Origin of the sequence: Dryocola baronae, from assembly GCF_051297175.1 — a bacterium.
Taxonomy (GTDB): Bacteria; Pseudomonadota; Gammaproteobacteria; order Enterobacterales; family Enterobacteriaceae; genus Dryocola.
On the sequence record NZ_JBINNY010000001.1, the window covers coordinates 2,235,088 to 2,348,414 of the forward strand.

At 56.7% G+C, this 113,327-nt stretch carries 105 protein-coding genes, 3 tRNA genes, 1 other RNA gene, 1 pseudogene and 1 other annotated feature (1 of these 111 running past the window's edge); of the genes and pseudogenes, 46 read left to right on the forward strand and 64 right to left on the reverse strand.

Annotated elements, in window-relative coordinates; translation table 11 throughout:
- Together ACSPHG_RS10530 and ACSPHG_RS10535 are read right to left on the reverse strand one after the other, a co-directional pair.
- Positions 1-120 carry the 5' end (the start) of a YciC family protein gene (locus ACSPHG_RS10530; RefSeq protein ID WP_435953408.1) on the reverse strand. The gene continues 624 nt to the left of window position 1, outside the view, so the window shows 120 of its 744 coding nt (coding positions 1-120); its start codon is at positions 118-120; its stop codon lies off the left edge, out of view.
- A 30-nt stretch (positions 121-150) separates the two neighbouring features.
- Positions 151-555 carry a YkgJ family cysteine cluster protein gene (locus ACSPHG_RS10535; RefSeq protein WP_435953409.1) on the reverse strand — a complete coding sequence of 135 codons (405 nt, stop codon included), beginning with the start codon at positions 553-555 and terminating at the stop codon, positions 151-153.
- A gap of 282 nt (positions 556-837) precedes the next feature.
- Here ACSPHG_RS10535 and ompW point away from each other — a divergent pair, with 282 nt between their 5' ends.
- Positions 838-1,470: an outer membrane protein OmpW gene (ompW, locus tag ACSPHG_RS10540; protein ID WP_435953410.1), complete on the forward strand. Its 633-nt coding sequence runs from the start codon at positions 838-840 to the stop codon at positions 1,468-1,470.
- Between the two features lie 42 nt (positions 1,471-1,512).
- Here the strand turns inward: ompW and trpA are convergent, their stop codons facing one another.
- Genes trpA through ACSPHG_RS10565 form a run of 5 tightly spaced genes read right to left on the reverse strand, consistent with a single transcriptional unit; the run spans position 1,513 to position 8,043 of the window.
- Positions 1,513-2,319 (reverse strand): tryptophan synthase subunit alpha, encoded by an 807-nt coding sequence (trpA, locus tag ACSPHG_RS10545; protein WP_435953411.1) that lies wholly within the window; start codon positions 2,317-2,319, stop codon positions 1,513-1,515.
- On the reverse strand, positions 2,319-3,512 hold the full coding sequence (trpB, locus tag ACSPHG_RS10550) for a tryptophan synthase subunit beta (protein WP_435955996.1): 1,194 nt from the start codon (positions 3,510-3,512) through the stop codon (positions 2,319-2,321). Before trpB ends, trpA begins: the two co-directional genes overlap by 1 nt.
- 8 nt (positions 3,513-3,520) lie before the next feature.
- Positions 3,521-4,882 carry a bifunctional indole-3-glycerol-phosphate synthase TrpC/phosphoribosylanthranilate isomerase TrpF gene (gene trpCF / locus ACSPHG_RS10555; RefSeq protein ID WP_435953412.1) on the reverse strand — a complete coding sequence of 454 codons (1,362 nt, stop codon included), beginning with the start codon at positions 4,880-4,882 and terminating at the stop codon, positions 3,521-3,523.
- A 3-nt stretch (positions 4,883-4,885) separates the two neighbouring features.
- Positions 4,886-6,481: a bifunctional anthranilate synthase glutamate amidotransferase component TrpG/anthranilate phosphoribosyltransferase TrpD gene (gene trpD / locus ACSPHG_RS10560; RefSeq protein WP_435953413.1), complete on the reverse strand. Its 1,596-nt coding sequence runs from the start codon at positions 6,479-6,481 to the stop codon at positions 4,886-4,888.
- On the reverse strand, positions 6,481-8,043 hold the full coding sequence (locus tag ACSPHG_RS10565; RefSeq protein ID WP_435955997.1) for an anthranilate synthase component 1: 1,563 nt from the start codon (positions 8,041-8,043) through the stop codon (positions 6,481-6,483). The genes trpD and ACSPHG_RS10565 overlap by 1 nt, the downstream gene beginning before the upstream one ends.
- Positions 8,044-8,068: 25 nt before the next feature.
- Positions 8,069-8,164 (reverse strand) — a sequence feature (Trp leader region).
- Positions 8,165-8,325: 161 nt separating this feature from the next.
- Here ACSPHG_RS10565 and rnm point away from each other — a divergent pair.
- The 3 genes from rnm to rluB all read left to right on the forward strand — a co-directional run bounded on the left by rnm (position 8,326) and on the right by rluB (position 10,802).
- On the forward strand, positions 8,326-9,207 hold the full coding sequence (gene rnm, locus ACSPHG_RS10570; RefSeq protein ID WP_435953414.1) for an RNase RNM: 882 nt from the start codon (positions 8,326-8,328) through the stop codon (positions 9,205-9,207).
- Complete coding sequence (locus ACSPHG_RS10575; protein ID WP_435953415.1) at positions 9,204-9,824, forward strand: L-threonylcarbamoyladenylate synthase; 621 nt, start codon at positions 9,204-9,206, stop codon at positions 9,822-9,824. The genes rnm and ACSPHG_RS10575 overlap by 4 nt, the downstream gene beginning before the upstream one ends.
- Before the next feature lie 96 nt (positions 9,825-9,920).
- Positions 9,921-10,802 (forward strand): 23S rRNA pseudouridine(2605) synthase RluB, encoded by an 882-nt coding sequence (rluB, locus tag ACSPHG_RS10580; protein ID WP_435953416.1) that lies wholly within the window; start codon positions 9,921-9,923, stop codon positions 10,800-10,802.
- A gap of 92 nt (positions 10,803-10,894) precedes the next feature.
- On the opposite strand, the gene rprA is transcribed toward rluB, so the two are convergent.
- An RNA gene (rprA, locus tag ACSPHG_RS10585) (antisense sRNA RprA) lies at positions 10,895-11,001 on the reverse strand.
- Positions 11,002-11,201: 200 nt separating this feature from the next.
- Positions 11,202-12,320: an AI-2E family transporter YdiK gene (gene ydiK, locus ACSPHG_RS10590; RefSeq protein WP_435953417.1), complete on the reverse strand. Its 1,119-nt coding sequence runs from the start codon at positions 12,318-12,320 to the stop codon at positions 11,202-11,204.
- A 205-nt stretch (positions 12,321-12,525) separates the two neighbouring features.
- On the opposite strand from ydiK, the gene ydiJ reads away from it, so the two are divergent.
- The 9 genes from ydiJ (at position 12,526) to ldtE (ending at position 23,136) form a co-directional block, all read left to right on the forward strand.
- Positions 12,526-15,582 carry a D-2-hydroxyglutarate dehydrogenase YdiJ gene (gene ydiJ, locus ACSPHG_RS10595; RefSeq protein ID WP_435953418.1) on the forward strand — a complete coding sequence of 1,019 codons (3,057 nt, stop codon included), beginning with the start codon at positions 12,526-12,528 and terminating at the stop codon, positions 15,580-15,582.
- Positions 15,579-15,989 (forward strand): 1,4-dihydroxy-2-naphthoyl-CoA hydrolase, encoded by a 411-nt coding sequence (menI, locus tag ACSPHG_RS10600; RefSeq protein ID WP_435953419.1) that lies wholly within the window; start codon positions 15,579-15,581, stop codon positions 15,987-15,989. Before ydiJ ends, menI begins: the two co-directional genes overlap by 4 nt.
- Positions 15,990-16,461: 472 nt before the next feature.
- Complete coding sequence (gene sufA, locus ACSPHG_RS10605) at positions 16,462-16,830, forward strand: Fe-S cluster assembly scaffold SufA (protein WP_435953420.1); 369 nt, start codon at positions 16,462-16,464, stop codon at positions 16,828-16,830.
- 8 nt (positions 16,831-16,838) lie between these two features.
- The gene (sufB, locus tag ACSPHG_RS10610) at positions 16,839-18,323 is read left to right on the forward strand and encodes a Fe-S cluster assembly protein SufB (protein WP_435953421.1); all 1,485 of its coding nucleotides are present in this window, start codon (positions 16,839-16,841) and stop codon (positions 18,321-18,323) included.
- A gap of 16 nt (positions 18,324-18,339) precedes the next feature.
- The gene (gene sufC / locus ACSPHG_RS10615; RefSeq protein WP_435953422.1) at positions 18,340-19,086 is read left to right on the forward strand and encodes a Fe-S cluster assembly ATPase SufC; all 747 of its coding nucleotides are present in this window, start codon (positions 18,340-18,342) and stop codon (positions 19,084-19,086) included.
- Entirely contained in the window at positions 19,061-20,341 is a 1,281-nt protein-coding gene (gene sufD, locus ACSPHG_RS10620) for a Fe-S cluster assembly protein SufD (RefSeq protein ID WP_435953424.1), read from the forward strand. The genes sufC and sufD overlap by 26 nt, the downstream gene beginning before the upstream one ends.
- A complete protein-coding gene (sufS, locus tag ACSPHG_RS10625) occupies positions 20,338-21,558 on the forward strand; it encodes a cysteine desulfurase SufS (RefSeq protein ID WP_435953425.1) in 1,221 nt (406 codons plus the stop codon). Before sufD ends, sufS begins: the two co-directional genes overlap by 4 nt.
- A gap of 13 nt (positions 21,559-21,571) precedes the next feature.
- Positions 21,572-21,988 (forward strand): cysteine desulfuration protein SufE, encoded by a 417-nt coding sequence (gene sufE, locus ACSPHG_RS10630; RefSeq protein ID WP_435953426.1) that lies wholly within the window; start codon positions 21,572-21,574, stop codon positions 21,986-21,988.
- Positions 21,989-22,086: 98 nt separating this feature from the next.
- Positions 22,087-23,136, forward strand: coding sequence for a L,D-transpeptidase LdtE (ldtE, locus tag ACSPHG_RS10635; RefSeq protein WP_435953427.1), 1,050 nt, complete (start codon positions 22,087-22,089; stop codon positions 23,134-23,136).
- Positions 23,137-23,211: 75 nt separating this feature from the next.
- On the opposite strand, the gene ACSPHG_RS10640 is transcribed toward ldtE, so the two are convergent.
- From ACSPHG_RS10640 to ACSPHG_RS10655, 4 genes are all read right to left on the reverse strand, one after another.
- Entirely contained in the window at positions 23,212-23,448 is a 237-nt protein-coding gene (locus ACSPHG_RS10640) for a major outer membrane lipoprotein (RefSeq protein ID WP_034455915.1), read from the reverse strand.
- A 305-nt stretch (positions 23,449-23,753) separates the two neighbouring features.
- Positions 23,754-25,166, reverse strand: a complete 1,413-nt coding sequence (gene pykF, locus ACSPHG_RS10645; RefSeq protein WP_435953428.1) for a pyruvate kinase PykF — start codon at positions 25,164-25,166, stop codon at positions 23,754-23,756.
- Between the two features lie 382 nt (positions 25,167-25,548).
- Positions 25,549-25,625, reverse strand: a tRNA-Val gene (locus ACSPHG_RS10650).
- Positions 25,626-25,783: 158 nt separating this feature from the next.
- On the reverse strand, positions 25,784-27,283 hold the full coding sequence (locus tag ACSPHG_RS10655; RefSeq protein ID WP_435953429.1) for an MFS transporter: 1,500 nt from the start codon (positions 27,281-27,283) through the stop codon (positions 25,784-25,786).
- 226 nt (positions 27,284-27,509) lie between these two features.
- Between ACSPHG_RS10655 and ACSPHG_RS10660 the strand changes: the two genes are divergently transcribed.
- Entirely contained in the window at positions 27,510-28,493 is a 984-nt protein-coding gene (locus tag ACSPHG_RS10660) for a fatty acid desaturase (protein ID WP_435953430.1), read from the forward strand.
- On the forward strand, positions 28,486-29,286 hold the full coding sequence (locus tag ACSPHG_RS10665) for a phosphate/phosphite/phosphonate ABC transporter substrate-binding protein (protein ID WP_435953431.1): 801 nt from the start codon (positions 28,486-28,488) through the stop codon (positions 29,284-29,286). The genes ACSPHG_RS10660 and ACSPHG_RS10665 overlap by 8 nt, the downstream gene beginning before the upstream one ends.
- 35 nt (positions 29,287-29,321) lie before the next feature.
- On the opposite strand, the gene ACSPHG_RS10670 is transcribed toward ACSPHG_RS10665, so the two are convergent.
- From ACSPHG_RS10670 to mdtK, 3 genes are all read right to left on the reverse strand, one after another.
- A tRNA-Val gene (locus ACSPHG_RS10670) sits at positions 29,322-29,398 on the reverse strand.
- Positions 29,399-29,416: 18 nt separating this feature from the next.
- Positions 29,417-29,493, reverse strand: a tRNA-Val gene (locus ACSPHG_RS10675).
- A gap of 156 nt (positions 29,494-29,649) precedes the next feature.
- On the reverse strand, positions 29,650-31,023 hold the full coding sequence (gene mdtK, locus ACSPHG_RS10680; RefSeq protein ID WP_435953432.1) for an MdtK family multidrug efflux MATE transporter: 1,374 nt from the start codon (positions 31,021-31,023) through the stop codon (positions 29,650-29,652).
- Positions 31,024-31,270: 247 nt separating this feature from the next.
- Here mdtK and ACSPHG_RS10685 point away from each other — a divergent pair, with 247 nt between their 5' ends.
- A complete protein-coding gene (locus ACSPHG_RS10685; protein WP_435953433.1) occupies positions 31,271-31,912 on the forward strand; it encodes a riboflavin synthase subunit alpha in 642 nt (213 codons plus the stop codon).
- 38 nt (positions 31,913-31,950) lie between these two features.
- Here the strand turns inward: ACSPHG_RS10685 and ACSPHG_RS10690 are convergent, their stop codons facing one another.
- The 5 genes from ACSPHG_RS10690 to punC form a co-directional block, all read right to left on the reverse strand.
- On the reverse strand, positions 31,951-32,874 hold the full coding sequence (locus ACSPHG_RS10690; protein ID WP_435953434.1) for a LacI family DNA-binding transcriptional regulator: 924 nt from the start codon (positions 32,872-32,874) through the stop codon (positions 31,951-31,953).
- A gap of 50 nt (positions 32,875-32,924) precedes the next feature.
- Positions 32,925-34,316: a glycoside hydrolase family 1 protein gene (locus ACSPHG_RS10695; RefSeq protein ID WP_435953435.1), complete on the reverse strand. Its 1,392-nt coding sequence runs from the start codon at positions 34,314-34,316 to the stop codon at positions 32,925-32,927.
- 46 nt (positions 34,317-34,362) lie between these two features.
- Entirely contained in the window at positions 34,363-35,682 is a 1,320-nt protein-coding gene (locus ACSPHG_RS10700; RefSeq protein ID WP_435953436.1) for a PTS sugar transporter subunit IIC, read from the reverse strand.
- Between the two features lie 248 nt (positions 35,683-35,930).
- Positions 35,931-37,079 carry a cyclopropane fatty acyl phospholipid synthase gene (cfa, locus tag ACSPHG_RS10705; protein WP_435953437.1) on the reverse strand — a complete coding sequence of 383 codons (1,149 nt, stop codon included), beginning with the start codon at positions 37,077-37,079 and terminating at the stop codon, positions 35,931-35,933.
- 295 nt (positions 37,080-37,374) lie between these two features.
- Entirely contained in the window at positions 37,375-38,577 is a 1,203-nt protein-coding gene (gene punC, locus ACSPHG_RS10710; protein ID WP_435953439.1) for a purine nucleoside transporter PunC, read from the reverse strand.
- 114 nt (positions 38,578-38,691) lie between these two features.
- Here punC and punR point away from each other — a divergent pair, with 114 nt between their 5' ends.
- Positions 38,692-39,630 (forward strand): DNA-binding transcriptional activator PunR, encoded by a 939-nt coding sequence (punR, locus tag ACSPHG_RS10715; RefSeq protein ID WP_435953440.1) that lies wholly within the window; start codon positions 38,692-38,694, stop codon positions 39,628-39,630.
- Here the strand turns inward: punR and purR are convergent.
- Positions 39,627-40,652, reverse strand: coding sequence for an HTH-type transcriptional repressor PurR (purR, locus tag ACSPHG_RS10720; protein WP_435953441.1), 1,026 nt, complete (start codon positions 40,650-40,652; stop codon positions 39,627-39,629). The genes punR and purR overlap by 4 nt on opposite strands.
- 292 nt (positions 40,653-40,944) lie before the next feature.
- Here purR and cydH point away from each other — a divergent pair, with 292 nt between their 5' ends.
- Positions 40,945-41,034, forward strand: coding sequence for a cytochrome bd-I oxidase subunit CydH (cydH, locus tag ACSPHG_RS10725; protein ID WP_435953442.1), 90 nt, complete (start codon positions 40,945-40,947; stop codon positions 41,032-41,034).
- 197 nt (positions 41,035-41,231) lie between these two features.
- Here cydH and sodB read toward each other — a convergent pair whose 3' ends face one another.
- The gene (gene sodB, locus ACSPHG_RS10730; protein WP_435953443.1) at positions 41,232-41,813 is read right to left on the reverse strand and encodes a superoxide dismutase [Fe]; all 582 of its coding nucleotides are present in this window, start codon (positions 41,811-41,813) and stop codon (positions 41,232-41,234) included.
- Between the two features lie 123 nt (positions 41,814-41,936).
- The gene (locus ACSPHG_RS10735) at positions 41,937-42,770 is read right to left on the reverse strand and encodes a C40 family peptidase (protein ID WP_435953444.1); all 834 of its coding nucleotides are present in this window, start codon (positions 42,768-42,770) and stop codon (positions 41,937-41,939) included.
- Between the two features lie 360 nt (positions 42,771-43,130).
- Between ACSPHG_RS10735 and ACSPHG_RS10740 the strand changes: the two genes are divergently transcribed.
- The 4 genes from ACSPHG_RS10740 (at position 43,131) to ACSPHG_RS10755 (ending at position 47,876) form a co-directional block, all read left to right on the forward strand.
- Positions 43,131-43,475, forward strand: coding sequence for a Grx4 family monothiol glutaredoxin (locus ACSPHG_RS10740; RefSeq protein WP_435953445.1), 345 nt, complete (start codon positions 43,131-43,133; stop codon positions 43,473-43,475).
- Positions 43,476-43,612: 137 nt separating this feature from the next.
- Positions 43,613-45,007 carry a phenylalanine transporter gene (gene pheP / locus ACSPHG_RS10745; protein ID WP_435953446.1) on the forward strand — a complete coding sequence of 465 codons (1,395 nt, stop codon included), beginning with the start codon at positions 43,613-43,615 and terminating at the stop codon, positions 45,005-45,007.
- Between the two features lie 324 nt (positions 45,008-45,331).
- Positions 45,332-46,867, forward strand: coding sequence for a methyl-accepting chemotaxis protein (locus ACSPHG_RS10750; protein WP_435953447.1), 1,536 nt, complete (start codon positions 45,332-45,334; stop codon positions 46,865-46,867).
- A 103-nt stretch (positions 46,868-46,970) separates the two neighbouring features.
- Entirely contained in the window at positions 46,971-47,876 is a 906-nt protein-coding gene (locus ACSPHG_RS10755) for an EamA family transporter (protein WP_435953448.1), read from the forward strand.
- Between the two features lie 47 nt (positions 47,877-47,923).
- Here the strand turns inward: ACSPHG_RS10755 and rnt are convergent, their stop codons facing one another.
- From rnt to eptA, 5 genes are all read right to left on the reverse strand, one after another.
- Positions 47,924-48,586 (reverse strand): ribonuclease T, encoded by a 663-nt coding sequence (rnt, locus tag ACSPHG_RS10760; protein WP_435953449.1) that lies wholly within the window; start codon positions 48,584-48,586, stop codon positions 47,924-47,926.
- A 97-nt stretch (positions 48,587-48,683) separates the two neighbouring features.
- Entirely contained in the window at positions 48,684-49,091 is a 408-nt protein-coding gene (gene gloA, locus ACSPHG_RS10765; RefSeq protein ID WP_435953450.1) for a lactoylglutathione lyase, read from the reverse strand.
- Between the two features lie 95 nt (positions 49,092-49,186).
- Complete coding sequence (locus tag ACSPHG_RS10770; protein WP_435953451.1) at positions 49,187-50,284, reverse strand: alkene reductase; 1,098 nt, start codon at positions 50,282-50,284, stop codon at positions 49,187-49,189.
- Positions 50,285-50,339: 55 nt separating this feature from the next.
- Positions 50,340-50,939, reverse strand: coding sequence for a TetR/AcrR family transcriptional regulator (locus ACSPHG_RS10775; RefSeq protein ID WP_435953452.1), 600 nt, complete (start codon positions 50,937-50,939; stop codon positions 50,340-50,342).
- Positions 50,940-51,011: 72 nt separating this feature from the next.
- Positions 51,012-52,640, reverse strand: coding sequence for a phosphoethanolamine transferase EptA (gene eptA / locus ACSPHG_RS10780; protein WP_435953453.1), 1,629 nt, complete (start codon positions 52,638-52,640; stop codon positions 51,012-51,014).
- 183 nt (positions 52,641-52,823) lie between these two features.
- On the opposite strand from eptA, the gene ACSPHG_RS10785 reads away from it, so the two are divergent.
- From ACSPHG_RS10785 to sodC, 3 genes are all read left to right on the forward strand, one after another.
- Positions 52,824-53,063, forward strand: coding sequence for a DUF1289 domain-containing protein (locus ACSPHG_RS10785; protein WP_435953454.1), 240 nt, complete (start codon positions 52,824-52,826; stop codon positions 53,061-53,063).
- Between the two features lie 57 nt (positions 53,064-53,120).
- The gene (locus ACSPHG_RS10790; RefSeq protein ID WP_435953455.1) at positions 53,121-54,017 is read left to right on the forward strand and encodes an aldo/keto reductase; all 897 of its coding nucleotides are present in this window, start codon (positions 53,121-53,123) and stop codon (positions 54,015-54,017) included.
- Positions 54,018-54,098: 81 nt separating this feature from the next.
- On the forward strand, positions 54,099-54,620 hold the full coding sequence (sodC, locus tag ACSPHG_RS10795; RefSeq protein WP_435953456.1) for a superoxide dismutase [Cu-Zn] SodC: 522 nt from the start codon (positions 54,099-54,101) through the stop codon (positions 54,618-54,620).
- A 1-nt stretch (position 54,621) separates the two neighbouring features.
- Here the strand turns inward: sodC and ACSPHG_RS10800 are convergent, their stop codons facing one another.
- From ACSPHG_RS10800 to ACSPHG_RS10810, 3 genes are read right to left on the reverse strand one after another with little or no spacing between them, the layout of a single operon-like run.
- Complete coding sequence (locus ACSPHG_RS10800) at positions 54,622-56,643, reverse strand: FUSC family protein (protein ID WP_435953457.1); 2,022 nt, start codon at positions 56,641-56,643, stop codon at positions 54,622-54,624.
- Between the two features lie 7 nt (positions 56,644-56,650).
- Positions 56,651-57,508, reverse strand: coding sequence for an efflux RND transporter periplasmic adaptor subunit (locus tag ACSPHG_RS10805; RefSeq protein ID WP_435953459.1), 858 nt, complete (start codon positions 57,506-57,508; stop codon positions 56,651-56,653).
- A gap of 4 nt (positions 57,509-57,512) precedes the next feature.
- Positions 57,513-57,749, reverse strand: coding sequence for a DUF1656 domain-containing protein (locus ACSPHG_RS10810; RefSeq protein ID WP_435953460.1), 237 nt, complete (start codon positions 57,747-57,749; stop codon positions 57,513-57,515).
- 175 nt (positions 57,750-57,924) lie between these two features.
- Here ACSPHG_RS10810 and slyA point away from each other — a divergent pair, with 175 nt between their 5' ends.
- Complete coding sequence (gene slyA, locus ACSPHG_RS10815; RefSeq protein WP_435953461.1) at positions 57,925-58,365, forward strand: transcriptional regulator SlyA; 441 nt, start codon at positions 57,925-57,927, stop codon at positions 58,363-58,365.
- Positions 58,366-58,481: 116 nt separating this feature from the next.
- Here the strand turns inward: slyA and slyB are convergent, their stop codons facing one another.
- Positions 58,482-58,949, reverse strand: a complete 468-nt coding sequence (gene slyB / locus ACSPHG_RS10820; protein WP_435953462.1) for an outer membrane lipoprotein SlyB — start codon at positions 58,947-58,949, stop codon at positions 58,482-58,484.
- A 285-nt stretch (positions 58,950-59,234) separates the two neighbouring features.
- Here slyB and anmK point away from each other — a divergent pair, with 285 nt between their 5' ends.
- From anmK to pdxY, 5 genes are all read left to right on the forward strand, one after another.
- Entirely contained in the window at positions 59,235-60,359 is a 1,125-nt protein-coding gene (gene anmK, locus ACSPHG_RS10825; RefSeq protein ID WP_435953463.1) for an anhydro-N-acetylmuramic acid kinase, read from the forward strand.
- A gap of 92 nt (positions 60,360-60,451) precedes the next feature.
- Positions 60,452-60,775, forward strand: a complete 324-nt coding sequence (gene mliC / locus ACSPHG_RS10830) for a C-type lysozyme inhibitor (protein ID WP_435953464.1) — start codon at positions 60,452-60,454, stop codon at positions 60,773-60,775.
- 57 nt (positions 60,776-60,832) lie between these two features.
- Entirely contained in the window at positions 60,833-61,489 is a 657-nt protein-coding gene (gene pdxH / locus ACSPHG_RS10835; RefSeq protein WP_435953465.1) for a pyridoxamine 5'-phosphate oxidase, read from the forward strand.
- A gap of 141 nt (positions 61,490-61,630) precedes the next feature.
- Positions 61,631-62,905 (forward strand): tyrosine--tRNA ligase, encoded by a 1,275-nt coding sequence (tyrS, locus tag ACSPHG_RS10840; protein WP_435953466.1) that lies wholly within the window; start codon positions 61,631-61,633, stop codon positions 62,903-62,905.
- A 93-nt stretch (positions 62,906-62,998) separates the two neighbouring features.
- Positions 62,999-63,859, forward strand: coding sequence for a pyridoxal kinase PdxY (pdxY, locus tag ACSPHG_RS10845; RefSeq protein ID WP_435953467.1), 861 nt, complete (start codon positions 62,999-63,001; stop codon positions 63,857-63,859).
- A gap of 251 nt (positions 63,860-64,110) precedes the next feature.
- On the opposite strand, the gene gstA is transcribed toward pdxY, so the two are convergent.
- The 12 genes from gstA to ACSPHG_RS10905 all read right to left on the reverse strand — a co-directional run bounded on the left by gstA (position 64,111) and on the right by ACSPHG_RS10905 (position 75,501).
- Positions 64,111-64,713 carry a glutathione transferase GstA gene (gene gstA / locus ACSPHG_RS10850; protein WP_435953468.1) on the reverse strand — a complete coding sequence of 201 codons (603 nt, stop codon included), beginning with the start codon at positions 64,711-64,713 and terminating at the stop codon, positions 64,111-64,113.
- 109 nt (positions 64,714-64,822) lie between these two features.
- The gene (dtpA, locus tag ACSPHG_RS10855) at positions 64,823-66,325 is read right to left on the reverse strand and encodes a dipeptide/tripeptide permease DtpA (RefSeq protein WP_435953469.1); all 1,503 of its coding nucleotides are present in this window, start codon (positions 66,323-66,325) and stop codon (positions 64,823-64,825) included.
- A gap of 614 nt (positions 66,326-66,939) precedes the next feature.
- Complete coding sequence (gene nth, locus ACSPHG_RS10860; protein ID WP_435953471.1) at positions 66,940-67,575, reverse strand: endonuclease III; 636 nt, start codon at positions 67,573-67,575, stop codon at positions 66,940-66,942.
- A gap of 18 nt (positions 67,576-67,593) precedes the next feature.
- On the reverse strand, positions 67,594-68,280 hold the full coding sequence (locus ACSPHG_RS10865) for an electron transport complex subunit E (RefSeq protein WP_435953472.1): 687 nt from the start codon (positions 68,278-68,280) through the stop codon (positions 67,594-67,596).
- On the reverse strand, positions 68,277-68,903 hold the full coding sequence (rsxG, locus tag ACSPHG_RS10870; RefSeq protein WP_435953473.1) for an electron transport complex subunit RsxG: 627 nt from the start codon (positions 68,901-68,903) through the stop codon (positions 68,277-68,279). Before rsxG ends, ACSPHG_RS10865 begins: the two co-directional genes overlap by 4 nt.
- 9 nt (positions 68,904-68,912) lie before the next feature.
- Positions 68,913-69,965 carry an electron transport complex subunit RsxD gene (gene rsxD / locus ACSPHG_RS10875; RefSeq protein WP_435953474.1) on the reverse strand — a complete coding sequence of 351 codons (1,053 nt, stop codon included), beginning with the start codon at positions 69,963-69,965 and terminating at the stop codon, positions 68,913-68,915.
- On the reverse strand, positions 69,966-71,924 hold the full coding sequence (gene rsxC, locus ACSPHG_RS10880; RefSeq protein WP_435953475.1) for an electron transport complex subunit RsxC: 1,959 nt from the start codon (positions 71,922-71,924) through the stop codon (positions 69,966-69,968).
- Complete coding sequence (rsxB, locus tag ACSPHG_RS10885) at positions 71,917-72,495, reverse strand: electron transport complex subunit RsxB (protein ID WP_435953477.1); 579 nt, start codon at positions 72,493-72,495, stop codon at positions 71,917-71,919. Before rsxB ends, rsxC begins: the two co-directional genes overlap by 8 nt.
- Positions 72,495-73,076 (reverse strand): electron transport complex subunit RsxA, encoded by a 582-nt coding sequence (rsxA, locus tag ACSPHG_RS10890; protein WP_435953479.1) that lies wholly within the window; start codon positions 73,074-73,076, stop codon positions 72,495-72,497. The genes rsxB and rsxA overlap by 1 nt, the downstream gene beginning before the upstream one ends.
- A gap of 77 nt (positions 73,077-73,153) precedes the next feature.
- On the reverse strand, positions 73,154-73,594 hold the full coding sequence (locus ACSPHG_RS10895) for a DUF2569 domain-containing protein (protein ID WP_435953480.1): 441 nt from the start codon (positions 73,592-73,594) through the stop codon (positions 73,154-73,156).
- Between the two features lie 99 nt (positions 73,595-73,693).
- Positions 73,694-73,909 carry a transcription modulator YdgT gene (gene ydgT / locus ACSPHG_RS10900; RefSeq protein WP_435953481.1) on the reverse strand — a complete coding sequence of 72 codons (216 nt, stop codon included), beginning with the start codon at positions 73,907-73,909 and terminating at the stop codon, positions 73,694-73,696.
- Between the two features lie 191 nt (positions 73,910-74,100).
- Positions 74,101-75,501 carry a GH1 family beta-glucosidase gene (locus ACSPHG_RS10905; protein ID WP_435953482.1) on the reverse strand — a complete coding sequence of 467 codons (1,401 nt, stop codon included), beginning with the start codon at positions 75,499-75,501 and terminating at the stop codon, positions 74,101-74,103.
- A 224-nt stretch (positions 75,502-75,725) separates the two neighbouring features.
- Between ACSPHG_RS10905 and ACSPHG_RS10910 the strand changes: the two genes are divergently transcribed.
- Positions 75,726-76,766, forward strand: a complete 1,041-nt coding sequence (locus ACSPHG_RS10910; protein WP_435953483.1) for an oxidoreductase — start codon at positions 75,726-75,728, stop codon at positions 76,764-76,766.
- 82 nt (positions 76,767-76,848) lie between these two features.
- Positions 76,849-77,847, forward strand: coding sequence for a bile acid:sodium symporter family protein (locus ACSPHG_RS10915; RefSeq protein WP_435953484.1), 999 nt, complete (start codon positions 76,849-76,851; stop codon positions 77,845-77,847).
- Between the two features lie 20 nt (positions 77,848-77,867).
- Here ACSPHG_RS10915 and add read toward each other — a convergent pair whose 3' ends face one another.
- The 3 genes from add to malX form a co-directional block, all read right to left on the reverse strand.
- Positions 77,868-78,869, reverse strand: coding sequence for an adenosine deaminase (gene add / locus ACSPHG_RS10920; RefSeq protein WP_435953485.1), 1,002 nt, complete (start codon positions 78,867-78,869; stop codon positions 77,868-77,870).
- A gap of 118 nt (positions 78,870-78,987) precedes the next feature.
- Positions 78,988-80,160 (reverse strand): MalY/PatB family protein, encoded by a 1,173-nt coding sequence (locus tag ACSPHG_RS10925; protein ID WP_435953486.1) that lies wholly within the window; start codon positions 80,158-80,160, stop codon positions 78,988-78,990.
- An 86-nt stretch (positions 80,161-80,246) separates the two neighbouring features.
- Positions 80,247-81,839 (reverse strand): maltose/glucose-specific PTS transporter subunit IIBC, encoded by a 1,593-nt coding sequence (malX, locus tag ACSPHG_RS10930; protein WP_435953487.1) that lies wholly within the window; start codon positions 81,837-81,839, stop codon positions 80,247-80,249.
- Between the two features lie 189 nt (positions 81,840-82,028).
- Here malX and ACSPHG_RS10935 point away from each other — a divergent pair, with 189 nt between their 5' ends.
- A complete protein-coding gene (locus tag ACSPHG_RS10935; protein WP_435953488.1) occupies positions 82,029-83,063 on the forward strand; it encodes a Mal regulon transcriptional regulator MalI in 1,035 nt (344 codons plus the stop codon).
- Between the two features lie 92 nt (positions 83,064-83,155).
- Here ACSPHG_RS10935 and ACSPHG_RS10940 read toward each other — a convergent pair whose 3' ends face one another.
- Together ACSPHG_RS10940 and manA are read right to left on the reverse strand one after the other, a co-directional pair.
- Complete coding sequence (locus tag ACSPHG_RS10940) at positions 83,156-84,688, reverse strand: YdgA family protein (protein WP_435953489.1); 1,533 nt, start codon at positions 84,686-84,688, stop codon at positions 83,156-83,158.
- 132 nt (positions 84,689-84,820) lie between these two features.
- A complete protein-coding gene (gene manA, locus ACSPHG_RS10945) occupies positions 84,821-85,993 on the reverse strand; it encodes a mannose-6-phosphate isomerase (RefSeq protein ID WP_435953490.1) in 1,173 nt (390 codons plus the stop codon).
- A gap of 204 nt (positions 85,994-86,197) precedes the next feature.
- Between manA and fumA the strand changes: the two genes are divergently transcribed.
- Both fumA and fumC read left to right on the forward strand, forming a co-directional pair.
- Complete coding sequence (gene fumA, locus ACSPHG_RS10950) at positions 86,198-87,844, forward strand: class I fumarate hydratase FumA (RefSeq protein WP_435953491.1); 1,647 nt, start codon at positions 86,198-86,200, stop codon at positions 87,842-87,844.
- A gap of 54 nt (positions 87,845-87,898) precedes the next feature.
- Complete coding sequence (gene fumC / locus ACSPHG_RS10955) at positions 87,899-89,296, forward strand: class II fumarate hydratase (protein ID WP_435953492.1); 1,398 nt, start codon at positions 87,899-87,901, stop codon at positions 89,294-89,296.
- 92 nt (positions 89,297-89,388) lie between these two features.
- Here the strand turns inward: fumC and tus are convergent, their stop codons facing one another.
- The 6 genes from tus to ydgH all read right to left on the reverse strand — a co-directional run bounded on the left by tus (position 89,389) and on the right by ydgH (position 95,816).
- Positions 89,389-90,318 carry a DNA replication terminus site-binding protein gene (gene tus / locus ACSPHG_RS10960; RefSeq protein WP_435953493.1) on the reverse strand — a complete coding sequence of 310 codons (930 nt, stop codon included), beginning with the start codon at positions 90,316-90,318 and terminating at the stop codon, positions 89,389-89,391.
- Between the two features lie 101 nt (positions 90,319-90,419).
- Positions 90,420-91,724 carry a two-component system sensor histidine kinase RstB gene (gene rstB, locus ACSPHG_RS10965; RefSeq protein WP_435953494.1) on the reverse strand — a complete coding sequence of 435 codons (1,305 nt, stop codon included), beginning with the start codon at positions 91,722-91,724 and terminating at the stop codon, positions 90,420-90,422.
- Positions 91,724-92,452, reverse strand: a complete 729-nt coding sequence (gene rstA, locus ACSPHG_RS10970; RefSeq protein WP_435953495.1) for a two-component system response regulator RstA — start codon at positions 92,450-92,452, stop codon at positions 91,724-91,726. The genes rstB and rstA overlap by 1 nt, the downstream gene beginning before the upstream one ends.
- A 75-nt stretch (positions 92,453-92,527) precedes the next feature.
- Complete coding sequence (gene folM, locus ACSPHG_RS10975; protein WP_435953496.1) at positions 92,528-93,253, reverse strand: dihydromonapterin reductase; 726 nt, start codon at positions 93,251-93,253, stop codon at positions 92,528-92,530.
- Positions 93,254-93,288: 35 nt separating this feature from the next.
- Positions 93,289-94,671, reverse strand: coding sequence for an amino acid permease (locus ACSPHG_RS10980; protein ID WP_435953497.1), 1,383 nt, complete (start codon positions 94,669-94,671; stop codon positions 93,289-93,291).
- 200 nt (positions 94,672-94,871) lie between these two features.
- Positions 94,872-95,816, reverse strand: a complete 945-nt coding sequence (gene ydgH / locus ACSPHG_RS10985) for a DUF1471 family protein YdgH (RefSeq protein ID WP_435953498.1) — start codon at positions 95,814-95,816, stop codon at positions 94,872-94,874.
- 549 nt (positions 95,817-96,365) lie between these two features.
- On the opposite strand from ydgH, the gene pntA reads away from it, so the two are divergent.
- The 3 genes from pntA to ACSPHG_RS11000 all read left to right on the forward strand — a co-directional run bounded on the left by pntA (position 96,366) and on the right by ACSPHG_RS11000 (position 99,736).
- Positions 96,366-97,895, forward strand: coding sequence for a Re/Si-specific NAD(P)(+) transhydrogenase subunit alpha (gene pntA, locus ACSPHG_RS10990; protein ID WP_435953499.1), 1,530 nt, complete (start codon positions 96,366-96,368; stop codon positions 97,893-97,895).
- Between the two features lie 10 nt (positions 97,896-97,905).
- Positions 97,906-99,294 (forward strand): Re/Si-specific NAD(P)(+) transhydrogenase subunit beta, encoded by a 1,389-nt coding sequence (gene pntB, locus ACSPHG_RS10995; protein ID WP_435953501.1) that lies wholly within the window; start codon positions 97,906-97,908, stop codon positions 99,292-99,294.
- A gap of 292 nt (positions 99,295-99,586) precedes the next feature.
- Positions 99,587-99,736, forward strand: coding sequence for a Hok/Gef family protein (locus ACSPHG_RS11000; RefSeq protein ID WP_435953502.1), 150 nt, complete (start codon positions 99,587-99,589; stop codon positions 99,734-99,736).
- A 133-nt stretch (positions 99,737-99,869) separates the two neighbouring features.
- Here ACSPHG_RS11000 and uspE read toward each other — a convergent pair whose 3' ends face one another.
- The 4 genes and pseudogenes from uspE to ACSPHG_RS11020 form a co-directional block, all read right to left on the reverse strand.
- On the reverse strand, positions 99,870-100,820 hold the full coding sequence (uspE, locus tag ACSPHG_RS11005; RefSeq protein WP_435953503.1) for a universal stress protein UspE: 951 nt from the start codon (positions 100,818-100,820) through the stop codon (positions 99,870-99,872).
- 137 nt (positions 100,821-100,957) lie between these two features.
- Positions 100,958-101,710 carry a fumarate/nitrate reduction transcriptional regulator Fnr gene (fnr, locus tag ACSPHG_RS11010; RefSeq protein ID WP_435955998.1) on the reverse strand — a complete coding sequence of 251 codons (753 nt, stop codon included), beginning with the start codon at positions 101,708-101,710 and terminating at the stop codon, positions 100,958-100,960.
- Between the two features lie 200 nt (positions 101,711-101,910).
- Positions 101,911-102,426 carry a methylated-DNA--[protein]-cysteine S-methyltransferase gene (gene ogt / locus ACSPHG_RS11015; protein ID WP_435953504.1) on the reverse strand — a complete coding sequence of 172 codons (516 nt, stop codon included), beginning with the start codon at positions 102,424-102,426 and terminating at the stop codon, positions 101,911-101,913.
- A gap of 14 nt (positions 102,427-102,440) precedes the next feature.
- Positions 102,441-102,653 (reverse strand): annotated as a pseudogene (locus ACSPHG_RS11020) (AbgT family transporter); the annotation flags it as partial.
- A gap of 692 nt (positions 102,654-103,345) precedes the next feature.
- On the opposite strand from ACSPHG_RS11020, the gene smrA reads away from it, so the two are divergent.
- Positions 103,346-103,909 carry a DNA endonuclease SmrA gene (gene smrA / locus ACSPHG_RS11025; RefSeq protein WP_435953505.1) on the forward strand — a complete coding sequence of 188 codons (564 nt, stop codon included), beginning with the start codon at positions 103,346-103,348 and terminating at the stop codon, positions 103,907-103,909.
- A 3-nt stretch (positions 103,910-103,912) separates the two neighbouring features.
- On the opposite strand, the gene ACSPHG_RS11030 is transcribed toward smrA, so the two are convergent.
- Entirely contained in the window at positions 103,913-104,719 is an 807-nt protein-coding gene (locus tag ACSPHG_RS11030; RefSeq protein ID WP_435953506.1) for an IclR family transcriptional regulator domain-containing protein, read from the reverse strand.
- Positions 104,720-104,888: 169 nt separating this feature from the next.
- On the opposite strand from ACSPHG_RS11030, the gene ACSPHG_RS11035 reads away from it, so the two are divergent.
- Genes ACSPHG_RS11035 through pcaC form a run of 6 tightly spaced genes read left to right on the forward strand, consistent with a single transcriptional unit; the run spans position 104,889 to position 109,970 of the window.
- On the forward strand, positions 104,889-105,578 hold the full coding sequence (locus ACSPHG_RS11035) for a 3-oxoacid CoA-transferase subunit A (RefSeq protein ID WP_435953508.1): 690 nt from the start codon (positions 104,889-104,891) through the stop codon (positions 105,576-105,578).
- An 11-nt stretch (positions 105,579-105,589) separates the two neighbouring features.
- On the forward strand, positions 105,590-106,246 hold the full coding sequence (locus ACSPHG_RS11040; protein ID WP_435953509.1) for a 3-oxoacid CoA-transferase subunit B: 657 nt from the start codon (positions 105,590-105,592) through the stop codon (positions 106,244-106,246).
- A 9-nt stretch (positions 106,247-106,255) separates the two neighbouring features.
- Complete coding sequence (pcaF, locus tag ACSPHG_RS11045) at positions 106,256-107,458, forward strand: 3-oxoadipyl-CoA thiolase (protein WP_435953510.1); 1,203 nt, start codon at positions 106,256-106,258, stop codon at positions 107,456-107,458.
- A 9-nt stretch (positions 107,459-107,467) separates the two neighbouring features.
- Positions 107,468-108,823: a 3-carboxy-cis,cis-muconate cycloisomerase gene (locus ACSPHG_RS11050; RefSeq protein WP_435953512.1), complete on the forward strand. Its 1,356-nt coding sequence runs from the start codon at positions 107,468-107,470 to the stop codon at positions 108,821-108,823.
- A complete protein-coding gene (pcaD, locus tag ACSPHG_RS11055) occupies positions 108,820-109,587 on the forward strand; it encodes a 3-oxoadipate enol-lactonase (RefSeq protein ID WP_435953513.1) in 768 nt (255 codons plus the stop codon). The genes ACSPHG_RS11050 and pcaD overlap by 4 nt, the downstream gene beginning before the upstream one ends.
- Positions 109,584-109,970, forward strand: a complete 387-nt coding sequence (pcaC, locus tag ACSPHG_RS11060; protein WP_435953514.1) for a 4-carboxymuconolactone decarboxylase — start codon at positions 109,584-109,586, stop codon at positions 109,968-109,970. Before pcaD ends, pcaC begins: the two co-directional genes overlap by 4 nt.
- A gap of 703 nt (positions 109,971-110,673) precedes the next feature.
- Here pcaC and pcaQ read toward each other — a convergent pair.
- The 3 genes from pcaQ to pcaH form a co-directional block, all read right to left on the reverse strand.
- Positions 110,674-111,597 (reverse strand): pca operon transcription factor PcaQ, encoded by a 924-nt coding sequence (pcaQ, locus tag ACSPHG_RS11065; protein WP_435953515.1) that lies wholly within the window; start codon positions 111,595-111,597, stop codon positions 110,674-110,676.
- A gap of 156 nt (positions 111,598-111,753) precedes the next feature.
- On the reverse strand, positions 111,754-112,374 hold the full coding sequence (pcaG, locus tag ACSPHG_RS11070) for a protocatechuate 3,4-dioxygenase subunit alpha (RefSeq protein ID WP_435953516.1): 621 nt from the start codon (positions 112,372-112,374) through the stop codon (positions 111,754-111,756).
- Positions 112,371-113,114, reverse strand: a complete 744-nt coding sequence (pcaH, locus tag ACSPHG_RS11075) for a protocatechuate 3,4-dioxygenase subunit beta (RefSeq protein WP_435953517.1) — start codon at positions 113,112-113,114, stop codon at positions 112,371-112,373. The genes pcaG and pcaH overlap by 4 nt, the downstream gene beginning before the upstream one ends.
- Between the last annotated feature and the right edge of the window lie 213 nt (positions 113,115-113,327).

Sequence of the window (113,327 nt, forward strand, 5' to 3'; positions counted from 1 at the left end):
GGCATGACCGAAGATCACCGATATAAAGGCGCACAGTAGAGCGATCAGTAAAATGGTAACAAACTGATTGCGTAGAAAATTCCCCGTGTCACGGTACACAGAACCCGCCGTGATAGACATGCACTCTCCTTTGAAATTGCCCGGTTACACTTAAGCGCGCAATTGTACCCTGGAAGGAGGAGCTGTGGCACCACTAAGGCTATCCATAAAAATGGGCGAGTCGGCGTAAAGCGGTGGCAAACCGTACTTTGCCCGCGCCCGGTTACAGGCGTCGTTGGCTATGCCATTTTCACCCGACATGGCAAATTCCCGGCAAGGGGAAGGCCGGTTTTCATAGATCCCACAGCGCACCTGCTCGCCAGGATTGCCCTCTAAGGCGACGCAACGGCTATTGCGCTGATTGGTGCCGCCCATGCAGCGCAGGAAGGGCGAGACAGGCTCGGTAAGGCGTGTGGGGACCTGGCCGCCCGCATCGTCAGCTTCAGCCCAGTAGAACGAGACACGAAAGTAAGCACAACAGGCACCGCACGTCATGCACGGGTTGAGATCGCTCATCTTGCACCTGCAAATACGGTTAGACGCATCTAAACAAGGAAGATAATTAACCTAGACGGCGGTGAAATTTTCCGCAATATCAGAACGTAAAGATTTTAAAAGGTGTGATTCAGGTAGAAAATTGACTCCAGATCAAATTACCACTTTCATGGTTGTTGCCAAAAATTAATCCAGATCATTGAATGTTAAATTAGCTAACAAAGTGTGATCTGAGTTAGATCACTTTGTACCCAAAAGTAAGTATATTCACCGCGCTTATAAAACCATAACAAGGGAAGGGCTATGAAAAAGTTAACAGTGGCGGTACTTATGCTGGGTTGTTTATCTGGAGAAGCGTTGGCGCATCAGGCGGGCGAGTTCTTTATGCGCGCCGGTACGGCAACCGTACGTCCAACCGAAGGCTCCGACGATGTGCTAGGCATGGGTGGATTTAACGTCAGTAATAACACCCAGCTGGGGCTGACCTTTGATTACATGGTAACGGACAATATCGGCATCGAACTGCTCGCCGCTACGCCGTTCCGTCATAAAGTTGGCCTGGGCGCGACGGGCGATCTGGCTACCGTCAAGCAGCTGCCGCCAACGCTTATGGCGCAGTGGTACTTTGGCGATGCGAAAAGCAAGGCGCGTCCTTACATTGGCGCAGGCGTTAACTACACCACTTTCTTTGATACCGACTTCAACCAGACGGGCAAAGACGCGGGCCTGAGCGATCTGAGCGTGAAGGATTCCTGGGGCGCGGCGGGGCAGGTTGGGCTTGACTATATGGTTGACGATGACTGGCTGCTGAACATGTCCGTATGGTACATGGATATCGATACCGAAGTGAAATTCAAAGCGGGCGGCGAGCAGCAGAATATTAAGACTCGCATCGATCCGTGGGTGTTTATGTTCTCCGCGGGCTATCGCTTCTGATGTAAAAACGGCGGATGGGCTAAGGCCTCATCCGCCGCTTGCTTAACTGCGGGTCGCCGCCTTCATCGCCTGCACGAAGGTTTTCAACTCGCTTAGCATCGCATCAGGCTTATCAACGTTCTTCTCTATTATCTTCACGATTGCCGAACCGGAAATCGCCCCGGCGGCACCCGCAGCAATGGCATCCCGCACCTGTGAAGGCTCGGAAATACCGAAGCCCTGCAGCGAAGGCGCGGCGTGATACTCGGTCAGCTTCTCGACCAGATGATGCAGCGGCAGCTGCGCGCGCGTCTCAGCACCCGTTACCCCCGCACGTGACAGCAGATAGGTATAGCCGCGGCCGTGGGAGGCAATCTCACGCAGCAAATCGTCGTGGGCGTTCGGTGGGCAGATGAAAATCGGCGCGACGTTGTGGCGCATCGCGGCCTGGCGGAACGGCGCGGATTCTTCGATCGGCACATCGGCAATCAGCACGGAATCTACGCCCACTTTGGCGCACAGCGCATAGAATTCATCGATGCCCCGGCTGTACACCAGGTTGGCGTACATCAGCAGGCCGATGGGAATGGTCGGATGCCTGCGGCGGATTTCGGCCAGCATCTCAAAACACTGGGTTGGCGTCACGCCTGCGGCGAACGCACGAAGCGCCGCGTTCTGAATCGTTGGGCCATCGGCCAGCGGGTCGGAGAATGGAATCCCCAGCTCCAGCGCGTCGGCACCGGCCTCAATCAGCGTATCGATGATTTTCAGCGACTGTTCAGGCGACGGGTCGCCCAGGGTTACAAAGGGAACAAATGCGCCTTCCCGGCGAGCCTGTAACTGCTCAAATGCGTGCTGATAACGTTCCATTACATTTCCCCTCGCGCTTTCAAAATGTCGTGAACCGTGAAGATGTCTTTATCACCGCGGCCGGAGAGGTTCACCACCAACAGCTGTTCTTTTTCCGGATCCTCACGCATCATTTTCACCGCGTGAGCCAGCGCGTGAGAGGACTCAAGCGCGGGAATAATCCCTTCTTTGCGGCACAGAAGCTTAAAGGCATCCAGCGCCTCATTGTCGGTAATCGACACGTAATCCGCGCGGCCAATGCTGTTCAGGTGCGCGTGCTGCGGCCCTACGGACGGGAAGTCGAGGCCTGCGGAAATAGAATACGACTCCTCGATTTGACCTTCGTCGGTTTGCATCATCGGCGACTTCATGCCGAAGTAGATGCCCACGCGGCCGTATTTCAGCGGCGCGCCGTGCTCGCCGGTTTCGATGCCGTGGCCCGCAGGCTCAACGCCAATCAGGCCAACCTGCGTGTCGTTGATAAAATCAGCAAACATGCCGATGGCGTTCGACCCGCCGCCGACGCAGGCAATGACCGCGTCCGGCAGGCGACCTTCTCTTTCAAGGATCTGCGCCTTTGTCTCTTCGCCAATCATGCGCTGGAACTCTCGCACGATGGTCGGGAACGGGTGTGGGCCAGCCGCCGTGCCGAGCATATAGTGCGCGGTTTCGTAGCTGCCGGACCAGTCGCGCAGCGCCTCGTTACAGGCATCTTTCAGCGTCGCGGAACCGCTGTGCACCGGAATGACCTCCGCGCCCATCAGGCGCATACGGAACACGTTTGGCGACTGGCGCTCAACGTCCTTCGCACCCATATAGATGCGGCACTTCAGGCCGAGCAGGGCGCTTGCCAGCGCCGAAGCCACGCCGTGCTGACCGGCACCGGTTTCGGCGATGATTTCGGTTTTACCCATTTTCTTCGCAAGCAGCGCCTGGCCGAGCACCTGGTTGGTTTTGTGCGCGCCGCCGTGCAGCAGATCTTCACGCTTCAGATAAAGGGTAGTTTTAGTGCCTTCGGTAATGTTTTTGCATTTAGTCAGCGCCGTCGGGCGGCCCGCGTAGTTTTTCAGCAGGTCGTTAAACTCGGCCTGGAACTCGGCATCGCTCTGCGCCGCCACGAAGGCTTCTTCCAGCTGGTTCAGGGCAGGCATCAGGATCTGCGGCACGTACATGCCACCAAACTCGCCAAAATAGGGATTAAGTAACGTCATGATTATTTTCCTTAGTAAGCCCGCAGCGTCTGAAACACCGCCGCCAGCCTGTTAGCATCTTTTATGCCCGGCGCGCTTTCCACGCCAGAATTGAAGTCCAGACCCGCGCAGCCGGCTTTTGCCGCTTCAACACAGTTATCGGCACCCAGGCCGCCCGCCAGAATCACGTTGCCGAGATCGTGGCCCGCCAGCAGCGACCAGTCAAAACTCTGCCCCGTGCCGCCCTGGCCGTTGTCGAAAATGTATTTATCGACGTGGTTGAGATTGCGCTCGGGAAGCGTGGTTTTAACGCTTAGCGCTTTCCAGATCTGCACGTTTTCAGGCAGCTCTGCGCGGAGCGTATCGATGTATTCCTGGTTTTCATCACCGTGCAGCTGCACGGCGGTAAGGGTGAACTGCGCAACTTTTTGAACAACTTCAGCAACCGGCGTATTGCGGAACACGCCTACGAAACGCAGAGGAGCCGCGGCAATGACCGACAGGGCTTTTTCGTCGCTGACAAAGCGCGGCGAGGAGGGCACAAAAATCAGCCCGCCGTAAATCGCCCCGGCTTCGTAGGCTGCCCGCGCATCTTCAGGGCGCGTCAGGCCGCACACCTTGTTCTCGCCAAGCGTGACGCGGCGTACCGCAGCGCCTAAATCGTCTTCGCCCATCAGCGCCGAGCCGATCAGAAAACCGTTGGCAAAATGACTTAGCTCGCGGATCTGGCCGTAGGTGCTGATCCCGGATTCGCTGATTACGGTTACGCCGTGCGTCAGGCGCGGAGCGAGCTGGCGCGTGCGGTTCAGGTCAATAGACAGGTCGCGCAGATCGCGGTTATTAATGCCCACCACTTTCGCCTTAAGCGCTATGGCGCGCTCCAGCTCTTCTTCATTACTCACTTCCGTCAGCACGCCCATATTCAGGCTGTGCGCCACGGCGGCGAGCTGGCGGTACTGTTCATCATTGAGCACCGAAAGCATCAGCAGGCAGGCGTCGGCCTGATAAAAGCGCGCCAGGTAAATCTGGTAGGCGTCGATAATAAAGTCTTTGCACAGCACCGGCTGCGTGACGATACCGCTGACAATAGGCAGAAAATCAAAACTGCCCTGGAAATACTTTTCGTCCGTCAGCACGGAAATCGCCGACGCGTAGTGCTTATACACACCGGCAATACGCGCCGGGTCGAAATCATCACGAATCACGCCTTTCGACGGCGACGCCTTTTTGCATTCGAGGATGAACGCGGTACGCGCGCCCTGCAGCGCGTCATAGAAGTTGCGCGTGGCCGGGGTGACATCATTCTGGAAACTTGCCAGGGGCTGCTGCTTTTTACGCGCTTCAACCCAAATCGCCTTATCCGCGACGATTTTCGTTAATACGGTGTCCTGCATTTCTTATCCTCTTGCTGCAAGTTGGGTGACTCGGTCGTAGGCCGCGCCGCTGCGCAGTACGTCCAGCACCTGTTGTGCGTTGGCTTTGAGATCCTCATGACCGTGCAGACGCATCAGCATTGCGACGTTCGCCGCCACCGCCGACTCATGGGCGATCTCTCCTTTACCTTGTAGCAGGCGGGTGAGAATGTCACGGTTTTCTTCCGGCGTGCCGCCCGCCAGCTGGTCCTGGTGGTAGGCCGGAAGGCCGAAGTCCTCTGCGGTCAGCTGGTAGCTCTTAATCGTACCTTCGTTAAGCTCTGCAACCTGCGTTGGCGCATGCAGAGAAACCTCATCCATGCCGCCGCTGTGGACGACGGCAGCACGTCTATAGCCCAGCACGCGCAGCGTTTCGGCAATCGGCAGCACCAGCTCCGCGCTGTAGACGCCGATCAGCGCGAGCGGCGGGTGCGCCGGGTTAATCAGCGGCCCCAGCACGTTAAACAGCGTACGGGTTTTAAGCTGTTGGCGAACCGGCATCGCATGGCGGAAACCGGTGTGGTACTTCGGCGCGAACAGGAAGCAGACGCCCAGGTCATCCAGCGCCTGGCGGGAAGATTCCGCGCTCATATCCAGGTTGATGCCGAAGGCGGCCAGCAAATCCGATGAACCGGAACGGCTGGAAACGCTGCGGTTGCCGTGCTTCGCCACTTTCATGCCCACCGCCGCGGCGACAAAGGCGCTGGCGGTGGAAATATTAATGCTGTTGCTGCCGTCGCCGCCGGTGCCAACGATATCCGCAAACGGGTAGTCCGGGCTTGGGAAGGGCGCTGCCGCTTCAAGCATCGCGGAGGCCGCACCGGCGATCTCGTTCGGATGCTCGCCGCGCACCTTCATGCTGACCAGCGCCGCCGCCAGCTGCTCCGGCTTAAGCTCGCCGCGCACGATGGCGGAGAAAAGCTGGTGGCTCTCTTCGCGGGTCAACGTCTGCGCCTGGTACAGCTTGTCGAGAATCGGCTGCAGTGTATTGGTCTGCTTCAACTTCAGCAGCGCCCAGTCAAGAGTCTGCTCCAGCAGGCGAGCGCCCTGGGTGGTAAGGATGGATTCCGGGTGGAACTGGAAGCCGCACACGCGGTCGGCATCGTGGCGTACCGCCATCACCATGCCGTCAAAATGGGCGTTAATGGTCAGCCCCGCCGGGATGTTGCTGCCGACCAGCGAGTGGTAGCGGGCGACCGGCAGCGGGTTGGACAGGCCGGCAAACATCGCCTCGCCGTCGTGGGAAATCGTAGAGGCTTTGCCGTGCAGGATTTCGCCCGCCTGGCCCACGTAGCCGCCGTAGGCTTCAACAATCGCCTGATGGCCGAGGCAGATACCGATAATCGGCAGCTTGCCGCGTAGGCGGGTCAGCAGTTCCGGCATGCAGCCCGCTTCGCTTGGCGCGCCAGGGCCTGGTGAGAGCATCAGCACCGGGTTGTCCATGGTCGCCAGGCGCTCAATCAGGGTTTGCGCGGGAACGTGGTTGCGGTAAATCACCACGTTATGGCCGTTGGCGCGCAGCTGGTCTGCCAGGTTGTAGGTGAACGAGTCGATGTTATCGAGCAGCAGAATGTCGGCCATCAGAAAATCTCCTTTGCATGGTGCGCGGTGGCGATAGCGCGCAGGACAGCGCGGGCTTTATTACGGGTTTCATCGGCTTCGGACTGCGGGACGGAGTCCAACACCACGCCCGCGCCAGCCTGAACGGTGGCAATGCCGTCTTCGACATAGGCCGAGCGAATCACGATGCAGGTGTCGAGGTCGCCATGGGCGGTAAAGTAGCCCACCGCACCGCCGTAGCTGCCGCGACGAACGCCTTCCGCTTTGGCAATCAGCTGCATTGCGCGGACTTTTGGCGCGCCGCTCAGCGTGCCCATGTTCATACAGGCGCGATAGGCGTGCAGCACGTCTAAATCGTTACGCAGCTCGCCAACCACGCGCGAGACAAGGTGCATGACGAAGGAATAGCGGTCGACTTTCGTCAGGTCGGCAACGTAGCGGCTGCCGGGGGTGCAAATCCGCGCCAGGTCGTTACGGGCGAGATCGACCAGCATCAGATGCTCGGACATCTCTTTATGGTCGGTGCGCATTTCCAGCTCGAAGCGGCTGTCCAGATCGCGGTCAAGAGAGCCGTCGGCGCGGCGGCCGCGAGGGCGCGTACCGGCAATCGGGTAGATTTCGATTTGGCGTGAGGCCGCGTCGTACTTCAGCGAGCTCTCCGGCGATGCGCCAAACAGCGTAAAATCGTTGTCCTGCATAAAGAACATGTACGGGCTTGGGTTGCTCTTCTTCAGCGTCTGATAGGCCGCAAGCGGGGAGGGGCATGGCAGTGAGAAACGGCGCGACGGCACCACCTGGAAAATCTCCCCCGCGCGAATCGCTTTCTGCATGTGACGAACCACCGCGCCAAACTCCTCGTCGCTCTGGTTGCAGTCGCAGCTCATGTGCTCAACTTTTTGCACCGGCAGCGCGGCAGGGGCTTCCTGTAACTGGCGGCACAGCTGCTCGGTGCGCTGCACGAGGCGCGCTTTTTCAGATTCGGAAGGCGTGAACAGGCTAGCCTGAATGCGCGTCTGCTTTTTCTGATGGTCGATAACCAACAGCGTTTCCGCCAGGTAGAAGCAGTAGTCCGGGCAGCGGTTGTCCTGCCTGAGGGCGGGCAAATCTTCAAATCCGGCAACCAGGTCGTAGGCAAACAGGCCGCCGAAGAACATCGCTTCGCGCTCGCTTTCCGGAACGGTAACCAGCTCCTGCATCAGGCGGAAAGCGTCAAAAACGGACAGGGAACACAGGCGAGCGTCTTCATCGAGCAGCTGACTTACCGCCGGGAAGCGCAGGACGCGCCCCTGCGGCAGATGTTCGTTTTGCACGCCCGCAGGCAGCGCGGCATCCAACAGCACTAATAAAGAGGCACCGTTGTCGGACAGCGCCTGAAGAGTGACGGTGTCACCTAACGCGGTTATGCGCAGCGCGCTGTCAACCAGCAGCAGGCTTTTCAGATCGTCTTTGCTGTCGATGTCGGCGGACTCAAGCAGCAGCGTAGCCGGGCGAGCGCCGCACAGCTGGTGGAAAACGGCGGTAGGGTTATCGCGGTATGGCGCGTCTTTAGTCAGAAGTTCGAGCGCTGGTTTTTGTGTTTGCATCATTTGCTCTTCATGTATTTTGTTCAAAAAAAAGCCCGCTTCGATGGCGGGCCTGGTATCTGGGCTGAAAAACAGCCGTAGCGATGACACTGCCCGTTCAGGAAGTGCGCCACCAGCCGTTGTGCATATTGCGAATCGCTTTCATTTTCAGATACCTTTCTCGTGTGAACTTGCGTACTAGTTAACTGGTTCATGCATCCAAAGTCAATAGCGATTTTTAGTTAGCCCCGAAAATCGCTATCATGGGCGGCGTTTTCATTTTTTTAACAGTCTGGAGCCAGTTTGAGCGAACCTACACTCGCGGTGATTTACGACTTACATAGCCATACCACCGCCTCAGATGGCCTTTTGACTCCCCAGGCGCTGGTGCAGCGCGCGGTGGACAATCGCGTTGGCATTCTTGCCATCACAGATCATGACACCGTTGCCGGGCTGCCTGCCGCGCGGGCGGAAATCGCCGAGAAGCAGCTTCCTTTAAGGTTGATCAGCGGCGTGGAAATATCAACCGTCTGGGAAAACCACGAAATTCACATTGTCGGCCTCGGCATCGACGAAAATCATCCCGAGATGGTGGCGTTTCTTGCAGAGCAAACGGTGCGCCGCAACCAGCGCGCGGAGCTTATCGCTGAACGTCTTGAAAAAGCCCGTATTCCTGGTGCGCTCGAGGGTGCGATGCGCCATGCCAACGGCGGCGCATTGACCCGCGGGCACTTCGCACGTTTCCTGGTGGAATGCGGCAAAGCCAATAACATGGCGGACGTCTTCAAAAAGTATCTCGCCAAAGGGAAAACCGGTTACGTTCCGCCGCAGTGGTGTACAATAGAACAAGCTATTGATGTGATTCATCATTCTGGCGGTCAGGCCGTTCTGGCGCATCCAGGACGTTATGACCTGACCACAAAGTGGCTGAAAAGATTGCTGGCGCATTTTGCGCAAAGTGGTGGCGATGCCATGGAAGTTGCGCAGTGCCAGCAGGCCCCCAATGAAAGAACCGTTCTTGCAGGCTTAGCCCGGCAGTTCAACCTGCTGGCCTCGCAGGGCTCTGATTTCCACCAGCCCTGTTCGTGGATTGAGCTCGGCCGCAAGCTATGGTTGCCTGCGGGCGTTGAGCCCGTTTGGCGGGAGTGGGGAAGCAGCCTCATCGCAAAAGAGAGGGCAGTATGAGTCAGTTTTTCTATATTCACCCGGATAACCCGCAGCAGCGCCTGATTAACCAGGCCGTTGAAATCGTCCGCAAGGGCGGCGTTATCGTCTATCCAACGGATTCCGGCTACGCGCTGGGCTGCAAGCTGGAAGATAAAACGGCGATGGAGCGCATCTGCCGCATTCGACATCTGCCGGACGGGCACAACTTCACCCTGATGTGCCGCGATTTGTCCGAGCTTTCTACCTACGCGTTTGTCGACAACTCGGCGTTTCGCTTAATTAAAAACAACACGCCGGGCAACTACACCTTCATCCTGAAGGGTACGAAAGAAGTCCCGCGCCGTCTGTTGCAGGAAAAGCGTAAAACCATCGGCCTGCGCGTGCCGTCTAACCCGATTGCCTTGATGCTGCTGGAAGTGCTCGGCGAGCCGATGCTTTCTACCTCGTTAATGCTGCCGGGCAGCGACTTCACCGAATCCGACCCGGAAGAGATCAAAGACCGCCTCGAAAAGGTTGTCGACCTGGTTATTCACGGCGGATATCTGGGCCAGCAGCCCACCACGGTGATTGATTTGACCGATGATTCCCCGGTTGTGCTACGTGAAGGCGTAGGCGACGTTAAGCCTTTCTTATAAACGCGGCTGCGGCTATACTGTGCGGCCTAAAATGGGGTGCCCCGCGCCCCGTTATCCCAATTCGACGCCTGTGAAGGCGACACCCGAGGAAGCTCAATGAGCGACAAGAGCGAAAAGTTACAAAAAGTGCTGGCTCGCGCCGGTCACGGTTCACGCCGTGAAATCGAAACCATTATCTCCGCAGGCCGCGTAAGCGTTGATGGCAAAGTTGCCACGCTGGGCGACCGTGTGGAAGTGACTCAGGCCCTGAAAATCCGTATCGACGGCCACCTGATCTCCATTAAAGAATCCGCAGAGCAGATTTGCCGCGTGCTGGCTTACTACAAGCCGGAAGGCGAACTCTGTACCCGCAACGATCCGGAAGGCCGCCCAACGGTGTTTGACCGCCTGCCGAAGCTGCGTGGCGCACGCTGGATTGCCGTTGGCCGTCTGGACGTGAACACCTGCGGTTTGCTGCTGTTCACCACCGATGGCGAATTGGCTAACCGCCTGATGCACCCAAGCCGTGAAGTTGAGCGCGAATACGCCGTGCGCGTCTTCGGCCAAATTGATGACGATAAGGTGAAACAGCTTGGTCGTGGCGTTCAGCTTGAAGACGGCCCGGCGGCGTTCAAAACCATCAAGTTTACCGGCGGCGAAGGCATCAACCAGTGGTATAACGTGACCCTGACCGAAGGCCGTAACCGTGAGGTGCGTCGTCTTTGGGAAGCGGTTGGCGTGCAGGTTAGCCGCCTGATTCGCGTGCGCTACGGCGATATCAATCTGCCGAAAGGTTTACCACGCGGTGGTTATACCGAGCTGGACCTGGCGCAGACCAACTATCTGCGCACGCTGGTCGAGCTGCCTGCGGAAACCGCAAGCAAAGTGGCGGTGGAAAAAGACCGTCGCCGCATGAAGGCAAACCAGATCCGCCGCGCGGTTAAGCGTCATACCCAGGTCACCGGCAACGGCCGCCGCTCTGGCGGGCGTAATAGCTAATTCTGATTTGTGCTCAACAGCGCCATCCGACATCAAGCCCCTACGCAGGGGCTTTTTTTACGCCCGTATATCAGGAATCAGCGAAATTCAGGCGAAAAAAAAGCCCATCGTTGAGATGGGCAAAGACTACACACAGCAATTCGTTGTTTCACTCAGGGGATTTCCATGCTTATAAATCAATGTGTTGATTCATAACCGTGTGATAATAGTAGGCATCCTCATCTTCTGAGTCTCTCAGATTCCTCTCAATAGTTAACGGCAGTTTAACGATTAGCGTCACATTACAGTACGCCAGCAAAATCAATGGCGTAAATAACGGATAAAAAGTAGGGGATTGATTAGCATCACTAATCTTTGCGGGTAAAGCGACTCCCCCACGGACGCGGGGGAGTGAAAGGATTACTTAACGGTTGGCTCTTCTTCGTGCTCGTCGAGCAGCTCAACGACCTCTTCCGGATCTTCCTGTGGCGCCGGGGCTTCGTGCATCCAGACCGAAATCAGGCGGTAGGACACCGCCAGCAGAACCGGGCCGATAAACAGGCCAATCATGCCGAACGCAATGAGCCCGCCGATAACGCCTGAAAGAATCAAAATCATCGGCAAATCGGCACCCATACGGATTAGCACCGGGCGGATAAAGTTATCCATCGTGCCGACCACGCAGCTCCACACAAGCAGCACGGTGCCCCAGGTGGTGTCGCCCGTCCAGTAAAGCCAGGCGATGGCCGGAACCAGCACTACCAGCGGCCCAAGCTGCACCAGACAGCTCAGCAGCATCACAACGGTTAACAGCGTGGCATTAGGAATACCGGCGATGGCGAGGCCAAAACCGCCCAGCACCGACTGCACCAGCGCGGTCACCACCACGCCAAGCGCCACGGCGCGAATGGCCTGACCGGCGAGAAGCACCGCCGCGTCGCCGCGCTGGCCCGCCAGACGGAAGGCAAAGTGACGAATGCCGTTGCCCAGCGTTTCACCTTTCGCATACAGCAGAACGCTAAACAGCAGCATCAGGCCGCAGTGCATCAGGAAGCTGCCGATGTGCACCGCCTGGCCGAGGAACCAGGTTGTGGTGGTGCCGATATACGGGCGAACCTTCGCCATAATGGCGCTGCCGCCGCTTTCCACCAGCGTATTCCAGGCGGAATAAAGCTTATCGCCAATCAGCGGAATGCTGTGCAGCCACTCGAAGGTTGGCAGGGCCATATTGCCCTTCGTGGCCCAGTCAATCAGCGGGCCGCTGTTATCCACCAGGCTATTCACCAGCAGCGCGACGGGAATGACGAACAGCATCAGCAGCAGCAGCGTCATGACGATGACCGCAAGAGAACGTTTCCCCCACAGCAAACGCTGGATTTTAAGCATCAACGGCCAGGTCGCCAGCACGATAGTGCCGGCCCACGCAAAGCCAAGAACGAAAGGACGAACAATCCACAAACAGGCGATTATCATCACCGAAATAAACAGCACCGAAAGGAGTATCTGCAGCAGATCCTTTGGCTGACCGACTTTGACCATAGAGAAAATCACCTTAATAAAAGACGCAAGGCACAGTGCCTGCGCCAAAACCGCGAGGCGGATAACATAATGATGATGTATTTCCTCGATTTTTGACAGTCGCAAAACAGTCGCGCCTGTCTGAAAAAAATGTGTTAAAAACGAAAGGCAGTACGCGCAAACGATAACTCACAACTCAATTAACGTCAGGCAGGGTCGACAGTCAATGATCCCACAAATTTCTCAGGCGCCGGGGCTCGTTCAGCTGGTGCTCAATTTTTTGCAGGCACTGGAGCATCAGGGTTTTACCGGCGACACCGCCACCAGCTACGCTGACCGCCTCACGATGGCTACCGATAACAGCATCTATCAGCTGTTGCCGGACGCGGTGCTATTTCCACGTTCAACCGCTGACGTGGCGCTTTTAGCCCGGCTCGCCTCGGAAGAACGCTTCAAATCGCTGGTCTTTACCCCACGCGGCGGCGGCACCGGTACCAACGGGCAGGCGCTGAACAAAGGCATCGTCGTGGACATGTCGCGCTACATGAACCGCATCATCGAAATCAACCCCGAGCAGGGCTGGGTGCGCGTTGAGGCGGGCGTCATCAAAGACCAGCTCAATCAGTACCTGAAACCCTACGGCTACTTCTTCGCGCCCGAGCTTTCCACCAGCAACCGCGCCACGCTCGGCGGGATGATTAACACCGACGCGTCCGGGCAAGGCTCGCTGGTCTACGGCAAAACCTCCGACCACGTAATGGGCGTGCGCGCCGTGCTGTTAGGCGGCGATATTCTCGATACGCACCCGATGTCTGCGGCACTGGCGGAAGATATGGGCCGTGATGAAAGCCCGATCGGCAAAATCTACCGCACCGTTTATGAACGCTGCCGCGAACGGCGTCAGCTGATTATCGACAAGTTCCCCAAACTCAACCGCTTCCTCACCGGCTACGACCTGCGCCACGTCTTTAACGACGATCTCTCGCAGTTCGACCTGACGCGCATTCTCACCGGCTCCGAAGGCACGCTGGCGTTTATCACCGAAGCGAAGTTGGACATCACCCGGCTGCCGAAGGTGCGTCGCCTGGTGAACGTGAAGTACGATTCGTTCGACTCCGCGCTGCGCAACGCGCCGTTTATGGTTGAGGCGCGCGCGCTTTCCGTGGAAACGGTTGACTCGAAGGTGCTCAACCTGGCGCGGGAAGACATCGTTTGGCATTCGGTCAGCGAGCTGATTACCGATGTGCCGGACAAAGAGATGCTCGGCCTGAACATCGTCGAGTTTGCGGGCGACGACCTTGAGCTGATTGAAGGCCAGGTGGCCTCGCTTTGTGAACGCCTCGATTCGCTGATTGCCGAGGGTGAGGGCGGCGTCATCGGCTGGCAGATTTGCAGCGAGCTGGCCGGTATCGAACGCATCTACGGCATGCGTAAAAAAGCGGTCGGCCTGCTTGGCAACGCTAAAGGGCAGGCGAAGCCGATTCCGTTTGCCGAAGATACCTGCGTTCCGCCGCACCATCTGGCCGACTATATTTCCGAGTTCCGCGCGCTGCTCGATAGCCATAACCTGAGCTACGGAATGTTCGGCCACGTTGACGCGGGCGTGCTGCACGTGCGCCCGGCGCTGGACATGTGCGATCCGCATCAGGAGGTGCTGATGAAACGCATCTCCGACGACGTGGTCGCCCTGACCGCCAAATACGGCGGCCTGCTGTGGGGCGAGCACGGCAAGGGCTTCCGCGCGGAATACAGCCCGGCCTTCTTCGGCGAAACGCTGTTTGAAGAGCTGCGCCGCATCAAGGCCGCGTTCGATCCGGATAACCGGCTCAACCCCGGTAAAATCTGTCCGCCGCTGGGCGTAGACGACCCGATGATGCAGGTGGATGCGGTAAAACGCGGCACCTTCGACAGGCAGATCCCCATCGCGGTTCGTACCTCCTGGCGCGGCGCGATGGAGTGCAACGGCAACGGCCTGTGCTTTAACTTTGACGTCAAAAGCCCGATGTGCCCGTCGATGAAAATCACCAGCAACCGCATCCATTCTCCGAAAGGACGAGCGACCTTAACGCGGGAATGGCTGCGCCTGCTGGCTGACCGTGGCGTTGACCCGGACGCGCTGGAGAAACAGCTGCCGGAACGGCGCGCCAGCCTGCGCCAGCTTATCGAACGCACGCGCAATACCTGGCACGCCCGCAAGGGCGAGTATGACTTCTCGCACGAGGTCAAAGAGGCGATGTCCGGCTGCCTCGCCTGCAAAGCCTGTTCAACGCAGTGCCCGATTAAAATCGACGTGCCGGAATTCCGGTCGCGCTTCCTCCAGCTTTATCACACCCGCTATCTGCGCCCGATGCGGGATCACCTGGTTGCGACGGTGGAAAGCTACGCGCCGCTGATGGCGCGCGCGCCGAAGACGTTCAACTTCTTTATGAGTCAGCCGTGGGTGCGTAACCTGTCGCAAAAGCGTATCGGCATGGTCGACCTGCCAATGCTTTCCACGCCGACGCTTCAGCAGCAGCTCGTCGGGCATCGCTCGGCTAACGCGACGCTTGAACAGCTTGAGGGCTACAGCCCCGAGCAGCGGGCAAAAACCGTGCTGGTGGTGCAGGACCCGTTCACCAGCTATTACGACGCGCAGGTGGTGGCCGATTTTGTCCGCCTTGTGGAGAAGCTGGGCTTCGATCCGGTCGTGCTGCCGTTTTCCCCGAACGGCAAAGCGCAGCATATTAAGGGTTTCCTGCAAAAGTTTGCCCGCACGGCGCGCAAAACCTCCGACTTCCTCAACCGCATCGCGCAGCTGGGCATGCCGATGGTGGGCGTCGACCCGGCTTTGGTGCTCTGCTACCGCGATGAATATAAGCAAACGCTGGGCGAGGCGCGGGGGGATTTCCACGTTCAGCTCGTTCACGAGTGGCTGCCCGCCGTACTGGCCAATCGGGAAGCTACCGCCGTCGGCGGTGAGTCCTGGTATCTGTTCGGACACTGTACGGAGGTCACCGCGCTGCCAACCGCGCCGAACCAGTGGGCCGCCATTTTTGCGCGCTTTGGGGCGAAGCTCGAAAACGTCAGCGTCGGCTGCTGCGGCATGGCGGGCACCTACGGGCACGAAGTAAAAAACCACGCCAATTCGCTCGGCATCTACGAGCTGTCATGGCATCAGGCGATGCAGCGCCTGCCGCGCCAGCGCTGCCTTGCGACGGGCTATTCCTGCCGTAGCCAGGTGAAACGCGTTGAGGGCAACGGCGTGCGCCATCCGCTGCAGGCACTGTTGGAGATTATGGGATGATCTGGAAACGAGAAACGACCCTTGAGGCGCTCAATGCGATGAGCGCGGAAAACATGGTCGAGCACCTTGGCATCGTCTTTACCCGGCTGGGCGACGACGAGCTGGAAGCCACCATGCCGGTAGATAAGCGCACCGTGCAGCCGTTTGGCCTGCTGCACGGCGGCGCGTCCGTGGTGCTGGCAGAAACGCTTGGCTCGGTTGCGGGCTACCTGTGTACCGAAGGCGAGCAGCACGTCGTCGGACTTGAGGTGAACGCCAACCATCTGCGCTCGGCCAGAAGCGGCGTGGTGCGCGGCGTCTGCCGGGCGGTGCACGTTGGCCGCCGTCATCAGGTCTGGCAAATCGAAATCAGCGACGATCAGGGACGGCTTTGCTGTACCTCCCGGCTGACGACGGCGGTGGTTTGAATTAGCGGTGGATAGCGCTATTCGCTATCCACCCTACGATCGCTTTTTCGTAGGTCGGATAAGCGTTAACGCCATCCGATAGCTATAGCCACAAAGCCTGATATTAAGGGAAACCTGGGGTTAGTTCCCGCAGGGAGGCCTCACCCCAGGGTCGACCCGGGTATCTCAGTCTCACAGATATCTTGACTCCCCCCCAACTTAACCTCCACCTCTCACATAAATAGATATTCTCTATACATCTTTTACTTTCTATCGCCCACGCCTTAATTAGCCAGCTAAATCCTCTTTATTTCAGCGGGTTAAATAGCTCTTTTCGCCATCTGCAAGAGTTTCTGTAGGGTCTATCCTTAGTAAAGACGTCCAAAAAAGCAGCATTTCGTGAATACCCCTGTTATCAGGATGTTGTATTGATAATAGTTATCATTAACATAGGGGCATCGGCCTTTGGGCGGCAAATTACAAGAGGTGAACTATGGATGTGCAAACAGGTAGCTTCGATCCCAATGAATTCGCCTGGCAGGGACTGACGCTAACCCCTGATGCGGCCGCGCATATTCGCAAGCTTGCTGGCCTACAGCCGGGGTTTCTCGGCGTGCGGCTGGGCATTAAGCAAACCGGATGCGCGGGCTTTGGCTACGTGCTCGATACGGTGAAAGAACCCCAAAAGGATGACCTGCTGTTTGAGCGGGACGGGGCGAAGCTGTGGGTTCCGCTGTCGGCCATGCCGTTTATCGACGGTACCGAAGTCGACTACGTGCGCGAAGGACTAAACGAGATTTTCAAATTCAACAACCCGAAAGCGCAGCACGAATGTGGCTGCGGTGAAAGCTTTGGGGTGTAGGCGGGATTATGTCACGTAATACTGAAACGTCTGACGATGTACAAACCTGGGCGGGCGGCCATCACTACAAAGAAGGCTTCTTCACCCAGCTCAAAACCGACGAAATGGCGCACGGCATCAACGAGGACGTGGTGCGGGCAATTTCTGCGCGCCGCAACGAGCCGGAGTGGATGCTGGAATTCCGCCTGAGCGCCTACCGCGCCTGGCTTGAGATGGAAGAGCCGCACTGGCTTAAGGCCAACTACGAAAAGCTCAACTATCAGGATTACAGCTACTATTCCGCGCCGTCCTGCGGCAGCTGCGACGACAGCTGTGAATCCCAGCCTGGCGCCGTGCAGCAGCCGGGCAGCAACGCTTATCTGACGGGCGAAGTTGAAGACGCCTTTAAGCAGCTCGGCGTACCCGTGCGCGAAGGGTCTGAGGTTGCCGTGGACGCTATTTTTGACTCGGTATCCGTGGCGACCACCTATCGGGAAAAACTCTCCGAGCAGGGCATTATTTTCTGCTCCTTCGGCGAGGCCATCCACGAATTCCCCGAGCTGGTGCAGAAATACCTCGGCACGGTTGTCCCAAGCAACGATAACTTCTTTGCCGCGCTCAACGCTGCTGTCGCCTCCGACGGCACTTTTATCTACGTTCCGAAGGGCGTTCGCTGCCCGATGGAGCTTTCCACCTATTTCCGCATCAATGCCGAGAAAACCGGGCAGTTTGAGCGCACCATTTTGATTGCCGACGAAGGCAGCTACGTAAGCTACATCGAGGGCTGCTCCGCGCCGGTTCGCGACAGCTACCAGCTGCACGCGGCGGTGGTGGAAGTCATCATCCACAAAGACGCTGAGGTGAAGTATTCCACCGTCCAGAACTGGTTCCCCGGCGACGGTAACACCGGCGGCATTCTTAACTTTGTGACCAAGCGCGCCCTGTGCGAAGGGGCAAACAGCAAAATGTCCTGGACGCAGTCGGAAACCGGCTCTGCCATCACCTGGAAATACCCGAGCGTGATCCTGCGCGGCGACAACTCCATCGGCGAATTCTTCTCCGTGGCGCTCACCGCCGGACATCAGCAGGCCGATACCGGCACCAAGATGATCCACATCGGCAAAAACACTAAATCGACGATTATTTCGAAAGGGATCTCCGCCGGGCACAGCCAGAACAGCTATCGCGGGCTTGTGAAAATCATGCCGACGGCGACCAACGCCCGTAACTTCACCCAGTGCGACTCGATGCTAATCGGGCCGGACAGCGGAGCGCACACCTTCCCGTATGTGGAATGTCGCAATAACACCGCTCAGCTGGAGCACGAAGCCACGACCTCGCGCATTGGCGAAGACCAGCTGTTTTATTGCCTGCAACGCGGCATCGCCCAGGACGACGCAATATCGATGATCGTCAACGGATTCTGCAAAGACGTGTTCTCTGAACTGCCGCTCGAATTCGCGGTGGAAGCACAAAAACTATTAGCGATAAGCCTCGAACACAGCGTCGGTTAAGGATTAAGGGAAAAATATGTTAAGCATTAAAGATTTACAGGTTAGCGTTGAGGATAAAGAAATCCTGCGTGGCCTGAGCCTGGAGATAAAACCGGGTGAAGTACACGCCATTATGGGGCCGAACGGCTCGGGTAAAAGCACGCTTTCCGCCACCCTTGCCGGGCGCGAAGACTACGAGGTAACCGGCGGCGAAGTGCACTTCAAGGGCAAAGACCTGCTTGAACTTTCGCCGGAAGAGCGCGCGGGGGAAGGCATTTTTATGGCCTTCCAGTACCCGGTTGAAATCCCCGGCGTCAGCAATCAGTTCTTCCTGCAAACCGCGCTGAACGCGGTGCGCGAGTATCGCGGCCTTGAGGAGCTTGACCGTTTCGACTTCCAGGATCTGATGGAAGAGAAAATCAAGCTGCTGAAGATGCCGGAAGATTTGCTGACCCGTTCGGTGAACGTTGGCTTCTCCGGCGGGGAGAAAAAGCGTAACGACATTCTGCAAATGGCGGTGCTTGAGCCAGAGCTGTGCATCCTTGATGAAACGGATTCCGGTCTGGACATCGATGCCCTGAAAATCGTTGCCGAAGGCGTGAACTCTCTGCGCGATGGCAACCGCTCGTTCGTTATCGTCACGCACTATCAGCGCATTCTCGACTACATCAAGCCGGACTTTGTGCACGTGCTGTATCAGGGGCGGATCGTGAAATCGGGCGATTTCAGCCTGGTGAAACAACTGGAGGAGCAGGGTTATGGCTGGCTTACCGAACAGCAGTAACGGCAACGCCCTGCAGCAGTGGCACCACCTGTTTGAAGCGCAGGGCAGAAGGCGTACCAAAGAGGCCGAAGAGCATATGCAGCAGATGCTGCGCCTGGGCCTGCCAACGCGCAAGCATGAAAACTGGAAGTACACGCCGCTTGAGGGCCTGCTCAACCACCGTTTTGCGGTGCCAACGCCTGCCGAACTCAGCGAAATTGAGCGCGACGAGCTGGCGTTACCCGTTGACGCGTGGCGTCTGGTGTTCGTCGACGGGCGTTATAACGCCGCGCTGAGTGACGATCTGACCAACAGCGGCTTCGAGGTGACGGTGGACGAACAGCGCCAGTCGCTGCCTGCCGCGGTGCAGGGCGAGGTTTTCCTGCATCTTACCGAAAGCCTGGCGGAAACCGTCACGCACATCCGCGTGGCGCGCAACCACAGCCCGGCTAAGCAGCTGCTGCTGATGCACCTCAGTCGGGGCAGCGCGAGTGAAGAGATGAACACCGCGCATTACCGCCACCACCTGACGCTTGGCGAGGGCGCGCGCGCAACGGTGATTGAACACTACGTGAGCTTTGACCAACAGCCGCATTTTACCGGCGCGCGTTTTACCGCCGAGGTGGCTGCCAACGGCCAGCTGAATCACTGCAAGCTGGCCTTTGAAAATGCGCAGAGCTACCACTTCGCGCACAACGACGTGATTGTCGGCCAGGACGCGACGGTTGAGAGCAACAGCTTCCTGCTGGGTGCGGCGGTGCTGCGACATAACACCAGCACGAGGCTTAACGGTGAAAACACCACGCTGCGCATCAACAGCCTGGCGCTGCCGGTGAACAACGAAGTGTGCGATACCCGCACCTGGCTTGAGCACAACAAGGGCTACTGCAACAGCCGTCAGCTGCATAAAACCATCGTGCGCGACAAAGGCCGCGCGGTGTTTAACGGCATGATTAAGGTCGCGCAGCACGCGATCAAAACCGACGGTCAGATGACCAACAATAACCTGCTGCTGGGTCGCCTGGCAGAGGTGGACACCAAGCCGCAGCTCGAAATCTATGCCGATGACGTGAAGTGCAGCCACGGCGCGACGATTGGCCGCATCGATGACGAACAGATGTTCTACCTACGTTCGCGCGGCATCAACGAACAGGCGGCGCAGCAGATGATTATCTATGCCTTTGCCGCAGAGCTTACGGAAAGCATCCGCGACGAGGCTTTGAAACAGCAGGTTCTGGCGAGGATCGGCCAGCGCTTTGCAGGGGGCGAGGCATGAGTTTTTCTATCGAACAGGTACGCGCCGATTTTCCGCTTTTAAGCCGGGAAGTGAACGGGCAGCCGCTGGCGTATCTCGACAGCGCCGCCAGCGCGCAGAAGCCCCAGGCGGTGATTGACGCCGAGCTGGATTTCTATCGTCACGGCTACGCGGCGGTGCATCGCGGCATTCACACGCTGAGCGCCGAAGCGACGCAGCTAATGGAGAACGTGCGCAACCAGGTTTCGCGGTTTATCAATGCCCGCGCGCCGGAAGAAATCGTCTTTGTGCGCGGCACCACGGAAGGCATCAACCTGGTCGCCAACAGCTGGGGGCGGGCCAACGTCCACGCCGGGGATAACATCATTATTTCCGAAATGGAACATCACGCGAATATTGTCCCGTGGCAGATCCTGTGCGAGCAGACCGGCGCAACGCTACGGGTTATTCCGCTGAATGACGACGGCACGCTTAAGCTTGACGTGTTCCCCACGCTTATCGATGAACGCACGAAGCTGCTGGCGATTACACAGGTTTCCAACGTGCTCGGCACGGAAAACCCGGTGCAGGAGATGATCGCGACCGCTCATCAGGCGGGCGTGAAGGTGCTGGTGGACGGCGCGCAGGCGATCATGCACCACGCCGTCGACGTGCAGGCGCTGGACTGTGATTTCTATTTGTTCTCCGGGCACAAAATTTACGGGCCAACCGGCATCGGCGTGCTTTACGCGCGCGGTGAGATTTTGCAGGACATGCCGCCGTGGGAAGGGGGCGGTTCGATGATCGCTACCGTCAGCCTGACCGAAGGCACAACCTACGCGGCCGCACCGTGGCGCTTCGAGGCGGGTACGCCCAACACGGCGGGTATTATCGGGCTGGGCGCTGCTCTGCGGTATATCGAGGATCTTGGGCTGGCCGAGGTGAGCGAGTATGAACACGCGCTGATGCATTACGCTCTGCAGGCGTTAAAGGCCGTTCCCGATCTGACAATTTACGGGCCGGAGCACCGCCTTGGCGTCATTGCCTTTAATCTTGGCAAGCATCACGCCTACGACGTGGGGAGCTTCCTCGACAATTACGGTATCGCCGTGCGCACCGGGCACCACTGCGCCATGCCGCTGATGGCGTTTTACAAGGTTCCGGCGATGTGCCGCGCCTCGCTTGCCATGTACAATACCGAAGAAGAGGTGGATCGCCTGGTGGCAGGACTGCAGCGCATTCACCGTCTGCTCGGATAACAGGGAGAACGTGATGGCCACGCTGCCAGATAAAGACAAGTTACTGAAGAACTTCAGCCGCTGCGCTAACTGGGAAGAGAAGTATCTTTATATCATCGAGCTGGGCGGGCGCCTGCCGGCCCTTGCGCCGGAAGATCACAAACCCGAAAATACCGTGCAGGGCTGTCAGAGCCAGGTGTGGATGGTGATGCACCAGCAGCCGGACGGGGTAATTACGCTGGAAGGCGACAGCGATGCCGCTATCGTCAAAGGCCTTATCGCCATCGTCTTTATTCTCTACCAGCAGATGACGGCGCAGGATATCGTTGCCTTCGACGTGCGCCCGTGGTTTGAGAAACTCGCGCTCGCCCAGCATCTGACGCCGTCCAGGTCGCAGGGGCTGGAAGCAATGATCCGTTCTATCCGCACCAAAGCCGCCAATCTTAGCTAAACTAAAAGAACAGCTTTCATCCTGTTAACGCGAGGCAATTTATTGCCTCGCCGGGCTTCAGCATTCCGGCGCTCTGCCGGTGAATACAGGAATATATTATGAAATGCGCGTTCAATAAAATAACACTACTTTTTATCGGCACTCTGGCTGCAAGCCAGTCGGCGTGGGCCGTGGACTATTTATTACCGCCGCCGGGCAGCAGAATAATTGGCGAGAATAAAACTTATATTGTCCCCAATGACGGTAAAAACCTTGAAACGGTAGCCGCTAAATACAGCACCGGCGTGCTGCTTTTGCTGGAAGCGAACAATACTACCGATCCGTTTTTACCTAAACCGGGCAGTGAATTAATTATTCCTTCGCAAATGATTTTGCCGGATACCCCGCGCGAAGGCATCGTTATCAATCTGGCCGAGCTGCGGCTTTATTACTATCCGCCTGGCCAGAACCGCGTTGAAGTTTACCCGCTGGGCATCGGCCAGCTTGGGCGTGAAACGCCGGTGATGGTGACACGCATCAGCCAGAAGATCCCTAATCCTACCTGGACACCCACGGCGAATATTCGCGCGCGTTCTGCCGCGCAGGGGATTAACCTGCCTGCCGTCGTTCCTGCCGGGCCGAACAACCCGCTGGGGCGTTTTGCGCTGCGTCTTGAAAAGGGCGGCGGTGAGTATCTTATTCATGGTACGAATGCGCGTAACAGTATCGGCTTACGCGTTAGCTCCGGCTGTATGCGGATGCGCGCGCCCGATATCAAAGCGCTTTTCAGCCAGGTTGCCTGGGGTACGCGCGTAGAAATCATCAACGAGCCGGTAAAATATACGACCGAACCGGATGGCAGACGCTATGTGGAAGTTCATCAGCCACTCTCTCGCAATGACTGGGAGAACCCGCAAACCGTGCCGATCGCCATCTCAGCATCGTTTGGCTCCTTTATCGACAACCCTTTAAGCGACAGGGCGATGGTGGACAGCGCCATTGCGCGTCGAGCCGGTTATCCGGTACTGGTTAACGCGCCGCAGGGCGTCCCGTCACAGCCGGTGAATATTACCCCGATACAGAGCGCCAGAACGGCTCCAGAAACGACGCCGGTGAATCAGGTGAGCGGAACTACGGTGAGCGGGCAAAACAGCGTGGTGATGCGTTAGGGGAAGTATTCAGGAGTGAAATGATTGAGGCAAAAAAAATGGCGCACAATGTGCGCCATTTTATTCCAAGAACTCTTACTTACGGTAAGAGTGAGCTTGGTTGTCCAGACGCTGGTTAGCACGAGCTGCGTCGTCTTTAGCAGCCTGAACGTCAGAACGCATTGCGTTCACGTCGTTGCTCAGCTGATCAACTTTAGCGTTCAGAGTCTGAACGTCAGAAGACAGTTGATCGATTTTAGCGTTAGAAGAACAACCTGCCAGCATAGTAGAAGCCAGGATTACCGCGCCCAGTACCAGTTTAGTACGATTCATTATTAATACCCTCTAGATTGAGTTAATCTCCATGTAGCGCTACAAGTATTACACAAAGTTTTTTGAGTTGAGAATAAATTTTTGATGGGAATGCACTTAAATTTGATCGTTCGCTCAAAGAAACACCGAACCGGGGCAAGAAGTTAAAAAAAACAGAGAAAACAGGGCGCTTTCATCGGATTCTTCTTAATAAAATTGCAGTTAAATAGCTTTAGCCGATTTGCATTTTTATTAATAGTGTCTATTACAGGAATAAAAAAAGCGCCCGCAGGCGCTTTTTAACAAAATATTCGTTCGCAGAGTAATTACAGAACGTGAACGGATGCGGTATTGGTGGTGCCGCTTGGAACCAGCGCGCCGGAAACCATCACAACGATGTCGCCTTTACGAGCCAGGCCGCTTTCCAGAGCCACTTCTTTACCCAGACGGTAGAAATCATCGGTTGAAGCGATTTCTTTAACCAGCTGCGGAACCACACCTTTGCTCAGCACTAACTGACGCGCGGTCACTTCGTTAGTGGTCAGCGCCAGAATAGTGGCATTCGGGAAGTATTTACGCACGGCTTTAGCTGATTTACCGCCCTGAGTTGCCACAACGATCAGTGGAGCTTCCAGTTTCTCTGCGGTTTCTACCGCACCGCGGCAAACTGCTTCGGTGATGCGCAGTTTGCGGCTGTCGTGGTTGTTATCCAGACGGCTGGTCATTACGCGGTCGGTACGTTCGCAGATGGTCGCCATGATGGTCACAGCTTCCAGCGGGTATTTACCTTTTGCGGATTCGCCAGACAGCATTACTGCGTCGGTGCCGTCGATGATGGCGTTAGCCACGTCGCCTGCTTCAGCGCGGGTAGGGCGTGGGTTTTTGATCATGGAGTCGAGCATCTGCGTTGCGGTGATAACTACTTTACGCGCGCGAACACATTTCTCGATCATCATCTTCTGAGCGAAGATAACTTCTTCAACCGGGATTTCAACGCCCAGGTCACCACGAGCAACCATGATGCCGTCGGAAGCTTCGAGGATTTCGTCGAAGTTGTTCAGGCCTTCCTGGTTTTCGATTTTGGAGATGATCTGGATCTTCTCGCCGCCATGAGCTTTTAAGTGCTCACGGATTTCAACAACGTCAGAACGCTTACGGATGAAGGAGGCAGCAACGAAGTCAACGCCTTGCTCGCAGCCGAAGATCAGGTCCTGCTTATCTTTCTCTGCCAGAGCTGGCAGCGCGATAGAAACGCCCGGCAGGTTAACGCCTTTGTTCTCGCCCAGGTCACCGTTGTTCAGCACTTTACAAACAACGTTTTTGCCTTCGATAGCGGTGACTTCCATACCGATCAGGCCATCGTCAACCAGCACGGTGTTACCCACGCTCAGGTCGCTGGTGAAGCCTTCGTAGGTCACAGCAACGATGTCGCTATTGCCTACAACGGTTTTGTCGGTGGTGAAAGTGAAGGTCTGGCCTGCTTTCAGGGAGACGTCATTGCCGCCTTCCAGTTTGATGGTACGAATTTCTGGGCCTTTGGTATCCAGCAGGATAGCGGCTTTCTTACCGGTTTTGCTGACAACGTTGCGCAGGTTTTTGATGCGCTGGCCGTGCTCTTCGTAATCACCGTGAGAGAAGTTCAGACGCATAACGTTCATGCCCGCGTCGAGCATTTTGGTCAACATCTCTTCGGATTCGGTTTTCGGACCGATGGTGCAAACAATTTTAGTCTTTTTCATGACAGTCTTATCTGTAAGTTGAGAAGGATTGTTAAAACTCGGTTCCGGTTGATACGTTCTCCGGAGCGGAAATTGAAGCTGGTATTGTTAAAGCGACACCTGGTAAGGATAGGTGACAGAAATAAAGCGTGCAGAGGAAAGTATGCTTGTGGGTCAGCCTGCCGGGGGGAAGTGCATGCAAATGTGCAATATTGTTTATTATAAAGGCAGTCCAATGCGCTGAAACCATTCAAGTTAGAAACGCGCGTATTATAGGGGTAACTCAGCGGGAAAGGAATTAAAAACGCTGTTTCAGATGATGGATCGTGCAGATTTGAAGCGACTGTTAGCGGCGCGTTATGGAAATATTAAAGATGTTACTAAGAAGAAATGGATATAAGAATGGTGCGTTCAATTGGACTCGAACCAACGACCCCCACCATGTCAAGGTGGTGCTCTAACCAACTGAGCTATGAACGCATTTGAAGTGCTTCGCTTAACCGATTGATTATTAAGCGTTTTAATCATTTAGTGCCAGAATAATCTACTGCCTTTCATGGGCGGTGTCAACCTACGATACGCTGACAAGGTTAACCCGCGCCAGGCGCGGGTTCCCGAAACACAAAATTCCAGCAGTGTTAAACCGCGCGTACGGATCGCTTAGCAGATTTGCGCAAAAGCCGGGACAACAGTATCAGGCTTGCGGCGACTAAAACCGTTGCGCAAACGAGCACGGTAAGGAATGCCTGTTCAAAAGCGCCGCGCGCAAGGTCCATCAGCAGGGCGGCATGTGATTGCGTAAGGTGGCCCGCAACGCGCAGGGCTTCATCCAGGCTGTCGTAGGCTTCGTTACCGCTGACGATGCCGTCAGGCAGCACGAGCGCATTGCTGTATACCGCCGTCATCACGCCACCCAGCAGCGTCACGCCCAGCACGCCGCCCATCTCCCACGACACGTCCTCAATAGCCGCCACCATGCCCGCCTTTTCTTCCGGCGCGTTAAGCATAATGGACGTTGAGGCTGCGGTTATCGTCGCGCCCAGGCCAAAACCAATGACGAACAGCGCCGCGAGCTGCATTAGCAGGGGGCTTTCCGCGACCAGTATCAGGCCCAGCATGCCCAGCGCGGTAACCAGCAGCCCGCCGAGCATCATTCTTGAACCGCCGATACGCGGCAGCAGGATCCCCGCCAGCGGGGAGGCAAGGGCAGAGCCGACAGGGATCGGCAAAATCGTCAGGCCAGCCATGAGCGGGGTGAGGCCCATCACCAGCTGCAGGCGCTGCGTCAGTACCAGCTCCACGCCGGTCAGCGCAATCATCGAAACAACGGCCACGGCGATACCGGCGCTAAACTGGCGGTTTTCGAAGAGCGTAAAATCAATCATCGGCTGGCTTGAGCGCCGCTGGCGTCTGACGAACATGCCCAAAAACAGCGCGCCGACGGCGGAAGAGCCCAGTACAACCAGCAGCGAGGCGTCCATTTTGCTCAGCTCTTTCAGCGCGTAAATCACCGCCACGAGGCCGACCATGATCAGCGCTGAACCGGTGAAATCGCACGGACGATCGGGATTGCCTTTATCGCGCGGAATCAGCGTCCAGGCGAAGGGCATGACCGCCAGCACGATGGGAACGTTGATCAGGAATACCGAACCCCACCAGAAATACTCCAGCAGAACGCCGCCAAACACCGGCCCAAGCGCCGCCGCGGCGGAAGCCACCGCCGACCAGATGCCGATGGCCAGCGCACGCTCGCGCTCGTCGGTAAACACCTGGCGAACGATAGCCAGCGTGGCGGGCATCATCATGGTTGCGCCAAGCGCGAGGAAAACGCGTGAGGCGATGAGCAGTTCCGCCGTCGGGGAATATGCGGCGCACAGCGAGGCAACGGCAAATACGGGCAGCCCGGCCATAAACATCGTTTTATGGCCCAGTCGGTCGCTCAACATGCCGGCACCGGGCAACAGCCCCGCCACGACGAGCGGATAGGCGTTCACGATCCACAGTTTTTCGGAAGCCGTTGCGTCCAGCGCGTGGGTAAGCCTCGGCAGCGCGGTGTAGAGAACGGTCATATCGATAATGATAAGAAAGAGGGTACTGGTAACGATCGCCAGTATCAGCCAGCGATTTAAAACGCGCATAAAAAATGCCTCTGAAGCAATAAAGGAAGGCGGGCGAAGTATTTGAGCGCCCGCTCAAGCGAGCAAGATACTTGAGCGATTGCTCAAAAGCAACCCGAGCGTGGCGTGCGGTTTAAGGGGGGTTTAGCAAATTTTCTGCAATAAATAGCTGAATTAAATCGTTGTCTCCCGCACCGGTTCATCACATCTTCATCCCAACGAGTGTGATTAACGGGAGCGAAAATCGATGGCGGGAAGCAGGGCGGCCTGGCTGCATATGCAGCAGCGTGAAGTTGTTCATCAGCTTGCAAGAGGTTGGCTGTGGCGCACCGAGCTGCCCACCTGGCTGCTTATCGTCACGGTTTACGGCGGCTGGTTTCTGACGATTGTTCACTGGCAGGCGCTGGGATTACTGCCCGCAACGCTGCTGCTCATCTGGTTTACGACCTGGTATCTGTCCGTTCAGCACGAGCTGATTCACGGGCATCCAACCCGCTCGCCGCGCTTCAACCAGCTGTTGGGCACGCTTCCGCTGGCGGTCTGGTATCCGTATGGCCTGTATCGCGACCTGCACCTTCACCATCACCGCAACGACCATTTAACGATGCCTGAGGAAGATCCTGAAACCTACTATTTCTCGGCGCAGAAATGGCAGCGTATGGCACCCTGGCAACGGCGAATTATCCGTTTACGCAATACTTTTGCCGGGCGACTGCTGGTGGCTCCGCTGCTGGATGTTCTGCAAACGCTTGGCAGCATGGTGAAGTCTTTCTGCCGGCTGGAGTGGCGGGCGATAGGCATGTGGATGGTGCACGGCGGATTGCTGGTGGCGCTCTTTGCATGGCTTGCTTACTGCAATTTTCCCGTCTGGTATTTCGTGCTGGCGGTGAGCTACCCGGCGCTGGCGTTGACAAAAATTCGCTCCTTCTTTGAGCATCGCGCCGCCGATGACCCGCTGGCGCGCTCGGTTATCAACGAGGCTTCTTTGCCCTGGCGTCTGCTGTTTCTGAATCTTAACTATCATTCAGTGCATCACGATCTTCCCGGCGTCCCCTGGTACGGGCTGCGAAAAATCTACCTGCTCTATAAGGAAGGCTACCAGCAGCGCAATCAGGGGTTTGTGGTAAAGGGGTACGGCGAGTGGCTAAGGCAGTTTTTCGTAACGCCGCTGGACGTGGATTTACACCCCTCCGCCAGAACCGATAACGGAGCACGCAGCGGCCATGAGTAGCACGCTTTCATTACCTATGTACGACGTTCACCGGCCCGATAGCCAGGCGCTGTGGTCAGCTCTTTTGCCCCTGTTACGGGCGGAGGGGCTGGCGGCAGAGCGTCTGGATATCGTCTGGCCATCGGAGGATTTGCTCGCCCACTGGCGAGACGGCAGGCTGCTGTTAAGCCAAACCTGCGGATACCCGCTGGTGACGCAGCTACCGGAGGTGCAGCCGGTCGGCTGTTTTCACTACACCGCGCCGGGCTGTGAAGGGGTTAACTATCGCAGTTTCCTCGTTGCGCGAACGCGGGACGCGGGCAGCACGCTGGAAGATTTTCGCGGGCGCAGGGCAGTTTGCAATTCCATTGATTCGCAGTCGGGCTACAACGCCCTGCGTCACGAGGTAGCGCCGAGGGCGAAGCACGGCAGGTTTTTCGCCGAGGTCATCCTCAGCGGCAGCCACCGCCAGTCGCTGGCGGCGGTTCAGCGCGGCGAGGCGGATATTGCGGCAATCGACTGCGTGACGTGGGCGCTTCTTAAGCGCCATGAGCCGCTCGCGGTGCAAAGCCTCGCCGTGGTAGGGCAGACGCCGCTTACGCCAGGCCTGCCCCTGATTACCTCGTCACAAACCTCATCCGAAGATTTATCGGCGCTGCGCAAGGCCCTGACCCGGCTGGTAACCGATTCGTCTTACGGGGCAGTATGCGAAAAACTTTTCATTGGTGGGTTTAGCCAGATATCGCGCGAAGATTACGATGTGATTCTGGACTGGCAGCGGAAAGCTAGGGAATTTGGTGTTTTGGACTTGTAGCGCTTTAGGAAACTAACGGGAGAACTGCTTTGAAATGGTGCGTCCGAGTGGACTCGAACCACCGACCCCCACCATGTCAAGGTGGTGCTCTAACCAACTGAGCTACGGACGCACTGGGTAAAACGTAAAATGGTGCGTTCAATTGGACTCGAACCAACGACCCCCACCATGTCAAGGTGGTGCTCTAACCAACTGAGCTATGAACGCATCAAGCTGTCTGGGTGACAACGGGGACGAATATTAGCGGCAGCCCGTGAGCCTTGCAAGCGGAAAACCGCAATTTTCTCTAAGATTTCACGCGATTGCTGCGCAACTGCGCAGTACGTAGAAAAAGTAGCCGCCGCGAGGGCGGCTATTGTCGGTTTATCGCGCAGCACGCTGCAAAATGGTGACGGAAGGCTGGCGCTGTAGCCAGCGCATGCGCAGCATCATCATCACGGCGGCGGAGGTCAGACCGATGATAAAGCCGATCCAGAACCCGGCAGGGCCCATTCTCTCTACCACGATATCGGTCAGCGCCAGCACGTAACCGCTCGGCAACCCCAGCACCCAGTAGGCAATAAAGGTAATGAAGAAAATCGAGCGCGTGTCTTTGTACCCGCGCAGCACGCCGCTGCCGATGACCTGGATGGAGTCAGAAATCTGGTAAACCGCGGCCAGCAGCATCAGATGTGCGGCCAGGGCAACAACCGCAGGATTATCGTTATACAGCAGCGCGATGTGCTCGCGGAAGGTCACCGTAAACAGTGCGGTAAGCATCGCCATGCATACGCCCACGCCGATGCCGGTGCGGGCGGCGGTTTGCGCATCGAGCGTTGAACCCTGGCCCAGACGGAAGCCCACGCGGATAGTGACGGCCGCGGCGAGCGACATGGGCAGAACGAACATCAGCGAGCTGAAGTTCAGCGCGATCTGGTGGCCGGCGACGTCGACAATGCCCAGCGGGGAAACGAGCAGGGCGACAACCGCGAACAGCGTAACCTCAAAGAACAGCGCCAGCGCAATCGGCAGGCCAAGCTGCACCAGGCGCTTCACCACGTTCCAGTCCGGCGTGGTGAAGCCTGCCGGGCTGCGGATATCGCGCATGGAGCCTGCGCGGCGAACGTAGGAAATCATGCTGAAGAACATCACCCAATAGACCGACGCGGTTGCCACGCCGCAGCCAACGCCGCCCAGCTCCGGCATGCCGAAATGACCGTAGATAAATATGTAGTTCACCGGGATGTTGACCAGCAGGCCGATAAAGCCCATCACCATGCCGGGTTTGGTTTTCGCCAGCCCCTCGCACTGGTTACGCGCCACCTGGAAGAACAGATAGCCCGGCGCACCCCACAGCAGCGCGCGCAGATAGCCCACGGCTTTTTCCGCCAGCAGCGGGTCAATATTGTGCATCGAGCCAATGATATAGCCCGCGTTCCACAGCACGACCATGATCAGCACCGACACCATCCCCGCAAGCCAGAACCCCTGGCGGATTTGATGCGCGATGCGCTCGCGTCGGCCCGAACCGTTAAGCTGCGCAACAACCGGCGTGAGCGCCAGCAGCAGGCCGTGGCCGAATAAAATAGCGGGCAGCCAGATAGAGGTGCCGATAGCCACCGCCGCCATATCGGTGGCGCTGTAGCCGCCGGCCATCACGGTATCAACAAAGCCCATGGCGGTTTGCGCGACCTGGGCCAGGATCACGGGTATCGCCAGCGCTAGCAGCTGGCGGGCCTCAATAAAATACTTCTGCATACGTACACCTAATTATTATTGATTATAAGAGACACAAAGACGCCGCCATGTACGGCAGCAAGAAGAAAAAACAGGGGAATAAGCCAGACTATTGTAGCGAGTGTTAATTAAATCGCCAGCCAAATAATGGCAGGGTGGAGATGATGACTGGCAAGCTTTTTTTTCAACTGTTAAAGTGCCGCATACAGATGCAGGCATTTCCCGGCGGAAATGCCGTGCCACTCAGCTATTCGCCAGGAGCTTTAGGATGTTTACAGGTATTGTGCAGGGCACCGCGACCCTGGTCTCTATTGATGAAAAACCCAACTTCCGCACCCACGTTATCGAGATGCCAGAGGCCATGCTGCCCGGCCTTGAGACGGGGGCGTCCGTGGCGCACAACGGCTGCTGCCTGACGGTCACCGAAATCAACGGCAATCGCGTCAGCTTCGACCTGATGAAAGAAACGCTGCGCATTACCAACCTCGGTGAATTAGCCGTGGGCGATAGCGTGAACGTCGAGCGCGCCGCGAAATTCAACGATGAAATCGGCGGGCACCTCATGTCCGGCCATATTATGACGACCGCCGAAGTGGCGAAAATTCTCACCTCCGAAAATAACCGCCAGATCTGGTTTAAAATTCAGGACACGAGCCTGATGAAATATATCCTGCACAAGGGGTATATCGGCATCGACGGTATTAGCCTGACGGTAGGCGAAGTGACGGCAACGCGTTTCTGCGTGCATTTAATTCCCGAAACGCTACAGCGCACGACGCTCGGCAGCAAAAAGCTGGGCAACCGCATCAATATCGAAATCGACCCGCAGACGCAGGCGATTGTCGATACCGTTGAACGCGTGCTTGCGCAACGTGAAGCCGCGCTTGCAGCGGTCTTGCCGAAAGAATAAGTTCGTGACGGCGGGTGAGCCTTTGCCACCCGTCGAAATCACGCTACCAGCAAACTCCCCCGCACTAAATCACCGCCGTGTCGCTCGCCAAGCAGCAGGGCAACCGCGCGGCGGGCAATGCTCTCCAGCGGATATTCGATGGCCGGAATGGCACTCGCCCCCGGCAGACGGGTTGAGCCATCCAGGCTGAACACCATCACTTTTTCCGGCACCGCGAGCTGATACTGGTTGAGCATCATGACCGCTTCCTGCGCCTGCCCGTCGTCGGTGACCAGCAGGGCGGTGAACTTAACGCCGCTGTTAATCAGCTTTTGCAATGCGATACGCAGCGACGCCTCGCCCTCAATCACCAGCTGGCGGTTAAACGGCACCACGTAGTTGTGCAGCGCCTGGCGATAGCCGTCCATCGTGAGGGCCGCAGCCTCGCCGCTGGGGAAGTTTACCAGCGCGATATTTCGCCGCTGCTGCGAGCACAGATAGTGCACGGCGGTTTCGGCCGCAAAAACGCGGTCGCACTGCACGCTGTTGGCATTCGTTGGGTTCAGGCAGTCGATCAGCACGATGTCTGGTGGAAGATCCGGCAGCTGAAAACGTGCGCCAACTACCACCAGCGCATCGCACATGCCGCTGGAAAGCTCGTCAACGGCGTGCATCACGCTTTTATCGTCGTTCGCAAAGCGCAGCAGCAGGTGCTTGCGGTGCTGGCTGAACTGCTTCTCCAGCGCCTGCAAATAGCCGGTTGACTGCTGAATATGATCCGTTGCGCAAATCACCCCGATGCAGTTGGTAGACTGGCTGCTCAGCGACTGGGCGATGGCGTTGGGCTTGTAGTTGAGGATTTCCGCGGCGCGAAGCACGGCCTGGCGGCTCTCTTCTTTTACGCCGCGGCTGCCGCTCAGCACCCGTGAAACGGTCGCCTTGGAAACCTGCGCAAGACGCGCGACATCATTGATATTCGACATGGTGACTTCCTGCCCGGCTTAAAGCGGGCCATTCAGGCCCGCATGATTTCTTAACCCCGGTCGTCAAAACCGTTATTTGCCGCCGTTTCGCGGAACCATTCGCCGCTCTTTTTGATGGTGCGTTTCTGGGTTGCCAGATCGAGCGAAACGAAGCCGTAGCGGTTTTTATAGGCGTTGCACCACGACCAGTTATCGATAAACGTCCACATGTGATAGCCCAGGCAGTTGCTGCCTTCGCTGATGCCCTTGTGCAGCCACTTCAGGTGGTCGCGGACGAAATCGATGCGGTAATCGTCCTGAATCTGGCCGTTCTCATCGAAACGCTGCTCGTTTTCAACGCCCATGCCGTTCTCGGAAATATAGCAGCGTGGGTTGTTATAGTTCTCGCGCAGGTTGGTCAGGATGTCATAGATGCCCTGTTCGTAGATTTCCCAGCCGCGGTACGGATTCATTTTACGGCCCGGCATTTCGTAGGATTCGAAGAACCATTCCGGCATGAACGGGCTGTCCGGGTTAACCAGCGAGTCGCGGCACTTGATGCGGCGCGGCTGATAGTAGTTGATGCCGAGCAGGTCCACCACGCCCGCCGCGAGCAGGGCTTTGTCTTCCGGCTGGCAAACCGGCAGCTGGTCATGGTCTTTGAGCAGCGCAACCAGCTCGGCCGGATATTCGCCGCGCAGCGCCGGGTCGAGGAAGCTGCGGTTGAACATCAGGTCTGCAACGTTGGCCGCTTTCAGGTCGGCCGGATTCTGCGAGCGCGGATAGGAAGGCGTCAGGTTGAGGATAATACCGATCTCGCCGCCGTCGTTACGTTCATGATAAGCCTTCACCGCAAGCGAGTGGGCGAGCATGGTGTGGTAGGCAACGGTTGCCGCGCGTTTAAAATCCACCACGTTCGGATAGTGGAAGTCGTAAAGATATCCACCTTCTACCGGCACAACCGGCTCGTTGAAGGTAAACCAGTGCTTCACGCGGTCGCCAAACAGCTCGAAGCAGGTTTTCGCATAGTCGGCGTAGGCGGTGACAACGTCACGGCTTTCCCAGCCGCCCAGTTCCTGCATCGCCATCGGCATATCAAAGTGGAACAGGTTGATAAACGGCGTGATGCCCTGCGCGTGCAGTTCGTCGAAGACCTGATTGTAAAACGTCACCGCTTCCTGATTCACTTCCCCGCGCCCCTGGGGGAGTAAACGCGCCCAGGAAATAGAGGTGCGGAAGGTGTTGTGATTCAGCGCTTTAAGCAGCGCGATGTCCTGCTTCCAGTTCTGATAAAAGGTGGAGGTGTTCGCCGGGCCGACGCCGTTGTGAAAGCGGGTGGGCTGCTCCTCAAACCACGTGTCCCAGATGGTGGCGGATTTGCCAAAGTTCAGCGTTTCGCCTTCGGTCTGCGGCGCGGAGCAGGCGCTGCCCCACCAGAAATTATCAGGGAATGCGTATTTCATCGTTTTTCCTCTATTGACGAGCCCGCCAGACCGGCGGGCAAAAAAGTTAGTTTACGGTAACGGGGTTATCGCTTTCCTGCGCGCCGCGCTCTTCATCCTGCTTGAGCAGGGTCCGCTCGTACGCCTTCAGGAAGGGGTAATACATCACAGCTGACATCACCATACAAATCAGGCACATGATAACGGGACTTACCGCCCAGTTTGCGGCCCACGAGGCACCGATTGGGGCCGGGGTAGTCCACGGCGTAAGCGAGACAACCTGCGCAATCCAGCCAAGCCTTGTGGCGATATATGCAAGCGTGGCGTTGATCATCGGCACCAGCGTAAACGGCAGAAAGAATACCGGGTTCATGATGATGGGCGTACCGAAGAGAATAGGTTCGTTGATATTAAAGAAGCTCGGTACAACGCCCATTTTGCCGATGGTGCGCAGGTGCACCGCGCGGCTGCGCAGCAGCAGGAACGCCAGCGGCAGCGTCGACCCCACGCCGCCAATTAGCAGATAGTGATCCCAAAAGCCCTGCAGGTAGATGTGCGGCAGCGCCGCGCCTGCGGCAAGCGCCGTCTGGTTAGCGGACAGATTCGCCATCCAGAACGGGTTCATAATGCCCGTGACGATAAGCGCCCCATGAATCCCGGCAAACCACAGAATCTGGCAGATAAACACCGAAATCAGTATGGCGGGCAGCGAGTCGGATGCGGAAACCAGCGGGGCCAGCAGGTGCATAATGGCTTCCGGCAGAATCATCCCCGTAGTGGCTTCAATCAGAAGGTTGAGCGGATGGAGGGTAAACACGATGACCACCACCGGGATTAAAATCTCGAAAGAGCGCGCCACGCCGGTCGGCACCTCTTTCGGCAGGCGGATAGTAATGTTGTGGCGCTTTAAGAACGCGTACATTTCGCTGGCGTAAATAGCCGTTATCAGCGCGGTAAAAATGCCCTGGCCGGAGAAATACTGCGTTGAGATGTGGCCGTCTTTATAGGGGGCGGCAACCAGCAGAAAGGCCATAAAGGCCAGCAGCCCGGTCATGATCGGGTCAAGCTTGTAATGTTTACCCAGGCTTGCGCCGATACCCACCGAAATAAAGAACGTCATCACGCCCATGCTGAGGTTAAACGGCAGCATCAGCTGTTCGCGCCAGGTGAGCGAGAAGTTGAGCCACGTCCGGGCGAAGCCCCAGCTGCTGTCCGGCGAGAACGGCGGGAAAATAAAAACTAACAGGAAAGAACCGATAATCATAAACGGCAGGGCGGCGATAAAACCATCGCGGATGGCGATGACGTGTCGCTGTGAGCCCATGGTGCCCGCGATTGGTGTGACTTTTTGCTCAATCACATTGACCATTTTTTGGTACATGCTCATGGCGGTGTCCTTGCGAATGTCCTGGAAAGTAAAATGATTGTGAAACAAAACGGAAACCGGTTTCCATGGAGGCAATGAAGAATTGCTAGCGGGATCAAAATCGTGAGGTTTATATCGGGGAAAATGTGATAGGGACCACTATTTTTGCAGATTTAAGTCAATTGGATAAGCGCAGGCCGCCATCCAACGCTATGCGGCGGGTATCGGCCTGCGCTACCCGCCTTCGAAAAGATGAAACAAAAGCCCGGTTAGCGAGGCACCCGCAGCCCGTTTTCAACGCCGCGGCTAAACACCACCTGCCAGAGCTGAATATCGCGGGCGCGAAACGCCCCGGCGCAGGCATTGAGGTAGTAGCTGAACATCCGTTTAAAGCGCTCGGAATAGTTATCGGCGATTTCCGGCCAGCAGGCGAGGAAGCGTTCATGCCACGCCATTAGCGTTTTATCGTAGTCCGCGCCGAAGTTGTGCCAGTCTTCCATCACGAAATGATTTTCGCTGGCGTCAGCAATCTGGCGCACGGACGGCAGACAGCCGTTAGGGAAGATGTACTTGTCTATCCACGCGTCGACGTTGTTATCGGTTTTGTTAGAGCCGATGGTGTGCAGCAGGAAGATGCCGTCCGGTTTTAAGTTGCGGTCAGCCACGTCAAAATAGGTGGCGTAGTTTTTCGGACCCACGTGTTCGAACATGCCCACGGAAACGATGCGGTCGAACTGCATGTCCAGGTCACGATAATCCTGCAGCAGAATGGTGACATCCAGCCCGGCACAGCGCTCCTGGGCCATTTTCTGCTGCTCGGCAGAAATGGTTACGCCATGCACCGCGACGCCATAGTTGCGCGCGGCAAACGCGGCCAGTCCGCCCCATCCGCAGCCGATATCCAGCAGCGTCATGCCAGGCTCAAGCTGAAGCTTATCGCAGATCATTTTGAGCTTGGCGTTTTGCGCCTCGCTGAGCGTGGTGGCGTCTTTCCAGTAGCCGCACGAATACTGCATATGTTCGTCAAGCATGCGGGAGAAGAGATCGTTCCCGAGGTCGTAATGCTCTTTGCCGACTATCCAGGCGCGTTTCTTACTTTGCAGATTGACGAGCCGGGCGGCGGCAATACGCAGGGTGTCTTTTAGATGGTGCGGGAGCTGATTTTCCAGCCCGGCGCGAATGACTTTGCTGAAAAAAATATCCAGGCGTTCACAGTCCCACCAGCCGTCCATAAAGCTTTCACCGAGACCGAGTGAACCCTCTTGCAGGACGCGTTTAAAAAAATCGGGGTGTTTGACTTGAACATCAAAAGGGTTAGGGCCATTGACGGTAATCCCTGCCCGGGTGAGCATTTCGTTCGCGATACGATACCATTCATTATCTCGTATGCTGACTTCTTCTATACACGATGAACTCATAGCTTCTCCATCACCTGTGTGACCAGAACCTTAAAACAGCGTAGACGCTATTTGCGGTATGTGAGAAATCGCACGGAAAATTCCGTGTGCCTGATATCCGACGTAGAACAGAGATAGGGGCTAGCGCCCGCAAAAAATGACTATCCAAAGATAAACGGGAACCCTGAGGCTCCCGTTAATGTATTCATTATAGTGATAATAATCGAGCCGGTAGTGAGTATATGCCCGACCGGCAGGTGATTCAACTGATTATTGTTAGCAAGCTAATTACGTATTTATTACATTATTGCCTGGGTTACTGTCCGTGCGAGGAGGAGGCCTCGGCGGTCTGCCAGGATTTCTCACGGCTGACGCGCTGCAGCAGATAGCCAAGCATCGCCAGCACCACGGTTGCCAGCATGACGCTGGTGGTGGTGAGCAGCGGGGTGGCGACCAGCCAGGAAACCATCAGGCTCGCGAAGAAGCACAGGCCCAGTTGCAGTGTGTTTTGCAGCGCGGCGGCCTTGCCCGTGGCCTGCGGAAACGGCAGCAGGGCGCTGGCAACCACGATCGGGTAAATCGCACCGTTCGCCATCGCCATGATGCAGAACGGAATAAGCAGCAGCGTCAGGTTAGCGTGGCCGCTGACGGCAACGGCCCAGGTGGCGAAAACGCTCAGCGTGTAGAGCGCCAGCAGCCACGGCAGCATCTGCTTGCCCTGCCATTTTTGCAGCGCGCTGCGGCAGCCGTAGCCGCCAATCAGGAAGGCGACGGTCTGCGGCATATAGCTCAGGCCAATCGCTGCCGGGCTGTAGCCCATGGCGTTAAGGATGAACGGCGAACCGGTAAGCCATGCGAAGAAGCTCGCGGAACAGGCGGCGTAAACCAGCACGTTGCCGCTATAAACGCGCGAGCGCAGCAGGGAAAGGAAGCTCACGCGGTTTTCATCGGTCTGCGGATGATGCTGGGTGCGCGGCTTAAGGCGCAGCGTTGGGATCATCAGCAGCAGGGTGATGGCGAACAGGGTGGCGAAAATAGCCTGCCATTCGAAGTGGTTGAGGATCCAACTGCCCAGCAGCGGAGCCAGCGCCGGGGAAAGCCCGACCAGCGGCATAATCGTGGCGAAGATGCGGTTAGCACGGCTTGCCGGATAGTAGTCGGTCACCAGTGCCTGCCAGCTAACGGCCGCGGAACATACGCCCACCGCCTGAATAAAGCGCAGCACGAGCAGCGCGGTTGCGCTTTCGACCCACAGCATGCCGATGCAGCTTACGGCGAAAATACCTAAACCAATCAGCAGAACCGGTTTACGCCCGAAGCGATCGGACATCGGTCCCCACATCAGCTGCGCGAAGGCGAAGCCCGCCAGGAACAGGCTCAGGCTTGCGCTGACGGCGGAGGCTTCGGTGTTCAGATCCTGCTGGATAGCGGCAAAGGCTGGCAGATACATATCGGTGGCGAGGAACCCCAGCACGCTCAGCCCGGCCAACCAGATAAGAAATCCTTTTGATGGTTGCATAATTTTCTCTTGAGTTATTTGCAGGTTAATAGCGGCGAGAGTGTACGGAGTGCAAACCGGCTTGTGAAACGCTAATATTTGTAGATTGCGTTCAAAAAATTTGCAGGCAGAAATATGTGGTCAGAATATTCGCTGGAAGTCATAGACGCCGTGGCGCGTAACGGCAGTTTTAGCGGCGCGGCGCAGGAGCTGCACCGTGTCCCTTCTGCCATCAGCTATACGGTGCGGCAGCTCGAGGACTGGCTGGCCGTTCCGCTGTTTGAGCGCCGCCACAGGGACGTTGAGCTTACGCCCGCCGGGGCCTTCTTTTTAAAGGAAGGACGTTCTGTTATCAAAAAAATGATGACGACGCGGCAACAGTGCCAGCAGATCGCTAACGGATGGCGCGGGCACCTGGCTATCGCCGTCGATAATATCGTCAAGCCCGAGCGCACGCGCCAGCTGGTGCTGGATTTCTATCGCCACTTCCCTGATATCGAACTGCGCGTTTTTCAGGAGGTGTTCAACGGCGTGTGGGACGCGCTGGCCGACGGGCGGGTAGAGGTCGCGATTGGCGCAACACAGGCCATTCCGGTGGGTGGACGGTACGCGTTTCGCGATATGGGCGCGCTGAGCTGGCGCTGCGTGGTGGCAGCGGAACACCCGCTGGCGCAGCGTGAGGGCGCGCTGAGCGACGAGGAGCTGCGTTCGTGGCCTTCGCTGGTACTGGAGGATACCTCCCGCTCGTTGCCAAAACGCATCACCTGGCTGCTGGACAACCAGCATCGCGTCGTGGTGCCGGACTGGGAGTCAGGATCGGACTGCCTGAGCGCGGGGCTGTGTATCGGCATGGTGCCGTCGCATATCGCCAGACCCTGGCTTGTCAGCGGCGCGTGGCGAGAGCTGGCGCTGGAGAACCCGTTTCCGGACGCGGCCTGCTGCCTGACCTGGCGGCAAAATGACGCCTCTCCGGCACTGAGCTGGCTGCTAGATTATCTGGGGGATAGCGAGACGATGAATCAGGAGTGGTTAAGGGAGCCTGAAGCGGGACTTCAGGCTCGGACGGAGGATTAACGGCGGTAGTCGCGGAACGGCCCGTCCGCTACGGAACGGCGCTCAATCAGGCGAGGATGAACTTCAATCATCTGCGACTCTTCGCGTTTATTCACTATGCGGTCAAGCAGCATGTTGAAGGCCGTTTCGCCCAGCGTCTCTTTTGGCTGATGAATGGTGGTCAGCGCCGGGGAGAAATAGCGGGCGTTGCGCACGTTGTCATAGCCGATAATTGAGATATCCTGCGGCACGCGCAGGCCCATTTCGTCCGCTGCACAAATCGCGCCCATGGCCATAATATCGCCGCCGCAGAAGACGGCGGTAGGGCGATGGGACTGGCCGAGGATCTGCTGCATGGCGCGGTAGCCGGATTCCGGCTCGAAATCGCCCTGGACTATCCAATTTTCCGGAATGGCGATTTTCGCCTCTTCCAGCGCCTTCATAAAGCCAGCATGGCGGCCGCCGCCGGTATTACGTTCCATCTGCCCGGGAATGGCGCCGATTTCACGGTGGCCGCGTTCGATAAGATAACGCCCGGCCAAATAGCCGCCGTGGAAGGCGTTATCAACCACGGAGTCGGTGAAGTCCGCGCGCGCTTCGCCCCAGTCCATGACCACCATCGGAATATGGCGATACTCTTCAAGCATGGTCAGCAGGGTATCCGGGTATTCTGAGCACATCACCAGCAGGCCGTCGACGCGCTTTTGCGCCATCATCGACAGGTAGGCGCGCTGCTTTTCGAAGTTGTTGTGCGCGTTGCCAAGAATCAGGGTGTAGCCCTTTTCAAAGCAGCTGTTTTCCACCGCTTCAATGATTTCGGCGAAATAGGGTGCTTCGCTGGAGGTGGCAAGCAGGCCAATCGTTTTGGTGTGATTAACTTTCAGGCTGCGCGCAACGGCGCTCGGCGAATAGTGTAATTCTTTGATAGCCGCCCAGACCGCGTTGCGCGTTTCTTCCGCCACAAAACGGGTTTTGTTAATAACATGTGACACGGTTGTAGTGGAAACGTTTGCGCGTTTCGCCACGTCCTTGATTGTCGCCATTAGATGTCACTCCAGGCCATATCGTAAACTCCTGATAATTCGTCTGTTAAACGTTTGCGTTCGCTAACTCCTGGGCAACTTTTGGGCTGCGGCATGTCGGGAAGGCGACATAAAACGGGAGGAGGGCGTTGAATTGATTGTACGCAGTAAATTAGCGAGGGATTTTGGCTTATCTTTTCTCAAAGTGGAAGAGGGAAAACCAATATCATCATAAATCCAGGAGGATTTTTGCCGCTGATTGTGGGAAAATCACGCTACACACCGTTTGTAGGGTATTAAAAGGAGATTAACGATGAGCACCGATCTGAAATTTTCCGTCATCACCACGGTTATCGTTCTGAGCCTGATTGTTGCAGGTGCCTTAACCGCCGTTCTGCACTGATTTAAAGAGGCCGCGTTTGCGGCCTTAATTTTTTGTTTTTTGTCGGATGGCGCTGCGCTTATCCGACCTACGGAAGGCCGATGAACGGTGGGGCGAATAATCATTATGTCGGATGGCACTTCGTTTATTCGACCTACAGATTTGGCATTTAGTAGGGTGAATAAGCGCTAGCGCCATCCACCAAAAACCACCGACTCTTAAGCCGCCAGGTTTTTCGCTACAAATTCCCAGTTCACCAGCGCCCAGAAATGCTCAAGATAGTTAGGGCGGGCGTTGCGGTAATCGATGTAATAAGCATGTTCCCACACGTCTACCGTCAGCAGCGGCTTCGCGTCGGTTGTAAGCGGCGTGCCCGCGTTTGAGGTCGAAACGATAGCCAGGCTGTTGTCCGGGCGCTTCACAAGCCAGGTCCATCCCGCGCCGAAGTTCTTCACTGCTGCGTCGGTAAACTGCTGTTTAAATTCCGCAAAGCTGCCAAATGAAGCGTTGATGGCGTCCAGCACAACGCCCGTTGGTTCGCCGCCCGCGTTGGGTGCCAGGCAGTTCCAGTAAAACGTGTGGTTCCACACCTGCGCTGCGTTATTGAACACGCCGCCTTCAGAAGTGCGCACGATCTCTTCCAGTGATTTACCCTCAAACGCGCTGCCCTTCACCAGATTGTTCAGGTTAGTGACGTAGGTTTGATGATGTTTGCCGTAATGGTATTCCAGCGTTTCTGCGGAGATATGGGGAACCAGTGCATCTTTCGCATACGGTAATGCAGGTAATTCGAACGACATTGCAAACTCCTTATTATTTTGAACACAGCTAAATAACCACATTTAGTGTGGCTTTAGGGTAACAAATTGAAAGGATAAGCAAAAGGAGAAGAAACCCTGCCCGTTGAAGGGCAGGGGGAGGGATTAACGAATGGTTTTTGGCGTCATGACGCGTTTCGCGCCGACATAGTGGCGCTGCCAGTAGTCTTCGCTAAGCGAGGTAATCTGGATGTCGCGACCGCTGCGCGGGGACTGGATGAACTTGCCGTTGCCGACGTAAACGCCAACGTGATCGGCTGTGCCGCGCCCCTGGGTGCGGAAGAAGACCAGATCGCCGCTTTCCAGTTCGCCACGGTTAACCGATGCGGCATCGCGCAGGTGGTACATTTCATTGGCGGTGCGCGGAATGCGGAACTTAACCAGGTCTTTATACGCGTAATAAACCAGACCGCTGCAGTCGAACCCGGTGCGAGGCGAGGTGCCACCCCAGCGGTACGGTTTGCCTATCTGGCCCATCAGTTTGTTCATCGCCGTTTTCTGCGCTTTCTGCACGCGGACCTTGTGGGCCTGGGCAATCGTCAGATTTTTATCGCCTTTCACCGTCACGCATTTGGCTTTGTGGCCTTTGCGCGCTTTGGTGCACTGTTTGGTTGAAGCGATGGCTGAGGTTTTAGCAGGCTTAGCGGTTTTTAAAGAAGATTTTTTACTGGAGTTTTTTGCGAGGGTTTTGCTTTTAACGGCTGGCGTAGTTTTCGCTGTTTTCTTCTTTTCCGTAGCGGCTGCTTTCTTAGTGGATTTCTTGGTAGAGATGGAACTGGTTTTTTCTTTTCCTTTGCTCGCTTTTGCCGTGCTCTTCGCCGCGTGGGCTTTGTGAGCAGCAACAGGCCGCGCGTGCTCAGACGCGTGAGTCAAAGGTGTATAAGGCAAGGTAAATAGCAGAGCACAGAGCGTGATAGAGATTTTTGTTATCCGCGCCACTCGACAATCCCCTGATAAATGAAGGCACGATGAAGACCATCATGCCTGCGTATGATTTTTCGAAACCCGCCGATTCTAATGCATATACCGCATTAAAGTTAATAACCTTTTTGTATCGAGGCCGGGTTTCGTTACCGTGCGCAAAAAATTTAACCAATTATAGGCTTAGAAGGCGATTTATTGATCGAGTATTGGGCATTTTGCAGATTGGCGTACCTGGGAAAAGTGTTATTCTTAAAACATGTTTAGCATTCCCCATGCGGTCGGAAATAACCCTGCAAATTTTGGTGTTTTCTGGTGGGGGCGCAACTCGCTACAATGGCAGGCTACTGCCGTAAAAAGGTTTGAGGAAGCAAGACAATGAGCACAATCGAAAAAATCCAGCGCCAGATCACAGAGAACCCGATTCTTCTCTATATGAAAGGCTCCCCGAAGCTGCCTAGCTGCGGTTTCTCCGCCCAGGCGGTACAGGCGCTTTCCGCATGCGGCGAGCGTTTTGCCTACGTGGACATCCTGCAAAACCCTGATATTCGCGCAGAGCTGCCAAAATACGCAAACTGGCCGACCTTCCCGCAGCTGTGGGTTGACGGCGAGCTGGTTGGCGGCTGCGACATCATCATCGAGATGTACCAGCGCGGCGAACTGCAGACGCTGATCAAAGAAACCGCTGAGAAACACAAGTCAGAAACGCCTGACGCTGAGTAAGCCTCGCGTCTAAAAGCGTACAGATGAAAACCGGTTGCCGCAGGGCGCCGGTTTTTTTTGCCATTTTCATCTTCTTGCCACTCCTGCCTTCAAGTGTTAAAAGGTGCCCCCTTGATTGAAATACACAGGAGAAAGGCGTGACCAACACGTCAACGGCGGCAAAGCCGCAGGGCCAGGAAGCTGCGCCAGAAAATGAACAGACCCTCAAACGTGGCCTGCAAAACCGCCATATCCAGCTTATTGCCCTCGGTGGCGCAATCGGCACCGGACTGTTTCTGGGCATAGGTCCAGCGATTCAGATGGCCGGGCCTGCGGTCCTGCTGGGCTACGGCGTGGCCGGTATTATCGCCTTTCTGATTATGCGTCAGCTCGGCGAAATGGTTGTTGAAGAGCCGGTATCCGGTTCGTTTGCGCACTTCGCCTTTAAATACTGGGGCCCATTTGCCGGTTTCTTATCCGGCTGGAACTACTGGGTGATGTTTGTGCTGGTGGGCATGGCGGAATTAACCGCCGCCGGTATCTACATGCAGTACTGGTTCCCCGAGGTGCCAACCTGGACGTGGGTCGCGCTGTTCTTCGTGATTATCAACGCCGTCAACCTGGTTAACGTGCGCCTGTATGGCGAGATGGAATTTTGGTTTGCGCTGATCAAAGTGCTGGCGATTGTCGGCATGATCGGTTTTGGCGTCTGGCTGCTGGCTTCCGGGAACGGCGGCGAGCGGGCCAGCATCGAAAACCTGTGGCAGTACGGCGGGTTCCTGGCGACCGGCTGGCACGGGCTGATTCTTTCGCTGGCGGTGATCATGTTTTCCTTTGGCGGTCTTGAGCTGATTGGCATCACCGCCGCCGAGGCCAGCTCGCCGCAGACCACCATTCCGAAAGCCGTCAACCAGGTGGTTTACCGTATTCTGCTTTTCTACATCGGTTCGCTCGTCGTGCTGCTTTCGCTCTATCCGTGGGTGGAAATCAAGTCCAGCAGCAGCCCGTTTGTGATGATATTCCACGAGCTGGACAGCAACATCGTTGCCTCCGCGCTTAACTTTGTCATTCTGGTGGCCTCGCTGTCCGTCTATAACAGCGGCGTTTATTCAAACAGCCGTATGCTGTTCGGACTGTCGATTCAGCGCAACGCGCCAGCGTTTCTGGCTAAGGTAAACCGTGGCGGGGTGCCGGTGAATTCGCTGATCCTGTCCGGGGCAATTACCTCGCTGGTGGTGTTGCTGAACTATGTTCTGCCGCACGACGCCTTTGGGCTGCTGATGGCGCTGGTGGTGGCAACGCTGCTGCTTAACTGGATCATGATTTCGATGGCGCACCTGAAGTTCCGCGCGGCCATGCGACGTGAGGGTAAAGATACACAGTTTAAAGCGCTACTGTACCCGCTGGGTAACTATCTGTGCATCGCCTTTATGCTGATGATTCTGGCGCTGATGTGCAGCATTCCGGATATGCGCGTGTCGGCGATGCTGCTGCCGGTTTGGATCCTCGTTTTGTTCGGCGCGTTCAAATTAATGCGCCGCAAAGTCGCGTAGTATTCTTAACCTTACGCTTCCCGCATTTAAACCGATGCGGGAAGCGTCATAAATATGAAATAAAAGAAACGGCCTAATTTAGATTAAGGAAATATATTATTTTGCTCTTTTGAATTGCCATTACAGATATTTCACAATTAATAATTAATTTACTGACAATTCAATTTTCATATCGCCCAGATCTAAAATCCCCTTTCCAGAATGCTGAAATTGGAAGAATATATCGCCGCTCACAGCCTTGCGCTGTAAGGCCTCATAACAAATTAGTCTTTCATTTGCCACGCTCTGTGGCTTTCTGTCTTCATTTCACAGCATGGGATTCGTATGAGAACAAATAACCCTGTCTCTCAGCATGAGTATCTTCTGAAAGAAGGAGAGGCATTAATGTCGACGACCGACGTTCATAGCCATATAACTTATGCCAACACCGCCTTTATTAAGGCCTGCGGATTCAAGGAAGAAGAATTAATTGGCGAGGCGCATAACCTTATCCGCCATCCTGATATGCCTGCGGAAGCCTTTGCCGATATGTGGTCCACGCTGCATCAGGGAGACAGCTGGACGGGAATGGTAAAAAATCGCTGTAAAAATGGTGACCATTACTGGGTACGGGCAAACGTAACGCCCGTCTACCATGACGGCAGGCTGACCGGATATATCTCGGTGCGCACCGTGCCGGGCAGGGACGAGGTGAAGGCAAGCGAGGAGCTTTATAAAGCGGTCAGGGATAAGCGCGCCGGGCATCTGCGCTTTTATAAGGGGCTGGTGGTTGGCCGCGGCTGGAAGAGTATTTTCTCCGTCTTCCAGCGTTTATCGCTCTCAAAACGCCTCACCGGCGCGATGCTTATTCCCGCGTTCGTGACGGCCGCGCTGCCGTTTACCCGCTTAAATGCTGGCGTGCAGGCTGCCATAGCCATCGGCCTGTTTCTCATTATCAATCTGCTATTACAGCGGCAGGTCGCGAAGCCGGTGAGCACGATTGTTCAACAGATGCAGAAAATTGTCTCAGGGCAGCACGCCGATCTGGTGCATTTCAACCGGGTTGATGATATCGGCCTGCTGATGCGGCTGGTGAACCAGTCGGGGCTGAACCTGCGCTCGCTGGTGGACGACGTCGGCACGCAGATTGGCGGCATCGGCGATATCACCCAGCAGCTGGCAACCAGCAGCAAAGCGATGAGCGAACGCACCGACGAAACCTATGCCCATCTGCAGCAGACCGCTGCGGCTATCGAAGAGATTTCAGGTGCCGTGGAACAAACGGCGGATACCTCGGCGCAAACCGCGAAAATGGCGGAGCAGGCGAGCGTGATGGCGGCGCAGGGCGAGGAGATGATGAAGAAAACGTTGGGCATGATGGAGTCGATGGCGCAGGCGAGCCAGCATATCGTCGAGATCATCAGCGTTATCGACCAGATTGCCTTCCAGACGAATATTCTCGCGCTGAACGCTGCGGTTGAAGCGGCACGTGCGGGCGTATCGGGCCGGGGCTTTGCGGTGGTTGCGGCAGAGGTGCGTAACCTTGCTCAGCATTCCGCAACGGCCGCCAAAGAGATCAAAAACCTAATCGATAACAACGTGGCGAGCGTCGGCTCCGGCGTGGGGATGGTAAAAAACGCCGAGAAGCATATCAGCGAGATGGCGGCGGAAATCGTGCGGATGACGGCGCTGGTCAGGGAAATTGGCGACGCGACGCGGGAACAGACCAGCGCGCTGTCGCTTATCAACCGCTCCGTCGAGCGTATCGGCACCATGACGCAGAACAACGCCGATATGGTGGTCAACGCCGGGGCGGTGGTGGAAAACCTCAACCAGCGCACGGTGCGCCTGAGCAGCGCTATCGGCGTGTACGGCAGTTAATCTTGCTATACCGGGCATAACGCGTTGTTATGTCCGGCATCTAATCCGGTTCAAATTACGCTATCATGCCGTCCTGGAAATCAGTCAATAAAGGATCGGGGTCATGAGCGTAAGTCGGAAAGGAATGCTGTATGTACTGTTTGCGGCGGTTCTGTGGGGCAGTTCGGGCGTTTGCGCCCAGTACATCATGGAGCAAAGCCACATTTCCTCCGAGTCGCTCACCATGCTGCGCCTGCTATTTTCCGGTTTGATCCTGCTCATGCTGTCGTTTATGCACGGCGATAAAATCTTCGCGATATTTAAGCAGCGCGAGGACGTGATTTCGCTGCTGATTTTCACCTTCTTCGGCGCGCTGACGGTGCAGCTCACTTTCCTTTTGACCATCGAGAAATCCAACGCCGCCACGGCGACCATCCTGCAATTTCTTTCGCCGACGATTATCGTGGCCTGGTTTGCGCTGGCGCGTAAAAAGCGCTCCGGAAAGTTTGTCTTTGCCGCCATCGGCACCTCGCTGATTGGTACCTTTTTGCTGGTTACGCACGGCGACCCGACGTCTATTTCCATTTCGACCGGCGCGCTGTTCTGGGGAATCGCCTCCGCGTTTGCCGCGGCGTTTTACACGACCTATCCCTCAAGGCTGATTGCGCGTTACGGAACGCTGCCTATCGTCGGCTGGAGCATGCTACTGGGCGGTGCAATGCTGGTGCCGTTTTACGCAAGCCAGGTCGGCAGTTTTACCGCGAGCGGCGGCGTGCTGTTTGCCTTCTTCTACCTGGTGGTGGTGGGGACGGCCATTACCTTCAGCCTGTATCTGACCGGCGCGCAGATGATCGGCGGGCCAAAGGCCAGCATTCTGAGCTGCGCGGAACCCTTGAGCAGCGCGTTGCTCTCGCTGCTCCTGCTGGGCGTGACGTTTACCCTGCCGGACTGGCTGGGCACGCTGCTGATTATCTCTTCGGTGATTCTGATTTCGCTGGATTCGCGCGGCAGGCTGCACGCTAAGAATTGATTAAAACTGGGAGGAGCGGGTAGCCGTAGCGCTACCCGACAGGAATATTACTCTTCTGAATCGGCCTGCTCGCCCATCGACGGCATCGGCCAGCCGCCAAGACGCTTCCAGCGGTTGACGATTTCGCAGAATAAGAGGGCGGTTTGCTCTGTATCGTACAGCGCGGAGTGCGCCTGGCTGCTGTCAAACGGCATGCCCGCCGCGATGCAGGCTTTTGCCAGCACGGTCTGGCCAAGCGCCAGGCCGCTAAGTGCAGCGGTATCGAAGGTCACAAACGGGTGGAAGGGGTTGCGCTTGAGCGAGGCGCGTTCTGCCGCCGCCATCATGAAACCGTGATCGAACGTCGCGTTGTGCGCCACCATAATCGCCCGGTTACAGCCGGTATCCTTAATGCCTTTACGCACCATTTTGAAGATGGCGTGCAGGGCTTCGTATTCGCTGACGGCACCACGCAAGGGGTTGTGCGGGTCGATACCGTTGAAGGCCAGCGCTTCGGGCTGGAGGATAGACCCTTCAAAAGGCTCGACGTGGAAATGCAGGGTTTCGTCAGGCATTAGCCAGCCGTCCGCATCCATTTTTAAGGTGATGGCGGCAACTTCCAGTAACGCGTCGGTTTTGGCGTTAAACCCGGCGGTTTCAACGTCAATCACTACCGGATAAAAGCCACGGAAACGGTCGCACAGGCCATTCAATTGCGTGTTGTCAGACATCAGGATCTCTTAAGTACTGGGAAATTGCAGCGCGCATTATGGCAAATTTCAGAAGGGGTTGCAGCAACGGGCGCAGTCCGCGCCCGTTAACAGGGTATTAGTTACCCAGGCCAAGACCTGCATCTTTGCTTTCAATCAGTTCGATTTTGTAACCGTCCGGATCTTCAACGAAGGCGATGACCGTGCTGCCGCCTTTAACCGGGCCAGCTTCACGGGTGATGTTGCCGCCGCTTTTACGGATGCGTTCGCAGGCTTCTGCAGCGTTATCCACGGCGAGCGCGATGTGCCCGTAAGCGGTGCCGAGATCGTAGCTGTCTACGCCCCAGTTGTAGGTCAGCTCGATAACCGCTTCTTCGGTTTCCGGGCCGTAGCCGACGAAAGCGAGCGAGTATTTGTACTCGGTGTTTTCACTGGTGCGCAGCAGGGTCATGCCCAGCACTTTGGTGTAAAAATCGATGGAGCGTTGCAGGTCGCCAACGCGCAGCATGGTATGAAGTAAGCGCATAAATTCCTCTTAGAATTAAACGTTTATCACGAGAAAACGTTCTTAAAATGTGAGGTAAGTATAGCGGCGTTTGCGCGCCGCTATCAATGGAAGGGTTATAAAGTTGGGTAATCCGTGTAGCCTTCCGCGCCGCCGCCGTAGAATGATTCCGGGCGCTGCGGGTTCAGCTCTGCTTTTCGATGCAGGCGTTCGACGAGATCCGGGTTGGCGATGTAATCGCGGCCAAAGGCTACGGCATCAATCAGGCCTTTAACGATCAGGTCTTCGGCTTTTTCCGGCGTGTACGCACCGGCACCAACAATCACGCCGCTGAAGCGATCGCGCACTTTCTGGCGGAACGCTTCGGTATACGGCTGGCCGCCGGCCCAGTCTGGTTCAGACATGTGCAGGTAGGCGATGCCGCGCTTGCTCAGCTCTTCAATCAGATACAGCGCGTCCGCTTCTTCGTCCGGGCCGTTATCGACGTTCTGGAAGGTGCCGATTGGCGACACGCGAATGCCGATGCGATCAGCGCTCCACTCTTTGCTCACCGCATCAACCACTTCCAGCACCAGGCGTGCGCGGTTTTCGCGGCTGCCGCCGTATTCGTCGGTACGATGGTTAGAGGTTGGCGACAGGAACTGGTGCAGCAGGTAGCCGTGCGCGGAGTGCAGCTCAACGAGGTCGAAGCCCGCGTCGCGAGCGTTACCCACGGCCTGACGGAAATCGTTCACGATGCCGGGGATCTCTTCGATATCCAGCGCGCGCGGCATTGAGGTGTCGACGCGGATCGCGTTGCCATTTTCGTCACGCAGCGAGGTACGGGTACCCGCCGAAATGGCGGACGGTGCGACTGGCGCTTCGCCGTTCGGCTGAATGCTGGAGTGGGAGATACGTCCGGTGTGCCATAGCTGAACGGCGATACGGCCTTTTTCAGCGTGTACGCCCGCGGTGATTTTCTTCCACGCTTCGATTTGTTCCGGGCTGTGCAGGCCAGGCGCGCCTTCATAGCCTTTTGCCTGAGCGGAAATCTGCGTGGCTTCGCTGATGATAAGGCCGGAGCTTGCGCGCTGGCGGTAGTATTCGGCCATCAGTGGGGTAGGGATGTCACCCGGTACGATGCTGCGCAAACGCGTCAGCGGAGCCATGAAAATACGGTTTGGCGTGGTAATCGCACCCACCTTGAGTGGGGTAAACAGTTTGTCTGCTGACATGGCGTATCCTTGAGTAGACCGGTCGTCTAGTAAGTGGGTAAATAAAAAGAGCCCGTCAGGAGACAGGCTCCGCAATCAAACGATTCACGTAGATAAAGGCGCTTTCCAGCGGCACCGCGCTGCGTGAAATCTTCGCCTGCAGGCTGGCACCCAGCCACAGAGCATAAATAGTTTGCGCAAGGCTTAGCGCGTCGCCGTCAATCGACAGGCTCTTTTCCGCCTGGCCTTTCTCCAGCGCGTTGGCCAGCTGCTTAATGATCTGCGCCGCGCCGTTGTCCAGCGCGCCGCGCATATCTTCGGACAGATCGCAGACCTCAGCAGAAAGCTTGACCGTTAGGCAGCTAATCAGGCGGCTGTGCTGGCAAAAATAGGTCAGCGCCTCCTGATACCAGCCGAGCAGTTTCTCACGGTAGTTGCCCGGCCCCTGGCAGAAATGCTGCTGCAAACGCTGGTTGTAGCCTTCGTAATAGCGCTCCAGCATCACCACGCCAAACGCCTCTTTCGAGCGGAAGTAGTGGTAGAAGGAGCCTTTCGGCACTTCGGCGGTGCGCAACAGTTCGCTTAACCCCATGCCCACAAAACCGCGTAGCAGGCAAAGCTGCTCGCCGGTGGCAAGAAGATGTTCGCGAGTGTCATGGGCTGGGTTTCTGTTCATGGCGTTCACTGTAATAGACCAATCAGTCTAGTGCAAGGCGCGGCGACCGTTTTTTTATCGGTCGCCTGCCCGTTACGCTTTGCGACAGCTGGCAAGAATATCCATATTTGATTGATATACAGATGTTTTTATATTCATCATGCCGAGCATCGTTGAGAAGATATTATCCTGCGAAACGTCGCTGCTGACCGCTTTCTTCGCCAGACAGTCCTGGTTGACGGCATAATTTTGCTGGTAGTCCTTTGACAGCCAGAACAGGAACGGGATGTGCGTCTGCTGCGAGGGCGCGAGCATGTAGGGCGTGCCGTGCAGGTAAATACCGCTTTCGCCCAGCGATTCGCCGTGGTCAGAGAGGTACACCAGCGCGGTGTTGAATTTACCATCGCGCGCCTTGAGCTTATCGATAGTGCGGCTCACCACGTCATCGGTATACAGGATCGTATTATCGTAGGTGTTAATCAGCGCCTGGCGATCGCAGTCCTGAATCTGGTTGCTGTCGCAGGTTGGCGTAAATTTGCGGAATTTATCCGGATAACGCTGGTAATAGGCAGGCCCGTGGCTGCCCATCAGGTGCAGCACGATAACCGAATCCTGCTGCACGCCGTCCAGCACGTTGTCGAGGCGGTGCAGAAGCGCGTCGTCAAGGCAGGACTGGCTTTTGCACAGGCTGTCCAGCTTCCACTGGGTCATATCGGTGTGCGGGATGCGGTTACAGGCTCCCTTGCAGCCGCCGTCGTTATCGCGCCACAGGAGGTTGACCCCCGCGTGGGCCAAGACGTCCATCAGGCCTTCCTGGTGGCGGGCTAAATCCGCATCGTACCTGCTGCGCGGCATCCCGGAGAACATGCAGGGAACTGAAACGGCGGTTTCCGTGCCGCATGACGTTGCTTTCGGAAAGTAGATAACGCCCTGTTTGTTCATTTCAGGGTTGGTTTCGCGAGCGTAGCCGCCTAGAGAATAGTTTTCCGCGCGGGACGCCTCGCCCACCACCAGAATCACCACCGTTTTCTTCTTCTGCTGGCCGATGACCGGGCCTTTATGGGCATCTTCGCCTATTTTGATCAGCGTTTGATCGCCCGCGAACCAGCGCTCTTTGCTGTAGCGGCTAATCGCGCTGATGTAGTTGGCCGGCGTCACCATTTTCACCACGCCCTTGTTGTTGCGGAACAGCGAGGCGTAATCCTTATAGAACACCGAGGCGACGAGAATAATCACCAGCAGCGCGGCCAGCACGCTGACCAGGCGCGTGAGCAGGGTATGCCACCAGCGGGCGGGTTTGATTTTGATAGCCGCAAGGATCAGCGCCGGGATTAGCCCCGCAAGCGCCAGCCACATCAGCAGTTGCGGCGTAACGAGCGCCACGGCCTCCTGCGAGTCGGTTTCAAACACGTTGACCATCATGCTTTTATCGATGACGGCGCCGTAGGTGAACATAAAGTAATTGCTTGCGGCGCAGCCCAGCACTAGCAGCACCAGCAGCGGCTTACGCAGCCACGGAAGATTGATAACGCTAAAAATAGCCAACCAGCCGCAGAAAAGCACCACCGGTACCGTCACGGCAAACAGCCAGCCGTGCAGCGAGTCGGGGGCAATAATCTGCCAGCTACGGCGAATAAACAGCGAGTTGATTAAGGTGAAAAAGAGCGCACAGCAAAGATTAAACTTCGAGTCGTTACACTGTAACTTTTTAATGAATTCCATGACTGCCAAAGCTGAATATTGAGATTGGGCACATGATGGCGCGGGAAGATTAGGTGAACCTTAATTTATTCATGGTTATCACTATTTTTCCAAAAACCTGTGCGACAAAAATAGACTATTGCCACTTGCGTCCAGGCGTATGTGCGACTTCACTTACAGAAGTATGGGTAACGGGGGACGCGAGTGGCAGAGCAGCTAGAGTTTTTTCCAATTCAAAGCCCGTGTCGCGGCATCTGCCAGTCGGATGAACGCGGCTTCTGCCGTGGCTGCATGCGCAGCCGGGACGAGCGGTTTAACTGGCAGAAGATGAGCGATACCCAAAAGCAGGACGTTCTGCGCCTGTGCCGCCAGCGCCTTCTGCGTAAGTTACGCGCAAACAAAGCATCTTCACCTGAAGAACCGCAGCAACCCTCACTTTTTTAATCATCCAACCCCGTTATACTCCGTCGCAGATTTTTCCCTTATTGAGGTCATGCTTTTATGGTACAGCGCATTACGATTTCCCCGCAGGGTCCGGAGTTTTCACGTCTGGTGATGGGCTACTGGCGTTTGATGGAGTGGAACATGTCGCCGCGCCAGCTCGCGAGCTTCATTGAAGAGCACGTTGAGCTTGGCATTACGACCGCCGATCATGCCGATATCTATGGTGGCTACGCCTGCGAAGCGGCCTTCGGTGACGCGATGCGCCTGGCGCCGCATTTACGCCAGAAAATGGAGATCGTCACAAAATGCGGCATCGCCACCACGGCGAATCCCGACCACGCCCTGGGTCACTACATTACCGACCGCAGCCACATCGTCAGCAGCGCTGAAGCCTCGCTGCAAAAGCTGGCGACGGATTATCTGGATTTGCTGCTTATTCACCGCCCCGATCCTTTGATGGACGCGGACGAGGTGGCGGAAGCCTTCACCGCGCTGCATCAGAGCGGCAAGGTGCGCCATTTCGGCGTTTCCAACTTCACGCCCGCGCAGTTCGCGCTGTTGCAGTCACGCCTGCCGTTTACGCTCGCCACGAACCAGGTTGAGATTTCACCGGTGCATCAGCCCACCATTCTCGACGGCACGCTGGATCAGTGCCAGCAGCTGCGCATCCGCCCGATGGCCTGGTCCTGCCTCGGCGGCGGCAGCCTGTTTAACGATGAGGCCTACCAGCCGCTGCGCGACGAGCTGCAGGCCGTGGCCGATGAAATGGGCGCGCAGACCATCGAGCAGGTAGTGTACGCGTGGGTGATGCGCCTGCCGTCGAAGCCGCTGCCGATTATCGGCTCCGGTAAAATTGAACGCGTGCGCTCGGCGATTCACTCTCTGTCGCTGGAGATGAGCCGCCAGCAGTGGTTCCGCATTCGCAAAGCGGCGCTGGGATACGACGTGCCTTAATTCTGAAAAACCGTCGCCTCCCGGTGAAAACTGCGCCCGTGGCCTATGCTTAACAGGCGAAAAAACAACCCGGGAGGTAACATGAAGCGTTTTAGCCTGGCTTTACTCGCGCTTGTCGTCTGTTCTGCGGCGCATGCGGCAAGCGAAAAAGTAGAATTGAATCTCGTCACCCCGAAGGGTATTGGCGACCCCGTTGGCGCGGTCACCATCAATGAAACCGACAAGGGCCTTGAGTTTGTTCCTGATCTGCGCACGCTCCCGCCGGGTGAACACGGATTCCACGTTCACGCCAAAGGTACCTGCGAACCAGCCTTAAAAGACGGTAAACCTTCTGCGGCGGAAGCGGCGGGCGGCCATCTCGACCCTGAACATACCGGCAAACATCTTGGGCCTGAAGGCATAGGCCACCTTGGCGATCTGCCTGTGCTGGTGGTCAATAATGACGGTAAGGCAACCGAACCCGTTACGGCGCCGCGGCTTAAAAAACTGGCTGACGTAAAGGGTAAGGCGCTGATGATTCACGTTGACGGCGATAATATGTCCGACAGTCCTAAACCGCTCGGCGGCGGCGGAGCACGCTACGCCTGCGGTGTGATTCACTGATTCAGCTGCCGCCCGTCAGCGTACCGACCGGCGGCGCCTGCTCCAGCTGCGACAGCGAGCAGTACAAACGCCAGATTATCCCCGCCAGGTCGCGCGCGGCCGGGTTAGGGTGATGCGACAGGCTGTCGCAGATCCTCTGTAGTTCACGTAGCGCTTCCCCAAGCGGCCTCTGCTGCACCCCTCGTTCACTCATCACGTCCCGCAGGGTATGAATGCAAACATCGCGCACGTTGGACAACGGGTCTGAGCGCGATTCCCAGCCGCGCAGCTGCCACACCACGTGCGAGCAGTTCAGCAGCACCACGCCCCAGCGCAGCAGCCAGCGCCGCGCCGTTTCATCCTTACTGTTACTCAGCTGGCTGATGTGGTGATAAACCAGCGACTCAAACTGGTTTTCGTTGCGCTGCGGCCTGCGGCTCAGCTGGTCGACGAAGCCGCGTCGCAGGGAGCGAATATGGCGGCGGCTCTTGCGGGTGTCGGAGCTTGGGCGCAGCACGGAAAAGGCCACCCACGACAGCCCGACGCCGATCACCTTCGCGAGGTTATCGTTGAGGAAATCCGCAAAGTCATAAACTGGCGGATTGGTTACCGCGATGAACGAGCCCATAAACACGATTAGCTGGCCCCACAGCCCGGCAAGCTTCGGCTGCTGCAGCTTCATCAGCTGCAGGGTGGCGAGCAGCGGGAAGAGGAACAGCAGGAACTGCCACAGGTCGGTTATCTGCACCATCAGGCCGAACTTCACCAGGAAGCTGAACAGCGACAGCCACAGCAGGGTGCGCATCAGCAGGGTCAGCGAACCGAGCGGCGAGGCGACCGAGGAGTACAGCACGCAGCTAATCGCCGCGAGCGTAAGGGCACCGCCCGCCGCATCCCACTGGGTGCCGATGCCCCACGCGCCGGTGACGGTAATCACGCAGAAGGTGCGCAGCGCGCTCCACATCGCTTCAGCGTTATCCGTGTGGCGCGCCAGCGACGGCGTTTTCGGCGGCGTTAAGACAGAAACCGGCGTGGCGTTTTCCAGCTCGCGCAGCCAGCGGCTGCTGTCGAGATATAGCCAGCAGAAGTAGCGCAGCCGGTGCCAAAACGCCTGGTGGCGATAGTCGTTCGGATCGGTTGGCGCGATTTGCTGTAGCAGGCGAGCCACGCTGTACTTATGGGTTTCCGGGCGCGCCAGCTCTTTAAGCAGCGCGTCGAGCAGGGGCCAAAGGTGCTCCGGTGGATTCGGCCAGTTGAGCAGCATGCGGCGCAGGCCTGAAATCACGCTCGTGAGGCGCAACTGCTGGTGGAGAAGGTAGTTCAGCAGGTTATTCTGGCGACGAAAGCGGTAGTGGCTCCAGAATGCCTGAATGCGCAGCAGGTTCATGGTCAGGATCTGGCCGATAACGCCTTCGTGCGCGGTGCGAATGGCATCGGTGGTTTCAGCCTTCCAGAGCAGGCTTGCGTGCTCCAGCAGGCGGGCGTGCATGTTTCTCAGCGCGGTCAGCAGGGTGGTGCCGTCCGAGGTGCTCGGCAGCACCATCATCATAAATCCGCCACACAGAATGCCGACGACCACTTCACAAACGCGCGCCTGGGCGATGTCCCACAGCTCGGTGGATTCGACGGTATTGATCATCGGAAATGCGATAATTGCCGCCGTGTACCCGGCCAGCATAAACGCATAGGCGACGTTATTCTGGAAATGGCTGGAAACCCAGGTACAGAGCGCAAGCCAGGCGGCCATCGTCAGCAGAAAGAGCCACGGGTCGTTAAGCGTATTCCCCGCGATAATCAGCGCAGCGGTAGCGCCAATAAAGCTGCCGACGATGCGTCCGAGGCTTTTACTGACCACGCCGCCGACGGTAGGAAAGCTCACTACCGCGGCGGAAGTCATCGCCCAGTAAGGCTCATCGAGATTCAGACAATAGGCGAAAGTCAGCGCCAGGCACATCGCGATGGCGTTGCGCAGGGCGTAGCGCCACTGTCCGGCGGTTGCCTTACCCCACGGCGAGTTGTGCCATTCAAGCCAGCTCAGTTTCATCTTCGGCTCAGTGCTGAATGGTGACGGTGCAGGTGGTGCCGGAAACCAGCGTCACGCCCTGCGGAATGCTGTCCAGCTTGATGCGTACCGGCACCCGCTGCGCGAGGCGCACCCACGGCACGTTGGGCTTAATATCGGGAACCAGGTCGCTTTCGCTTTCGATGCTCTGATCGTATATGGCGCGCCCGATGCTTTCGACCCTGCCGGAGAGCGGCTGGTGCCCGCTATAGAGTACGATGTTGGCGACGTTGCCTGGCTGAATGTGGCGCAGCTTGGTTTCTTCGAAATAGCCGACGACATAGAACGAATCGCTGTCGACCAGCGCGAAGACGGGCTGCCCGGTGGTCGCGTAATTGCCGGTGCGGGTAGAGAGGTTGGTCACCCAGCCGTCGACCGGGGCTTTTACCGTGGTCTGGCTGATTTGCCACTGCGCCTGTTCGAGCGTGGCCTGGGCGGCTTTGACGGCGGCCTGCGAGGCTTTGACATTGATATTCGCCGTGTCCATGTCTTCGGCTGAAATGTAGTTGCGCGGCAGATTATGGCGACGATTGGCCTCGTTGCTGGCCTTTGCTAATTCTGACTGTGCCTGCGCCAGCTGTGCCTGGGCATTCAGCTCGGCAATGTGGTAGGGGGTGGCGTCGATGGTAAACAAAACGGTGCCCGCTTTCACAAACTGGTTATCGAAAACGTTGAGTTTTGTAATGGTTCCCGACACCTGTGGGGTTATGCTGACCTGCTCCGCGCGGACCTTCCCGTCTCGCGTCCAGGGGGATTGCATGTAATAATTCCAAAGTAGCCAGCCAACAACGAGCGCTACCGCGAAGACCAGCAGGGTAGAAAAATACTTTAAAGTTTTAAAATTCATGTTGTTACCATACAACCAGAATGACAAGAGCCGCGCTTACCGACAGGGCAAACAGCGAGAGATCCATAAGAGTGGGGTGCCATATCTCGCCCGAATACATCCAGTCCCGCAAAAGACGGTGTAGAACGAGCCAGATGAAAAAGCCTATCATCACCGCTTTAAACAGAGGGGGGAAGTAGATGGAGGCGCCTACTATCAGATCCTGGACGGGTAGACCGGATGCGGTAAATGCGAAGCTCACGTCGGATAATCCTTTAAATATCGGGGATGACTGCCGTTTCCCCTGACTAAGTTGTAATATGAAAGTGTAGCTGGTTGCATAACATCAGCAAAAGTAAGGGATTTGTTTTTAAAAATTAAAGCCTGCACAATAGTCTAAAATCAGTATAATAAGTTAGCAAGCTAATTATAAGGAGATGAAATTGGAATCGCCATTAGGATCAGATCTGGCCCGCTTGGTGCGCATTTGGCGTGCTCTGATTGACCATCGCCTGAAACCTCTTGAATTGACGCAGACACACTGGGTTACGCTGCATAATATCCATCAGCTGCCGCCCGATCAGTCACAGATTCAGTTGGCCAAAGCGATTGGCATCGAGCAACCTTCACTGGTCAGAACGCTCGACCAACTGGAAGAGAAAGGGTTGATATCGCGCCAAACCTGCGCGAACGACCGCCGGGCGAAGCGAATCAAGCTTACCGATCGCGCCACGCCAATCATTACCGAGATGGAAAACGTCATCAATCACACGCGTGGGGAAATCTTATCTGGCATCAGTTCTGAAGAGCTGAGCCAGTTGATCAACCTGATTAGCCGCCTCGAGCAGAATATTATCGATCTGCAGACCAAGGGCTAAGCGTTGGCGCGGATCGTCAAAAACTTCACTTCACGGTGAAGTTTTTTAAGATTGCCACGTCGGTGTTGGAGACATAAAAAAGGCCTGCTAAGCAGGCCTTTTAAACATTCAATGGATTAACGCGGGGAAACGGTCAGCTGGTTACCGCTGCCGGCAATCGCAACGCGCTGGCCTGCAGCGAATTTGGTCGCGCCCTGTTTCTGCACAACCATGATGCTGTTACCGTCGTCTTTACGGATTTCCAGCTCAACGCCCTGGCTTTTGTTAACCGCACCCTGAACGCCCTGGCCCGCAACGCCACCCGCTACGGCACCCGCAGCGGTTGCCAGTGAACGACCGGTGCCGCCGCCGACGGTGTTACCCAGGAAGCCGCCAAGTACCGCACCGCCGATGGCACCAATGACGTTTGAGTCATCACCGCCCTGGATCTGGACCGGACGTACGTGGACCACGGTGCCGTAAGTTACGCTCTGCACCTGCTTGGCATCAGAAGCCTTGTAGACGTCACCGGACAGCGAGCTGTCGTTAACACAACCAGCCAAAGACAAGCCAACCAACGATACAACCAGTACACGTGAAATCATTTATGAATCTCCTGTTCATCTGGAAACGCCCAATCGAGCATCCTTCATGGGTAAATTATATGGTATTTAGGTGCGAAGTTTCATATTAGTTCAGCACGCTTGATGTAAAAAGAATAAAAGAGCCGTTCTTAACCGAGGTTAAACGGCTCTCGCATAAGAGGCCGCCTGCAAATGAAATCTGCGCAAGGGCGCGATGTTGTTAAAAAGTATTAATAAATCATCGTATTGAATGTTAGTTTATGGTGCACTATTTAGCCCAATCGGCGTGGCTTACAGGAGTAGTAGATGAAATCTGGACGTTATATCGGCGTGATGTCGGGCACCAGCCTCGATGGCATAGATGTTGTTTTAGCGGCCATTGATGAGCATCTGGTCGTCCAGCTTGCCAGCTACAGCCATCCCATTCCGCTTGAGTTAAAGAACGCTATTCTCGGGATTTGTCAGGGGCAGCAGCTGACGCTCTCTCAGCTTGGCCAGCTTGATAACCGGCTGGGTAAACTCTTTGCGCAGGCGGTGCAAACCCTGATGGCGAGCCAAGGCTTAACCCGCGCCGACGTCATGGCCATTGGCTGCCACGGGCAGACGGTGTGGCATGAACCGCAGGGCGAGGCGGCGCACACCCTGCAGATTGGCGATAATAACCAGATCGTTGCGCTGACGGGCGTTACCGTAGTGGGTGATTTCCGCCGTCGGGATATGGCGCTTGGCGGGCAGGGCGCGCCGCTTGTGCCCGCATTCCACCACGCGCTCCTCGCGCATCCCACCGAACGTCGGATGGTGTTAAATATCGGCGGCATCGCGAATCTCTCGCTGCTTATTCCGGGTCATGCGGTAAAGGGTTACGACACCGGCCCCGGCAATATGCTGATGGACGCCTGGATCTGGCGACAGAAGGGTAAGCCCTACGACAAAGACGCCGAGTGGGCGAACAGCGGCAAGGTTATCCTGCCGCTTCTCCAGCAGATGCTGAGCGATCCTTATTTTGCGGCACCGGCACCGAAAAGCACCGGGCGCGAATACTTCAACTACGGCTGGCTTGAACGCCAGCTCGGGGCGTTCCCAGGGCTTGCCAGCGAAGATATCCAGGCCACCTTGACCGAGCTGACCGCCGTCACTATCGCCGAGCAGGTGCTGTTAAGCGGCGGCTGTGAGCGCCTGATGGTCTGCGGTGGCGGAAGCCGCAATCCGCTGCTTATGGCGCGTCTGGCGGGCCTGCTGCCGGGTATCGAGGTCAGCACTACCGACGAGGCGGGCATCAGCGGCGACGACATGGAAGCGCTGGCGTTTGCCTGGCTTGCGTACCGCACCATGTCCGGCCTGCCGGGCAATCTGCCCTCCGTGACGGGGGCGTCAGAGGCGAGCGTGCTGGGTGCGATTTATCCCGCCAACCCGCTGCATAATCAGAGTTAACTGAAATTATCTTCATCCCAATATCTCTACACTGAAGAAGAAAAGGGAGGGGCCAGCCCCTCCAGGGATAAGAAGATCTTCAGGATACGCAGATGAAAAAACTACTGGTTGCCACCCTTCCTTTACTGCTTGCCAGCTGTAGCTATTACAACGGCTTCGTTGAGCGGATGCATACCGATACGTTGCAGTATCAGTGCGACGAAAAGCCGCTCACCGTGACGCTCAATAACGATAAGCAGATGGTCAACTTCGTTTACGATAACGACATGCTGTCGCTGACTCAGGGCCTGTCAGCATCCGGCGCGCGCTATACCGACGGCGTGTACGTATTCTGGTCTAAAGGCGACACCGCGACCGTGTATCGCAAAGACACCGTCGTGCTTAATAATTGCCAGTTACAAAATCCCCAGCGTTGAGATTTCTCAGGGTGGAGCGCACAATAGCTCCACCTGACTCTAGCCTGACGTAACGCCATGTCTGATAACGACTCTTTGCAGCAGATCGCGCATCTGCGCCGTGAATACACCAAGGGTGGCCTGCGCCGCCACGATCTCACCGACAGGCCTCTCGACCTGTTTGAGCGCTGGCTTGCCCAGGCCTGCGAAGCCAAATTAGCCGATCCCACGGCGATGGTGGTGGCAACGGTTGACGAAACCGGTCAGCCGTACCAGCGCATCGTGCTGCTCAAGCATTTCGACGAGCGCGGCCTGGTGTTCTACACCAACCTCGGCTCGCGCAAGGCGCATCACCTGGAAACCAATCCGCGCATCAGCCTGCATTTCCCGTGGCATATGCTCGACCGCCAGGTGATGGTGCAGGGGACAGCAGAACGTCTTTCCACGCTTGAAGTGATGAAATATTTCCACAGCCGCCCGCGCGACAGCCAGATTGGCGCATGGGTGTCTAAGCAGTCCAGCCGTATCTCCGCGCGCGGTATTCTGGAAAGCAAATTCCTCGAACTGAAGCAGAAATTCCAGCAGGGCGAAGTTCCATTGCCGAGCTTCTGGGGTGGATACCGCGTTTCCATCGAGCAGATGGAGTTCTGGCAGGGCGGCGAACATCGTCTGCACGATCGCTTTTTATACCAGCGTGAAGGCGATGCCTGGAAAATAGACCGCCTCGCCCCTTAACGCCTGGAATTATTGTTTTAAGCGCTGGTACTCCGTGGGCTGGCGCTTTATTCTATGTCCCCTTAGAAATTAACTCCTTTCGCCACAAGGCGAAAAGCCGTGTACCGGCAAAGGTGCAGTCGTATATACATGGAGAATTTGATGGCAAGCATCAATTTGATAAAACAATTGCAAGAGCGGGGCCTGGTGGCTCAGGTAACGGACGAGGAAGCGTTAGCGCAGCGTTTGGCGCAAGGGCCAATCGCGCTCTATTGCGGCTTTGACCCTACCGCCGACAGCTTGCACTTGGGCCATCTGGTTCCACTGCTGTGTCTGAAACGTTTCCAGGAAGCGGGCCACAAGCCGGTTGCACTGGTCGGTGGCGCAACGGGCCTGATCGGCGACCCGAGCTTCAAGGCCGTGGAGCGCAAGCTCAACACCGAAGACACGGTGCAGGAGTGGGTTGAAAAAATTCGCCGTCAGGTTGCACCGTTCCTCGATTTCGACTGCGGTGAAAACTCGGCGATTGCGGCGAACAACTACGACTGGTTTGGCGATATGAACGTGCTGACGTTCCTGCGTGACATCGGCAAACACTTCTCTGTTAACCAGATGATTAACAAAGAGGCGGTAAAACAGCGCCTGAACCGCGACGACGTGGGCATCTCCTTTACCGAGTTCTCCTACAATCTGCTGCAGGGCTATGACTTCGCGTGCCTGAACAAGCTGCATGGCGTAGTGCTGCAAATCGGTGGTTCCGACCAGTGGGGCAACATCACCTCCGGTATCGACCTGACCCGCCGTCTGCATCAGCAGCAGGCGTTCGGCCTGACCGTTCCGCTGATCACCAAGTCTGACGGCACCAAGTTCGGCAAAACCGAAGGCGGCGCGGTGTGGCTCGATCCGAAGAAAACCAGCCCGTACAAGTTCTACCAGTTCTGGATTAATACCGCCGATGCCGACGTGTATCGCTTCCTGAAGTTCTTCACCTTCATGAGCCTTGAAGAGATCAACGCTCTGGAAGAAGAAGACAAAAATAGCGGTAGCGCGCCTCGCGCCCAGTTCGTGCTGGCCGAGCAGGTGACGCGTCTGGTGCACGGCGAAGAAGGCCTGGTGGCGGCGAAACGCATCACCAGCAGCCTGTTTAACGGTAACCTGAGCGATCTGACGGAAGCTGACTTTGCGCAGCTCGCCCAGGACGGCGTGCCGATGGTTGAACTGGAACGCGGTGCCGATCTCCAGCAGGCGCTGGTGGATTCCGAGCTTCAGCCTTCCCGCGGTCAGGCGCGTAAAACCATTGCGCAAAACGCGATCACCATCAACGGTGAAAAGCAGGCCGACCCGGAATATACCTTTGCCGATAGCGACATTCTGTTCAATCGCTATACCTTGCTGCGCCGGGGTAAGAAAAACTACTGCCTCGTTTGCTGGAAGTAATTAAGAAAGACCAGAAGGGCGCTGGATGCACAATCCGCGCCCTTTATTTTTGCCACAAAAACACAACAGTTGTTGTTCCACCGGGGTCGCACTATGAAGAACATCCTCGCCATCCAGTCTCATGTGGTATTCGGTCACGCGGGCAACAGCGCCGCCGAATTCCCGATGCGCCGACTGGGCGCCAACGTCTGGCCGCTGAATACGGTACAGTTTTCTAACCATACCCAGTACGGGAAATGGACCGGCAGCGTGATGCCAGCCAGCCACCTGAGCGACATCGTGCAGGGCATTGCCGATATCGGCCAGCTGCAGCGCTGTGATGCGGTGCTGAGCGGCTATCTTGGTTCAGCCGAGCAGGGCGAGCATATCCTCTCTATCGTGCGTCAGGTGAAGGCTGCTAACCCGAATGCGAAATATTTCTGCGATCCGGTCATGGGGCATCCTGAAAAGGGCTGCATCGTTGCACCGGGCGTCTCAGAGTTCCATACGCGTTACGCTATGCCAGCAAGCGACATCATCGCGCCAAACCTGATTGAGCTTGAGATTTTAAGCGGCCATCCGGTGAATACCGTTGAAGAAGCGGTAAGCACCGCCCGCGAGCTTATCGCGCAGGGGCCGGAAATCGTGCTCGTGAAGCACCTTGCCCGAGCCGCTATGCAGCAGGATCGTTTTGAAATGCTGCTGGTCACGGCGCAGGAAGCCTGGCACATCCACCGCCCGCTGGTCGACTTCGGCGAACGACAGCCGGTTGGCGTGGGCGACGTCACCAGCGGCCTGCTGCTGGTTAAGCTGCTACAGGGGGCCAGCCTGCGCGAAGCGCTGGAGCACGTCACCGCAGCGGTTTACGACATTATGGTGGTGACGAAAAAGATGGGCGAGTACGAGCTACAGCTGGTGGCAGCCCAGGACGGTATTGCGAGGCCTGAGCACTTCTTTACGGCCGTTGCGCTGTAATAAAAAAGGCGGATGGCGCTCGCGCTTATCCGCCCTACACTAAATATGATGATTCCGCAGTTCCGTAGGTCGGGTAAGCGTAGCGACACCCGACACAATTCGCACCGTGTTCCGTAGGTCGGGTAAGCGCAAGCGCCACCCGAGACAATTCGCACTGTATTCCGTAGGTCGGGTAAGCGTTGCGCCACCCGACACAATTCGCACCGTGTTCCGTAGGTCGGGTAAGCGCAAGCGCCACCCGACAAAACGCTCTAAATCCCTTCGGCAGCCAGCGCCGCCGCAACCGCCGGGCGCGCCTTCATTCGTTCCATAAACGCTTCGATATTCTTGAGATCGCCAATCTCGAGCTTCAGCGCCTGCGCCCAGCGCAGCACGGTAAACAGGTAGGCATCCGCCACGCTAAAGCGCAGGCCCATCAGCCACTGTTTATCATTCAGCTCTTCGTTCACGTAGTGGAATTTTTTCTCCAGCGCTTTACGCGTTATCGCCTTGAATTCGTCCGGAGTGGCCGGGTTAAACAGCGGGCTAAAGCCTTTGTGCAGCTCGGTAGCAATATAGTTGAGCCATTCCAGCGTGTGGTAACGGGTCATACTACCGGCCGGGGCAAGAAGCTGGCGGTCAGGCACTTTATCCGCAAGGAACTGCACGATGGCAACGCCTTCGGTAAGCAGTGAACCGTCGTCAAGCAGCAGCGCAGGAACCTGGCCCTTGGCGTTGACCTCAAGATAGTCATCACCCTCTTCGGTTTTCTTTGCGGCAAGGTCGACTTTTACCAGCGAGAAGTCCACGCCGGTTTCGCGCAGGATGATATGAGGGGAGAGGGAACAGGCACCAGCTTTATAATACAGTTTCATTACGACACTCCAGTGGGCGCTAAGATACCTTATGTTAGTCCCCCCGCAGGTAAAAAAAAAGCCGTTGAGCGTGAACCCAACGGCTATAAATCAAACGTTTCCCGCTACATTATGCGGTGACGGTTTTCTTGGCGGCGTCGCCTTCGTCACTCTGCGTCATGCGGTTAAGTTTTGGCGCGACTGCAAACATCAGCACGGCGATAACGGCGGTAACAATACCAATCTGCATGAACACGTGTCCGTAAACGGCCAGAGACTGCAGTGGATCGGTCACGTTCTCAGGTACCGCCATCAGATTTGCAACTTTACCCGCGATGATGGCCGCGCCAGCGGTAGTCAGGAACCAGCTACCCATGATGAAGCCCATCAGGCGCTGTGGAACCAGCTGTGCAACCATTGCCAGGCCCAGACCGGAAATCATCAGCTCGCCGATGCTCTGCAGCGCGTAGCTCAGAATCAGCCAGCTTACGGAAACGATACCCGCGTCAGAGGCGAATTTGGCACCCAGCGGCAGCACGAGGAACGCCAGGGAGCACAGCACCATACCGATGGCGAACTTGTGCGGCATTGGCAGACGGTCACCCATCTTGTTGTAGATGGCCGCCAGAATCGGGCTACCAATCATGATCCAGAATGGGTTAAGCGCCTGGAACTGCTCCGGCTGGAACGTGATGCCTAAAATGGCATGCTCAACGTTACGGATAGCAAAGAAGTTCAGGGAAGTCGGCATTTGGCTGTACAGCACGAAGAAGACGATAGCCTGCATCATCAGCACGAAAGCAACGATCATCTTACGACGAGCCGAACCTTTCATAGCGATAGCTTCTTTAGCAAAGATAAACACGATGCCAAGAGCAACAACGCCCAGAACCATGCGCGCGATGCCCTGGTTGTGCAGCAGCCAGGTGGCGATAACAACCAGAACCACAATGCCGACGATAGTAGCGATCAGCTTGCCGAAGTGAATCGGTGCAAAGTCAGGCTTGGAGCCGTAGTCTTTGACCCACCTCTTGCAGAACATGAAGTTAACCAGCGTAATCAGCATACCCACAAAGCTTAGCGAGAACGCCACGCTCCAGCCGAACTTAGCGGCGAGCCATGGCGTTGCCAGCATAGAGAAGAAGGAACCGATGTTGATGGACATGTAGTACATGGTAAATGCACCATCAAGACGCGGGTCATCTTTCTCATAGCAGGTAGAAAGCAGGGCAGACGGGTTAGCCTTGAACAAGCCATTACCGACGGCGATTGTCGCCATACCCATATAAACTACAGCGGCGTCGTGCCCGGAATACGCGACCAGCGCATAACCGATAGCCAGTACGATCGTACCGAGCATAATGACACGTTTGGTGCCGAGAACTTTATCACCCAGCCAGCCGCCGATAGCCACAAGGCCATAGACCAGGGCGCTGAATGAGGAGAACAGCGTGATGGAGTCCGCTTCGGACATACCCAGCATTTTGACCAGGTAAACGGCCATGATGCCTTGCAGGCCGTAGTAACCAAAACGCTCCCACAGTTCGATAGAGAAAATCAGATAGAACGATTTTGGTTGTTTGAAAGCGTTCAGGCTGACGCTTTCTGCTGGTTTATTGTTTGCAGTCGACACATATACCTCTTTTTTTACATCCCACTTTAACAGGAGTTTTATAAGCGTGAAGCCCTGTGACTTTCACTTTATTGTTATTAAGGGAGGGGGAAACGGCGGGTAATGTTCACTATATAGCGACGTCAGGCAAGGGGTTTGTAATACTCTGTTACATATATCCGAGGCCGGATAATGCTCTTTTCCGCCATTTGTTATTCAGCGTTAAATTTTAAGAATTCAATCTTTACCGAGCAAATATCTTTCAGGGTAGGCATAAGGCTGACATTTAGAGATATGTTCTGCTGTTTAATCGCAAAGGTAGTGATATGGGCCAGTCATTAAGAAACATCCAGTTTAATGTATTGCTTAAGGTTCCGTATTAATCACGATCGCCATGATTTATCGACAATTAAATGACCAAAATTTAACATGGTGTTATCAGGGTGATCTGCATCACATATTTATAGAAAATTCTTATCGTAAAAAAACGATTAACCTGCTGAGACGGTTATTCACCAAATGAAATAAATCTTACGGGAAGGGTTACGAAACAAACCGTTGTAAATTGATATCTTTCTGAAAGGCATGTGAAAAGAGGGGTTTTCGCCCGCCGTGTTTCCGACGGGCCTGGGTAATCAGAGTTCGACTTTGTCCTTGAATTCACAAAGATCTTCAATGATGCAGGAGCCGCAGCGTGGTTTGCGGGCGATGCAGGTGTAGCGGCCGTGTAAAATCAGCCAGTGGTGGCAGTCGACCTTAAACTCGGCGGGCACAACCTTAAGCAGTTTGTCCTCGACCTGTTCGACATTTTTACCGGGGGCAAAGTTTGTACGGTTACAGACGCGGAAAATATGGGTATCAACCGCGATAGTCGGCCAGCCAAAAGCCGTGTTGAGCACCACGTTCGCGGTTTTTCTCCCCACGCCCGGCAGCGCTTCAAGCGCCGCGCGGTCCTCTGGAACCTCGCCGTTGTGCAGCTCCAGCAGCATTCGGCAGGTCTTGATAACGTTTTCCGCCTTGCTGTTAAACAGGCCGATGGTTTTGATGTAGGACTTCACGCCGTCTACGCCCAAATCCAGCATTGCCTGCGGGGTATTGGCTACCGGATACAGCCTGGCCGTGGCCTTGTTGACGCTGACGTCGGTCGCTTGGGCGGAAAGCAGTACGGCAATCAGCAGCTCGAAAGGGGAGCTGAAGTTCAGCTCCGTGGTCGGGTGCGGATTGTTATCCCGCAGGCGGGTTAAAATCTCCAGCCGTTTCGCTTTGTTCATGCTACTCCCTGTCCCAAATTAGGCTTTCTCCACGTTTCCCTGTACCACCAGGCTTTGAGCCGCGCGGCGTTTCTTCATTTTCTCATCAATAAGGTACTTCACCGCCAGCATCAAACCCAGGCCGATAAACGCGCCGGGCGGCAGCATTGCGAGCAGGAAGGGCGTATCGGTATGAAATACCTCGATGCGCAGGACTTTGGCCCAGCTGCCGAGCAGCCCGTCAGCGCCGTCGAACAGCGTGCCGTTGCCGATAATCTCACGCAGGGAGCCTAATACGAACATGGCGCTGGTCGCCCCGAGGCCGATGGCAAAGCCGTCCAGCGCCGCCATCGGCACGCTGTTTTTCGCCGCAAAGGCTTCCGCACGGCCGATAACAATACAGTTGGTCACGATAAGCGGAATAAAAATGCCCAGCGACTGATACAGCCCGTAGGCGTAGGCGTTGATCAGCATCTGCACGGTGCTCACCACCGAGGCAATGATCATCACGTAAATCGGAATACGGATTTCGTCAGGCGCCCAGCGGCGGATAGCCGACACGGCGGCATTGGTCAGCGTCAGCACAAGCGTCGTTGCAAGCCCCAGCCCGAGGGCGTTGGTGGCGGTGGAGGTGACGGCCAGCAGCGGACACATGCCCAGCAGCTGCACCAGCGCGGAGTTATTTTTCCATAACCCCTGAACGATAACTTCTTTTACATCACTCATGGCTGTGCTCCACAGGATGATAATTGTGCCAGGCGAGGCGGCAGGGTTTCGGCGAACAGCCCGGCGCGTTTCACTGCGTTAACCACGGCGCGCGGCGTGATGGTCGCGCCGGTAAACTGGTCAAACTGGCCGCCGTCTTTCTTCACCGCCCAGGTCGCGTCATCCGCGCCCTGAATGGTTTTGCCGGAAAAGTGGGTGATCCAGTCGCTCAGGCGCAGCTCTATTTTATCGCCGAGGCCCGGGGTTTCATGATGTTCGATGACGCGCGTGCCGAGCACCGTGCCTTTAAAATCCGCGCCAACCAGCAGTTGAATAGCGCCAGAATAACCGTCCGGGGCGGTGACTTCCATCACCACCGCAACCGGTTCGTCGCCTTTGCGCGCAACATACATCTTGCGATCGCCCGCGCCAAGCTGAGGGTCGTTCACGACGGAACAGCTTTGCTGAATATCGTTATCGTACATGTCGGCAGGCAGCACCTGGTCAAATAGCAGCTTTTGCTGCAGCGCGGCCTGACGGTCGATGGTCGGCTTCGTCAGCTCGTTGACCAGCGCGGTCAGCCCGGTTGCCAGCGCGGCAAAGACGGCCAGGGTCACGCCATGTTTTTGCATTGTTTTTAGCATGACGATTCCTTAACGGTGGCCGTAAACGCGCGGGCGGGTGTAGTAATCAATGAGCGGCACGGTGATATTCGCCAGCAGCACCGCAAAGGCAACGCCATCAGGATAGCCGCCGTAGGTACGAATCAGCCACACCAGCAGGCCCGCCAGCGCGCCAAAAATCAGGCGGCCACGGTTGGTGGTGGACGCGGTAACCGGATCGGTAAGAATAAAGAACGCGCCGAACATCGTGGCACCGGAGAAAAGATGAATCACCGGCGAGACGCATTTTTCAGGGGAAAACAGCCAGCCGAGGGTAGCGCAGACCGTAAGCGTCAGCAGGAAGCTCACCGGGATATGCCAGTTGATGGTACGCCGCCAGAGCAGGAGCAGGCCGCCTGCTAAAAACGCCACGTTAACCCACTGCCAGCCCAGGCCGGCAATCACGCCCCTGTAGATGGTAGCGTTCATCAAATCCGCCGGAGAATGTCCCGCGTGCAGGCCGGTTTTAAACGTATCAAGCGGGGTCGCCTGGCTGATGCCGTCCACGCCCATGCGCAGCTGCGTGATGGTATCGCCTGCGGACGTGTGGCCGGTGAAGATAACGTGCAGTACGTCTGCAATGCCCGGCACGCTGGCGGCGATGGACTGCGGCGGCAGCCAGGAGGTCATCTGTACCGGGAAGGCAATCAGCAGCACCACGTAACCGATCATCGCCGGGTTAAAAGGGTTATGCCCCAAACCGCCGTAAAGCTGTTTTGCGATAATGACCGCAAAAACGGTGCCGAGAATAATCATCCACCACGGCGCAAGCGGCGGGATACTGATCCCCAGCAGCAGGCCGGTAAGGGCGGCGGAATTGTCGCCAAGCGTAAGACGCAGCGACTGCTTGCGCAGCTTGACGACCAGCGCTTCGGCGGCGACGGCGCTGATTATGCCGAGCGCAATCTGAATCAGGCTACCCCAGCCAAACCAGAAGCACAGCGCCGCGATGCCCGGCAGGGCGGCACAGGAAACCAGCAGCATGATTCTCGACGTGCTGCGCTGGTTATGGGTATACGGGGAGCTTGCGATTTTAAAAACCATTTATTCCTCTGGCACCATCTGCTGAGCGGCTTTACGTGCCTGTACGCGGGCGATGGCCGCAGCGACAGCCGCTTTTCTTGGGTCTTGTTCTTCTGTTGATTCGGTCACTTCTGCCGTCGCCTGCTGCTGTGCAGCTTTGCGGGCTTTGGCCCGAGCGATCGCTGCTTCGACGGCGGCTTTACGCGGATCGACCGGCGTGGCAGGTTCTGATTCAGCGACAGGCTCGCTGGTAGCCTGTTCCGCCTTGCGGGCTTTGGCCCTTGCGATAGCCGCTTCAACGGCCGCCTTGCGCGGATCGACGGCTCCCGAATCGGCGGCTTCAACCTGCAACGCTTTCTCAGCCTGCTTCGCTCGCGCCTGGGCTTTGCGGGCCTCGCGGGCGGCGATGATTTCGGCGTTATCCGGCGTGCTGCCTGCCTGGACGATAATCGGTTCGCTGCTTTGCGCTTTTTTGCTTTTCACGCGCGCAAGGGCGGCCTGAATAGCGTCATTGTCTTTCGCATTCGGCTGCACCGCCGCCTGCTTGTGTCTTTCCTGACGGGCCGCTTTTTCACGTTCCAGACGAGCCTGACGCGCCTCAAAGCGGATCTTCGCCTCGGCGGTGCGTTTCGCCTCGAGTTCTATCTCGCGGATCTCTGCTTTTTCCTGGCGGAAATACTGCACCAGCGGGATGTTGCTCGGACAAACGTAGGCGCATGCGCCGCATTCAATGCAGTCTTTGAGATTGTGTGCCGTGGCCTTGTCGTGCTGCTGGCCTTTGCTGAACCAGTAGAGCTGCTGCGGGAGCAGATCCGCCGGGCACGAATCCGCGCAGGCGCTACAGCGGATGCAACCCTGTTCTTCGGGCTGCTCGCCCATCTCGCTCGGTGACGGAGCCAGCAGGCAGTTGGTGATTTTCACCACCGGAACCTCAAGCCACGGCAGGCTAAAGCCCATCAGCGGGCCGCCCATAATCACCTGCTGTTCCTGTCCAGGTCGGAAACCGGCGAAATCTAACAGATGGCGAACGGGCGTGCCGAGGCGTGCCCAAACGTTGCCCGGCTGGGCAACGGCTTCACCGGTCAGCGTAACCACGCGTTCGGTCAGCGGTTCGCCGTCAATAATCGCACGCTTAACCGCGAAGGCCGTCCCAACGTTCTGCATCAACACGCCGATATCGGACGAGCGGCCGCCGTGGGGAACCTGTTTGCCGGTGAGGATTTGCGTAAGCTGTTTTGCGCCGCCGGAAGGGTATTTGGTTGGGATAACGCGCAGTACGATATCGTGCGCGTCGGTCAGCACCGCGCGCAGCATTGAAATAGCCTGCGGTTTGTTATCCTCAATGCCGATCAGCACGCGCTGGGGTTTAAGGATGTGCGCCAGAATGCGCACGCCCTCGATAATTTGCGCGGCGCAGTCCTGCATCAGGCGGTCATCTGCCGTAATGTACGGCTCGCACTCGGCGGCGTTAATAATCAGCGTGTCGATTTTATCGCCGCCGCCGTGCAGTTTGTTGCCGGTCGGGAAACCCGCACCGCCCAGCCCGGCTACGCCAAACTGGTGAATGCGTTCAATCAGCGCTTCGCGGCTGCGGCAGGTGTAATCCGGCCACGGGTCTTTTTCAAACCAGGTATCTTCGCCGTCGGCTTCAATAATTACGCTCAGCTCTTCCAGGGCGGAAGGGTGGGCGGTGGAGTGCGGCGCAATGGCCGTGACGATACCGGACGTCGGCGCGTGGACGGGCAGCATTCTGCCGCGACCTTTGGTCAGCGGCTGGCCCCGCAGCACGGTATCGCCGGCTTTGACGCAGAGTTCGCCTTCTGCACCAATGTGCTGCTTCAGCGGCAGCACCAGCTGTTTAGGCAGCGGAACCTGGCGCAACGGCGTGCCGTTTGACTGGGTTTTCATCTCCGGCGGATGGATGCCGCCGTCAAAATCCCAGATTTTGTCTTTATTATAGCGTTTGAAGAAATTAAGCATGTTGTTCCACCGGAATGTTACGTACCGGAATGGTCTGGAGATCCCATTTCCAGCTCTCCGTGGTGGTGGCGACCGGGCGCAGTTCGATGCAGCGCGTTGGACAAGGGTCAACGCAGAGGTTGCAGCCGGTGCAGAGATCGCTCATCACCGTGTGCATCGCGCGGGTCGCGCCCACGATGGCGTCTACGGGGCAGGCCTGAATACATTTGGTGCAGCCGATGCAGTTGGCTTCGTCGATGATTGCCAGCATACGCACCGGGGCTGCGGCCGCGGCGTCGCCTTCAATAGGCTGCGGATCGACGTTAAGCAGGGTAGCAATTTTTTGCATCACGGCTTCGCCACCGGGGGCGCACAGGTTTATCTTCGCGCCGCTGTTGCCGACGGCCTCAGCATAAGGGCGACAGCCCGGATAGCCGCACTGCCCGCACTGGCTTTGCGGCAGCAGCTCTTCGATTTTTTCGACAATGGGGTCTTCCTCCACCGCGAACCGGCGCGCGGCGTAGCCGAGGATCAGGCCAAAGACCAGCCCCATCAGGGTAATCGCAAGAATAGCAATCCACACGCCGCTCATCAGAACTTCACCAGCCCGCTGAAGCCCATAAAGGCCAGTGACATCAGCCCGGCGGTGATTAAGGCGATGGAGTTGCCTTTAAAGGGGGCCGGAACGTCAGAGACGGCGATACGTTCGCGGATTGCCGCAAACAGCACCATCACGAGAGTAAAGCCCACGGCTGCGGAAAAGCCGTACAGCGCGGACTGCAGAAAATTATGGCCGAGGTTAACGTTTAATAGCGCCACGCCCAATACCGCGCAGTTGGTGGTAATAAGCGGCAGGAATATCCCTAATAAACGATAAAGCGCCGGGCTGGTTTTGCGGACGACCATTTCGGTGAACTGCACCACAACGGCAATAACCAGAATAAACGCAAGGGTACGTAAATAGACCAAATCCAGCGGGATAAGAATCAGGTCGTTAATAACCCAGGCGCAAATAGAGGCCAACGTTAATACGAAAGTGGTAGCGAGCCCCATGCCAATAGCTGTCTCCAGTTTTTTGGAAACGCCCATAAACGGGCACAGGCCAAGAAACTTCACCAACACGAAGTTATTGACCAGCACTGTACCAACAAAGAGCAGCAAGTAATCTGTCATTTTCTAACCTGAAACAAAAAAAGCCGTCCATTATCGGTGAAATTAAAAACGCCGACAACGGAGCATTTATAGGGTTATTACGGATTAATAAACGTTTCTTTCACGCGCTTCGATCGTTTGAGGTAAGGCACCAGCAACGAGGCGGCAAGCAGCGGGAACAACAGCTGGCGTAGGGCGAGGTCGTCACTGACCGGGGAAAAAGCGAACGCTTTAATTGCCAACAACACCGAAATCAGTAACCAGAGAATGTAATGACGCACAACGTTTTTACGGCGTTTAAAGAACGCGATGGTCAGCCACACGGTGTAACCCCACATGGCGATGGCGCAGGCGACCGAGAAATACCAGAACAGCACCATGTTTTGCCCCTGAGCGCCCATCAAACGATGGCTTTCCGGTGAGATAAGCATCATCAAATAGATAACCAGCGCGATGGAGCTGCTAAGCAAGGTCAGCAGAAGCCAGGCGAGAGGGGCAATTAGCCAGCCTGCAATGCGCGGCGCTTGCGTGGTAGTCATGTAGCCTCCCGGGTGCAAAAAAACGATATGCGTACCTTATGGGTGAGATAAGGCGGGGAGATTATAAGACTTTTTACGCGTAATGCTACACGCAAGCGGTTACACGACGTAACGCCACACCGATTTAGGCACGCATCCGAGGTCAAAAAGACGGCCGCCGGAAACCAGCTCCGCGCGGCGATGATCGGCGGCGCGGTACATATTCATAATGTCCTGAGAATCGGTAAGGCTGTAATTAAGGTGGTCGAATAATTTCTCGAGGCTTTCCAGACTGCTAATTTTTCTGAACTTCATTAAATAGTCTTGCGCTGTCATAGGGGGCGAATGTCCATGCGTGAAGTATTTGGCTTGCTTACTGTGCCGTAAGATCGGCCAGAATAATAAACGCAGATGGGGTTTTTACTTAGCGCAATTATGTACTGAAGGATTATTTAGGAGTTTTCTACAGGAGAACTTCGCATTTGCTCAGGCGCAATAAATGCGCCCGAGCGGTTAACGCAAATTAATCAGCGTTTTTCACCACGGCTGGCAATCAATTCCTGATACCAGAAGAAGCTTTTTTTACGCCTACGGGCAAGGCCGTTCTGGTGGTCAACATACACGAAGCCGTACTGTTTCTGGTAGCCGTTGAGCCAGCTCAGCAGATCGATGAACGACCACGGATAGTAGCCGCGCACGTCCGCGCCTTGCTGCATAGCGGCTTCCACCGCATCGATATGGATTTTAAGATAATCAATGCGCGGATCGTCTACCACCTCGCCGTCGATTATCGGATCTTTGGCGCCTAAACCGTTTTCGGTGATATAAATCGGAATATCGCCATAGCGGGCTTTAATCTGCAAAATACCGTCGGTTAATCCCTGCGGATAAATTTCCCAATCCCAGTCGGTATAAACGCCCTGCGGATTACGGACAAATTTAAATAAGTCTTTAAAGCCAAATTCATGGCCGCTATTTTTTTCGCCGCTGTGGTTCGACTGGAGGTGCGTTTGCTGATGGTTGGCGGCAACCGTTTCGCGCTTGTAATAGTTAAGGCCGATAAAATCGCAGATATTTTCTTTCAGAAGCTGTTCGTCGCCGGGCGCAAACAGCGGCACGTTCCACAGCGCCTGGGTTTTCGCCAGCAGCTCGGCCGGGTATTCGCCTTTGAGTACCGGATCGTAAAGCCAGTGCGTCCAGATGCCGTCAGCAAGGGCTGCGGCCTGTTTATCTTCCGCCGAGTCGGTAAGCGGGGTATGGGTTTGCAGCACGTTCACGAAGCCGATTGTTCCGTCAATTCCGCTGCTGCGGAATGCGTTAACCGCGCCGGCGTGGGCAACGAAAACGTGGTGACATGCCTGAATGGCGCGGGCGGGATCGCGCACCGACGGCGGGTGGCTGCCGGTAATATAGCCGTGGCCGATGAATACCACGGTTTCGTTGAACGTTGACCACAGCTTCACGCGGTCGCCAAAGCGGGTATAGCACAGGCGGGCGTAATCTACGAAAGCCTCTGCGGTGGCCCGGTTTTCCCAGCCGCCTTCGTCCTGCAACGCCTGCGGCAGGTCCCAGTGGTAGAGCGTAATCATCGGCTCAACGTTGTTTTCCACCAGGCAATCAATCAGGTCGCTATAAAACTTCACCCCGGCTTCGTTGACCGCCCCTCGACCCTGCGGGAAAAGACGGGGCCATGAAATGGAAAATCGATAGCTTTGCAAGCCCTGTTCAGCCATCAGCGCGACGTCTTCGCGGAAGCGATGGTAGTGGTCAACGGCCACGTCACCGTTGGTGTTCTGGAAGGTGGTGCCGGGCTTGTGGGCAAAAATATCCCAGATTGAAGGGCCTTTGCCGTCGGCGTCGTGACCGCCTTCAACCTGATACGCCGCGGTAGCGGCACCCCAAAGAAAATGCTGCGGGAAAGCTGACATAACTGCGCTCCTTGAGTTGACTCGACCCAGCCAGTGTAGGCAACGGTTTACAAGCGCAGCAACCGGTTTCTGAAACCGGTTACATATTTGCGAAGTGAGTCACTTTTGAGCTTCATGAGCGAGTGCCTGGCAAGTGTTCAACCAAAACGTAACAAGTAAACTACCTGTTGTTACACTGTAGGGGATGGTGTCAAATGAGGTGTCCATAAAAGTGAGGAATACAAATGAGTGATAACATTCGTGTCGGGCTAATCGGTTACGGTTACGCCAGTAAGACTTTCCATGCGCCGCTCATTGTTGGCACGCCGGGGATGGAGCTTGCGGCCGTATCCAGCAGCGACGAGACAAAGGTTCACACCGACTGGCCGAACATGACGGTGGTTTCTGACCCGCATCATCTGTTTAACGATCCTGATATTGACCTCATTGTGGTTCCTACCCCAAACGATACCCACTTCCCGCTGGCGAAAGCCGCGCTTGAGGCGGGCAAGCACGTGGTGGTCGATAAGCCCTTTACCGTGACACTGTCACAGGCTCGCGAGCTGGACGCTCTGGCGAAAAGCCGCGGCCTGCTGCTTTCGGTATTCCACAACCGCCGCTGGGACAGCGATTTCCTCACGCTGAAGGCGCTGCTCGCCGACGGCACGCTTGGCGAAGTGGCCTATTTCGAATCGCACTTTGATCGCTTTCGCCCACAGGTACGTGACCGCTGGCGCGAGCAGGCGGGCGTGGGGAGCGGCATCTGGTACGATCTGGGGCCGCACCTTCTCGATCAGGCCATTAATCTCTTTGGCCTGCCGGTCAGCCTGACGGTCGATTTAGCCCAGCTGCGGCCGGGCGCGCAGGCCACGGATTATTTCCATGCCGTATTGGCCTATCCGCAGCGCCGCGTCGTGCTGCACGGTTCGCTGCTTGCCGCCGCCGAATCCGCTCGCTACATCGTTCACGGCACGCGCGGAAGCTACATCAAGTACGGCCTCGACCCGCAGGAAGATCGCCTGAAAGCGGGTGAACGCCTGCCGCAGGAAGACTGGGGATACGATATGCGCGACGGCGTGCTGACGCTTGCGCAGGGCGAAGTCATGGCAGAGCAGACGCTGCTTACCGTACCGGGCAACTATCCTGCCTACTATGCCGGTATCCGCGACGCGCTGACCGGCCACGGTGAAAACCCGGTTCCCGCCGCGCAGGCGATTCAGGTTATGGAGCTGATTGAGCTGGGCATGGAGTCGTCGAAAAAGCGCGCGACGCTAAACCTGTCCTGATGTGTTAATCGCCATACCCGGCTCAATTTGTCGAGCCGGGTTCTTCGTTTTCGGCTCGCTAAATAAGAATAAAGGGTAAGCAATGGGTTGGTTGCAACGTCTGAAAATCGATAATTTTTTGCTGGTGATGATTGCCGTGGTGGTCGTGGCTTCGCTGTTTCCCTGTGAAGGCATCGTTAAGACCGGGTTTGAGTACCTGACGACGGCGGCCATCGCGCTGCTGTTCTTTATGCACGGCGCTAAGCTGTCCCGCGAGGCGATAGTCGCGGGGATGGGCCACTGGAAGCTGCATCTGGTCGTTTTCCTCAGCACGTTTGCGCTTTTCCCGCTGCTTGGCCTGGCGATGGGCTTTCTGTCGCCTGCGATTCTCAACCAGCCGCTGTATATGGGCTTCCTGTACCTTTGCGCGCTGCCCGCCACCGTGCAGTCGGCGATTGCCTTTACCTCCGTCGCCGGCGGCAACGTGGCGGCCGCGGTGTGCAGCGCTTCCGCGTCCAGCATTCTTGGCATTTTCCTTTCCCCGGTGCTGGTTGGCGCGCTGATGAACACCCAGGAAGGCTCGACGGACACGCTGCACGCCATCGGCAAAATCATCATGCAGCTGATGGTGCCGTTTGTGATTGGGCACCTGTCGCGCCCGCTGATTGGCCGCTGGGTCGACAAGCATAAAAAGCTCATCAGCCTGACGGACCGTTCGTCCATTCTGCTGGTGGTTTACGTCGCCTTTAGCGAGGCGGTGGTGGAAGGCATCTGGCATCAGGTGAACGGCATCGCGCTGCTGGCGGTGCTGGGCTGTTCGATCGTGCTGCTGGCGATTGTGCTGGTGGTGAATACCTGGGCCGCGCGGCTGCTGGGCTTTAATACGGCGGATGAAATTACCATCGTATTCTGCGGTTCGAAGAAAAGCCTGGCAAACGGGGTGCCGATGGCGAACGTGCTGTTCCCGGCAAGTGCGGTAGGAATGATGGTGCTGCCGCTGATGATTTTCCACCAGGTTCAGCTAATGGTGTGTGCGGTGCTGGCGCAGCGCTATGCGCGCAAAACCGCCAAAGAAAAACGGCAGCTTGAATCAGTTTCCTGACTGAAGCTGCCGCTAAAGGATTAAGCAGCGCGTACTTTAGCCAGCAGCGCCTGCTTTTCCGCCTCGCTCAGGAAGGCAATTTTTAAACCATTCTCCTGCGCGGTACGTATCTGTGCCGCGCTCAGGCCCGCTTTAGGGGCCGCAACGGTATATTCGTGAACGATGTCGATCCCCTGAACCGCCGGGTCGTCGGTGTTGATCGTCGCCAGTACGCCATGTTCGAGGAATTTCACCAGCGGGTGCTTATCAAGCGTCGCGACCGTGCTGGTTTGAATATTGGACGTCAGGCAGGACTCGATGCCGATACCTTGCTCCGCCAGGAAATCCATCAGCGCGAGGTCTTCAATCGCCTTAACGCCGTGGCCGATACGCTCGGCACCCAGCTCGCGAATAGCCTGCCAGATGCTTTCCGGACCGGCCGCTTCACCTGCGTGAACGGTAATGCGCCAGCCGGCGTCACGCGCGCGGTTAAAGTGGTTTAAGAACAGGCTGCCGGGGAAGCCAAGCTCGTCGCCCGCCAGATCCAGCGCGGTAATTTCATCGCGGTGGGCGAGCAGGGCGTCCAGCTCGGCCTGACAGGCCGCTTCGCCAAAAGTACGGCTCATGATGCCAATCAAACGGGCTTCCACGCCAAAGTCGCGGCAGCCTTCGCGCACGCCAGCAATCACGGCTTCAACCACGCCCGCCACCGGCAGGTTGTGGCTCATCGCCATGTAGCCCGGCGAGAAACGCAGTTCGACGTAGTGCAGGCCGTTGCGGGCGGCATCTTCGATGTTTTCCCACGCCACGCGGCGGCAGGCATCAAGCGTTGCCAGAACCTTCACGCCCCAGTCCAGCTTTTGCAGGAAGCTCACCAGGTCAGGTGCGGTATCTACAACCTGAACGTGCGGAATTAAGGATTCGATTGAGGAAGCCGGGAGCACAAGATTATGCTGGCGGCCGAGGTCAAGGATGGTTTGAGCACGAATATTGCCATCAAGGTGGCGGTGCAAATCGGTTAACGGCAGGGTGGTATCAATCATGGTCGCACTCTTTTTTTGATTAAAGTGCGCCACATTATAAAAACATTCATGGGTAAAATGCTATCTGCCGACAAGAATTAAGTTGCGCAATAATTCGGGGAGTTGCCTCCCCGTTGCGTCATTGCAGCGATTTAATCGCGGCGACCAGGCGTTTCACCCCGTCTTCGAGCTTGCTGCGCGGGCAGCCTGCGTTCAATCGAATAAAGCCGTTACCTTCCTCGCCGTAGGTATACCCCGGCATGATGGCGACTTTTTGCTGCTCGATTAACGTTTTTTGCAGCGCTTTATCATCAAGGCCCAGCGGGCGAAGATCGATCCAGGCCAGATAGGTTGCCTGCGGCGGCTGCCAGTTGAGTTGCGCAAACTCACCGTTAAGCGTGTCGGCCACGTACTGCAGATTGTCCTGCAGATAGGCCCGCAGAGCATCAAGCCAGGCTTCGCCTTCGCGATAGGCCGCGATGTGGGCAACCAGCGCAAGAACAGCAGGCGATGAAAGACCGTCCTGACCTTTCAGTACGCTAAGGTAGCCCTGGCGGTCGCCTTCATCGCTAATCAGCCCGTAGGCACCGGTCAACGCCGGGATGTTGAAGCTCTTCGAACCCGATGTCAGCAGCGCCCAGGCGCCTTTCCCCACTTCGCTCCACGGCGTGTGCCGGTGGCCTTCCCAAACCATATCCATATGGATTTCATCGCTAATTACGCGCACGCCGTGGCGTTCGCACAGATCGGCCATGGTTTCTAATTCTTCGCGCGACCACACTTTGCCGGTTGGGTTTTGCGGGCTGCAAAGCAGCATGATTTTGCATTCAGGTTTCGCGAGCTGCATTTCAAGATGGGCCATATCGCACACCCAGCCAGCCGCCGTGTTTTGCAGCGGTGCGCTAAGCACCCGGCGCTTATTGCCTTCTATCGCTTTATAAAACGCGTCGTAAGCAGGCGTGTGGATAAGCACCGCGTCGCCGGGTTCAGACCACTGACGCACCAGCTGTGAAACCATGTAAATCACCGACGGGCCGTAAACCACGCTTTCGGGATCGATAACGCTGTTAAAGCGCTTTTGATACCAGTGGGCGATGGCGCCGATAAAATCGTCATTCTTCCAGCGGCTGTAGCCGAGGACGCCGTGGCTTAGGCGCAGGCTTAGCGCGGAGAGAATGACCGGGGCGGTCGGAAAGTCCATATCGGAGATAGTGAAGGGGAGCAAATCAGCCGCGCCGAAGCGGTCTGCCACGTAGTCCCACTGGGTACACCACGTGCCGTGACGGTCGACCGGCGTTGAAAAATCGAACATAGAACCTCGCAAAAACGGGCACCGCAGTGCCCGTTACGGTTGAAGGGTGGATAAACGTCGCCGCCATCCACCACGGTGCCCGCTGTTTATGCCAGAGCGGTACCCATCAGGCCTGCCATTTCATCTTTAACCGACTGGACCTGCGGCCCAATCACCACCTGCAGGTTGTGCTGGTTAAGCTGTACGACGCCGATTGCGCGGAGGTTTTTCAGCGCGGCGCTGTCAACCAACGACATGTCTTTTACCGACATACGCAGGCGGGTGAGGCAGTTATCCAGAGAAACGATATTCTCCGCGCCGCCGAGCGCTGCCAGCATCGCCGGGACATTGTAACCGGATTTGCCAACCTGACCGACGACCGCTTTCTCTACGCTGCCTGCCGTTTCGATATCGCGACCGGGGGTTTTGATATTGAAGCGGGTAATCGCGAAGCGGAAGATGCAGTAGTAGGCCGCAAACCAGATTGCCGCAACCACCGGCACGAAGTACCACTTGGTGGACAGACCGTGCAGGATACCAAACACCACGAAGTCGATAATGTTGCCGTCGGTGTTACCAATGGTGACGCCCAGAACAGCCATAATCGTGAAGCCAAGGCCGGTCAGCAGGGCGTGGATAACGTACAGTACCGGAGCCACAAACAGGAACAGGAATTCCAGCGGTTCGGTCGTCCCGCCAACCACGCAGGCAATAACGCCGGAAATCAGCAGGCCTTTAATTTTATGACGGTTTTCCGGGCGAGCACAGTGGTACATCGCCAGCGCAGCGCCAGGCAGACCGCCCAGGAAGGCAGGCATTTTACCCTGTGACAGGAAGCGGGTTGCGCTTTCAGAGAAGCCGTGCACCGTTGGGCAGCTCAGCTGTGCCTGGAAGATGGTCAGCGCGCCGCTGACGCTGTGGCCGCAGACGTCCATGGTGCCACCGGCATCGCTGAAGCGAATTAACGCTACCAGAATGTGGTGCAGGCCGAATGGCAGCAGCAGACGTTCGCCGGTACCGAAGATCATCGGGCCAAACACGCCCGCGCTGTTGATCATGTTGCCAAGCGCGTTGATCCCAACCGCAAACACTGGCCAGATAAGCGGAATAAGCAGACCCACAACGCCCATCACCAGCGTGGTGATAATAGGCACAAAACGGGTGCCGCCGAAGAAGGCCAGCGCATCAGGCAGACGCACGTTGTGGAAACGCTCGTGCAGCATGAAGACAATCACGCCGACGATAACCGCGCCCAGAATACCGGTGTCGATAGACTGAATACCCAGAATGTTCTGGATGTTATTGGCTTTCAGGATGGCCGCGTCGGTGGTTGGCAGGATCCCTTTCACGGTCAGCCAGAAGTTGACCGCAAGGTTCATTACCGCATAGCCAACGAAACCGGCGAACGCCGCAACGCCTTTGTTCTCGCGCACCAGGCCTAGAGGGATGGCGATACAGAACATAATTGGCAGGAAGCTAAAGGCAAACGAGCCAACTTTGCTCATCCAGCCGAAGAGAAGCTGTAAAATCGGGTTGCCCAACGCGGGCAGAAGGGTGACAACATCATGGCTGCCTAACGAGCTGCCGATGCCAAGCATAATGCCGCAGAACGATAGCAGGGCCACCGGCAGCATAAAGGTTTTGCCAAGGTTTTGAAAAAACTCCCAAAGCGTGATTTTTTGTGGTGTATTAGCCGCCATAACGACTCCTGTACCCTGGTTGATTAAAGTTAATTACTGTACGAAACGGAGCGGATGATAAAACGTTTTATCAGATTTTATTGCGCACTGGATCACAGAATATATACGATACAGAGTGCTTAATACTGACTCTTGGGTAAAACGTTTTACCCGTAGCTTTACCTGAATCACGGAGGACCCGTTTTACCAATGACTTCCCTGGCCAAAAAGATCACCATTAATGATGTAGCCGATGCCGCAGGCGTTTCCGTTACCACCGTCTCGCTGGTGCTGAGCGGAAAAGGTCGAATATCAAGCGCCACCGGGCTACGGGTTAATGAAGCTATCGAAAAGCTTGGCTTCGTGCGCAACCGCCAGGCGGCGTCGCTACGCGGCGGGCTGAGCGGCGTCATTGGTCTGATCGTGCGCGATCTGTGCAATCCTTTTTACGCGGAGCTGACGGCTGGGCTTACGGACGAGCTGGAAAAGCAGGGGATGCTGCTGTTTCTGACGCAGAGCGGGTCGAATGGGCAACACATGCAGCGCTGCTTCGAAACGCTCGTTTCACAGGGCGTGGACGGCATTATTATCGCCGGTGCGGCAGGTCAGGGCGCGGAGCTGCGCGAGCTGGCGGAACAAAAGCATCTGCCGCTGGTCTTTGCATCACGCGCGAGCTACCTCGACGAAGCCGATATTATCCGCCCGGACAATATGCAGGCCGCGCAGCTGGTGACCGAACATCTTATTAAACGCGGGCATCAGCGAATCGCCTGGCTCGGCGGCAGAGGCTCGTCCTTAACCCGCGCCGAACGCCTCGGCGGCTACTGTTCGACGCTCCTCAAATACGGCCTGCCGTTCCACAGCGACTGGATTGTTGAATGCGAATCTAGCCAGAAGCAGGCGGCAGACGCCATTACCACCTTGCTGCACCACAATCCGAGCATTACCGCCGTGCTGTGCCATAACAATACCATCGCCATGGGCGCGTGGTTTGGCCTGCTGCGCGCGGGCAGGCAGAGCGGAGAAGGGAGTATGGACAGCTACTACGACCGGCACGTTGCGCTGGCCGCTTTTGCCGAGGTCATGGATGAAGAGCTGGACGATCTGCCGCTGACGTGGGTTTCAACGCCCGCGCGGGAGATAGGCCGCAGTGCAGGGCTGCGCATTCTGGAGCGAGCAAAAAACGGGGATGAGGAGGCGCGTAGCCAGATAATGCCCGCGCGGCTGGTGGTGCGGAATAGCTGAGGTTATTGGTTGCGTTTTTTGTGTTGCGGTCTGGCGGGTGATACTGCGCTTACCCGCCCTACAAAATTAGCAGGACGGGTAAGTGTTTGAACTTACTGCTGCGGCTGTGCCGGAGCAGGCGCTTCAAGCTCTGGCGCTGGAGGCGCAACGTCGGTACCCGGCAGGCCGAACATCCCCACCAGATCGCCCAACGACATTTTCTGACCGTTCAGCGTCGCCTGGCCGTTTGCATACTGCAGGCTGGAAACGATGCTGTTGTCTTCCATCGTGGTCACGCGGAACATCTGGCCCATCGCCGCCAGGCCTTTAATCTGCTGGCCTGCAAGCTTCGCCGCATCTTCCTGCTTGTAGCCTTCCAGCTGTGCAACCTGGGTCATCAGCTCGGTCGCCATGTCCATTGGGATCACCAGCTTGCCGTCGAGGGACTTCACCACGCGATCGAGCTGCTGCTCAGGGGTGGTGACTTCACCCGTCGCGCCTTCCGGGTTTTTCAGGAACAGGGAAAGGTTGAAGGTGCTTTCGCCCTTGTCGTTTTTCCAGCTCAGCGGGGCCACGGTAACCACCGGGTTGCCTTTCAACAGCAGCGGGAAGTTCGCCGCAAACACTTCAATCACCTTTTGCTGATAAACTTCTGGGTTTTCCATCACCGCCGGGTCGGCCAGCAGTTTCTGGGATTCCGCGTTATATTTCTGGCTGAATTCGTGCATGGCGGCACCGTCGATATTGCCGACTTTCAGCGTCAGCTTGCCGCTGCCCATATTCTGGTTCTGCACCTTCAGCGCATCGATGGAGTAATCGATCTGTCCGGCGAGATGTTTTTTATCGTCCTGAATTTCGGATTTCGCGTTCAGCTTAAAGCCTTCGAACACCGCCATTTCTTTGCCTTCAACGGCGATGGCAAGCTTATCGATGGAGGCTTTCTGTTCGCCCACGCGCTCGTCAAAGTCGCTGCGCGAGCTGTTGCCTTCGGTTTTGACGCCGTTAAAGGTCATCTGCACGTGCTGGCCGTACTGGTTGACGGTGTTGACAAGGCCGCTTTCCGCTTCGCCATTGAGGGCGATTTTGTTGCCTTCACCGTCTACGTCAGCGGTGAACTGGCCGCCGCTAAAGGCGACTTTTTCCTGACCGTTTTCATAGTTCAGCGGCAGGAGATCGATGTCGGAAGAGGTCGCGCCGCTGTAGCCCACGCGCGTTTGCGCATCGATAAAGGACTGGCCTTTAGTGATGTCAAACAGCGGCTTGGTGGTTGGGTTGTTGACCAGCACGGTGCGAATGGAAGCCATGCTCGGGATCAGGTTGAATTTTTTCAGCTGGGCGAACGGGAAAGGACCGTGATCGATGGTTTCAGCAAACACCACGCTCTGGTCGGGCTTCAGGAAAGCGCTCTGCGTGCCGGCCGTTGGCTTCACGACCAGCTCCATGCTGCTGTGGAAAAGTCCACGATGATAATTCTGGTAGCTCAGCGTCAGGCCCGCTTCCGGCGACGCTCTGTTTAACTCGCCGTTCGCGTTGCCGATCATCTCGGCCATACGCCCTTCAAGCTGTTTACCGGTGTACCAGGCCGCGCCCGTCCACACCACGCCCAGCGCAACAATCACACCTACCGCAACCAGAGATTTTTTCATCGTGTCCTGTCCATTTTGAAGCGGCGGCCAGATTTCCCCTGACCGTCCAATGAAAAACGCCCGCAGGCGTTTTAGAAAACTATCGCTGTAAGCTTAGCAACCCATACGTAAAAGATCAGTAAGTTACTTTACTCAGAGCTTGTTAAACACTCGGGCAACGCGACCGACGCCGCTGGCAAGAACCGGTGATTCGTTGGCGGCGATGAACGCGGATTCGCCTGGCTTAAGCGCGAGCTGCTGGTCGCCCTTGCTGAGCACCGCTTCGCCTTCCACGCAGAACACGATAGCGGCGCTCTCCTGCGCCAGTTCGGCAGGCGTGGCGCTGAGGTCGTGCAGCGAGAAAGCAAAATCTTCAACGGGGATCGGGAAGTCCAGCTCGCTACCTTTCTGCTGCGGCTGGGTCAGCAGTTCAGCGGCCGGTTTTGGCTCAAATTTAACGTTGGCGACCAGTTCAGGGATGTCGATGTACTTCGGCGTCAGGCCCGCGCGCAGCACGTTATCGGAGTTGGCCATGACTTCCAGCGCAACGCCTTTCAGGTAAGCGTGCGGGGTTTCTGCAAACAGGAACATGGCTTCGCCTGGCGCAAGCTTCACCACGTTCAGCAGCAGCGGGGAGAAGAGGCCGCTGTCGTCCGGGTAGAACTCGGAAATGACGCGGATAGTTTCCCACGGCTCGCCCTGCTGGCTGTTGAGCGCCGCTTTCAGTACGGCAAGGGCGCGGGATTTCTCATCGCCCTGCATGTTCAGCAGGCTGGCGAAAAGCTGGGACAGACGTTCGGCACCCGGCTCCTGCAGGAAGTGCGCAATCGCGCTGTGCGCGCCGGAAACGGGCTGTAGCAGAGAAACGATTTGGGAGAACTCGCGGAAGGCGTTCATCGCGAGGAATGGGGTCAGGGCAAAAACCAGCTCCGGCTTGTGGTTCGGGTCTTTGTAGTTACGTTCGGCGGCGTCCAGCGGAATGCCGTCGGCGTTTTCTTTTGCGAAGCCAATCTCAGAGGCCTTCTTATTCGGATGCACCTGAATGGAAAGCGGCTGATCGGCACAGAGCACTTTGAACAGGAATGGCAGCTCGCCAAAACGATCTGCAACGGCCTTGCCCAGAGCGGAAGCCTGATCTGCGTCAATCACTTCACGCAGGGAGCGCGGTTGACCGTTCTCCAACACTTTTGAGCTGCTTTTCGGGTGCGCGCCCATCCACAGCTCTGCCATTGGCAGGTTGTCCGGGTTCTGCACGCCGTAAAGTTCCGTTAACGCAGTTTTGCTTCCCCATGCATAGTTTTGCACTGAGTTGATTAATTTTTGCATTATCAAGCCCTGATGTAATGTAGATAAGATTCCGAGTATTAAACCAATTATCCCCGAGGAAGTAACCAGGGGATCAAAAAGTCGTATTAGTCTCAGTTTTTGTTAAAAAATTGTGTAGCATGTTGTGATTCATTTTTTAACAAGGCGCAAGATGGCGCCGGAAAACAATCAATTAACGTAGCTGATGTCGTAAGTGAGAGAACAATGTCGAATAAAGCCTTTCATTATCAAGAGCCGTTCCCGTTAAAAAAAGATGAAACTGAGTATTACCTGCTAAGCAAAGATTACGTATCCGTCTCCGAGTTCGAAGGGCAGGAAGTCCTGAAAGTCGCCCCTCAGGCCCTGACGCTTCTTGCTCAACACGCCTTCCACGATGCCTCTTTTATGCTGCGCCCGGCGCACCAACAGCAGGTCGCCGATATCCTTAACGACCCTGAAGCCAGCGAAAACGACAAATACGTCGCGCTGCAGTTCCTGCGCAACTCCGAGATCGCCGCGAAGGGCATTCTGCCGACCTGTCAGGACACCGGCACCGCCATCATCATGGGCAAAAAAGGCCAGCGCGTGTGGACCGGCGGCGGCGATGAGGCCGCGCTGTCACAGGGCGTGTACAACACCTTTATCGAGGACAACCTGCGCTATTCCCAGAACGCCGCGCTCGACATGTACAAAGAGGTCAACACCGGCACCAATCTGCCTGCGCAAATCGACCTCTACAGCGTAGACGGCGCCGAATACAAATTCCTCTGCGTCGCCAAGGGCGGCGGTTCGGCGAACAAAACCTACCTTTACCAGGAAACCAAGGCGCTGCTTAGTCCCGGCAAGCTGAAGGACTATCTGGTTGAGAAAATGCGCAGCCTCGGCACAGCGGCCTGTCCGCCGTACCACGTAGCGTTTGTCATCGGCGGAACGTCCGCGGAAGCTACGCTCAAAACCGTGAAGCTCGCCTCAACCAAGTATTATGACGGTCTGCCAACCGAAGGTAATGAGCACGGTCAGGCTTTCCGCGATATTCAGCTGGAAGAAGAGCTGCTGAAAGAAGCGCAAAATCTCGGCCTCGGCGCGCAGTTCGGCGGTAAATACTTCGCTCACGACGTTCGCGTTGTGCGCCTGCCGCGCCACGGGGCTTCATGCCCGGTTGGCATGGGCGTTTCCTGTTCTGCGGATCGCAATATCAAAGCTAAGATCAACCGCGACGGTATCTGGATCGAAAAGCTTGAGCACAACCCCGGCAAGTTCATTCCTCAGCACCTGCGTCAGGCGGGTGAGGGCGAGGCGGTGAAGGTCGATCTGAACCGTCCGATGAGCGAAATCCTGAAACAGCTTTCCCAATACCCGGTTTCTACGCGTCTTTCGCTGAGCGGGACTATTATTGTGGCACGCGACATTGCGCACGCTAAGCTGAAAGAACGTATCGACAGCGGTGAGGGCCTGCCGCAGTACGTGAAAGATCACCCGATTTACTACGCGGGCCCGGCCAAAACGCCGGAAGGCTACGCGTCTGGCTCGCTCGGCCCAACCACCGCGGGGCGCATGGATTCCTACGTGGATCTGCTGCAGGCCAACGGCGGCAGCATGGTGATGCTCGCGAAGGGCAACCGTAGCCAACAGGTCACCGACGCCTGCCACAAGCACGGCGGGTTCTATCTGGGCAGCATCGGCGGCCCGGCGGCGGTTCTGGCGCAGCAAAGTATTAAAAGCCTGACCTGCGTGGAATACCCCGAACTGGGAATGGAAGCTATCTGGAAAATCGAGGTAGAAGACTTCCCGGCCTTCATTCTGGTGGATGACAAGGGCAACGACTTCTTCCAGAAAATTCACGCCTCACAGTGTACGCGATGCGTGAAGTAAGACTCTGAAACCGCCCGCCTGGGCGGTTTTTTTTCAGCTCAAAAGGAGAGTGAAATGGCATCCAGTCGTATCGAAAAAGACTCTATGGGATCTATCGACGTTCCGGCAGACAGGCTGTGGGGCGCGCAAACCCAGCGATCGCTCGAGCACTTCCGCATTTCGACGGAGAAAATGCCCACCGCGCTGATTCATGCGCTGGCATTGACCAAGCGGGCGGCGGCAAAAGTGAACATGGATCTCGGCCTGCTTCCTGCTGAGCGCGGCAACGCAATTCTCACCGCCGCCGACGAGGTGCTGGCAGGCAAGCATCCCGACGAGTTCCCACTCGCCATCTGGCAAACGGGGTCGGGTACGCAGAGCAATATGAACATGAACGAAGTGCTGGCAAACAGGGCAAGCGAGCTGCTCGGCGGCGTGCGCGGCATGGAGCGGGTGGTTCATCCCAACGACGACGTTAACAAAAGCCAAAGTTCTAACGACGTTTTCCCCACCGCGATGCACGTTGCCACCGTTATAGCCTTGCGCGAGCAGCTTATCCCGCAGCTGAAAGTGCTGAAGGAAACCCTGAACGGCAAGGCTGAGGCCTTCCGCGATATCGTCAAAATAGGGCGTACCCACCTGCAGGACGCCACGCCGCTGACCCTTGGCCAGGAGATTTCCGGCTGGGTGGCGATGCTTGAGCACAACCTGAAGCATATCGAACAGAGCCTGCCGCACGTGGCGGAGCTAGCGCTGGGCGGAACTGCGGTCGGAACGGGGCTGAATACGCATCCAGAATACGCCGTGCGCGTGGCGAAGGAGCTGGCGGAAATAACCAAACAGCCGTTCGTTACCGCGCCGAATAAATTCGAGGCGCTCGCCACCTGCGACGCGCTGGTCCACGCCCACGGGGCGCTGAAAGGCCTTGCCGCCTCGCTGATGAAAATCGCCAACGACGTGCGCTGGCTGTCGTCGGGCCCGCGCTGCGGCATCGGCGAAATCGCGATTCCTGAAAACGAGCCGGGTAGCTCCATCATGCCGGGTAAAGTTAACCCGACGCAGTGCGAAGCCATGACCATGCTGTGCTGTCAGGTGATGGGTAACGACGTGGCGGTGAACATGGGCGGCGCGTCGGGTAACTTTGAGCTGAACGTCTATCGCCCAATGGTGATCCATAATGTCCTGCAATCGATTCGCCTGATGGCAGACGGCATGGAGAGCTTTAACGACCACTGCGCCGTTGGCATTGAACCAAACCGGGAACGCATTTCTCAGCTGTTGAACGAATCGCTGATGCTGGTGACGGCGCTCAACACGCATATCGGCTACGACAAGGCGGCTGAAATCGCCAAAAAGGCGCATAAAGAGGGGCTGACGCTTAAGGCCTCAGCGCTGAAGCTCGGCTACCTGACCGAAGACGAGTTTGACGCCTGGGTCAGGCCGGAAGAGATGGTTGGCAGCATGAAGTCGTAGGTTTTTAGCGCCTCCTCGGGGGCGCTAAAACTTATCCCGTAGGGTGGTAAGCGAAGTGCCACCCGTCATAGAAAGCCAACCGGAAACGCCTTTTACTCCTCGCAATACAAATGCAGCCGTGGGATCAGCAGCCGTAAAGACTGCGCCTGCGGCCTGTAGCGATGGCGAATGTTATCCGCATCGTAGTTCAGCAGCTCGCCAATCTCCGGCGGCGCTTCGCCGTTGTCGCGCTGGCACAACACGACCAGCGGTGAAGGGCAGGCGAGCTGTATCTGCTTTTGCTGCTCCTGGTACCATACCCGCGCCACCGGCTGCACCTTAACCGGGCGCTTAATCTTAAGCTTTGCGCTCCCCGGCAGCATCGCCACGCTGTTTAACTCCCGCTCGATCTGCTCTGCCCACTGTTCGCGCGTCCAGGGCGGAACGGCGCGGTTAGCCTTCAGGCTTTTCTCCAGCATTACCATGACCTCGTGCCGCGTCAGGTTCTTGATGATTTGCTTGTTCGCCCAGCCAAAGCGCAGCGTGGTGGGGTTATCGACCAGGGTGATGGCGCGATAGGCGTTGAGCGTAATCAGGCCAGGAATGTGGCGGTGCACCCACTCGAAGCGCTGCACGCTGGCAAGCCCGGAGTCGACGCTGATGATTTTTTCCAGCGCGAGCTTGATCTGATTTATGCGGGCGACGAGTTCGTGCGTTTGGCGATACTCTGCGGCGCTAACGGCATAGCAGACCGCGCCCGGCAGGCGCACCGCGGCTTTGCTGCTGATTTTTTCGGACTGCTGCTGGATGAACAGGCGCGTGAAGTGCACAAGCGTAGCCTCGTGTGCCTCTTTGCCCACAAGCTGCTTAACCTCGATCTGCGTTAGGGGGTCGTGTTCGCGGCCTTTTTCCACGTCAGGAAGAGAAAACACCCGTCCGACCAGCGGGCGATAGCTATTCAACTGCTCGCGCAGCGTAAGCAGATCGCGCTCCAGCTCGCGAAACGTCGTCGTCAGTCTTTCAATCAGGTCATAATTAGCCATCGCGCACCCACTTTAGTTACAACATACTTATAGTTTATAGCACAGCGGTGCCTACCTGACCACCGGAGTTAGCGGTAGTCAGGCAGGCGAGAAAGGGGGATTCAGACGGCTGGCGGGGAAAGGGTCGTTAAAGCGTTGACGGGCCAGCTAAAACGGAAGCGCGCGCCGCCCAGGGAGCTGCGGTCTACGCTAACCATTCCGCCCATGGCTACCGCCACGGAATGCACTATCGCCAGCCCGAGGCCGCAGCCGCCGGTCGCTCTGTCGCGGCTTGGGTCCAGGCGCACAAAAGGCTGGAAGACGTGTTCGCTCTCTTCTTCAGGAATGCCGGGCCCATCGTCTTCTACCTGCAGAAGGGCGGTTTGCCCGTCCAGCAACAGGCTGACGCGCAGCTTCTGCTGGCTGTAGCGCAGCGCGTTATTGATTAAGTTATCAATCACCCGCTCCATGAGGCGCAAATCAATCTGCCCGAACTCCCCGTTCGCCGCGCTTTCAAGCTCAATTTGGCGATGCGGATGGATAATTCTAACGTCCTCAATGTGGTGTTGCAGCCAGTGCGGGAGGTCGACCTGCGAGAGGTGCAGTTCGGTCTGCGGGCGGTCAAGGCGCGCGTAGGTCAGCAGCTCGTCGATAAGTCCTTCCAGCTGGCCGATGTCCCGGTTAAGCGCCAGGGATTCGTCTTCCGTCAGGTTATCGCTCATTTCCAGCCGGTAGCGCAGGCGCACCAGCGGCGTGCGCAGCTCGTGCGCGATGCCGTCAATCAGCAGCTTTTTACTGGCGATAAGCGCGTTGATGTTGTCGGCCATCTGGTTGAAGGCCACTCCCAGCCGCTCGAAGCTGGAGGCGCTGTCAAAATGTATACGCTCATCAAGATGCCCTTTGCCCAGCCGCTGGGCGGCGGTTTCCAGCTTAAGCATGTCCTGCCAGTGTGGGCGCATCCAGATGAACACGGGAAAGGCGAGTGAAATCGCGATAAACGCCATCAGCGCGATATCGAACAGCCGCATCTGGTGCAGGAAAAACAGATACGGAATAGGGCCGACGGCCAGAACATAGTGGCTGCGGGGAATGCGCTGGATAAAGGTGTACTCATCGTCGAGGGCGACGATTTCACCTTCGCGCAGGTGGCGCGAGGTGATTTCATCGAGCTTGAATTTGCTCATCGGCTCGATGTTTAGCTTGAACGACAGGTTGAGATCGAGATCGTTGATGGTTTTGTTCCAGTCGCGGGGCGGGATTTCCCGCAGTTCGCTGCGCATAAGATACAGCGAACTTTTCATCAAATCGTCCAGCGACTGGCGGCCCGCGCGCTCGGCGGTGAACTTATACACTAGCCCGACCAGCATGGTCATCACCAGGAAGCAAACAAACAGCAGAAGATAAAACTGGATGAACAGCTTTTTCATCAGGCTTCACTTTCCCAGGCGTGCGGGGCGAACAGGTAGCCTTTGTTGCGCACCGTTTTGATGCGGAAGGGTTCGGTGGCGCTGTCATACAGTTTTTTGCGCAGGCGCGAAATCGCCACGTCGACGCTGCGATCCATCCCGTCGTAGCTTACGCCCCGCAGATTTTTAAGCAGCGCATCGCGGTCCATAATCTGCCCCGCGTGGGTCGCAAGCTCCCAAAGCAGGTCGAAGTCGGCGGTCGAAAGGGCAATGTTCTCTTCGCCAAGCGTGACCTGGCGATTCAGCGGGTCGATGCATAAGGTGCCAAAGCGCATCGCCTTGTGCGGCTTCAGCGCGCCCGATGTGGTTTCAACGGTATGCTGAGCGGAAATCCGCTGACGTAAATGCAGGCGCAGTCGGGCCAGCAGTACGGCCGGTGGCGTCGTTTTCAGAATGTAATCGTTAGCCCCCATTTCCAGCGAGAGAATATGGTTCATGTCGCTGTCGAGGGAGGTGAGCAAAACGATGGGGCCGTCCCACTGCGGGCGCAGGTCGCGGCAAAGCGTCATGCCGTCTTTGCCGGGCAGCATCACGTCTAAAAGGACCAGGTCAGGCTGCTGTTCTTTGATTACCGCTTCGGCAAGATCGCCACGGCTTTCTACGATGACGTCAATGTCGTGTTTACCCAAATAGGCGGCAATCAGCGCGCCCACTTCTGGATCATCTTCCACATATACGATTTTGTTCATAACCCGGCACGTCAGCTGAAAAAGGGAAAATACACCGAGCGAATCTATTACACCATGAATGCAGGGTAAACAGATTTATCGCAGCGGGCGGCCGCCGTCCACCGCATGCGTGCGTCCGGTAACGTAGTTGCTTTCCAGCAGGTAATTCACCAGCGAGACAATCTCGCTTTCACCGGGCGCTATTTTCATAAGCGACTTATTCAGCGCCTCTTTGCGGTAGTCGGCGTCATCGTCTTCGTTGAACACGATCATCGCGGGTGCAATCGCGTTCACTTTAACTTCCGGCGCGAGCTTACGGGCGAAGGAACGGGTGAGGTTATCCAGAGCGGCTTTGCTTGCGGCGTAGGCAATGTGTTTATCACTGCCGCGTTCCACCACGTAATCGGTGAAGTGGATAATGTCGGCACCGGCCAGCCCGTGTCCGCGCAGTAGCGGCTCAAGCTGAAGGTTAAGAAGGTAGGGGGCGTTGACGTGAATCTGCAGCATAGCGGCAAGTGTGTCGCTATGCGCAACGGCGGGGGATTCTGCCTGCCAGGCGCTGGCGTTATGAATAATGGCGCGCAGGCCGGAACAGTGAGCCATTACGCTCGCGGCGAAGGCGTTGATGCCGTCGTCGGTAGAGAAATCGCCAAACAGGCAGAGTGCGCCGGCCTGTTCGAGCTCATCAATGGCCGGGTAGCGTGTTCTGTAGCTGGCGATAACCGGCTGCTGACGCGCCAGAAGATCTTTCGCCAGCGCAAGCCCGATGCGGCGGCCAGCGCCGGTAATCAGCACGGGCCGGATGGGAAACCCTTTATCCATTTATGGTTCCTTGTTGCAGGCAGGCCTGGGAATCGTTATTTCACCAGCATCCACGTCGCCGGAAACGCGGCGACCAGTATCATAGCGATAACCGTTTTCTCCTGGATGTTCAGCTTAATATCATGCGTGTGCGTGCTGCGGGCATACATAAACACCAGCAGACCAGGCGCATACAATACCACCGAAAGCAGCAGGTGCATTGGGCCGGAGGCGTACAGCAGCCACAGGCCGTAAATACATGCGCCAAGACCGATTGCTTTGTGCAACGGTCGGGTAGAGATTTTCAATAAATATGCACCCACCAGGAAATAGGGCACAAGAATCATCTCGGAGGCGATGGTCAGCAGCGTGTTGTAATCTGACCCTGTCAGCCAAATCAGCACCAGGCAAACCTGCACGCTGATATTGGTTAGCCACAGCGACGCGGACGGCGCGTTGTTTTGATTCTGACGGGCGAAGATTTTCGGGAAAGCTTTATGCGTGGCCGCCAGCAGCGGCACTTCCGCCGCCATAATTGTCCAGCTCAGGTAAGCGCCGCAGACCGAAACAATCAGACCCGCGGCGATAATCACTTCGCCCCACGGCCCCATCATGTCCACCATAATGCCTGCCATGGAAGGGTTACGCATACCGGCAAGCTCGGGGCGCGCTACAACGCCTAACGAAAGCAGCGTCACGAGCAGATAAACGCCCAGCGCGGCAATGACCGCCAGCAGCGTCGCGCGGCCAACGTCTTTCTTATTACGCGCGCGGGCGGATACCACCACCGCGCCTTCAACGCCGATGAACACCCAAAGCGTTATCAGCATCGTGTTTTTAACCTGCTCCCAGACCGGGACGCCGAGCGCCAAACCCGAGAAGTCGAGGCTGAACGTTCGCAACTGAAACGCCATGGCTGCCAGTACGATAAACATGCCAAGCGGCAGAAGCTTCGCGAGGGTCGCGACAAGATTAATGCTCGCCGCCGTTTGCACGCCGCGCAGCACCAGCCAGTGCACCATCCACAGCAGAACCGACGCGCCGACAATGGATTGCCAGGTGTTGCCGTCGCCGAACAGACGCAGCTCTGGCGTGTCGGTGAAAAAGCTTAAAGCGGAGAACACGATGACGAGATAGGAAACGTTAGCGATAACCGCACACAGCCAGTAGCCCCAGGCGGAGCAAAACCCGATCAGCTCGCCAAACCCTTCGCGGGCGTAGGTGAATATGCCGCCGTCTAAATCAGGGCGTAAACGGGTTAAAACCAGCATCGCGAGGGCCAGCAGCAGGATGCCTACACCGGTGATCGTCCAGCCAATCAGCAGCGCCGCGGGACTCGCTACGCTTGCCATATTTTGCGGAAGGCTGAATACCCCCGCGCCGAGCATTGAGCTGAGAACCAGCGCGGTTAACGCGGCGAGGCCAAGTTTCTTTTCCATAGGTGTCCAGTAAAAGTAAGAAAGGACCCAGAATAATTATTATGCTTTGGCGCATAAAAATGGAGGATCACGCTAAGGCGCGGAATTTTACGGAGTGTGAACTCTGCTTGCAATGACATGCGCCATAAATTGGATTAATCGCGCAAAAAGAGGACATAAAAAAGGGCAACCAAAGCTGCCCCTTAAGATTTATCTGCTGATTACTTATAAAGATCGGCGCTGATAGTGATGTTGCCACCGCGTTCCTGCCACTGGCGGGTAACGTGATAGAACTTCGCCCCTTTCTTGGCGGCGCGCTTCGCAACCTGGTAAGACACTTCGGTCATACCGCTGTAGTTGCCGGTAAACTTGATGCTATCGAAAGGCACCATTTGGGCGGCGGTTACTTTGTTCAGCTCTTCGACTTTAGTGCCGTCCGGCAGGGTGACAGTGTAACGCCCGCCTTTGGATGACTGAGTTTCGAAGAAGCGGCCCACGTCGCTGCTTGGCATGGAAGATGTTGCCACGCCCGGAATCTCTACTTTGGCAGCGGCAGTGCCACCAGCAGCAAGCGCTGCTTTACCTGCTTCGGAATCCGCAGGGATTGCGTCTGGACTCTGCACGACGCGTTTTTTCGCATCAGCTTTATAAATGAAAGCGGTAATGCGCTGGTTGCCGCCCTGGTTGGCGTCAACCTGACGCACGATATAGAAAGACGCAGCGCCTTTCTTTTTAGCGGCTTTGGTAATGGCATCGTTAACCTCTGGCTGGCTGCGATAGAAACCCTGAACGGTAACGGTATCGTAAGGCTCCAGCACATAGGCCTGGTCTTTTGGCAGTTCCATCACGCCATTAATAACACGATTGCCTTTTTCTTCGGCTTTCGGCGCATCAGCGTGGAATACGTCTGCGACCACGCGCCAGTTGCCGCTGTTGCCGGTGTCATTCAAATCTTGAATATAGAAAGAAGCGGCGCCTGCGTCGTCCGCACGGCGAGAAACGGCTTTAGCCGCATCGCTGATCGCGTTAAAGCGACCTGTTACCACGATGCGATCAAAAGGTTTAAGAGAGGCCGCTTGTTCTGGAGTCAGTTCTTGTGCTGCATGAGCAGACAGTGTCGTCAGTGAAATAAGAGCTGACGCCAGAAGGGTGTTCTTGAGCTTCATAAAAATAATCCTTCGCCTTGCGCAAAATGAATACTAATACCGCATTCTCTGGAAGTTACCTGTAAGCGGCAGATTATTGCACTGAATGAGTACGACTGTCTGCGCCATTTTTCAAACAGACGGTCTGCAACCGTAGAATTTGCATAACAAAAAATTATATGTCTCTAAATTGGCGTCTTGAACAGTAAAATCGATAAAGCTTACGACTTAATTAGTTAATGTAATGTTAAAACTGACTTTTCGGGCGGTGCAGAATCGTGTTTTGCCGCTTCGCTTAAGCGTAATATCAGGTCCGCGCGATGAATTTTAGTTTAAAAAGGCTGCCTGAGTGCCTTGACGCTTAGATTTTGCGGTAAAGATACAAATACTGCGATCATGATGTAGATCACAGGCGTTATTTTCAGTAGGTTATAAAAAGTTTGTTACAGATGTATTTTTGTTGAAGTGGTAACGGAGATGACGTTTGTCAGGTCTAAAGGCAACGTGCATAAAAGTTGGCTACGGCAACGTCTGACAAACCATCAAAATAAACAGATGGAAGGGAATACTATGCGTATTGGTGTACCAAAAGAGCGGTGGGCAGGTGAATCCCGCGTGGCTGCCACACCGAAAACCGTGGAACAACTGCTGAAACTTGGCTTCACAGTTGCCGTTGAAAGCGGTGCAGGGAAGCTGGCAAGCTTTGATGATGAAGCTTTTATTCATGCAGGCGCCACCGTTACCGACACAAACGATGTCTGGCAATCCGACATCATCCTGAAAGTAAACGCCCCGCAGGACAGCGAAATTGCGCTGATACGTGAAGGCACTACGCTGGTTAGCTTTATCTGGCCCGCGCAAAATGCCGAGCTGCTTGAAAAGCTGGCCGCCCGCAACGTCACCGTGATGGCGATGGATTCTGTCCCGCGTATTTCGCGCGCGCAGTCGCTCGATGCCCTAAGCTCAATGGCGAACATCGCGGGCTACCGGGCTATCGTTGAAGCCGCTCACGAATTTGGCCGCTTCTTTACCGGCCAGATTACCGCCGCGGGTAAGGTTCCTCCGGCTAAAGTTATGGTCATCGGTGCGGGCGTTGCAGGCCTTGCCGCGATTGGTGCGGCAAATAGCCTCGGTGCTATCGTTCGCGCATTCGATACTCGTCCTGAAGTAAAAGAACAGGTGCAGAGTATGGGCGCCGAGTTCCTCGAACTCGACTTTAAGGAAGAGGCGGGCAGCGGCGATGGCTATGCCAAAGTCATGTCCGAAGCCTTCATTAAAGCCGAAATGGAACTGTTCGCAGCCCAGGCGAAAGAAGTCGATATTATTGTCACCACCGCTCTGATCCCAGGCAAACCAGCGCCAAAACTCATCACCCGTGAAATGGTTGATTCCATGCAGGCGGGCAGCGTGATCGTCGACCTTGCGGCGCAAAATGGCGGTAACTGTGAATATACGGTCGCCGACAAAATTACCGTTACGCCAAACGGCGTGCGCGTAATCGGCTATACCGATTTGCCGGGCCGCCTGCCTACACAATCGTCACAGCTGTACGGCACCAACCTTGTCAACCTGCTAAAACTGCTTTGCAAAGAGAAAGACGGCAACATCAACGTTGATTTCGAAGACGTGGTGATTCGCGGTGTTACGGTAATCCGCGAAGGCGAAGTTACCTGGCCTGCGCCACCGATTCAGGTTTCAGCGCAGCCTCAGGCGGCGCAGCCGAAGGCCGCAGCGCCCGTTGAAGAGAAAAAACCGGCTTCCCCGTGGCGCAAATATGCGTTTATGGCGCTGGCCATTATCCTTTTCGGCTGGCTTGCGGACGTCGCGCCAAAAGAGTTCCTCGGTCACTTCACCGTGTTTGCTCTGGCCTGCGTGGTGGGTTATTACGTCGTATGGAACGTTTCCCACGCGCTGCACACCCCGCTGATGTCGGTCACCAACGCCATCTCAGGCATTATCGTCGTCGGCGCGCTTTTGCAGATCGGTCACGGCGGCTGGGTGAGCTTCCTGAGCTTCATCGCCGTGCTGATTGCCAGTATTAATATTTTTGGTGGATTCACCGTCACTCAGCGCATGCTGAAAATGTTCCGGAAGAACTAAGGGGTAACAAATGTCTGGTGGATTAGTTACAGCTGCATACATTGTTGCCGCGATCCTGTTTATTTTCAGCCTGGCCGGGCTGTCCAAACACGAAACCTCCAAGCAGGGCAACCTGTTCGGCATGGCCGGTATGGCCATCGCCCTCGTGGCAACCATCTTCGGGCCGGAAACGGGCAACGTGGTGTGGATCATCGTGGCGATGGTCATCGGTGGTGCGATTGGTATGCACCTTGCGAAAAAAGTCGAAATGACCGAAATGCCGGAGCTGGTTGCGATTCTGCACAGCTTCGTGGGTCTGGCTGCGGTTCTGGTTGGCTTTAACAGCTACCTCGATCACGCGCCGGGCCTTGAGCCGGTCATGGAAAACATTCACTTAACGGAAGTGTTCCTCGGTATCTTTATCGGGGCGGTAACCTTCACGGGTTCTATCGTTGCGTTTGGCAAACTGCGCGGCAAGATTTCGTCTAAGCCGCTGATGCTGCCTAACCGTCACAAGCTGAACCTTGCCGCATTAGTCGCTTCTTTTGCGCTGCTGATCGTTTTCGTACGTACCGAAAGCGTGGGTCTGCAGGTGATGGCGCTGCTGATCATGACCATCATTGCGCTGATCATCGGCTGGCACCTGGTGGCCTCCATCGGCGGTGCGGACATGCCGGTTGTGGTTTCCATGCTGAACTCCTACTCAGGTTGGGCGGCGGCGGCGGCGGGCTTCATGCTCAGCAATGACCTGCTGATCGTAACCGGCGCGCTGGTGGGTTCTTCCGGTGCGATCCTGTCTTACATCATGTGTAAAGCGATGAACCGTTCGTTCATCAGCGTGATTGCGGGCGGTTTCGGTACCGATGGTTCATCCACCGGTGAAACCGACGAAGCAGGGGAACATCGTGAAATAACGGCGGAAGAAACGGCAGAAATGCTGAAAAACTCCAGCACCGTGATCATCACTCCGGGCTACGGCATGGCGGTTGCACAGGCACAATACCCGGTTGCCGAAATCACTGAAAAACTGCGCGCGCGCGGTATTAAGGTGCGCTTCGGCATTCACCCGGTCGCCGGTCGTCTGCCGGGCCACATGAACGTTCTGCTGGCCGAAGCTCGCGTACCGTATGACGTCGTGCTGGAGATGGACGAGATCAACGACGATTTCGCCGACACCGACACCGTGCTGGTTATCGGTGCAAACGACACCGTTAACCCGGCGGCGCAGGAAGATCCGCGTAGTCCAATCGCCGGTATGCCGGTGCTGGAAGTGTGGAAGGCGCAAAACGTCATCGTCTTTAAGCGTTCGATGAATACCGGCTACGCCGGTGTGCAAAACCCGCTGTTCTTTAAAGACAACACCCAGATGCTGTTTGGCGATGCAAAAGCCAGCGTGGAAGCCATCCTTAAAGCGCTCTGATTTGCGAGATGCTCCCCAAAACCGCCTTCCGGGGCGGTTTTTTTACGCCTGAAGATTATTTATGTGAATGCAACTTTGCATACAACCTTTTGAATCTATGGAATAAAAATCTGGCGTGAGCTTAGGCGGGTGAGTAAAATATCGCCGGGTGCTGAAGCTGGATGCTTCGAACCCGAAGGTGAAAAGCGGACAGAAAAAAGCCCCGAGTTAGTTAAACCAACCCGAGGCCCTCTCATGCTCGACCACATGATAGTAGCCTCTTCATTTTGCATTTGCAACGCAGGAGGCGAAGATGTCGTCAAAAAACAGGTTGTTCAGTTTGGTTGTTATCTGTCTGACAATCCTCATGATTATTTTTCTGGTGAAGGATTCATTGTGTGAATTTCATTACCGAAAAGGAGGCATGGAGATGGCGGCATCGTTAGCCTGTAATAAGTCGTAAATGTGAAGTTTAGTAGGTAAGTGGCGGGGGGATATCCCCGCCACGCTGGTGTCTGGTATGAGATTAAGCACCCGCCAAACAAAAAGCCCGCCCATGTTCTGCACGGGCGGGCTTTCATTATATTGATGCAAGGTTAATCGTCTTCGTCATCATCCAGTTCGACCGGCGTCTGGTATGAATCAGGCTTGATCACCAGCAGGTCGCAGCGTAAATGGTCGATAACCTGTTCGGCGGTATTGCCGAGGAAGGCGGCGGAAAGGCCAGTGCGGCCCACCGTACCCAGCACGACGATACCGGCCTGTAGATGCTCCGCCAGATCGGGAATGACCTCTTCGGGCAGGCCTTTTTCGACGTGCGTCATTTTTTCATCGATGCCAAATTTCTGGCGAATGGCTTTCATCGCCACAAGATGCTGGCCGCGTATGGCGTCGTTATACACGCTTGGGTCAAAATCAGGCAGTTCGATAGCGATATTGATCGGCGTAACGGGATATGCCCCAACCAGATGAACTTCCGTATGGTTGACGTCGTCCGCCAGGCGGAGAGTCTCTTTCACCAGCTTCTCGTTGAGCGCGTTGTGATACTGCTCTTCGCTCGCGAGGTTTACGGCCACCAGCGCTTTCGCACCTTCCGGCCACGGCTGGTCGTTCACCATCCACACCGGGCACGGGCATTTGCGCAGCAGATGCCAGTCGGTAGGGGTGAAGATAACCGCTTCAAGCTTATCGTGTTGGTGGGTCATTTTTAACAGCAGATCGTGACCGCCGCTAATCACTTCCTGAATGATGGCTTCGAATGGTCGGTTGTGCCAGACCACCTTAATTTCGATGGGCACACCGGCTTCGATATAATACTGGGCCTGTTCTTTAATCCAGGCCGCGCGCTGGCTAATCACGCCCTTACGCATTGCGGTGCGTTCATCAGGCGACAGAAGGGTGGTCATCTCGTACGAGAAATCATAGATCGGCAAAAACGCTTTTATTCTGCCGCCAATCCGTTGATGCAAATAAACAGCACGCCGCAGGGCAGGTTGATCGTCCTGATTGGGATCAATCGCGACTAGCATGTTTTGATACTTTGCCATACAGGTCTCCTTACAACTGCTTAACCACAGTCTGTTAAGTAAGATTAACCCATAAGAAGAGAATGAAACAGGTGAGAAGCCATTGCCGGATCAAAAACATAGAAAAAATGTATCGATCCGGCAAAGGATAGCGTTTATCAGGCGACGCTGCGAGATTGTCCGGCGAGTTGTGCCAGAAGGTCGATATTTTCGATCGTAATATACTTGCCCTTCACCGCCAGCATGCCGCTTTTCTGGAAACGACCCAGCAGACGGCTGATGGTTTCAACGGTCAGGCCAAGATAGTTACCGATATCACCACGGGTCATGGTCAGACGGAACTCACGAGGTGAGAAACCGCGCTGCGCGAAACGACGGGAAAGGTTGTAGACGAAGGCCGCCAGGCGCTCTTCCGCATTCTTTTTGGAAAGCAGCAGAATCATATCCTGATCGCCTTTGATCTCGCCGCTCATCAAACGCATCATTTGCTGGCGCAGGTTCGGCATCTTGCCGGAGAGGTCATCCAGCGTTTCGAACGGGATTTCGCAAACCATTGACGTTTCAAGCGCCTGAGCAAAGCTCGGGTGATGCCCCGTGCCGATAGCGTCAAAGCCAACCAGGTCACCGGCCAGATGGAAACCGGTGATTTGCTCATCACCCTGTTCGGTGATGGTATAGCTTTTGATAGTCCCTGAACGAATGGCGTACAGCGATTTCAGTTCGTCACCCGCTTTAAACAGGGTTTGCCCCTTTTGAATAGGCTTTTTGCGCTCGATAATGTTATCAAGTTGATCAAGCTCATGCTCGTTGAGCGTAAAAGGGATGCATAATTGGCTGATGCTGCAATCCTGACAATGGATAGCACAACCGCCAGACTGAATGCGTCGAATAATTCGCTTTTCAGGGATCATAGATATGCTCAGGCCGTAATTGATATTGGTCAATTTTAACATCTTTTTGCTGAGCACGTAAGTATGGTGAAACACCATTCAGTCTATATTGGTATACAAATTCGGATTTTAGTATCCATCTCATTGATAATTCACGGTCTATGGTATTTAGACTGTGAATAGCTGCCGCATTTTTAGCTTAATTATGACTTTGTTCTGGCCTACAGCAGCAAATAGCCCTCATGGCGCAAAAGCCACTCTTTACGTCCCACGCCGCCCGCATACCCTGTCATAGTGCCGTTTCGCCCGATAACTCGATGGCAGGGCACCACGATGCTGATCGGGTTTGAGCCATTTGCCGCACCGACGGCACGCGCGGCCCCCGGGCGACCGAGCTGTTCGGCCAGTTGTCCATAATGCATAACCTGCCCGCAGGGAATAGTGCGAAGCGTTTGCCAGACCTCACGCTGGAAAGGTGTTCCCGCCGTTGCGGTTGGCAGCGTTTCGATGACGCTCAGATCGCCAGCAAAGTAGTCGCGTAACCTGTCGCTCAACCCGCCGGGATTCACGCTGCCGACACGTTTATAGCCTTCCGCGCGGTAGTGAATATTTAAGAGCTGATCCATTCGCTCGCTATATTCTTCCCACTCAACGGCGCGCAGCCTGAATTGCTCATCACAAACGACCCACAGCGGCCCAAGCGGCGTGGCAATCTTCTCTTCCAGCAGTGTCAGCATTATGTGCTCCATCTTTAATGCGGGCGCGGGTACACTCCCGGGCCGATCGGCAGGCCAATAAGATACCACGCCACGAGAAGCAGCAGCCAGACACCCAAAAAGATTAGCGGGTAGGATAATACCAAAGAGTAACAGGTGCCGAGTTTTGCAGCAGGCCGGTAATGATGAAAAAAGTCGATACACAGCGGAATAAAAGGCTCTCGACTATCGGCGAGCGTGAACCGGATGACATCATTAGTAGTAGGTATTAAGGCGCTTACGATCGTGAATTTACTTTTGAAAGACCGTTGGGAAAATCGTTTGCAGTATTCGACAGAAGCGATCGCCACGCTATAAACGCGCGCTGCATGAAATAAATAGTTAAATATAAAAGCACAATGTCAACGCTGAGTGGAGGCTATTCTAAGCAGCTTAACGCACTGTTACATAACGCACGGAAATACCTCATGTCTGTGCTGTTTGTGAAGCCATCTCATTGATTAAGGCCCGAAAACCCTCCCACGCCGTTAATGGCTGCATTAATGAACGAATTCAGAAGACAGTGTCGATAATAAGCATTTTCACGGAATTAAATAACTAAAAAAACATGGAAGTATAAAATATGCTGTATTTAAAAAACGGGGCCTGACGACATCAGTCAGACCCCAGTACACACAGCAGTGCTTCCTGATTGAACCCTGTTATATTCCTGATTCGGGCTACATTCATTTATAGCCGTAACTGAAAAATTTGCGCAATTCACAGGTGATTAAATTCACGCTTTGGCATGTTTTATTTATTGCATAACGATAAGTGAAATAAAAATAACCAATTCGATTATTATTTGCACGCGCGGTTCGGGCGGGAAATGCTGGCGACGTTGAGCAAGGCCAGATCGGCGGTTATAGTACATAGCGATGACGAGCCTGGAGGACTTCCCATGAATCTTGACGACAAATCGCTGTTTCTCGACGCCATGGAGGATGTCAAACCGCTGAAAAACTGCGCCAGCAGCCAGTGGCTCAAACCGGCGAAAGATAAAGCCCCGCAAAAAATCGATACCCTTCAGCTCGACAATTTCCTGACCACGGATTACTTAGACGTGCTTCCCCTCGCCACGCCGCTTGAATTCAGGCGCGAAGGGCTGCAAACCGGGGTGCTCGACAAGCTTCGCCTGGGGAAATACAGTCAGGAAGCGAGCCTCAACCTGCTGCGCCAGCCGGTGGAACAGTGCCGCCAGATGCTGTTCGCCTACATTCAGCAGGCAAAGCAGGACGGCCTGCGTAACCTGCTTATCGTCCACGGCAAAGGCCGCGAAGACCGCTCGCACGCAAACGTCGTGCGCAGCTATCTGGCGCGCTGGCTGCCGGAATTTGAAGAGGTGCAGGCGTTTTGCTGCGCGATGCCGCACCACGGCGGCAGCGGAGCCTGCTATGTGGCGCTAAAAAAATCGCCGCAGGCAAAGCTCGACAACTGGGAACGCCACGCCAAACGCAGCCGCTAGCCGCTATTTCAACAGCAGGGAAAGCTCCTGCGCCGCCTCCTGCAGCTTGGGCAGCACGCGGCTGCGCAGCTCGTCGGCGGACACCTGGCCCGCGTGCACGCCGACGTTTAGCGCCGCCACCACCGCGCCCTCCGGGTTAACCAGCGGCACCGCAATTGACCGCAGCCCCATTTCCAATTCCTGATCGTTAAGCGCGTAGCCCTGCTGGCGCACGCGCTTTAGCTCCTCACGTAGCTTAGCCACAGAATCCACGGTTTGCGGCGTGTAGCGAATCATCGTGATGCGCCCCAGAAAATCCGTCAGCTGCTCTTCCGGCAGATAGCTCAGCAGCACGCGGCCCATCGACGTTGACCAGGCGGGCAGGCGGCTGCCGATATCCAAATCGATCGTCATAATTCGCGAGCTGGACGCGCGCGCGATGTACAGAATATCGTCACCGTCGAGCGTGGCAATCGAGCACGACTCGTTAAGCATCTCGCTTAAATGTTTCAGCACCGGCTGGGTGGATTTTGCCAGCGGCGTTGAAGCCAGATAAGCATGCCCGAGCGACAAAATGCGCGGGCGCAGCTGGAAGTTTTTGCCGTCCTCAGCGTAAACAAAGCCGAGCTTGCCGAGCGTATACAGACAGCGCCGCACCGCCGCGCGCGGAATGCCGGTTTTCTGGCTGATCTGTGAAATGGAAAGCTGCCGCCGCTGCGGCGTAAATGCCTGAATGACCTCAAGACCGCGCGCCAGCGAAGCCATAAAATTAGGGTCGCCCTTAAACGGATCGCCGTCGCCCGCGGGCAGTTCATCGCGCTGCAATTCCATCTTCCTCTCCCGATTTTTCGTCATCGATCACATTCTGAAGACAAACATACATGATGTTCGATTATCGCACCATATTTCGATTATCGCCCTTGACCAGCTTCGTTAAGCGGGTCACATTTTGTGCGAAGAACGCAAACTTGTGCGATATCCGCACATCAAGGAGCAAGTGATGATCGATAAAAGCGTGGCAACGCTTGAGGAAGCCGTCGCGGGAATTCACGACGGTGCCACCATCATGATCGGCGGTTTTGGCACCGCCGGGCAGCCCACGGCGCTGATAGACGCGCTGATTGCCCAGGGCGCGAGCGACCTTACCATCATCAACAACAACGCGGGCAACGGCGAAGTGGGGCTGGCGGCGCTCCTGAAGGCCGGACGCGTGCGCAAAATGGTCTGCTCGTTCCCGCGCCAGGTTGACTCGCAGATTTTTGACGACCTCTACCGCCGTGGCAAAGTCGAGCTTGAGCTGGTGCCGCAGGGCAATCTCGCGGCGCGCATTCAGGCCGCCGGGGCTGGCCTTGGCGCAATTTTCACCCCGACGGGCTACGGCACGCCGCTGGCCGAGGGGAAAGAAATCCGTGAAATCGACGGCCGCCACTACGTTCTTGAATACCCGCTAAAGGCCGACTTCGCGCTGATCAAAGCCCATGAGGGCGACCGCTGGGGCAACCTGGTCTACCGCAAGGCGGCGCGCAACTTTGGGCCAATTATGGCCACGGCCGCCGCCACGACGATTGCCGAGGTCAGCCGCCTGGTCACGCTTGGCGATCTCGACCCGGAAAACGTCATCACGCCGGGGATCTTCGTGCAGCGCGTCGTTTCGCTGGAAACGCCGACCGACCTCGCCCAGAGCGCATAAGGAGCCCAAAGATGAAAAAACTCACTCGTGACGAAATGGCGCAGCGCGTGGCGCGCGACATCCCGGAAGGGGCTTACGTCAACCTGGGCATCGGCCTGCCGACCCGCATCGCAAACTACCTGCCTGCGGATAAAGAAATCTTCCTGCATAGCGAAAACGGCCTGCTCGGCATGGGGCCTAAACCGCTCCCGGGGGAAGAAGATCCGGAGCTGATTAACGCGGGCAAAGAGCACGTCACGCTGCTTACCGGCGGCTGCTATTTTCATCACGGCGACTCCTTCGCGATGATGCGCGGTGGCCACCTTGATATCTGCGTGCTGGGCGCGTATCAGGTTTCCGCAGCGGGCGATCTCGCCAACTGGAGCACCGGCGCGCCGGATGCCATTCCCGCCGTCGGCGGCGCGATGGATCTCGCCATCGGCGCGCGCCAGGTATTCGTGATGATGGACCACCTGACCCGCGACGGCGAAAGCAAGCTCGTTAAAGCCTGCACCTATCCGCTCACCGGCGTCGGCTGCGTCAGCCGCATTTATACCGATCTCGCCGTTATCGACATTATTGACGGTGCCCCGGTGGTGCGGGAAATCTTCAACGGCCTCTCTTTTGAAGAGCTACAGCGGATCACTCCGGTCAAGCTCGGCTTCGAACAACTGGCAGAAAGCGCGTAAGGAACTAAGATGAATCAGGCATTTATCTGCGATGCAGTGCGTACTCCGTTTGGCCGCTACGGCGGTACACTTTCTTCCCTTCGCAGCGACGACCTCGCCGCACTGCCGCTAAAAGCGCTGCTGGAACGTCATCCTAATCTTGACTGGTCGCGCGTTGACGACGTGATTTACGGCTGTGCCAACCAGGCGGGGGAGGACAACCGCAACGTGGCGCGCATGGCGCTGCTGTTGGCGGGCCTGCCGGAAAGCGTGCCGGGCAGCACCATCAACCGCCTGTGCGGCTCAAGCCTTGATGCCCTGGGCGTTGCCGCTCGCGCAATAAAAAGCGGCGAAACCGAACTGATGATTGCGGGCGGCGTAGAAAGCATGTCCCGCGCGCCGTTCGTGATGGGCAAGGCGGAAAGCGCGTTCAGCCGCAGCATGAAAATGGAAGACACCACCATCGGCTGGCGCTTTATCAACCCGCTGATGAAGGCGCGCTACGGCGTGGATTCCATGCCGGAAACCGCCGAAAACGTGGCGACGGATTTCAACATCAGCCGGGCTGACCAGGACGCCTTCGCGCTACGCAGCCAGCTCCGCACCGCCCGCGCTCAGGAAATGGGCATCTTTGCCGACGAGCTGATCCCCGTTACGATTCCGCAGCGCAAGGGCGATCCGCTGCTGTTCGACCGCGACGAACACCCGCGATCAACGTCGCTGGAAGCACTGTCCAGGCTGAAAGGCGTGGTGGGTGCAAACGGCAGCGTGACGGCGGGCAACGCGTCCGGCGTCAACGACGGCGCGTGCGCGCTGCTGCTGGCGGGCGAGCAGGCGCTAAATACCCATGGCCTGCAGCCGCTGGCGCGCGTGGTGGGTGTCGCAACGGCGGGCGTTGCGCCGCGCATTATGGGCTTCGGCCCGGCTCCGGCGGTGCGCAAAGTGCTGGCACAAACTGGATTAACGCTCGGACAGATGGATGTGATTGAATTAAACGAGGCTTTCGCCGCCCAGGCGCTGGCCGTGATGCGCGACCTGGGGCTGCCGGACGACGCGGAGCACGTTAATCCGAACGGCGGTGCCATCGCACTTGGGCATCCGCTTGGCGCATCGGGCGGGCGTCTGACGATGGCGGCGGCGTACCAGCTAAAACGCACAGGCGGGCGCTACGCGCTCTGCACCATGTGCATCGGCGTGGGCCAGGGCATTGCACTGATTATTGAACGCGTTTAAGGAGCAGGCATGGCACTGTATACCCCGCTGTTACGCGGTTCGGCGCTGACGGAGATCTTTAGCGACGAGCGCACGCTACAGGGGATGCTGGATTTTGAGGCCGCGCTCGCCAGGGCGCTGGCAAAATGCGGCGCGATCCCGGGATCGGCGGTTAGCGCCATCGTCGGGCAGTGCCGTGCGGACAGGCTCGATGCCGAATCGCTGGCGCAGGCCGCCGCGAACGCCGGGAACCTGGCTATTCCGCTGGTTAAGCAGCTCACCGCAAACGTGAAGCGCGAGGACGAGCAGGCGGCGCGCTACGTTCACTGGGGCGCAACAAGCCAGGACGCCATCGACACGGGAATGGTGCTGCAAATCCGCGCCGCGCTGGTGGTTTCCGAAACGCTCATTTCCGGTTTGATTCAAACCTTCTCCGAGCAGGCGCGGCGTTACCGGCACAGCGTGATGCCCGGACGCACCTGGATGCAGCACGCGCTGCCCATCACCTTTGGCCTGAAGCTTGCCGGTACGCTCGACGCGCTGCTGCGCTGGCAGGAGCGTCTAAACGAACTCAAACCCCGCGCGCTGACGCTGCAATTTGGCGGCGCTTCCGGCACGCTCGCGTCGCTCAAAGAGCAGGGCGCGGCGGTTACCAAAGCCCTGGCGCAGGAGCTAAACCTTGCCCCGGCAAATACGCCGTGGCACGGCCAGCGCGACCGCCTGCTGGAAGTCGCGGGCTGGTTTGCGGGCGTGAGCGGCACGCTGGGCAAGTTCGCCGGTGACTTCGCGCTGCTGATGCAAACGGAGGTCGCCGAAGTGGGCGAACCCGTGGCCGAAGGGCGAGGCGGCTCGTCAACCATGCCGCATAAGCGTAATCCGGTGGGCTGCGCGGCGGTGCTCACCGCCGTTACCCGCATTCCCGGCCTGATGTCCACGATGTATGCCAGCCAGATCCAGCAGCACGAGCGGGCGCTCGGCGGCTGGCAGGCCGAATGGGAAACGCTGCCGGAGCTGATTATGCTGGCGGGCGGCGTGATGCAAACCAGCCTCGAGCTCGTCGGCGGCATGCAGGTCAATATCGAAAAAATGCGCGCCGATCTGGATATGACCCACGGCCTGATCATGGCGGAATCGGTCACCCTTGCTCTTGCTCAGCACATCGGCAAGCAGCCCGCGCACCATCTCGTTGAACGGCTGTGCCACCGCGCGCTTGATGAAAAGCAGCCGCTGGAAAAGCTGCTGCTACATAACGATGACGTTACGGCGCATCTTTCCGCGTCGCAAATCACCGATCTGCTTGACCCGCAGCACGCCACCGGCAGCGCCGAGCGCTTTATCGACCAGGTGCTGGCGCGCGTCGGGCAGCCACCGCAGGAGCATTCATGAGTATTCACTATCAGCTTGAAGGGCGAACGGGCGCACCCGTCGTGGTGCTGTCGAACTCGCTGGGCACGTCGCTTGCGATGTGGGAACCGCAGATGGCCGGGCTGCTGGAGCATTTTCGCGTGCTGCGCTACGACGCACACGGCCACGGACGCACGCTCAAAAACGACAAAACCACGCTGCCGCAGCTGGCGGAAGACGTCATCAGCGTGATGGACGACGCCGGTATACAGCAGGCGCATTTCTGCGGCATTTCGATGGGCGGCCTGACGGGCCTGTGGCTGGCGCGTTTTGCGCCGGAGCGCTTCCTGTCGGTGACGATAGCAAACAGCGCGGCGAAGATCGGCGAACAGTCGGGCTGGCTAAGCCGCGCCCGCGCGGTGCGGGGCGAGGGCATGTCCTCCGTGGCGTCTGGCGCCGCTTCGCGCTGGTTTACGGACGGTTACGCGCACGGCCATAAAAAGCAGGTCGATGCGCTGATTGCAGGCCTGAGCCAGACCGATGCCGAAGGCTACGCCGCGTGCTGTGAAGCGCTGGCTGCCGCAGACCTGCGGGCGGAAATTGATGCGATAACCCTGCCGGTGCTGATTTTAGCCGGTCGCCATGACCCGGTCACCATGGTGGCGGACGGCGAATTTATGCAGGCCCAGATCCCGGACTCGCGGCTGGAAATTCTTCCGGCCTCCCATCTTGCCAACATTGAAGCCGCGCCGGAGTTTACCGCCGCGCTGGTTAACTTTTTTCAGCAGCAGGAGCAAAAATCATGAAGGATGACGAACGCTATAGCCAGGGGATGGAGGTGCGCCGCGCTGTGCTCGGCGACGCCCACGTTGACCGCACGTTAACGCAGATAACCCCGCTAAACGATGAGTTTCAGAACTTCATCACCCGCTACGCCTGGGGCGATATCTGGACGCGTCCCGGCCTCGAGCGCCACACGCGCAGCATGATCACCATCGCGATGCTGATTGCGCTAAACCGTGAGGCGGAGCTGAAAATGCACCTGCGCGCGGCGTTTAACAACGGCGTAACGCGGGACGAGTTGAAGGAGCTGATTATGCATTCGGCCCTGTACTGCGGGCTACCGGCGGCCAACGCCACCATGCACCTTGCGCAGCAGGTTTTTGACGAGATGGACAGCCATAATTAAGCGCGGCGGGTGGCGCAGGCTTACCCACCCTACAAACTGCGGCGGTGAATGTAGGTTGGATAAGCGCAGCGCCATCCAACATTTGCGGCGGGTGGCGCAGGCTTACCCGCCCTACAAACTGCGGCGGTGGAATGTAGGTTGGATAAGCGCAGCGCCATCCAACATTTGCGGCGGGTGGCGCAAGCTTACCCACACTATTAACTGCGGCGGAGGAATGTAGGTTGGATAAGCGCAGCGCCATCCAACATTTGCGGCGGGTGGCGCAGGCTTACCCGCCCTACAAACTGCGGCGGTGTAATGTAGGTTGGATAAGCGCAGCGCCATCCAACATTTGCGGCGGGTGGCGCAGGCTTACCCTCCCTACAAACTGCGGCGGAGGAATGTAGGTTGGATAAGCGCAGCGCCATTCAACATTTTCGGCGGGTGGCGCAAGCTTACCCACACTATTAACTGCGGCGATGGAATGTAGGTTGGATAAGCGCAGCGCCATCCAACATTTGCGGCGATTGCGCAAGTTTACCCGCACTACAAACTGCGGCGGAGGAATGTAGGTTGGATAAGCGCAACGCCATCCAACATTCGCGGCGGGTGGTGCAGGCTTACCCGCCCTACAAACTGCGGTGGTGGAATGTAGGTTGGATAAGCGCAGCGCCATCCAACATTTGCGGCGGGTCGGCTAGAGATACAGGCCGCATTCCTCCCTTCAGCCCGGCATCGACTTACGAATAGAAGCCAATAAAATCTGCGCTCCCGGCGACAGGTTGGCGTCCACCCTGGTGAGGATCCCAATCGGCTCGCCCGCGCCCTGGGTGGCGATGGGCAGGGCGGTCAGCGTGCCCTGGCGCAAATCCTCCTTCACCGCCCCCGACGGCACAAACCACACGTAGTTGTAATCCACCGTTAGCTGGCGGGAAAGCGAGGCCGAAAGCGTTTCGATGCAGGTCGCCGGAAGCTTGCAGCCCTGGCTTGCCAGCAGCGTTTCGGCGTTCGCCCGCGGAATCGTGCCCTTCGGCGAAACCACCACCGGCCACTCCATCACCCGGCTCAGGGTGATATTTTCCTGCAATAGGGGGTGATTAGGGCGCACCACCAGCTTCAGCGATTCGAGGAACAGCAGCTCGTAATTAAGCCCGGTCATCAGCTCCGGGTCGGACATGCGCCCGATGCCCAGATCCAGCTCCCCGGACTTCAGCCCCGCCAGCAGCATGGTGTTATTCATGGTGCCGACCTGCAGCGTGACGTCGCTTTGCTGCTTGTGAAACTCGCCGATAACCGTGGGTAATATTCCCAGCGCGGCGGTTGGCAGGGCGCCAATGCGCACCACGGTCGACGTTTGCCCGTCTTTGCGGCTAAGCGACTGCCCGGCATGGTTCAGGGCGTCGAGCACCTTGACGGCGTGCGTCAGAAACTGCTCGCCCATTAGCGTCAGCTGTGCCCCTAACCGCCCCCGGTCGAACAGGCGCGTGCCGGTAAGCTGCTCCAGCTCGTTAAGCGTTTTGGAGAGCGCGGGCTGGCTCAGATTGAGGGTTTCAGCCGCTCGCCCCAGCGTCCCCTGCTGAGCGACGGCCACGAAGGTGTGAAGATGGCGCAAGCGAATGCGCTGACTGAAGAGACCATTTTTTTCCATAGGCGATGTTAAAAACAGACGGGCCGCGGTGACAAGGTAAGTTGTTTAATTATGATAACTTGCTAGCAAAATAATATTAACATTTTAACTACTTTAGCAACATTGTCGGCTGGCGCCACGTTTAGCCGATCTACGTAGCGCCAGAGGCAGGGGAATTTAAACGTCAAAAAACACCGTTTCCTTCTCGCCCTGCAAATAGATGTCGAAGGTATAAACCACGTCTTCGCCGCGCCGCTCGCGCCTGCCGATCAGCGTATTGCGGCGCACCTCCCATTCGATGAGATTTAGCACCGGGTCCTGCTCGTTCGCGGCCTGTTCGTCGGAGAAATACATACGGGTGTTCAGGCCGATGTTAATCCCGCGCGCCACGATCCACAGGTTCAGGTGCGGGGCCATCATTCTGCCGTCGCGGCCAACCACGGAGCCGGGCTTGATGGTGTCGAAGCGCCAGACGCCGCTGTCGAAGTCCGAGCAGGTGCGCCCCCAGCCGCGAAAATCCTCATCAAGCTTTTTGTCCTGCTGCCGGTCGGCCGGGTGGTTATAGCGCCCGGCGGCGTTGGCCTGCCAGACCTCCAGCAGCACGTCGCGCACCGGCGTGCCGGAACCGTCGAAAACCCGGCCCTCAACGATAATGCGTTCGCCTTCGGTGTGGGAGTTGGTCAGCACGTGGCTGAAGTTGGTTTCGAAAATGTTGAACCCGGCGGCGTTCGGCGCAAGGCCAATGTGCACATACGGGCCCGCCGTCTGGGAGGCGGTTTCGCGCAGGTAATCTTTCATTTGTTGGCGGCTCCCTGAGTCCGGTTTTCAAACAGCGTGGCGCGCTGCCCGCGCAGAACGAGGTCGAAGCGGTAGGCGAGGCAGTCCAGCGGGATGGCGGCGTGGGTGTCCAGCTCGGCAATCAGCGTGCGGATGGCGTCGTCATTGTTGATGGTTTTCACGATCGGGCATTGCTTGATGAGCGGGTCGCCTTCGAAATACATCTGGGTGATCAGGCGCTGGCCGAACGCTTCGCCCGACAGCGAAAAGTGAATGTGCGACGGACGCCAGTCGCTCGCCTGGTTGCGCCACGGATAAGGGCCGGGCTTGATGGTACGGAAGAAATAGTAGCCGTTTTCGTCGGTCAGCACGCGCCCGCAGCCGCCGAAGTTGGGGTCAATCGGCGCAAGATATTTGTCTTTCTTGTGGCGATAGCGGCCACCGGCGTTGGCCTGCCACACTTCGACCAGCGTGTTTTTCATCGGGCGGCCAAAGCCGTCGCGGACGTAGCCGTGAACGATAATGCGTTCGCCAATCGGCAGGCCGTCTTTGGCGTAATTCATGATCAGATCGTTATCCAGCGGATCTAAATCCTTCTCGCCAAAAATCGGGCCGGTGATTTCCGACAGGGAATTTTGCAACGAGATAAGGGCGTTGCGCGGCGAGCGCAGCACGCTGGTTTTGTACCCCGGCGCAAAGGCCGGCGGGTGAGAATCGTAATCGCGATGGACAAGCTCGCGGGGCTGCCAAATTGATGACATAGCTGGCTCCAGTTTGTAGGGGAGAGGCGTAGATTTTTTGGTATCGCCGAAGCCAGTTTCAGTTACTGAAATGTTAAATTAAAGTGAATTTATCGCGCTATTAACATAACTTTGGGTTATCGATAAAGCACTTACCATTACCACTTTGCCAGCGCTGTAAAGCAGATCACAAAACGAAAATTCTTCGCCCTGACTGGCCCGCCAGACTCTACG

Coding starts and splice junctions, on each gene's coding strand:
- pntA (WP_435953499.1), top strand. CDS start 96,366: ATGCGTATTGGTGTACCAAAAGAGCGGTGGGCAGGTGAATCCCGCGTG.
- ACSPHG_RS11000 (WP_435953502.1), top strand. CDS start 99,587: ATGTCGTCAAAAAACAGGTTGTTCAGTTTGGTTGTTATCTGTCTGACA.
- ACSPHG_RS10565 (WP_435955997.1), bottom strand. CDS start 8,043: ATGCAAACACAAAAACCAGCGCTCGAACTTCTGACTAAAGACGCGCCA.
- rsxG (WP_435953473.1), bottom strand. CDS start 68,903: ATGCTAAAAACAATGCAAAAACATGGCGTGACCCTGGCCGTCTTTGCC.
- purR (WP_435953441.1), bottom strand. CDS start 40,652: ATGGCGACAATCAAGGACGTGGCGAAACGCGCAAACGTTTCCACTACA.
- anmK (WP_435953463.1), top strand. CDS start 59,235: ATGAAATCTGGACGTTATATCGGCGTGATGTCGGGCACCAGCCTCGAT.
- rsxB (WP_435953477.1), bottom strand. CDS start 72,495: ATGAGCGGCGTGTGGATTGCTATTCTTGCGATTACCCTGATGGGGCTG.
- sufA (WP_435953420.1), top strand. CDS start 16,462: ATGGATGTGCAAACAGGTAGCTTCGATCCCAATGAATTCGCCTGGCAG.
- ACSPHG_RS11040 (WP_435953509.1), top strand. CDS start 105,590: ATGAAAAAACTCACTCGTGACGAAATGGCGCAGCGCGTGGCGCGCGAC.
- ACSPHG_RS10770 (WP_435953451.1), bottom strand. CDS start 50,284: ATGTCAGCAGACAAACTGTTTACCCCACTCAAGGTGGGTGCGATTACC.
- pykF (WP_435953428.1), bottom strand. CDS start 25,166: ATGAAAAAGACTAAAATTGTTTGCACCATCGGTCCGAAAACCGAATCC.
- folM (WP_435953496.1), bottom strand. CDS start 93,253: ATGGATAAAGGGTTTCCCATCCGGCCCGTGCTGATTACCGGCGCTGGC.
- pntB (WP_435953501.1), top strand. CDS start 97,906: ATGTCTGGTGGATTAGTTACAGCTGCATACATTGTTGCCGCGATCCTG.
- sufE (WP_435953426.1), top strand. CDS start 21,572: ATGGCCACGCTGCCAGATAAAGACAAGTTACTGAAGAACTTCAGCCGC.
- tus (WP_435953493.1), bottom strand. CDS start 90,318: ATGGCTAATTATGACCTGATTGAAAGACTGACGACGACGTTTCGCGAG.
- ACSPHG_RS10740 (WP_435953445.1), top strand. CDS start 43,131: ATGAGCACAATCGAAAAAATCCAGCGCCAGATCACAGAGAACCCGATT.
- ACSPHG_RS10935 (WP_435953488.1), top strand. CDS start 82,029: ATGACTTCCCTGGCCAAAAAGATCACCATTAATGATGTAGCCGATGCC.
- sufB (WP_435953421.1), top strand. CDS start 16,839: ATGTCACGTAATACTGAAACGTCTGACGATGTACAAACCTGGGCGGGC.
- pcaC (WP_435953514.1), top strand. CDS start 109,584: ATGAAGGATGACGAACGCTATAGCCAGGGGATGGAGGTGCGCCGCGCT.
- ACSPHG_RS10915 (WP_435953484.1), top strand. CDS start 76,849: ATGGGTTGGTTGCAACGTCTGAAAATCGATAATTTTTTGCTGGTGATG.
- ACSPHG_RS10910 (WP_435953483.1), top strand. CDS start 75,726: ATGAGTGATAACATTCGTGTCGGGCTAATCGGTTACGGTTACGCCAGT.
- ACSPHG_RS10905 (WP_435953482.1), bottom strand. CDS start 75,501: ATGTCAGCTTTCCCGCAGCATTTTCTTTGGGGTGCCGCTACCGCGGCG.
- ldtE (WP_435953427.1), top strand. CDS start 22,087: ATGAAATGCGCGTTCAATAAAATAACACTACTTTTTATCGGCACTCTG.
- manA (WP_435953490.1), bottom strand. CDS start 85,993: ATGCAAAAATTAATCAACTCAGTGCAAAACTATGCATGGGGAAGCAAA.
- ACSPHG_RS10535 (WP_435953409.1), bottom strand. CDS start 555: ATGAGCGATCTCAACCCGTGCATGACGTGCGGTGCCTGTTGTGCTTAC.
- ydgH (WP_435953498.1), bottom strand. CDS start 95,816: ATGAAGCTCAAGAACACCCTTCTGGCGTCAGCTCTTATTTCACTGACG.
- ACSPHG_RS10980 (WP_435953497.1), bottom strand. CDS start 94,671: ATGGAAAAGAAACTTGGCCTCGCCGCGTTAACCGCGCTGGTTCTCAGC.
- ACSPHG_RS10660 (WP_435953430.1), top strand. CDS start 27,510: ATGGCGGGAAGCAGGGCGGCCTGGCTGCATATGCAGCAGCGTGAAGTT.
- cydH (WP_435953442.1), top strand. CDS start 40,945: ATGAGCACCGATCTGAAATTTTCCGTCATCACCACGGTTATCGTTCTG.
- rstA (WP_435953495.1), bottom strand. CDS start 92,452: ATGAACAAAATCGTATATGTGGAAGATGATCCAGAAGTGGGCGCGCTG.
- ACSPHG_RS10775 (WP_435953452.1), bottom strand. CDS start 50,939: ATGAACAGAAACCCAGCCCATGACACTCGCGAACATCTTCTTGCCACC.
- ACSPHG_RS10685 (WP_435953433.1), top strand. CDS start 31,271: ATGTTTACAGGTATTGTGCAGGGCACCGCGACCCTGGTCTCTATTGAT.
- mdtK (WP_435953432.1), bottom strand. CDS start 31,023: ATGCAGAAGTATTTTATTGAGGCCCGCCAGCTGCTAGCGCTGGCGATA.
- punR (WP_435953440.1), top strand. CDS start 38,692: ATGTGGTCAGAATATTCGCTGGAAGTCATAGACGCCGTGGCGCGTAAC.
- ACSPHG_RS11035 (WP_435953508.1), top strand. CDS start 104,889: ATGATCGATAAAAGCGTGGCAACGCTTGAGGAAGCCGTCGCGGGAATT.
- ACSPHG_RS11050 (WP_435953512.1), top strand. CDS start 107,468: ATGGCACTGTATACCCCGCTGTTACGCGGTTCGGCGCTGACGGAGATC.
- smrA (WP_435953505.1), top strand. CDS start 103,346: ATGAATCTTGACGACAAATCGCTGTTTCTCGACGCCATGGAGGATGTC.
- ACSPHG_RS10800 (WP_435953457.1), bottom strand. CDS start 56,643: ATGAAACTGAGCTGGCTTGAATGGCACAACTCGCCGTGGGGTAAGGCA.
- add (WP_435953485.1), bottom strand. CDS start 78,869: ATGATTGATACCACCCTGCCGTTAACCGATTTGCACCGCCACCTTGAT.
- pcaG (WP_435953516.1), bottom strand. CDS start 112,374: ATGAAAGATTACCTGCGCGAAACCGCCTCCCAGACGGCGGGCCCGTAT.
- fumA (WP_435953491.1), top strand. CDS start 86,198: ATGTCGAATAAAGCCTTTCATTATCAAGAGCCGTTCCCGTTAAAAAAA.
- ACSPHG_RS10690 (WP_435953434.1), bottom strand. CDS start 32,874: ATGTCGAATATCAATGATGTCGCGCGTCTTGCGCAGGTTTCCAAGGCG.
- ACSPHG_RS10655 (WP_435953429.1), bottom strand. CDS start 27,283: ATGCGCGTTTTAAATCGCTGGCTGATACTGGCGATCGTTACCAGTACC.
- ACSPHG_RS10750 (WP_435953447.1), top strand. CDS start 45,332: ATGAGAACAAATAACCCTGTCTCTCAGCATGAGTATCTTCTGAAAGAA.
- ACSPHG_RS10755 (WP_435953448.1), top strand. CDS start 46,971: ATGAGCGTAAGTCGGAAAGGAATGCTGTATGTACTGTTTGCGGCGGTT.
- pcaQ (WP_435953515.1), bottom strand. CDS start 111,597: ATGGAAAAAAATGGTCTCTTCAGTCAGCGCATTCGCTTGCGCCATCTT.
- rsxD (WP_435953474.1), bottom strand. CDS start 69,965: ATGGTTTTTAAAATCGCAAGCTCCCCGTATACCCATAACCAGCGCAGC.
- ydgT (WP_435953481.1), bottom strand. CDS start 73,909: ATGACAGCGCAAGACTATTTAATGAAGTTCAGAAAAATTAGCAGTCTG.
- rstB (WP_435953494.1), bottom strand. CDS start 91,724: ATGAAAAAGCTGTTCATCCAGTTTTATCTTCTGCTGTTTGTTTGCTTC.
- ogt (WP_435953504.1), bottom strand. CDS start 102,426: ATGCTGACACTGCTGGAAGAGAAGATTGCCACGCCGCTTGGGCCGCTG.
- ACSPHG_RS10895 (WP_435953480.1), bottom strand. CDS start 73,594: ATGACTACCACGCAAGCGCCGCGCATTGCAGGCTGGCTAATTGCCCCT.
- trpA (WP_435953411.1), bottom strand. CDS start 2,319: ATGGAACGTTATCAGCACGCATTTGAGCAGTTACAGGCTCGCCGGGAA.
- trpCF (WP_435953412.1), bottom strand. CDS start 4,882: ATGCAGGACACCGTATTAACGAAAATCGTCGCGGATAAGGCGATTTGG.
- sufD (WP_435953424.1), top strand. CDS start 19,061: ATGGCTGGCTTACCGAACAGCAGTAACGGCAACGCCCTGCAGCAGTGG.
- punC (WP_435953439.1), bottom strand. CDS start 38,577: ATGCAACCATCAAAAGGATTTCTTATCTGGTTGGCCGGGCTGAGCGTG.
- ACSPHG_RS10700 (WP_435953436.1), bottom strand. CDS start 35,682: ATGAGCATGTACCAAAAAATGGTCAATGTGATTGAGCAAAAAGTCACA.
- sufC (WP_435953422.1), top strand. CDS start 18,340: ATGTTAAGCATTAAAGATTTACAGGTTAGCGTTGAGGATAAAGAAATC.
- sufS (WP_435953425.1), top strand. CDS start 20,338: ATGAGTTTTTCTATCGAACAGGTACGCGCCGATTTTCCGCTTTTAAGC.
- mliC (WP_435953464.1), top strand. CDS start 60,452: ATGAAAAAACTACTGGTTGCCACCCTTCCTTTACTGCTTGCCAGCTGT.
- rsxA (WP_435953479.1), bottom strand. CDS start 73,076: ATGACAGATTACTTGCTGCTCTTTGTTGGTACAGTGCTGGTCAATAAC.
- ydiK (WP_435953417.1), bottom strand. CDS start 12,320: ATGGTCAAAGTCGGTCAGCCAAAGGATCTGCTGCAGATACTCCTTTCG.
- fumC (WP_435953492.1), top strand. CDS start 87,899: ATGGCATCCAGTCGTATCGAAAAAGACTCTATGGGATCTATCGACGTT.
- uspE (WP_435953503.1), bottom strand. CDS start 100,820: ATGGCAAAGTATCAAAACATGCTAGTCGCGATTGATCCCAATCAGGAC.
- ompW (WP_435953410.1), top strand. CDS start 838: ATGAAAAAGTTAACAGTGGCGGTACTTATGCTGGGTTGTTTATCTGGA.
- malX (WP_435953487.1), bottom strand. CDS start 81,839: ATGGCGGCTAATACACCACAAAAAATCACGCTTTGGGAGTTTTTTCAA.
- ACSPHG_RS10790 (WP_435953455.1), top strand. CDS start 53,121: ATGGTACAGCGCATTACGATTTCCCCGCAGGGTCCGGAGTTTTCACGT.
- menI (WP_435953419.1), top strand. CDS start 15,579: ATGATCTGGAAACGAGAAACGACCCTTGAGGCGCTCAATGCGATGAGC.
- pcaF (WP_435953510.1), top strand. CDS start 106,256: ATGAATCAGGCATTTATCTGCGATGCAGTGCGTACTCCGTTTGGCCGC.
- sodC (WP_435953456.1), top strand. CDS start 54,099: ATGAAGCGTTTTAGCCTGGCTTTACTCGCGCTTGTCGTCTGTTCTGCG.
- gstA (WP_435953468.1), bottom strand. CDS start 64,713: ATGAAACTGTATTATAAAGCTGGTGCCTGTTCCCTCTCCCCTCATATC.
- ACSPHG_RS11030 (WP_435953506.1), bottom strand. CDS start 104,719: ATGGAATTGCAGCGCGATGAACTGCCCGCGGGCGACGGCGATCCGTTT.
- slyA (WP_435953461.1), top strand. CDS start 57,925: ATGAAATTGGAATCGCCATTAGGATCAGATCTGGCCCGCTTGGTGCGC.
- sodB (WP_435953443.1), bottom strand. CDS start 41,813: ATGTCGTTCGAATTACCTGCATTACCGTATGCGAAAGATGCACTGGTT.
- pdxH (WP_435953465.1), top strand. CDS start 60,833: ATGTCTGATAACGACTCTTTGCAGCAGATCGCGCATCTGCGCCGTGAA.
- ACSPHG_RS10805 (WP_435953459.1), bottom strand. CDS start 57,508: ATGAATTTTAAAACTTTAAAGTATTTTTCTACCCTGCTGGTCTTCGCG.
- ACSPHG_RS10575 (WP_435953415.1), top strand. CDS start 9,204: ATGAGTCAGTTTTTCTATATTCACCCGGATAACCCGCAGCAGCGCCTG.
- ACSPHG_RS10665 (WP_435953431.1), top strand. CDS start 28,486: ATGAGTAGCACGCTTTCATTACCTATGTACGACGTTCACCGGCCCGAT.
- fnr (WP_435955998.1), bottom strand. CDS start 101,710: ATGATCCCTGAAAAGCGAATTATTCGACGCATTCAGTCTGGCGGTTGT.
- pdxY (WP_435953467.1), top strand. CDS start 62,999: ATGAAGAACATCCTCGCCATCCAGTCTCATGTGGTATTCGGTCACGCG.
- gloA (WP_435953450.1), bottom strand. CDS start 49,091: ATGCGCTTACTTCATACCATGCTGCGCGTTGGCGACCTGCAACGCTCC.
- tyrS (WP_435953466.1), top strand. CDS start 61,631: ATGGCAAGCATCAATTTGATAAAACAATTGCAAGAGCGGGGCCTGGTG.
- rsxC (WP_435953475.1), bottom strand. CDS start 71,924: ATGCTTAATTTCTTCAAACGCTATAATAAAGACAAAATCTGGGATTTT.
- ydiJ (WP_435953418.1), top strand. CDS start 12,526: ATGATCCCACAAATTTCTCAGGCGCCGGGGCTCGTTCAGCTGGTGCTC.
- pcaD (WP_435953513.1), top strand. CDS start 108,820: ATGAGTATTCACTATCAGCTTGAAGGGCGAACGGGCGCACCCGTCGTG.
- ACSPHG_RS10865 (WP_435953472.1), bottom strand. CDS start 68,280: ATGAGTGATGTAAAAGAAGTTATCGTTCAGGGGTTATGGAAAAATAAC.
- eptA (WP_435953453.1), bottom strand. CDS start 52,640: ATGGAATTCATTAAAAAGTTACAGTGTAACGACTCGAAGTTTAATCTT.
- nth (WP_435953471.1), bottom strand. CDS start 67,575: ATGAACAAAGCGAAACGGCTGGAGATTTTAACCCGCCTGCGGGATAAC.
- rluB (WP_435953416.1), top strand. CDS start 9,921: ATGAGCGACAAGAGCGAAAAGTTACAAAAAGTGCTGGCTCGCGCCGGT.
- ACSPHG_RS10940 (WP_435953489.1), bottom strand. CDS start 84,688: ATGAAAAAATCTCTGGTTGCGGTAGGTGTGATTGTTGCGCTGGGCGTG.
- pcaH (WP_435953517.1), bottom strand. CDS start 113,114: ATGTCATCAATTTGGCAGCCCCGCGAGCTTGTCCATCGCGATTACGAT.
- slyB (WP_435953462.1), bottom strand. CDS start 58,949: ATGATTTCACGTGTACTGGTTGTATCGTTGGTTGGCTTGTCTTTGGCT.
- ACSPHG_RS10695 (WP_435953435.1), bottom strand. CDS start 34,316: ATGAAATACGCATTCCCTGATAATTTCTGGTGGGGCAGCGCCTGCTCC.
- cfa (WP_435953437.1), bottom strand. CDS start 37,079: ATGAGTTCATCGTGTATAGAAGAAGTCAGCATACGAGATAATGAATGG.
- ACSPHG_RS10640 (WP_034455915.1), bottom strand. CDS start 23,448: ATGAATCGTACTAAACTGGTACTGGGCGCGGTAATCCTGGCTTCTACT.
- ACSPHG_RS10925 (WP_435953486.1), bottom strand. CDS start 80,160: ATGTTCGATTTTTCAACGCCGGTCGACCGTCACGGCACGTGGTGTACC.
- trpD (WP_435953413.1), bottom strand. CDS start 6,481: ATGGCCGACATTCTGCTGCTCGATAACATCGACTCGTTCACCTACAAC.
- rnt (WP_435953449.1), bottom strand. CDS start 48,586: ATGTCTGACAACACGCAATTGAATGGCCTGTGCGACCGTTTCCGTGGC.